Here is a 112129-nt window from a genome sequence, read left to right as displayed (position 1 = left end):
TGGTGGCGCGCGAGGTCGAGCAGGCCGGCGGTGTGGCCAAGGAGTTCAATACCATTGCGGTGGATGATGGCATCGCGATGGGTCATGGCGGGATGCTCTACTCGCTGCCCTCGCGCGAGATCATTGCCGACTCGGTCGAATACATGGTCAACGCGCACTGCGCCGATGCCCTGGTGTGCATTTCCAACTGCGACAAGATCACCCCCGGCATGCTGATGGCCGCGATGCGCCTGAACATCCCGGTGGTGTTCGTATCCGGCGGCCCGATGGAGGCCGGTAAGGTGAAGCAGCCGGGCACCGACAAGGTGATTCACCTGGACCTGGTGGACGCGATGGTCAAGGCGGCCGACTCCAGCGCCTCGGACGAAGAGGTGGAGGCCATCGAGCGTTCCGCCTGCCCGACCTGCGGCTCTTGCTCCGGTATGTTCACCGCCAATTCGATGAACTGCCTGACCGAGGCCCTGGGCCTGTCGCTGCCGGGCAACGGCTCGCTGCTGGCCACCCATGCCGGGCGCAAGTCGCTGTTCGAGCAGGCCGGGCGGCGCGTGGTCGAGCTGGCCAAGCGCTACTACGAGCAGGACGATGCCTCGGTGCTGCCGCGTTCCATCGCCACCTTCGAGGCGTTCGAGAATGCGATGAGCCTGGACATCGCGATGGGCGGCTCCACCAATACCGTGCTGCACCTGCTGGCGGCTGCGCGCGAGGGCGAGGTCGAGTTCACCATGGCTGACATCGACCGCCTTTCGCGCAAGGTCCCGAACCTGTGCAAGGTGGCCCCGGCTACCCAGCTCTACCACATGGAAGACGTTCACCGCGCCGGCGGGGTGGTGGGCATCCTCGCCGAGCTCGACCGCGGTGGGTTGATCCATCGCGACATTCCTACCGTGTACGCCGACACCATGGGCCAGGCCCTGGAACAGTGGGACGTGATGCGGCATGCCGCCGAGTCCGAGACCCTGTACAAGGCGGCGCCGGGCGGCGTGCCCACACAGGTCGCGTTCAGCCAGGACAAGACCTGGGACAGCCTGGACATCGATCGCGAGAACGGCTGCATCCGCGATATCGAACACGCCTACTCCAAGGACGGCGGCCTCGCTGTGCTCTACGGCAACATGGCCCCCGACGGTTGCATCGTGAAGACTGCGGGCGTCGACGAGAGCATCCTGAAATTCTCCGGCCCCGCCCGCGTCTTCGAGAGCCAGGACGCCACGGTGGAGGCCATCCTGGGTGATCAGATCCGGCCAGGTGACGTGGTAATCATTCGCTACGAGGGCCCGAAGGGCGGCCCGGGCATGCAGGAGATGCTCTACCCGACCTCGTACCTGAAGTCGAAGGGGCTGGGCAAGGAATGCGCATTGATCACCGACGGGCGCTTCTCTGGTGGCACCTCCGGGTTGTCCATCGGCCACGTCTCGCCGGAGGCGGCGCAGGGCGGCGCGATTGCTCTGGTCGAGGAGGGTGACACCATCGTGATCGACATCCCCGGCCGCGAGGTCCGCATCGACGTCGACGACGCCACCCTGGCGGCGCGCCGCGCGGCCATGGAGGCCCGCGGGCCGAAGGCCTGGAAGCCGGAAGCGCGCAACCGCCCGGTCACCCAGGCCCTGCGCGCCTACGCCCTGATGACGACCTCCGCCGCCTTCGGTGCGGTGCGCGACATCTCGCCCTACGAGGACTAGCCTTAGCAGGGGCAAGGCGCGATTTGGGTGACGCTTTGCGGCGTGGGTACGTGGGTTGATTGCACCACAGAGTGCGCAGAGGACCCGGAGAAAATCGAAGGAGGTTTCACGTCGGTTTCGATCGATTTTCTCTGTGCTCTCCGTGTCCTCGGTGGCTAGAAGCGGACCCCTAAAGACTGGCCCTTGCGCCTCATTGGTCGAAACGGTATCAAGGGAAACGCTGATTAATGTACACACTCGCGTTGGTACCCCAGGTTTTCCGAGACAAGGCGCGTCGCGTAGCGTGTAGTGGTTCTACCCGCCCGTTTCTGATGGATTCGGGGCGCAACGCAGGATCGGGGAACCTGGGGTGCCAACCCCACAAACCATTGAAAGCAGGGGCTCGGCCGCTTTTGCGCGCGCACAGCGTTGCGGCTCCTTTGTGCAGAATGACTGCACGGCAGTCACCGCGCCTTGTTCGCACGCAAAAGCGACTCGAGCGCGAGCGTGTACATTAATCAGTGTTTCCCTAAGTCCAGCACCCTAAAACGCGATACGACTGAACCACAGGGAGGTGGTGATGGCGATTACTGACTGGCCCGCGGCCGAGCGTCCGCGGGAAAAGCTGTTGGAGCGCGGGGCGGACGCCTTGTCCGATGCGGAGTTGCTGGCGATCTTTCTGCGCACGGGCGTGGCGGGCAAGAGCGCGGTGGACGTGGCGCGGGACCTGCTCAGCCGTTTCGGTGGGTTGCGGCCCCTGTTGCAGGCCGACCAGGCCGGGTTCTGTGCGGCGCCGGGGCTGGGCGCGGCCAAGTATGCCCAGCTGCAGGCGGTGCTGGAGATGGGGCGCCGCCACCTGGCGGCTGATCTGGAACACGGTGATGCACTCACGTCGCCAGCCGCGACCCGGAAGTTCCTCGCGGCGCGTCTGCGCGACTATCCCTTCGAGGTCTTTGGTGTCCTGTTCCTGGACAATCGCCACCGGGTGATCGCCTTCGAGGAGTTGTTTCGTGGAACGATCGACGGGGCCAGCGTGCACCCGCGCGAGGTGGTGCGCCGCGCCCTGCATCACAACGCAGCGGCCGTAATCCTGTCTCACAATCACCCTTCGGGCGTCGCCGAGCCTTCGCGTTCGGATGTCTCCATCACTCGTCGGCTGACCGATGCATTGGGGCTGATCGACGTGCGCGTGCTGGATCATCTGATCGTGGCCGACGAGGTCGTGTCCCTGGCCGAGCGCGGCGAGTTGTAGGATCCCTCGATTACCCGGGTCTTGCCGTTGATCCGTGGCGACTCCGGAGATTGGGATCGCTAGCCGCGGATCTCCCAGTGGCCGGGCTCGGTCGGGCAGGCGGTGCCGGTGTGGTGCTGGCCGTCGATGGTCATCTCGAAGTCGCGGCAACCACCATCGCGATTCCTTCTCGGCGTGAGGTGTACCGGCTGGCCGTGGGCGTTTTCCCAATGCACCGTGTGGCCCGTATCGGCTAGCTCCAGCGCGTGCCCTACGCAGGCCTGGTCGTTGCGATCCATCTGGCGGCCGATCAGCCCACCGAGCACCGCCCCGCCAGCGGCACCGATCAGGACCGCCACTGGATCGCCATCACCGACACGGTGCCCAATGACCGCGCCGGTGCCTCCACCGATGGCGGCGCCGATGGCATCGCGGTTGCAGCGGCCGTCCATCACGCCGTAGTCGTGTCCCCAGCGATCGTGGCTGTAACCCTGGTAGCCGTGATACCCGGGGTCGTTCTGCGCGCGCCAACCATGGGCCGGGGCCCAGGGGGTGGCGAGGCCAGGGTTTCGGCGGTGAAGCCGAACAGCAGGGCGGCGGCCAGTATCTTCAGATGGGTGGGCAGTCCACTGCGGGATGGGGTGCGATTCCGTGCCATGGTCCGTCTCCTCTCGATCGGATCTGGCGCAAGCCTCGCCTGGATCGGCTGAACAGATCTTTAACCGGTGGTGGATCTTGCGAGAAACGTGAACGGCATCAAGCCGGCAATGCGCATCGTGTCACGTCGGGGTCTGATCAAGGGCCCGCTCCAGCGCGCGCAGAAGGGCGCCAACCTGGGCCTCGGTATGAGCAGCAGACAGGGTGATGCGCAGGCGGGCCTGCCCTTCGGGAACGGTAGGCGGGCGGATGGCTGGCACCAGAAAGCCGGCATCCAGGAGGCGTTCGGCCACGGCACTGGCGCGCCGGGCGTCACCAATATGCACGGGCTGGATCGGTGTCAGGGGTGGCGGGTGGCTCAGGCCGAGTTCGTCCAGGCCCTTCCCCAGCTGCAGCAACAGGCGCTGAAGGTGTTCGCGGCGGTCGTTCGCGCCTTCGGCGATCTGCACCGAGGCGAGGGTCGCGGCGGCCAGGGCGGCGGGCATCGCGGTGGTGTAGATGTATGGGCGAGCGGTCTGGATAAGGGTCTCAATCAGGGCCTCGGAGCCCGCCACGAAGGCCCCGGCGGTACCGAAGCCCTTGCCTAGCGTCCCCATCAGGATCGGGACCGCATCGTGACCGAGGCCGAAATGCTGACAACTGCCGCCGCCGGTTTTTCCCAGAACCGACAGGCCATGGGCGTCGTCCACCATCAGCCCGGCGTCGAATTCGCGCGCCAGATCGGCCAATTCCGAGAGGGGGGCGATGTCGCCGTCCATGGAGAACACGCCGTCGGTGACAATCAGGCGATGCCCAGTGGCCCCGGCCTTCTCCATTCGCTCGCGCAGGTGATCCGGGTCGGCATGGCGGTAGCGCTGGCTGCGAGCGCCGGACAGGCGGACCGCATCAATGAGCGAGGCATGGTTCCAGCGGTCCTCGAAGACCGTGTCGTGGCGCCCGACCAGGGTCTGCACCAGGGCCAGGTTGGCCATGTAGCCGGTGGAGAATAAAAGGGCGCGCTCGCGCCCGGTGAAGCGGGCCAGCGCCTCTTCCAGCTCGTCGTGGGCGCGGGTGTGGCCGTTGATCAGGTGGGCCGCGCCCGCGCCCACGCCGTAGTGGTCGATGGCTTCGCGGGCCGCGGCGGCGACGGCGGGGTCGCCGGCCAGACCCAGATAGTCGTTCGAGCAGAAGGCCACCACGGGGCGGCCATCGATCACCTGCTCCGGTCGTTGTGGGCCGTCCAGGGTTCGTGTGTGCCGCCATCGCCCGGCATCGCGCCGGGCTTGCAGTCGCTCTTGCAGATACCGATCCAGCGAGTCGCTCATGGCCGCCGCCCCGCGCGCAGGAAGATGGGCCAGTGCACGCGGGCGGTGATGTCCGCATTGGGCCACAGCGCGCGCAGGGCCGGCTCCAGTGCGGCCAGCGGATCCTGGCCGGCGGCCTGCGCGCGGCGGATGGCCGACCAGGTGCCGAGATAGCCGAGCAGGGTGTCGCGGTCCCATTCGCGGTCGATCCGAAACTCGGGCGTCTCGATCTCCGGCCAGGGGAAGGGCAGGTCGCGGTAGTGGCTGCGGATGTGGTTGCGCTCTTCCGGCCACCAGGGGGCCAGGGTGGTGTCGTGGAAGTCGGTCAGCAGGCGGTCCAGCGCCGGGTCCTCGGCGCGCAGGATGCCGTAGCCCCAGATCGCCAGCAGGCCGCCCGGACGCAGGATGCGTGCGACCTCGTCATGGAACTCGGTGTGGCGGAACCAGTGTGCGGCCTGGGCGACACAGGCCAGATCCACCGAGGCATCGGCCAGTGCGCAGGCCTCGGCGGCGCAGGCGATGCGGTCGACCCCGGTGGTTGCCGGCAGGGCGGCTAGCAGGGCCGGGGCGGCATCCGTCGCGACAACCTGCGGGAAGTGCGGCTTCAGGCCCTGTGCGGCCTGGCCGTTGCCGCTGGCGCAGTCCCAGGCGCGTTCGTGGTGCGGGGTGTGCGCGGCCAGCCAGTCAAACAGCTCGGCGGGGTAGTCCGGGCGGTGGCGGGCATACGCCACCGACACCGCCGAAAAATGATCGGGAAAGGCGCCCGCCACCGGCCGGTTAGCTCAGGCCGATGCGGAGGCGGGCCAGTCCGATTCCGCAGGGCTTTCCGGACCAGTCTCCGGGCGCAGGCCGAGGCGTTCGAACAGCGCGAGGTCGTGGTTCTCGCCGGGGTTCGGCGTGGTCAGCAGGGTGTCGCCGTAGAACAGCGAGTTGGCGCCGGCGAGGAAGCACAGGGCCTGCATCTCGTCGGACATCTCGGTGCGCCCGGCGGACAGGCGCACGTAGGAGGCCGGCATCAGGATGCGGGTCGCGGCGATGGTGCGCACGAACTCCAGTGGATCGAGATGTTCGATCCCGTGCAGTGGGGTGCCCTCGACCTGGATCAGCTGGTTGATCGGCACCGACTCCGGGTGCTTCGGCAGGTTGGCCATCTGCTGCAGCAGACGCGCACGGTCACGGCGCGATTCGCCCATGCCGAGGATGCCGCCGCAGCAGACGTTCATGCCCGCTTCGCGTACGTGTTCCAGGGTTTCCAGGCGGTCTTCGTAGGTGCGCGTCGAGATGATGTGCCCGTAGAACTCCGGCGAGGTGTCGAGGTTGTGGTTGTAGTAGTCCAGCCCCGCCTCGGACAGGCGTCGGGCCTGCTCGGCCTTCAGCATGCCCAGAGTCATGCAGGTCTCCAGGCCTTCTTCCTTGACCGCACGGACCATCTCGATTACGCGTTCAAGATTCTTGTCGGTCGGGTTCCGCCAGGCGGCCCCCATGCAGAAGCGGGTCGCGCCCTGGGCGCGGGCGTTGCGTGCCGCCTCCAGCACTTCGTCCAGTGGCAGCAGGCGCTCGCGTTCGATCTCCACTTCGTGGTGCGCGCTCTGCGGGCAGTAGGCGCAGTCCTCGGGGCAGGCCCCGGTCTTGATCGACAGCAACGTGCTGACCTGTACCGCGTTCGGGTCGAAGTGCTCGCGGTGTACCGTCTGCGCGCGAAAGATCAAGTCGTTCAGCGGCAGGTCGAGCAGGGTCTCGACCTCGTCGGTGTTCCAGTCGTGGCGGGGCGTGCTCATAGATGATGGTCCTTGTCGGCTTCGGCTGGGATCTCGACGTCGGCCCAGGGTTCGCGGTAGATCGTGTACAGGGCGTAAACCGTCCAGGGCAGCAGGATGGCGGCCGAGACCGCCCAATAGGCGCGGTAGTAGTTGAGATCCGGCGGGAAAAAGGTGGCGACCCCGATCAGTGCGCCCATCAGGGCGTAGTAGCGATAGGCGGCCCACTGGGTATGGTGGCCGACCCGCGGATCGGGGTGGTGCTTGTTCAGGGCATAGACCAGCATGGAGCCGCCAAACCACAGCACGAGTGGGACGATGCCCATGATCGCGGCGATAATGAAGCCGACCCCGACCCCCTCGCTGCTGACCACGAATAGCGGAATGCCGGCGATGGATACGCTGATCAGGTTGCCGATATCGAACATCGATGCGGCGCGCCGCGAACTGCGCCCGGAGACGGTCCTGGTGGCCATGGTCTACCCTGCATGCAAAAGGCGAAGCATAGCATTATGGCCCGGGACCCTTCATCGAACCCCTTCTTCATGCCCGCCGCGGGCCTGCGTTGGCCGGCGCGGGCGGTGGCGTGGACCGAGTGGCTGGGTGAGGTTCTGTATCCGACCCATTGCGGTCTTTGCCTGGCGCCCGGCCAGGCGATCTGCGCCGGGTGCCGCGCGGACCTGCCGCCGCTGGAGCATCCCTGCCCAACCTGTGCGTTGCCCCTGCCCATCGCCGGGGTTTGTCCGTCCTGTGTCCGCAAGACCCCGGTTCTGGACGCGCTGCATGCCGGCTGGGTCTATGCCTGGCCCCTGGATCAGTTGATTCTTGCCTACAAGAACGGCGCGAACGCACGTGCCGAGCGAATATTGGCGGCACTGGCGGAGCAGATGGCACAGCGCCTGGTGCAGCAAGGTCACGGTCTGCCCGATCTCGTCCTGCCGGTGCCGCTGCATAGTAAGCGGTTGCGCGAGCGGGGCTTCAATCAGGCGGATTACCTGGCGCGGCAGGTGGCGGCGTGTATGGAGGTGCCGCTGGAGGCGCGCGGGTTGCGGCGAATCCGGGCGACCGATTCGCAGCAGACACTGGGGCGCAAGGCGCGCCGGAATAACGTGAAGGGGGCGTTCGCCTGGGAAGGCGATGATCTCGCGGGACGGCATGTGCTGGTGGTGGACGATGTGGCGACCACCGGTGCGACGCTGTCTGCGCTGTCCGGTGTGCTGCGCCGGGCCGGTGCCGTGCGCGTTGAGGGCCTGGTCCTCGCGCGTGCCTGAGGGACGTGCGATTCAATCAGCGTTTCCCTGGGGATCAGGCGCCCAGGTGGTGGTCGGCAATCATCGCCAGCAGAACCACGACCCCCAGGTAGTGATTGTTCTTGAAGGCACGCAGGCAGTCGGATGGCTCGCGTTCGAAGATCAGGAACTGCTGGTAGAACATCAGGATCGCGACGATGACCAGGCCGGCGGTGTAATACCCGCCGAATCCGGCGTGTTCGCCAACGAGGTAAAGCCCCAGCCAGACCAGCACTTGCAGCCCGCCGGTGATCAGTCGATCGAGTTCGCCGAAGGCGATGGCCGTCGATTTCACCCCGATCTTCAAGTCGTCTTCGCGGTCCACCATGCCGTAAAAGGTGTCGTAGACCACGGTCCAGGCCAGTACGGTGACGAACAGCAGCCAGGCCACGGGTGGCGGGTGTTCTCCGGTGACGGCGGTGAAGGCCATAGGCACGGCCCAGGCAAAGGCCGCACCCAGGTGGACCTGCGGGAAGTGGTGGAAACGTTTGGAGAAGGGGTAGGTGCCCGCCAGCGCCACCGCCACCAGGGAATACAGAATGGTCAGGACATTGGTAAACAGCACCAGCACAAAGGCGACCACACTGAGCGCTACGAAGGTGCCCAGCGCCTCGCGCGGGGTGATGGTGCCGATTGCCAGCGGCCGGTCGCGGGTGCGCGCCACATGGCCGTCGAAGTCGCGGTCGGCGTAGTCATTGATGGCGCAGCCAGCCGAACGCATCAGGATCACGCCAGCGGCGAAGATGAAGATCAGGTAGCCGGGCGGCCAGCCCTCGGCCGCCACCCACAGGGCCCAGAAGGCCGGCCACAGCAACAGGTAGATGCCCACCGGGCGATCCAGTCGGATCAGGCGGGCAAGTTCCCAAAGGCGTTCGCGTTCGGTCATGGCGGCTTAGGGAGACACTGATTGGATCAGCGTCTCCCTACAGGTGAGCGTCCAGCCAGGCGTCCAGGTCTTCCGGTTCGACCTCGCCGCGATGGGTGTCGAGGATGGTCCCGTCGCGGGCGATCAGGACGGTGTAGGGCAAGGCGCCGATGCGGTTGCCGTATTCGCGTCCAACTGCGACGGCCTCGTCCTGGCCGATCAGGATCGGGAACTCGATCCCGAAGTCGTCGACAAAGTGCTGGGTTGCCGTCTGTTCGTCCACCGCGACCGCGACGATGGTGAAGCCGTCTTCCTTGTGTGCTTCAAAGGTGTCCTGGAACAGCGGCATCTCCTTCTTGCAGGGCGGACACCAGGTCGCCCAAAAATTCAGGACGATCAAATCGCCATCCCACTCGCTGAGCTGGCGGTCGTTCCCCTCGAGATCCGGCAGCGTAAAGTCGATCCGCTGGGCCCCTTGGGCCTCCTCCGCGGCGACCTCGGTGGCCCCATTGTTATTGGCTGCGGTCTCGGCTCCGGTATCCATTTCGGGTTCGGGGTCGCCACAGGCCGCCAGGGCGAAGGCGCTGGCCGCGGCGATGGCCAAGCCAGCGGCTCGGTTCCAGCGATGTTTCATGGGGTCACCCCGATGGCGCTTTCGACGTGGGCCAGGAAGCGGTCGGCGTTCAGGTAGCCGACATTGCGGTAGTTACGCAGCTCGTTGCCGTCGGTATCCCAGAAGATCATCGCTGGCGGCCCGAACAGGTTGAAGTGACGCATCAGGTTGCGATGCTCGGAGGTGTTGTCCGTGACATCGGCCTTGATCAGATGCACGTTGGCCATGGCGTTGATTACGCGTTGATCCTGAAAGGTCGTGCGGTCCAGGCGCACGCAGTCCACGCACCAGTCGGCGTAGAAGTCGAGGAACACCGGCTGTCCGTTCTCGCCGGCTCGGGCGACCTCGCGCTCTACATCCTCCAGGCTGTCGACGTAGGTGAACTCCATCTCCGTCGGACCCGCCTGTTCGCCAGTGGCCGAGACGCTCGGCTGATTGAACGTGGCCAGTGGGCGGAAGACGTCCTTGCCGCCGGTGGCCGCGCCCAGCATCAGCAGCACGCCGTAGATCAGGATCACCACGCCCAACCCCTTCCACAGGCTGTACCAGCCGGAACTGCCCTCCGGCAGGGTGCGCAGTGCGCCCATGTAGACGGCGGTCACGATCAGGAGGATGGCCCAAAGGAACATGGCCACCTCGCCCGGGATGACCCGTTCGAGCAGCCAGATGCCAATACCCAGCAGGCCGACCCCGAACACCGCCTTGATGGTATCCATCCACGGTCCGGCCTTTGGCAGCAGGCGTCCGGCCGAGGTGCCGATCGCCAGCAGCGGGGCGCCCATGCCCATGCTCAGGGCAAACAGCGCGATCCCGCCCAGCACGGCATCACCGGTATGGCTGATGTAGAGCAGCGCCCCGATCAACGGTGCCGTCACACAGGGGCCGACGATCAGGGCAGAGAGGAAGCCCATGATCCCGGCGCCGACGTAGGTGCCGCCTTCCTGGCGGTTGCTGATCTGCGACAGCTTGCTCTGCACGCTCGCCGGCATCTGTAGCTCGTAGAAGCCGAACATCGACATCGCGAGCGCGATGAAGATCGCCACGAAGGTGCCGATGATCCAGGGGTTCTGGAACGCCGCCTGCAAGTTGGCGCCCGCCAGGCCGGCGAACACGCCGGCGATGGTGTAGGTCAGCGCCATCGCGAGCACAAACACCAGCGAGATCAGGAACGCCTTGCGCGTGGTCAGGTTCTTCTGCCCGATGATGATATTCGACAGGATCGGGATCATCGGGAACACGCAGGGGGTAAAGGTCAGCAGCAACCCGAAGCCGAAGAAGGCCAGGGCCACGAGCCAGATTTGGCCGTCCGCCAGCTGGGCCGCGATGCGATCCTGCTGCGTGACCGGGGCCGCGGCGTCGTCGTCCTCCTCGGTGGGGGCCGCGGTGGTCTCGATTTCGTCCAGCGATTCGTCGCCGGTCTCCGGCAGGGCGTCCTCGTCGACTTCGGTCGCCAGGTCGGAGTCGAAGCTGACCGAGACCTCCTGGGTCAGCGGCGGATAGCACACACCTCCGTCCCAGCAGCCCTGGTAATCGATCGCCAGGGTGATTTCGGAGACGTCATCCTCGTCGCGCAGCACCGGCACCAGGATCTCGACCTGGTCGCGGTAGATTGCGGTTTCGCCGAAGAACTCGTCTTCATGAAGCTCGCCTTCCGGCGGATTCACCGGCCCCAACTCAATGCCGTCGCCTTCGGCGATGCGGACATCCAGCTGGTCGCGATAGAGGTAGTAGTCCTCCGCGATGTCGAAGCGCAGGATCACTGCGTTCTGGCTGATCGCCTCCAACGAGGCGGCGAACGCCTGTTCCGGCTCCAGCAGGTCGTCGGTCGCGCCGAGATCGCCGGAAAGGCCGCCGAGTTCGTCCAGAGCGCTGCCTTCCTCGGTTTCATCGTCTTCGTCCCGGGCCTCGTCCTCTTCGGCGGCCTCGCCATTGCCACCCGGCAGGCCCGGCAGCTCAATGGAGACGGTCTGGAAGTGCGGGGGATAGCAAACCCCGAGATCTGCGCAGCCCTGGGAGCGGGCCGTCAGCTCAATCGTGGTGCTCTCGGCCGCCTTGATCGGCAGTTCAACCTGCACCTGTCCTCGATAGGTCTCGACGCGCCCGAAGAACTCGTCCTCCTTGATCTCGCCGTCCGGGATCCGGGCTTCGCCCAGCTCCAGGCCGTCGCTCTCGGGCTCGAACTCGAACTGTTCGCGGTACATGTAGTACTCATCCGCGATGTCCCAGGTGAGTCGGACGGTATCGGCATCGATGGCCTCGGCGCTCAGGGCGAAGGCGTCATCCGGATCCAGCAGGTCATCCTCGAAGATGGCCTGGGCCAGAGTCGGGAGCAGCATCAGGGCGAGTAGCAGACTCGCCAGCCAGGTGCGCGGGTTCATGAGGTGCATTGCGTTATCCAGTCCAGGTAATCAGGGAGTCCGTGCTCAATCGGCAGCGCGATGATCTCGGGCGTCTCGTAGGGGTGTTGGTCCGCCAGCCGCGTCTGGAGTTCGTCCAGGCGCGCTGGCGAGGTCTTGATTAACAGTGTGACCTCGGAATCGATCTCGATATTCCCTTTCCAGGCGTAGACCGAGCGGCCCGGCGGCAGGATGTGCACGCAGGCGGCCAGGCCTTGCTCGACCAGGGTGCCCGCCAGGGCGTCTGCCGCGGCGGGCTCGTCCAGGGTGGTGATCACCAGCCAGGCGCTGGCGCTGGCCTCGGAAGAAGGCGTACTCATGGGTTTAGCGCTGCCGTTCGATCTGTGCATTCTGACCCGGGCGCAGGGCCGTGTCTTCCGGCGAGAACTCCACCTCGACGCGGTAGCCGCGTTCCGGCTCTTCACCGGTTGGCTCCCAGCCCACGGCCGCGATCGTACCGGAGAGGCGCTGATCGCCGACTACGACCGTGACGGTCTCCCCGGGTTCCAGTGTGGCCGCGGTGGCGGCTGGCACGATCCCAATGGCGCGCATCGGATCGGTGGTGCCCAGGGTCGCCAGCACCGGCGGGAACATCGCCGGATTCACATACTGCCCGGCATTGGCCTCGACCCGGACCACGCGCCCGCTCGCCGGGGCGCGGATGGTGGCATCTTCGAGGTCGGCGCGGATGCGGTCGCGCTGCGCGCGGGCCTCCGCCAGACGGGCGGCGGATGTCGCGTAGTCGATCCGCGCCAATTCCAGCTCGCGGGCGGCGATCAGGGTTTGGTCGTAGAGATCCTGTGCCTTGTCGCGCTCGCGTTCGGCTTCGTCCAGCTCCATTTGCAGGCGCTCGATGTTGGCTCGGGCCGCGCGCAGATCGGCATCGGTGCGGCGGGTATCCAGCCGGAACAGGACGTCCTCGGCGGCGACCGGGTCGCCGGGACGGATCTCCACCGCCTCAATGCGCCCGGCAACCGGGGCCGTGATGCGGTAGCGCTCACCCCAGTCGAGCTGGGCGGCGAAGCCTTCCTCCGCCAGCACGGGCGTGGGTGCCAGAGCCAGCAGGGCCAGCAGGCCACCGGTGGTCAGCAGGGAAAGCGTGTGAAAGGCGCGGGGCATGGGCAGGTCTCCCGTTTGGTCGCCGGAGGGCCGGCGGCTCAAGGGTTCTCGTCGTTGGCGCGGAACGGGCTCAGCTCGTCACGACCGGTCAGCAGGGCGAGGCGTTCGTAGGCCAGGGCTAGTTGGAATTCGGTACTCGCATTGAAATGCGCGGCCGCGCTTTGCTGGACCATCGAGTCACCCAGGTCGGCCTGGTCTTCGATGTCGTACAGGTAGCGGGCGCGGTCAATGTACAACTCGCGGTAATCCATGCGCCAGGTGGCCTCGTCGCGCTGGATGCGCAGTGCGCGGATCTCGTCGTGAAGTTCGCGCAGGCGGTTGCGGGCTTCAATGCGCGCCTGGCCCAGTTCGGCCTCGGCCCGGTGCCGTGCGGCAACCGCCTGGCCGACCCGGCCGTCTTGGCGCCGTCCTTCGTACAGCGGGATTTCGAGGACCAGGCCCGCGGCGAAAGGGTTGCGATCACTGCCGCCGAGGTCGCGGCTCCACCAGCCGGATTCGGCCTCGGCGTACAGACGTGGGCGGCGCTGCGCGCGGGAGGCGGCGACTTCGCGGGTAGCCGCCTCGACGTGCCGCCGTTCGGCCATCAGCCGCGGGCTGGTGTTGTCGAGCTCGGCGATCAGGGCGTCCAGCCCGGGAAGCTCGGGCAGCTCCAGGGGTAGCGCGGGCGCCAGTACGGTTCGCACGCGTCGATCCGGGCGGTTAAGGGCCTCGGCCAGTGCGGCTCGGGTGCGTTCCTGGTTTTGCAGGGCGCGGGTGCGCTGAACGCGCAGGGTCTGATACTCGGATTCCAGGCGGAAGACCTCGATATCCGAGACCTGGCCGCGTTGATTGCGTTCCTCGGCGCGTTCCTTGGAGACGTAGGCCGCGGCCATTGCCTCGGTGTCGCGGGCGAAGGCCAGATCGGCGAGCAGGACGTCGAAATAGCGCTCAAGGACGTGGATGCGGTGGCGCGCATGGGCCAGTTCTTCTTGCCGCAGCGCCGCCTCGAGACGCTGTTCGCTGGCGGATTCGCGGGCATGGGACTGGCCGAAATCGCTCAGCAGCTTGCGCGCGACGATGGAGGCGCGGGAATCATCTCGGCTGCGATCCGCAACCAGATCGTTGGGCTCGATCCAGCGTGCCTCCAGCCGGGCATTCACGGTGACGTCGCGCTCGGCGCGGGTGGCCTCGAGCGCGGCGCGGGCCTGTTCGCGTTCGGCCCGCGCCCGACGTACGGTGGGGTGCAGGGCGTCGACGCGTTCGAGGGCATCGCCCACGCGCATCGGGTTGGGCAATGGCCCGAGTTCAGAGGTCGAATCCTGCGCACTTGCCGGCCCGGCCAGGGGCCACAAGATCAGTCCCGCGAGCAGCAGGCAGCCAAGAGGCCCGCGGCGGGCGCGAGACGAGCGAAAGTGCATCGGCGGCATGGAGCGTCGATCCTCGGGGGGGTGGAGAGGGGCTAACGCCCGTCTTGCTCGCGCTTGAAGCGGGTGAAATTCTGATCCTTATAGTGCCCGTCGGCTACGAACTCCCCCAACTGCAGGAATTCCCGGGTGTCGCGGGTCGCGCCGGTGAAGCGCGCAATGGGTTCGCCGTCCAGGTCGAAGAACTGGAACACGGGCGTGGCGCGTACCCGGTAGTCACGAGTGGCCCACTCCCTCTGGGTCTTGGTTTCGCCGTCGAAGGTCACGATCTCAATGGAGCCTTCGACGTCAACGCTGAATACCAGGAAGTGTTCGCTAAAGTATTCCTGGACCTCGGGCTGGTTCAACACCTGGTTCTTCATGCGGTGGCAAAAGGGGCAGTCGGCCATTTCGAAGAAGATCAGGATGCCCTTCTTGCCGGCCGCGCGGGCTTCTTCCAGTTCTTCCGGGAACTCGCCGAAGGTCGGGTCAAAGAAGTGGTGTTCCGGGTCGCGGGGATCTTCCACCGCGGCGGTGGCCAGGGCGGGAACAAGTAAAGCCAGCAGGGCCAATAGCAGGATCGGGTTGCGCAGCATGGTTGATCACTCTCCGGAATATGTCGATAGCCGTATGCACCAATGACGGGCAGGAGGTTGGCTTAATTCCCTTTGGGCCGCAAGGAAAACTGGGTGAGCCTTTCCTGCGTTTCCTAATGGTCGCAATGTTGGAGTGCTATTGCATCATTAGGGTTCCAATCGACACCACTCGAGGTGCATGTTCCAATGAATGGGCCTGATCTCCGGAACCCCCTTGATGCGTAACCCTCTCTTTCCTCTCTTCGTCTTTCTTGGCCTGGTGCTGCTTGAGATCTTCGGTTTCGCCTGGGTGGGCGACGCCGTCGGGGCCCTGATGACGGTGGCACTGGTCATCATCACGGCCGCGACCGGGTTGTTGCTGTTCCGGCTTCAGGGTTTCTACCACTGGCGGCGGCTGCAGCAAAGTCTGGCCCGCGGCGAGGTTCCGGCGCGAGGGCTGGTCGAAGGTTGGCTGTTGATGTCGGCCGCCGTGTTGCTGCTGTTACCGGGGTTCTTCACCGATGCCGCCGGCTTCGTGTTGCTGGTACCGCCGCTGCGGCGCTGGGCCGCGAACGGCATCCTGCGTCGCGGCATGGTGCGGGCACGGACTGGAGGTCCCGGTGGCGGGCAGCACAGTGACACGATTGAGGGCGAGTTCCGGCACCACGATGAAGGCCGCGAGTCGCCAGACGACCGGTTGGATCACGATGACCGCCGCTGATTCCGTCCCGATCGGCCCCTTCCTCGACACCACCGAGAGCCCGCGCCGCAAATATTTGTAACGCACGCCCTTGACTCGCCTTTGCGCGCCCCTATTATTAGCACTCGTCAGGGGTGGGTGCTAACAGGGCATCTGCCCGACAAACCAATTTTCCTGTTGAAGACACTTTAATAAGGAGTTCGCACCATGAACCTGCGGCCTTTGCACGATCGAGTCATCGTGAAGCGTATGGAAGAAGAGCGCACCACCCCCGGCGGCATCGTGATCCCGGATTCAGCGGCCGAGAAGCCGGTCCGTGGCGAGGTGGTCGCTGTAGGCAACGGCAAGATTCTGGACAACGGCGAGGCCCGTCCTCTGGACGTGAAGGCCGGCGACAAGGTCCTGTTCGGCAAGTATTCCGGCACCGAGGTCAAGGTCGATGGCGACGAAGTCCTGGTGATGCGCGAAGACGACATCATGGCCGTCATCGAGGGCTGAAGCCCCGAACGCGTCCGTTTAACACGAATTTTCAGGAGTAGAACGAATCATGAGCGCTAAAGAAGTACGCTTTGGTACCGATGCCCGTACCCGCATGGCCAAGGGTGTGAACACCCTGGCCAACGCCGTGAAGGTCACCCTGGGTCCGAAGGGCCGCAATGTGGTCCTGGACAAGGCCTTCGGCGCCCCGACCGTGACCAAGGACGGTGTGTCCGTGGCCAAGGAAATCGAACTGGAAGACAAGTTCGAGAACATGGGCGCGCAGCTGGTCAAGGAAGTCTCCTCGCAGACCTCCGACGCGGCCGGTGACGGCACCACCACCGCGACCGTGCTGGCCCAGTCCATCGTCCGCGAAGGCATGAAGGCCGTGACCGCCGGCATGAACCCGATGGATCTCAAGCGCGGGATCGACAAGGCCGTGAAGTCGGCGACCGAAGAGCTGAAGAAGCTCTCCAAGCCGTGCACCGAGCACAAGGCGATCGCCCAGGTGGGCTCGATCTCCGCCAACTCCGACACCGCGATTGGCGAGATCATTGCCGATGCGATGGACAAGGTCGGCAAGGAAGGCGTGATCACCGTCGAGGAAGGCTCCTCGCTGGAAAATGAGCTGGATGTCGTGGAAGGCATGCAGTTCGATCGCGGCTACCTCTCGCCTTACTTCATCAACAACCAGCAGAACATGAGTGCCGAGCTGGAGGATGCCTACATCCTGCTGTTCGACAAGAAGATCGCGAACATCCGCGACCTGCTGCCGATCCTGGAAGGCGTGGCCAAGGCCAACAAGCCGCTGCTGATCATCGCCGAAGACATTGAGGGCGAAGCCCTGGCGACTCTGGTGGTCAACTCCATGCGTGGCATCGTCAAGGTTGCCGCCGTGAAGGCTCCAGGCTTCGGTGACCGCCGCAAGGCCATGCTGCAGGACATCGCTGTGCTGACCGGTGGTCAGGTGATCTCCGAAGAAGTCGGCCTGTCGCTCGAGAAGACCACGGTGGAAGACCTGGGCCGCGCCAAGAAGGTGCAGGTGACCAAGGAAAACACCACCATCATCGACGGCATGGGTACCAACAAGGACATCAAGGGCCGTGTTGACCAGATCCGTGCGCAGATCGAGGAAGCGACCTCCGACTACGACAAGGAAAAGCTGCAGGAGCGCGTGGCCAAGCTGGCCGGCGGTGTTGCGGTGATCAAGGTTGGCGCCGCGACCGAAGTCGAAATGAAAGAGAAGAAGGCCCGCGTCGAAGACGCCCTGCACGCCACGCGTGCGGCGGTGGAAGAAGGTGTGGTCCCCGGTGGTGGCGTGGCCCTGCTGCGTGCCTGCGCCGCGATCACCAAGCTCAAGGGCGAAAACGAAGAGCAGACTGCCGGCATCAACATCTGCCGTCGTGCGATGGAAGAGCCGCTGCGCCAGATCGTCTACAACTCCGGTGACGAGCCGTCCGTGGTCCTGAACCAGGTCCTGGAAGGCAAGGGCAACTACGGCTACAACGCCGCCAGTGGCGAGTTTGGCGACATGATCGACATGGGCATCCTGGATCCGACCAAGGTGACCCGTTCCGCGCTGCAGAACGCCGCATCGGTCGCGGCCCTGCTGATCACCACCGAAGCCATGATCGCCGACATCCCGAAGAAGGATGACGGTGGCGGCGCCGGTGGCGACGACATGGGTGGCATGGGTGGCATGGGCGGTATGGGAGGCATGGGCGGCATGATGTAAGCCGTCGTACCCCGTACATCCCTGATGTACCCCGGGACCCCGCTACGGCGGGGTCTTTTTGTTCGGAACCCGTTTTGTCGCGTAGCGGGGCGATGCCGCCCGGCACCGGTGGGTGGAACCCTCGCTCATCGTGTGTGTCTTCCAGTGGACACTTTTTTGGGGCGCACCGTGCGGATCGCGGGCTCGGCTGTTGCAATCTGGGGACAGCCAATCCGAAGTGCCTGGATCTGCGATGGTTTGCGGCATGTGACAGCGTTGTGATGCTGACACAAAAATTGCACTCTATTGCGTGCAAAACCCGAAAGTGTGTGCCACTATCAGTGGTACTGTAGAGGGCTTGGAGCATGGAGCTCGCTGCTTTGGTTTTCGGTCGTTGTGCGAAATACCATCCCGCGCGGCGGAATCCCGGGTCCGATGTCGATTGTCATTTCAAGGAGGCTATGCAATGAATCATAAGCTGGTTAAGAATCTTCTGGCCGCGTCCGTGGCCTCGCTGGTGCTGGGTGCTGCCGGTCAGGTAGTCGCGCAGGAACCGCCGGCGGCGAACGTCACCGACCGCAGTGGCAAGGTGGTTGTGGATCGCTCTGGCGAGTGCGTACGTACCCGCTCCTGGACCCCGGAAAACGTGAAGTTCCCGCATTGCGCGGGCTACGTGGAAACCGCCGAGGCCCCTGCGCCCGAGCCGGCTGCAGAGCCGGAGCCGGAGCCGGAGCCGGAATTCACCACCACCACGCTGAGCGCCCAGGCCCTGTTCGACTTCGACAGCGCTGAACTGCGCTCCGAAGGCCGTTCCGCCCTGCGTGACCTGGCCCGCAGCCTGACCGCCGACGATGCCGAGTACAGCTCGGTGCTGGTCGAAGGTCACACCTGCACCATCGGCCCGGCCGACTACAACCAGGGCCTGTCCGAGCGTCGTGCCCAGGCTGTCTCCGACTTCCTGGCCAGCGAAGGCGTGCGTGAAAGCGACATCCGCACCGTCGGCTACGGCGAAGACCGCCCGACCGCCGACAACTCCACCCAGGAAGGCCGTGAGGCCAACCGTCGCGTGGAAGTGACCTCCGACGTGCGCAAGCGCGCCGACTAAGGTCCACTCGTCGGTAGCCGGCCATCGGTCTTGTACCGGCGGTCCGGAACCCAGGGCCCCGCTTCGGCGGGGCCTTTTTTGTGCGTGCGTAGCCTCTGGGAAGCGGTTAAGCAGCGGTTAATGTATGCCCCCTAGACTGGTTCCAAATTCTGGAGAAACCGTCATGCGAATGATTCCGAACGCTCAACCGTCGCGCAACGCTCTGGCCACGGCCCTGGGATGGGTTGTGGGAGGCGTGGTGGGCATGATCTTCGCCGCCACCGCAGCGGCCGGCCAGGTTGAACGGGTCACGGATCTCCAGTCCTTGGCCGCCAATGGTGATGGCAAAGCGACGGTGATCATGTTCGCTTCGCGCAGCTGCCCGTACTGCGATCGCGCCGAGCAGCGCTTCCTCGGGCCGATGGCCGAGGATCCGGACTTCGAGGGCGTGAATATTCGCAAGGTGATGCTGGATCGCGATGAAGTACGCGACTTCGATGGTGAAACCATGCGGGGGAACGAACTGGGCCGGGCCTACGGCGTGCGAGTGGTGCCGACCATCATGGCCTTCGACGCCGAAGGCCAGCCGGTGGGGCGCCCGCTAGTGGGGATCCCCAACGAACAGCTCTACCGCAGCCAGATTCGCGTACGCATCGACGCGGCGCGTAACGGCAGCCGCGATACTCCCAGCTAATTGCTGAATCCGATCGAGGTTTGATTCTCGGAAAGGGCCGCCACGACTGCCGGGCCTAGTCCCTGCACACAGCTTGGGGCGCATCGGGAGATCGCCACGTCGCTTCGCTCCTCGCGATGACGGTTCTTTTAAGCGGGGAAGCAACCGGCACGCGGTTGTCCCACAGGACTTCCCCTCAATCTCCCTGTCCTCTGTTCCCTCCCTGGTGCAATCCGTTTTGCACTCGCCATACTTCGTGGCTTCGTGGCTTCGTGGCTTCGTGGCTTCGTGGCTTCGTGTGCTTCGTGGTGAAAAGTGCCTTTGCCTTTCTTCCGGCTCTCAGCGCTCGATGCGGTAGATCAGATCCACCGCCTGTTCGGTGGTGCCCGATGAGGTCTCCACGCTGAGGTTGCGGGTCAGCTCGTAGCGCAGCAGGACCTTCGAGGTGTTGTCGAATAGCCCGATGGAGTAGCGCAGCAGCAGGCGCGGCGAGAGGTAGAGTCCGAGCGTCAGGGCGCTCTCGTCCAGTCCGCCCTCGGTATCCAGTTCCACCTCGTCCAGGCCCAGTTCGCGACCGATGCGTTCGGTAATGACCGCGCCCTGTTCCAGCCCGTAGGCCGCCGCCGCGGCGGCAATCATGTTGCCGTCGGATTGCGAGGCACCGGACAGAGGGCGCCCGGTCAGCAGGTAAGACATCGCTTCGGTCTCGTCCATGGGCGGATCGGAGATGACCCGCGAGCGCAGGTTGTCCGGCGTGCCGCGGATCTCCAGGCCGACCGTCACGTTGTACTCGCGTACGGTGCGTACGGCCCGCAGGTCGAGTTCCGGGGTCTCCGCCGGACCCTGGAAGGCCAGGCTGCCGCGCTCTACCCGCAGGTCCTGGCCGTAGTCGCTGTACTGGCCCTCGGGGATCGTGATCTCGCCGAAGAGTTGCGTGGGCTGCCCGGTGATTTCCTGCACATCCACTTCGCCGGCGAAGCGGGCGGTCAGGCCGAAGCCATCGAAGCGCACGTCATCACCGAGGCGGATGCGGATGCGGATATCGGTCTTCAGGCCCTGTGCCTCCTCGAGCTCCTCCCCCAGAATGATCTCGTCACCGGAGACGCGGATGGCGCCGGGTGGCAAATCCGGTGGTCGTATGCGGGCCCAGGGCAGGAATACCTCGCCGCGCACTCGAATGCCGTCGGACGGGGTGAAGGCCAGTTGCAGGTCGGGCGTGATGCGTGCTTCGGCGTCCACCCGGTTCACGATGAGGAAGTCCTCGCCGATCAGGTTCATCTCGGCGCGCGGCTCGTCGCCACTCAGGTCCACCTGGCCGGACAAGTCGATACCCCCATCCCCGGACTCCAGTCGCCCCGACAGATCGAGGCGCTCGGCGGAGATCACGTCCGCGGTGATCTCCGGGATCACCACATCAATCCCCGCTTCGGGGATCAGAACCCCGCCGTCACGGAACCGGACCGCACCCTCCACCAGCGGGGCGTCGACGCGGCCGCCAAACACCAGGCGCGCATCCAGCTCGCCGCGCAGGCGCTCGATTTCCGGGCTCAGGGCGGCCAGCCAGGCGAGGTTGTCGAGTCGGGCGACGAAGTCGCCGTCCAGACGCAGGTCGTCTCCTTCGGGCCGCAGCTGGATATCACTGCGGGCCGTCCCGCCGTCGAGAAAGTCCAGACGCAGGGCGGCATCTACATCACGATCCCGCACCTGGGCGGTCAGGCGGACATCCCGATAGGGGAACTCTTCCAGATCGCCCTCCTCGTCGCGTAGCACCAGATGGCCATCACTGGGGCGGATGTCGAGATCCGCCGTCAGGATCCCTTCGGCATCCAGGCGGCCGCTGACCTCCGCATTCAGTTGGCCCGCGATGGACAGTTCCGGGGGCAGGAAGGGTTCTAGCCAAGCGAGATCCACGGCATCCAGGTCCGCCGAGAACTGTGCACCCTCCGCCGCGCTCCAGCGTCCTTGCGCGCACAGGCGGCCGTCGTCGCGTGTCAGGCACAGGCGTTCCAGGCGAGCGGACTCTGGTCCCCCTTCCAATGCCACGGGCGCGGCCAGCTTCCAGGGCCCGGCGGCGGGCTGATCCAGCTCCAGTCGGGTCAGGCGACCGCTCCAGTGCAAGGCGTCGGCGTCCAGCCCGCCTTGTATCCCAAGGTCCACCGACCCCAGATCCGCGGCGTCGACCTCCAGCGACAGGCGGTGGTCCTCCATCACCCCGGAGGCGTCCAGGCGCAGGCGTTCCACCCGTGCCCCATCGGCCAGATCCAGGCCCGTCAGGCGCACATCGACCTCGGCCGGGGCGGTGGCGTCTAGTCCCGCGTTTGCCTCCAGCTCCAGTCGTTCCAGGGCCAGATCCGCGAACCGTAGGCCCGCCCCATCGCCGCGGGCGGCCAGGCGCGGGCGCTCGGGCTCGCCCGTTACATGGGCCTCGAGTTCCAGGCGCCCGGCGAGATCCGGCCAGGCTTGATCGAGCGCTGGGGCCTCCAGTCGCAGATTGAAGTCCAGGGTGTCGGTCCAGTCGCCACTGGCGGACAGGGTGTTTTGGCCAAGTGCGAGTTGCAGGTCGTTCAGGGTCAGGTGCGCGCCTTCCAGATGCACCTGACCCTGTCCGGATACGGCTTGGTCCCTCAGGGTTCCTTCCAGCCGTCGCAGGTGCGCCTCGAGCCGGGGCGTGCCGTCGGCATCCACTTGGCCGCGACTGTCCAGCGCCAGGGCGAGATTGCCGGGGGCTTCGGCGACGAACAACGACGGGTCCAGGCCCTCGGCCTCCAGTACCAGATCCCAGCCGAGCCCTTTCGCCCAGTCGAGATCGCCGCTCAGGGAAAGCCGGGCACCCGCATCGGTTGTCAGGCGAAACCGTTCGATGCGGCCGTCGCGTTCGTTGATGGCGACTTGTGCAACACCGGTGATGCCGATTCCGCGCAGGTCGGCTCGCAGCGGGTCCAGGTTCGCCTGCGCGGTCAGGGCTCCGCTAGCGGGCGTGTAATCCCCCTCCAGTGCGAGTCGGAGTTCGTCCAGGGCGCCGTCCAGCTCCGGGTTCAAGCGTGCCAGGTCGGGTACCTGAAGCGCCAGTCCAACATCGAAAGCCAGGCGGTGGTCCGGGTTCGTCAGGTCCCCGTCGAGGCCCGTGGCCCAACCGGTGAGCTCCAGCTGCGCAAGGTCGCCGATCGCCAGGCGGGTGTCTTCCAGATGGGCTTCGCCATCGGCCAAGCGAGCGCTCAAGCCGCCCGTGATGGGGTGGTCCTCGAAGTGCCCCGCCAGCTCGTCGATGATGGCACGGGCCTCCAGGGCGGCCAGGGGAGGGGTGTCGTCGGTCAGGGGTAGCGTGCCTTGTAGCTGAGCCTGCAGGCGTTCGATACCCGCATCCAGTTCCATGCCCAGCGCGTTCGGGTCCAGGCCCTCGGCCGCCAGCGTCAGGTCCCACTCGAGCGTTTCAGCGAAGCGCACCGGCCCTGCGAGCGCGATCCGGCCGGCCTCGGAGTCGAGGTCCAGGGTCTCGAGTTCCAGGGCCTCCAGGCTGCCGCGTGCTCGGGTCGCCAGCGTGACGCGGGGCCAGGGTTCCAGCTGCGCCGCCGTCTCCAGGGTCAGGGCCCAGTCGTCCGGTGTGCCCTGCAGGTCAAGGTGCCCGCCCTCCGCCGCGAGTGCCTGCTCCGGGTCCAGGTGGTAGGTGAACGGCTCCCAGCGCGCCACCAGATCCAGCTCCGGGGCGGTGAACAATTCGCGGGCGCCGGCTTGCAGATGCAGCCGGATGCCGGCGTCCAGGTCGTGTTCCAGCGCGACCCGCTCCAGCAGCGCGCCGGTAATGGCCAGCGTGCCCCGGGCCGTATCGACGCCCAGGCCCTCGGCGACGTCCGCGGGCAGGGGCGCCTGCCATTGACCGTGCAGGTTTAGAGGGTAGTCGTCGTCGGCTTCGATCTTGCCCGCCAGCTGCGCCTGGATCTCCGGCATGTCCAGCTCGAAGGCCTGGAGCTCAATCTGTGTGCCGCTGGCGCGCGCGCTGGCCGTCAGTCGCGTGATCGACGTGAGAGGTTCACCGGCCATCAAGATCTCGACGTTTTCCACCTCGAGCTGGCCAAGCCGCACGGCCAGAGGCAGGCGAACCGATTCGGGCAGGGCGAAAGGCTCTTCGGCGGGCGGCTCGTCCGGGTCCGCTGGGGGCAGGTCTACGCGCAGTCCCGAGGCGGCCAGAAGCTGCACATTCAGTTCGCCGCGAAGGAGGCTGCGGGCGCGGACGCCGATCCGGCCTTGCTCCAGATCGATGACTGGGCCATCGGGCAGGGCCACCAGGTGCAGCCCGCGCAGCTCGAGCTCGGTGAACAGCGTGCCCTCCACATGGTCGATGCGTAATTCCAAGGGTGCGATGCGCTCGCCCTGTTCGACCAGCCAGCGGGTCCCGGATTCGGTCGTCAGCAAGCCCCCGATGGTGCCCAGCAGGATGATCACCAGGGTCAGGACCGTGGAGAGTCCCCACAGCGTCATGCGCAGCAGGTGTTTCACAGGTCCGGACCCATGGAAAAGTGGATGCGGAAGTCATCGTCCGAATCCGGACCGTGGGCCAGGTCCACGCGGATCGGGCCCACCGGGGAACGCCAGCGAACGCCGAAGCCGACGCCGTAGACCGGATCGAACTCGTCCCACTCGTTGACGACATTGCCGGCGTCGACGAAGGCGGCGGCACTCCAGTTGCCGACGACGGGGTAGTCATATTCGAGGCTGCCCACTACCTTGTGGCGCCCCCCGATCACGTCGCCGTCCTCGTTGCGCGGTCCCACCCTTTGGTAGCCGTAGCCACGAATGCTGGCGTCGCCCCCGGCATAAAAGCGCAGGGAAGTGGGTAGATCATGGACCGAATCCACCTCGGTGAATCCGGCCTCCAGGCGGGCCAGCACCCGACCGGTTCCGATGCCGCGGACGACCTTGCCGCTCGCCAGGATCTGGGCGAAGGAGGTGCTGGACAGTATCGCTTCCTGTGCCCCCTGCACGGTGGTCTCGAAGCGGTAGCCACGGCGCGGGGTCATCGGGTCGTCCGCGTCCATCCGGCTGATGCGGTAGGACGGGATCAGCAGGCGGCTACGGCCGCTGTCGTCGCCTGCGGTGTAGTTCTCGTATTCGTAGCGCAGGCCTTCCGTGGTCTGCCAGCCGCCGCTGCGTTGGAGGACACGGTTGGCCCCGATCTGGAAGCGGTCGGACTCCTGCGTGTCGGTCGTTTCCGTGCGGTAGGTGGTGAACAGGTTCAGGCGTTCGCGCAGCGGATCACGCAGCGGGATTTCGTAGTTGTACCCGACGCCGGAGCGTACCGGAGAGGCCTCGATTTCGGCCTGGTAGCGGTGGCCAAGTTGGTTCGCATAGCGATGCTCGTAACGAAGTCGGACGCGGGGGCCGATATCGGTGGAGTAGCCGATACCCGCCTCGTAGCTATGGCGTTTGCGCGGTTCCAGTTCGGCGCGGATCGGGACGTTGAGCCCGTCGGCGGCCTCGCGCTCCGGCCGCACGCGCACACCGCCGAAGTAGCCGCTGTCGTTCAGATTGCGCTGCAGGGCGATGATTTGTGCGGAACTGTAGGGATCGCCTTCCTCGAACGGGATCATGCGCTGCACGAAGGCGTCGGAGAGGAACTCCTGTTCGATGTGGACGCGCCCCATGCGGTAGCGTTCGCCCGTCTCCATGTGCAGGCGGATGGTAGCGGTGCGGGCATCGCGATCCACTTCCATACGGCGGGTGTGGAGATCAGCATCGAAATAGCCCCGATCGGCCGCGATCCGCGTCATCCGGTTGCGTAGGGCCTCGTAGTGATCGTGGCGCAGGGTGTCGCCTTCGCGGATGGTGGTCTGGCTCAGTACTGCCTCGAAGCCCAGATCGCCGATCCCCGCGCCGGTGATTTGAATGTCCACCTGCTCGACGGTGGTTGGTGGCCCCGGCTCCAGCGTGATGTGGATGGACCAGCAGTCCTCGTCGCGCTCGAAGTCCAGCGCCAACTCGGGGTCGTAGTAGCCGATTGCGCGCAGGGCATTGGCCGCCCGTTGCTCGGTATCACGCAACACTCGGCGCTCGCGAAACGGGGGGAGGTCGCAGGGCTGGCGCGCCAGATTGATGCTGTTACGGATGTTGTCGCGCTGGGTGGAGGTCCCGCCCTCGATCTGCAGGCCGGGGCTGGCGCCGTTGTCCGCACTGGCGGTGCCGATTCCCGCCAGTGCCAGACACAAAGCCATGGCGAACGCGCCTAGCGCTTCCCGCAGGCTCTGATAAGTGGCAAGGGCGCGACGCTGGGCCATGAAACGATGATAACGGTTAGGGAAGCACTGGTTAATGTACACGCTCGCGCTCGGGTCGCTTATGCGTACGAACAAGGCACGGTGACCGCCGTGCAGTCACCGCGCACAAGGGAGCCGCGACGCCGAGCGACCGCCCGTTTTTGTCAAATACGGGTGGGCAAGCCCCTTCGTTAATTGGATTTTGGGGTTGGCACCCCAGGTTCCCCGATCCTGCGTTGCGCCCCGAATTCATCCGAAACGGGCGGGTACAACCACTACCCGCTGCACGTCGCGCCTTGTTTCGGAAAACCTGGGGTGCCAACGCGAGCGGGTACATTGATCCGTGTTTCCCTGAGGGGCGGGTGTGGGTATCGGAACACGTCAACTCACGGGAGTTCCGGGCGCTGCCGGATGGGGTAGCGGCTCAGGCGCTGGGACAGTCGACGCCACTGCCGCGAGAGAACACCACCAGGTGGGTAAAATCCAGGCGCAGGCGCACGTGCTCGCCGATCACGAAGTTGTCGTGGCTGGGGGCCAGGCACAGTACGCTGATCCCGTCCGGCAGGCGCAGGGTGTAGAGGAAGTCAGCCCCGCGGAAGGCCTTGTCGAGGATCTCGGTGCGGATCGTGCCCTCTTCGTTGTCGATGGCGATGTCGTCCGGGCGTACCAGGACATCCACGGCCGTGCCCGGCGGTAGCTGCTCCGACAGGGCACCTTCGATCTGTCCGAAGGCGGTATCGACCACGTGCTCGGCGCAGACCATTCCGGGGATCAAGGTCCCCTCGCCGACAAAGTCCGCAACAAAGCGATCCGCCGGACGGTGATAGAGATTGTAGGCGGTATCCCACTGCGCCACGCGGCCCTGGTGGATGACCGCGATGCGATCGGCAAAGGCGAAGGCCTCGTGCTGGTCGTGCGTCACCAGGATGGCTGTGGTGTGTTCCGCGCGCAGGATGCGGCGCACTTCGCGTGCGAGTTCGCTCCGGAGCTCCACATCCATGCTTGAAAACGGCTCGTCCAGCAGCAGTAGCTTGGGACGCGGCGCGAGGGCGCGGGCCAGGGCGATACGCTGCTGTTGGCCGCCGGATAGAGCGTGAGGGAAAGACTCGCCATACCCGGACAGCCCCACCAGCTTGAGCAGCGCGAGGATGCGCTCCTCGCGGTCCGTCCGACTCCAGTGGCGGATGCCGAACGCGATGTTGTCCTTCACGCTGAGGTGCGGGAACAAGGCAAAGTCCTGGAACACCATGCCGACGCCGCGTTTCTCCGGTGGGATCGTGCGTTGGGCATCCGAGACGGTACGTCCGTCGAGCTGAATGGCCCCGGACATTAGGGGTTCGAATCCCGCGATGGCGCGTAGAAGCGTGGTTTTGCCGCAACCGGATGGTCCGAGCAGGCAGCCGATCTGCCCCTTGGGCAAGGCCAGGGACACCTGATGGACCACAGCCGTTCCGTCGTAGCCGATGTCGACCTCGTCGAGAGCGATCAGCGGTGTGTGCGGGACTTGCAGGGCGTCTTCAGTTGGCTGAGTCATGGCGTATTCGTCGTGCCTGCGGGCATGGCGAGGGGTTTGGACGGCGGTTCTTCCTCCGTCGCACGGGGTTGGCCCTGCTGGCCAGGACGGGAGCGACCGATGGTCATCGACAGCAGGATAACGGGAACCAGTCCGACCAGCACGATGGCAAGTGCCGCACTCGAGGATTCGGCCAGGCGTTCGTCGCCGGCGAGTTCAAAGGCGCGCACGGCAAGGGTGTTGAAATCGAATGGGCGCAGGATCAAGGTCGCCGGCAGCTCCTTGAGGACGTCGACGAAGACCAGCAACAACGCGGTCAGCAGGGTCCCGCGCATGATCGGCAGGTGCACCCGGGTCAGCGTCTGCAGCGGGCGCATCCCGAGCGAGCGTGCGGCATCGTCCATGCTGGGCTGGATCTTGCCTAGCCCGGCCTCCACCGTCTGCAGCGAGACCGCGAGGAAGCGCACGGCGTAGGCAAACAGCAGGGCGAATACCGTCCCGGACAGCAGCAGGCCGGTGCTCAAGCCGAAGGTGTCGCGCATGAAGCTGTCCAGGGCATTGTCAAAGGCGGCGAACGGGATCATGACCCCGATGGCGATGACGGTCCCCGGGACGGCGTAGCCCATGCCGGCCACGCGCACCGCGACCGTGGTGAAACGGCCACCCTCCATGCGTCGGGCATAGGCCAGGATCAGTGCCAGGACCACCGCGATCACGGCTGCCGCGATCGCCAGCCAGAAACTGTTAAAGACCAGCCGCGCGAAGCTCGCATTCATCCACAGGTCGGTGGTCTGCAGGGTCCACAGTGTGAGCTGGAAGGCGGGCAGCAGGAAGCCCAGCAGTACCGGCAGCAGGCACGCAAGGAAGGCGGCGGTGGCCTTCCAGCCGCGCAGTTGGTAGCGGGGCAGGGTGGAGTAGCGCCGGCTGGTGTGATGGAAGCGCGCCTTGGCCCTTGACCAGCGCTCGAGCACGATCAGCACGAACACGAAGGTGAGCAGTACCGCCGAGAGCTGGGCGGCGGCGGCTGGATCGCCCAGCCCATACCAGGTCCGGAATACCCCGGTGGTGAAGGTGCTGACGCCGAAGTAGGCCACCGTGCCGTAGTCCGCCAGCACCTCCATCAGAGCCAGGGTCAGACCCGCGATGATCGCCGGCCGCGCCAGCGGCAGAGCGACCCGGCGAAAGCCCCCGAACGGGCCGGCGCCCAGGGTGCGGGAGACCTCCAGCACGCAGACCGATTGTTCCAGGAAGGCGGCTCGGCTTAGCAGGTACACGTAGGGGTACAGCACCAGGGTGAGCATGGCCATCGCGCCGCCGAGGGAGCGGATCTCGGGGAAGTAGTATTCGCCGTATCCCAAATCCGTGAGGTCGCGGATCAGACTCTGGACCGGGCCGCTGAAATCCAGCATGCCGGTGTAGGTGTAGGCGATGATGTAGGCCGGCATTGCCAGCGGGAGCATGAGCGCCCACTGGAAGATGCCGCGCCCGGGGAATTCGCAAACGCTGACGAGCCAGGCGACCGGCACGCCGATCAGCAGCACCCCGATGCCCACACCGACCAGAAGCGCCAGGGAATTGGTCACGTAGTCCGCCAGGACCGTCTCGCGCAGGTGCTGCCAGACTTCGCCAGCCGGAATAAACACGTGGCCGAAGATCACCAGAATCGGCAGAGCCAGCGTGAGCGCTACCAGAATGGCGACGGCCGACCAGGGACTGAATGGCAGGCGTCGCCGATCCGGGTGGGCCGTTGCGGCAGCGGGAATGGAGGGCTGGGCACTCATGGAGTGCGAATAATAAAGGTTCTTTTTTCGAATACCACTATGGCCGCTCTCCGGTTGGCGGATTGCCTGTGCCCTTGGTTTTTTCACCACAGAGCAAGGAGGGCTCAGAGAACGTCAGAAAAGGTTTCGCGGGGGGTGTCGATGCCGACGTGCGATTCAATCAGCGTCTCCTTAAGGAGACGCTGATTGAATCGCACGTCCGCGCTCGAGTCGCTTTTGCGTGCGAACAAGGCGCGGTGACTGCCGTGCAGTCACTCTGCACAAGGAAACCGCAACGCTGTGCGCGCGCAAAAGCGGCCGAGCCCCTGCTTTCAATGGCTTGTGGGGTTGGTGCCCCCTGTTCCCCGATCCTGCGTTGCGCCGCTTACGGGTAGAACCACTACCCGCTGCACGACGCGCCTTGTCTCGGGAAACAGGGGGCGCCAACGCGGACGTGCGATTCAATCAGCGTCTCCTTAACTCTCGCTTCGTGTCCTGCGAGCGCTTCGTGGTGAAAAACAATACGCCCCCGGGAGGACCGGGGGCGTCAGGCATTGCACTTGAATTAGAGCGTTAGCGCCAGCGCGCGCGGTCCATGATGCGGACTGCCTCCGCGTTGTTGTCGCCCAGACGATAGAGCTCGATGTCATCGGACTTGAACTCGCCGAACCCTTGCAGGATTTCACTGGCGGGCACGTCGTCGCGGATGGGGTATTCCTGGTTGACCTCGGCGTACCACTCCTGGGCCTCGCTGGAGGTCATGAACTCGAGCAGGCGGATCGCATTCTCGCGGTTCGGGGCATGGGCAGTGACGCCGGCACCGCTGATGTTGACATGGGTTCCGCGGTCATCCTGGTTGGGCCAGAACACACCAATCTGTTCGGCAACCTCGCGGTCACGCCCTTCGCCGTCGAGCATCAGGCCCAAGTAGTAGGTGTTGGCCACTGCAATATCACAGACCCCGTCCGCCACTGCGCGGATCTGGTCGCGATCCCCACCCTGCGGCGGGCGCGCCATGTTGGTCACGATCCCGTTGGCCCATTCCTGGGCGTGTTCGGCGCCCTCGGTGGCGATCATCGCGGCGACCAGCGACTGGTTGTAGACATTGTCGGAGGAGCGGATGCAGATCCGGCCTTCCCACTTCTCGTCGGTCAGGGCCTCGTAGGTGGAGAGGTCATCCGGATCAACCCGGTCCTTGTGGTAAAGGATGGGTCGGGCACGGGACGAGAGGCCAAACCACAGCCCGTCCGGGTCGCGATAGCGTTCCGGGATGTTCTCGCTGAGCAGATCTGATTCGGTGCTCTGCAAAACGCCGGCTTCGCGGGCATGATGCAGGCGCGCGGCATCGACGGTGATGAAGACGTCTGCCGGTGAATTGCGTCCTTCCTGGCGCAGGCGTTGCAGCAGGCTGTCCGCTCCGCCGGTCACCAGGTTCACCTTGATGCCGGTTTGGTCGGTGAAATCATCGAGCAAGGGCTTGATCAGGTTTTCCTGCCGTGCGGAGTAGAGGTTGACCTCATCCTCGTCGGCCGGGCTGCAGCCGACCAGGGGCATGCTGACGGCGATGGCGGCGGCGGTTGCGATTAGCCAGGCAAAGGGGCGAAAGGTCATAACACGGTCCTTGATGGGTGAATAAACGCACTGCGGCTTTATTGGACGAGAACGATTGTTATTTGTGTTTTCATCCAAGTCAATACCCCATGACCGAGTTTGGGGTTGCGGCTGGCCTCCCCAGGGCGTAACGCTGATAGGCTTGGCATATGGACAAACCATTGCCCGATGTACCCACCCGTCTGCCGCCAACGCTGCAGCAGGAGGTGGGCGACCTGTTGGCCGAGCTCGGCGACAAGCTTGTCTGGCCAGAGGCCTTCCTGGCGTCGGCGGCCACCCCGTTCGCCTTCAGTCACTATCTGGTCCAGACGGTGCGCCAGCATCCGGATTACCTGCTGGAGGCGCTGGACGCGGATGGCCGGGTGGCGGCCTGTGGTGATGAGGAATTTGACCGCCTGCTGCAGTCGCGTCTTGAACGTGCCACGGACGATGCCGGCTTGCGCCGCGCCCTGCGCGAGACGCGGCATCGCGAGATGATCCGTGTTGCGTGGCGCGACCTTTCCGGGCAAGCGGGTCTTGATGAGGTCATGCACGACCTGAGTCGGCTGGCTCGTTCCCTCATCGAAGGCGGTCTGCAATGGATTGATCGCCATCTGCAGACGCGTTATGGGCAGCCACGCGGTCCACAGGGCGAGCCCCAGTCCATGGTGGTTCTGGGGCTGGGCAAGTTGGGTGGCGGTGAACTCAATTTTTCGTCCGATATCGATCTGATCTTTGCCTTCGAGGAGGCGGGGGAGACCGATGGCGAACGTACGATCGAGAACCAGGAGTTCTTCCAGCGTCTGGGGCGCCAGTTGATCGCGGCCCTGTCGGACGTGACGGCCGATGGCTTTTGTTACCGCGTGGACATGCGCCTGCGACCGTTCGGTGATTCCGGGCCCCTGGTCATGCACTTCGATGCGATGGAGGACTACTACCAGGCTCACGGCCGCGAGTGGGAGCGTTATGCCCTGATCAAGGCGAGCCCGTTGGCGGGGGACCCCGAGGCCGGGGCGCGGCTGATGCGCCGGCTCCGTCCGTTCATCTATCGGCGCTACCTGGACTACGGCACGCTCGCGAATCTGCGTGAGCTGAAGCAGATGATCAACGATGAATCGGCGCGTCGCGGCCGCTTCGAGGACGTCAAGCACGGCGAGGGCGGGATCCGCGAGATCGAGTTCATTGCCCAGTCGTTCCAGTTGATTCGCGGCGGTCGTGATCAAGCCCTGCAGCGGCGCGACCTGTTGGGCGTCATGGCCGTCTTGCGGGAGCGCGACCTCTTGCCCGGCTATGCCGTGGAGCAGCTGGAGCGTTCCTACCGTTTTCTGCGACGCGTCGAGAATCGCCTGCAGATGCTGCATGACCAGCAGACCCACCGGCTGCCATCCAATGGCGACGACCGTCATCGCTTGGCGTTGTCGCTTGGGTTCGATGACGAGGCCTCCTTTGAAATGGCCTTGCTGCGCGAGCAGCGGCGGGTGCATGCGCACTTCGACCAGGTCTTCACAGCGCCACAGCGGGCGGACGGGGAGGCGATGGAAGCCTCGCCGGAGACCGATCGCGAGCAGCAGCTCAACCGTTTGTGGCAGGGCGCGCTGGCGGAGCCGGCTGCCCGCGCGGTGCTGGAGGCCATGGAGTTCCAGAATGTGGAGGCGGCCCTGAGCGGGATCGCCGATCTGCGCGAGAGCCCGGGTGTGCGCGCGATGAGCGTGACCGGTCGCCAGCGTCTGGATCGCCTGATGCCGTTGCTGATCGGGGCGATCGCCGAAATGGATACGCCGGATGCGGTGTTGCCACGGGCGCTGCAGATGGTGCGCACCATCGCCCGACGCTCGGTGTACCTGTCGCTCCTGGTGGAAAACCCGCTGGCGTTGTCGCAGTTGGTCAAGCTGGTGGCGGCCAGCCCGTGGATCAACGAGCAGCTCACCCGGCACCCGGTGCTGCTAGACGAGCTGCTGGACCCGCGTGCGCTGTACGCACCCCCGGATCGTGACGGGCTGCGCGAGGAGCTGGAGGCCGAGCTGGCGCAGTTTCCCGAGCAGGACCACGAGCAGATGCTGGATCGGTTGCGGCAGTTCAAGCAGGTGCAGACGTTGCGGGTGGCGGCCGCCGACATCATGGGCTTTCTGCCCCTGATGAAGGTATCCGACCACCTGACCTGGCTGGCCGAAGTCTTGCTGGAGCGGGTGCTGCAACTGGCATGGGAGAAGATGATCGAGCGCCATGGAGAGCCGCAGTGCGGCTCTCCGGATGGTCGGCGCGCGGCGCGTTTCGCGGTGATCGGCTACGGCAAGCTCGGGGGATTCGAGCTGGGCTACGGCTCGGACCTGGACGTGGTCTTCCTGCACGACAGCGAGGGCGACGAGGCCCAGACCGAAGGCCCCAAGGTGATCGACAACGGTGAGTTCTTCGCCCGCGTGGCCCAGCGCGTGGTCCACCTGTTGGGGGCCTTCACCCCGGCGGGTCGCTTGTACGAGGTGGATACGCGGCTGCGCCCCAGTGGCACGGCCGGCCTTCTGGTCAGTGGCTTGCAGGCGTTTCGGCGTTACCAGGACGAATCCGCCTGGACCTGGGAACACCAGGCGCTGGTCCGCGCGCGGTTTGTTGCCGGGGATGCGGAGCTGGGCGAACGGTTCGATACCCTGCGCCGCGAGGTCCTGACCCGCGAACGTGACGTTGCGGCTCTGCGTGCCGAGGTCGTGGAAATGCGCGATCGCATGCTCTCCGAGCACGCCTCGAAAAAGGGTCGTGGCTTCCATCTCAAGCGCGATCGTGGCGGTATCACTGATATCGAATTCATGGTTCAATACTGGGTTTTGGTGTCGGCTCACGATCATCCCGCCGTCTGTGACTGGCCGGACAAGATCCGCACGCTGGAAATGCTGGGGCGCGAAGGGGTGATCGACACGGCGCTCAGCGAGGCGCTGGCGGATGCCTATCGGGATCTGCGCAATCGTATTCACCGTCTGACACTGGCGGGGAGCGACGCCCGGGTCGAGGAACCCGACGACGAGCTTTGTGCCGTGCGCGATCGTGTGATCGAAGCTTGGGTTGACGTGTTCGGCGAGCCGCAGACGGCCGCGAACCAGAACGCATAGAGGAACAAGACGATGTCGATGGCCGACCGCGACGGGGTGATCTGGCTGGACGGGCAGATGGTGCCCTGGCGCGAGGCGAAGACCCACGTGCTTACCCATACCTTGCACTACGGGATGGGTGTGTTCGAGGGCGTCCGCGCCTACAAGACCGAACGTGGGCCCGCGATCTTCCGCTTGCAGGACCATACCCGGCGCCTGTTCAACTCGGCCAAGATCCTGGGTATGACCATCCCCTATACCGCCGAGGCGCTGAACGACGCGCAGATCGCATCCGTCCGTGACAATGGCCTGGAGAGCGCCTATCTGCGTCCGATGTGTTTTCTGGGCGATGAGGGCATGGGCCTGCGCGCCGACAACCTTCAGGTGCACGCGATGGTCGCGGCCTGGCACTGGGGCGCCTATCTAGGCGACGAGGGCATGGAGAAGGGCATCCGCATCCGTACCTCGTCTTACAGCCGTCACCACGTGAACGTGACCATGTGCAAGGCCAAAGCCAACGGCAACTACATGAACTCGATGATGGCCCTGCAGGAAGCGACCCGCTGCGGCTACGACGAGGCCATGCTGCTGGATACCGAGGGCTACGTGGCCGAGGGCAGTGGCGAAAACATCTTCATCGTGAATGATGGCGTGCTGTTCACGCCGGACCTGACCTCTGCGCTGGACGGCATTACCCGCCGCACGGTCATTGCCCTGGCCGAGGAAGAAGGCCTGAAGGTGGTGGAGAAGCGCATTACTCGCGACGAGGTCTACATCGCCGACGAGGCCTTCTTTACCGGCACCGCCGCCGAGGTGACCCCGATTCGCGAAGTGGACGACCGCCCGATCGGTTCCGGTACGCGCGGGCCGATTACCGAACGCCTTCAATCGCGCTATTTTGATGTCGTACAGGGCCGCGACAGCCGTCACGATAGCTGGCTGACCTACGTCTAAGCTCGGACCAACACGCGAGAACATCACCATGGCCAACCCCGATACCGCTCATCACCAGGAACAGTACGAGACCGCTAACGCGCAGACGGAAATCACGGTTACCCAAAAGGATCTTCCGCTGCACTGCCCCATGCCGAAGATGGCGCTGTGGGCCTCGCATCCGCGGGTCTTCCTGCCAATCGACGAGACGGACGACGGCCGCTATCTATGCCCCTATTGCGGCACGCAGTACGTCCTCAAGGACGACGCCTGATCCCGTTGGACTTTGACAGCGTACCCTCCGGGGGGCTTCCGGCCGCCCCCGGTGGCAGTCATTCCCAATGAAACTCTCCCTCCCCCCATTTGACCAGGCACGCGTACTCGTCGCGGGTGACCTGATGCTCGATCGTTACTGGCATGGCGGTACGGACCGTATCTCGCCGGAGGCCCCGGTGCCCGTCGTCCACGTGCGCGAGATTGAGCAGCGCCCCGGTGGTGCCGGCAACGTGGCATTGAACCTGGCGGCCCTCGGTGGTCATGCCGACCTGGTCGGTATGACAGGCGATGACGCGGCGGCCGAAGAACTGGCGGGCCTGTTGGAAGGTTCGGGGGTGAGCTGTCATTTTCATTGCAAGCCGGGGGCGGCCACGATCACCAAGCTGCGCGTGATCAGCCGACATCAGCAGCTGATTCGTCTCGACTTCGAGGACGGCTTCCCCGGTGCCATCGCCCACGATCTGCTGTCGCAGATCGAACCCTTGCTGCCTAACTGTGGCGTGGTCGTTCTGTCCGACTACGCCAAGGGCGCGCTGCGCGACCCCCAGCCGTTGATTCAGGCCGCCCGCGCGGCCGGTGTGCCGGTGCTGGTGGATCCCAAGGGCCGCGATTTTTCGGCCTACCGTGGCGCCGACCTGGTAACCCCGAACCTAACCGAACTGGAGGGGGTGGCGGGCCCCTGCCCGGATGACGCCAGCCTGGAACAGGCTGCCCACCAAATCCTGGACGAGTGTGGGATCAAGGCCCTGCTGGTTACGCGCGGCGCGGCGGGGATGACTCTCTTTCGGCAGGGGCAGGCCACCGTGCATCAGCCGGCCCGGGCGCGCGAAGTCTTCGACGTGACCGGCGCTGGTGACACGGTTATTGCCACCCTTGCCGGGGCCCTTGCAGCGGGGGCCCCGCTGGAGGAGGCGATGCACCTGTCCAACCTGGCCGCCGGTATCGTAGTGGGGAAGCTGGGTACGGCCACGGTGTCGCTGGTCGAACTCCAGCGCATGCTGTACGCGCCGGAGTCCGCCGGACAGGGTGTGCTGGACTATCCCGAATTGCAGCAGGTATTACGGGAGGCGCGGGCTGCGGGCGAACGCATCGTAGTGACCAATGGCTGCTTCGACATCCTGCATGCGGGACACGTCGCCTACCTCTCACAGGCCCGGTCTCTGGGCGATCGCTTGCTGGTGGCCGTCAACGACGATGACTCGGTACGGCGCCTGAAGGGCGAAGGGCGCCCGGTCAACCCGGTGGATCAGCGCATGGCCGTGCTGGCGGCGCTGGGTGCGGTGGACTGGGTGGTCCCGTTTTCCGACGACACCCCGGCCGACCTGATTGCCGAGATCTTGCCGGACGTACTGGTCAAGGGTGGCGACTATCGGCCCGAGGCCATCGCCGGACACGATGCGGTGGTGGCGAACGGAGGCGAGGTGCGAGTGCTGGAATTCCTGGATGGCTGCTCGACCAGCGCGGTCATGGGCCGGATTCAGGCACGTTCGGATTCAGGCGCGCCCGAAGCGCCCTGACTGCCCGCTCGACGCTCTGCCTGAGTTGGGGCGAATCCGGGCGTCCGAAGTTCAGCCCCTGTGGATCCATGAACCACACGCGTTCCCCGTCCCATCCGAGCGTTTCCGGTGAATCGAGTGACAGCGCCAGGCCCGCCTTGGCAAGCTCGCCCCAGGAGCGGTCCGCTTGCTCCAGGATGGTCCCTCCGTCCTGAGCTTCGTGCGGTTGCTCGGTTCGGGCGCTCAGCGGTCGGAGCCCGGGCGGATTTCGCTGGATCAGCCAGCCGAGCCCGTCGTTGGACCATGTGATCGCGAGAGGCCGTAGGACAGGCATGCCCAGGCGCTGCAGGATCAGCGCATGCCGCCAGGTGCGCAATGCCAACTGTCGTGTGACCCAGGGACGCAGCAGGGAGGGCATGGGGCCTGCGGGCAGATCGATGCGGCACGCCCGGATCGTGTCAGGATCCGGGTAGCCATCCGTGGTCCCTTTAGCGTGGAGCGCCTTTGCCAGGCATTCGACAGTATCGGCTTCCAGGTGGCGTCGGTCCCGTATCGTCCGGATGTGTCCGTATCGCTTGCGGGGGTAGTGCTTCCAGCCTTGGCTGGCGCGTGCCGCGACCTTTTTCGCTTGCCGCAGGCGAGCGATCCGCACGGCCTGCACAAAGGCCTGTATGTCGTCTTCCGTGCACGGCCATTCACGTAAACGGCAGTAGTACGCGTAGCCCCCTGCGACCTCGGATTCCGGCAGGCGGGATTTCGAGGCATACAGGCGCAGCAGGTGGGCGCGTGCCTTGCGGCGGTTCAGTGCCCGCCGCTGCCAATGGACCCGGTCTCCGTCGATCGCGTACAGCTTCCGGTCGTGCGGGATGAAGTTCAGCCAGTTCAAGTCGTGCTGGCGAAGGCCAGCCTGGTGGTGTTCGGCCAGTGTGCGTAGCAGGAGGTGATGCAGCTGTTCGGGCAGGGCTTCGGGCGGCCACGGCTCGTCGGCCTCGATCCAGTCCAGCACGCACAGCCAGGCGCGATACCGCTTCGCGAATCCCGCATGCCGTAGCGCCGGGGCTGCGATCCCGGCCGACTGGAGTCGGAGAGCTCCACGCACGCCCCGGCGCCATTCGGGCCACTGTTGTATCGAGCCCAGGTAGAACTTGGCCACAACCGGGTCGCTACCGTTCAGCGTGGCGCGAAAAATCCTCCGCTTCCCGGGGTACTCGTGGATCAGGCATTCGAGGACGAGATCCCCAATGCCCGCGAGCGGGATGCGGTCAGCCGGTTCCGGTAGTGGACGCATCGGCTGGTTCAGGCGGGTCAAAGGTGTAGCCGAGCACCTCGAGATCGCGCCGGTAGTGCTGCGCGACTATCTCCGCCAGGGCGTCGTCGTAGTACCGGCGGTAGTCCTCGCGCTTGTGCGCGCGGCGCAGATGCGGCAGTTGTGGCGTGGGAATGCCGATGCGCTGGCAGATGGTGTCGAAGTCCTGCTGCAGACGTTCGTAACGGCCAATGAAGTCGATAATCACACGGCCCTGCAGGTCCACGATGTATTCGTGCTGCAGCTCGGCCGAGGTGTCCAGCATGTAGTCGTAGGGCCGTTCGGGATCGAATTTCAGCCGCAGGAAGTCGCCGAAGTCCCGCACGCCCTCCAGTATCGCCGGCTTCTCGCGCCGTATGTGGTGGTAGGAGCTGACCTGCAAGTCCCAGGGATTACGCACAATCGCGCACTTGAACAGGTCACGGTAGACGGGCTCCGGCAGCATCTCCTTGGCTGCAATGGCCTTGGCGTGGCGCGGAAACTTCAGCCCCAGTTTGTGCCGGGGGCGCGTCAACTGGCTGACCTGGCTGGCCGCCCACAGCGGAATGCTGTACCAGCCTCCCCAGCGATACGGCCGCAGTGCGGCCCGGATGCTGGTGCCGCCTGTCTTGGCGATGTGGATGAACAGGAAATTCTTGCGATACGAGATCAGCATGCGGCTAGGTTTCTCCGGTTCGCCGGGGTTCGATACCCAAGACATCCAGGTATCGCTGCGTGCTGGCTTCGATAGTGTACTCAGAGACGGCTTGGCGGAGTTGCCGGGCCCGCACCGGGGTCTCCAGAGCCTGAAGGATACCTGCTGCCAGTGCCTCCGGATCGGCCATCGGTACCAGTGGGCCATGGAGCCCGTCCTCGAGGATGGTGCTGGGCCCGCTCGGGCAGTTGGTAGCGACCACCGGCGTGCCGAGCGCCATGGCCTCCACCAACACGTTCGGTGCGCCCTCGAAGCGCGACGACAGCACGAAGACGGTTGCTCGACGCATGAACGCATAGGGATTGTCGAGAAACCCGGGCAGGTCGATTTGCGCCTCGACGCTGAGTTCGCGTGCCAGTTGTTCCAGATGCGTGCGTTCTGGGCCTTCACCCAGGATGATCAGACGCGCCTCGCGGTTCTCGCGCACACCAGCGAAGGCCCGGATCAGCGTGGCGAAATCCTTCTGCGGTCGCAGTCGACCCGCGGCGACGATGACGGGCATGGAGAGTGTTTCGGCATCGTCGAGCCAAGGGTGCCCTGATGCCGCTTCGGCTTGCTGATACAGGGCCGGGCTGATGCTCGGATTGGCAATGACCTCGAATCGGTCCCGGGGGAGCCGGGCGATGGAGGCCAGATCGTCCGCCACGGCCGGGGCCACCGTGACGATTCTATACGCCCAAGGGTACAGCCAGCGCACGGGCAGGTAGCGCGCGCTCCTTTGCAGCCAGGACCTTTCGGCCAGCGAGCCACTCAGGTGCATGCCCATGCGCAGCACGATGCGGGTGGGCACGCGCGCAAACCGCCGCGCCAGCAGAGCGACGCGGCCGGCGCGGTCCTTGGCGGCGAGCAACGCGTGGGGCTGCACCTTGCGCAGGTATCGGTATACCGCAGGCAGTGCCTGCAGGGAGGTACGTACATCCAGACGAATCACGTTGACGCCCTCGGGGATCTCCTGCACGTGCCCGCCCTGGGCCTTCAGCAACAGCAGGTCCACGGCCACGCCGGCATCCACGAAGCCGCGGAGCAGGTTGTTCATCATCTTTTCGACCCCGCCATCCCCGGTGTAGGCAATCAGCACGGCCAGCCGTTTAGTCGCCATCGCCGCCCCTCGCGCTGCGGTAGCCGGAGAGCAGCTCGGACCATCCCGTGCGTCCTCGTTCCCGGATCTCGGGCCACTTTTCCAGCGATCGCCGCAAGCGCTCCAGATTGCCTTGCAGTCCGCGTTGTACGCTGAGGCGGCCCCGGTCCCAGTCAATGAGCCAGACCTTCCCGGATGGCTGGACCAAGATGTTGCGAACGTTGAGATCGGCGTGCCAGGCACCGAACTGGTGAAACCTCGCCAGTGTCGCGCCGACCTCGTGCCACAGGGTTGGAGTGTCCTCTTGCTGCTGTATCCATTCATCCAGCGGCGTCGCATCCGACACTGTTGCAGTGACCAGGTCCCCCGAATACACCAGTCCGTGGCGCATGACCCGGGCTGCGACGGGGCGTGGAACCGGCAGTCCCTGTTCGTACAGGATCCGGGTTAGGTTCCATTCCCGCACAGGGCGCGTGCGCGTACGCCCGGTCCACAGGTACCGGTCCTCCGATAGCCTGGCGACCCAGCCACCCCGCCAGTAGTGGCGCAGCACGAGGTCCAACCCATCGTAGTTTAGAAAATGTGTCGCGCGGCGCCCGATACGGGTTTCTGTGATGGAACCCTGTTGTTGCAGTCGATGTGGCTGAAACAGTTCTTCCGCTGCTTCAGGGAGTAGCGACGTATCGTGAAGAATCCATCGGTTTCGCGCCGGGTGCGCCAGACGCTCGGCCACTGGTGTAAGGTCGCCGTCCTTCGCGGGCGATGCCGATGAGCCGGCGTCCGGGCGATGGTTCGGAATGTGAACGCGGTTATCGTCTGGCATTAAGCATTGCAACAGGCGCCTCGCACCGGTTTCCCTGGTTGTGATCCGGACCCTTGAGCAGGGACGTAGTGCTGGACGCTGGCGGGGTGGACCCCCGGTGGGCACCCATTATACTGACGACCGTTTTTGAGGAGCCATGCTGTGGTACGCCCTTTGGTTGTGGCTCGATTGGATAATGCGCGTTAAACGGGATCTACATGACAACAATCGACGGACGTGCAGCGTCCCTGAACTCCACCGTGCCGCCACCCTGTTGGCTGAGTTATACGGCCATAGCGTTCGTGTATGCATTCGCCTTTCTGTCGCCGCTCAGCATTACGCTGGGGCAGCTTGCACAGTTCGGAATGCTGATCATCACTCTCATTGTTGTGGCACGCCATTGGCAAGGGGTGATTCGTACCCCGGTCTTCTGGATTGCCCTGGCGTTTATCGTTTACGTGCTCATGCGGGGGCTGGCTGCTGCTTTCGTTGAACAGCCGGAGCTTGCCAGCGAACACCTGGAAGGTACCGGGACCTGGATCCGTATCCTCGCTTTACCTGTGCTGATCCTGGCCATGACCTTGGTGGCTACTGGAGATTGGTTGCGTCATGCCCTAGGCGCACTGGGCGCCATGGCACTGGGGTTCGTTCTGTTCGAAATTGTGCCGACCTGGTCATGGGCAGACTTCAATCAGGCGCTGACGGGTACCTCTCGCTATATCTTCGGTATGGGGCACTCGCGGTCCGCCCTGGCAATGGGTTCCATATTGATCGTTCTACTGATGCTGGCACCCGCGCTGCTGCTGGGCGGTCAGGCTCGGTCCCGTATGCCCGTCTCCTGGTTGATTGCGCTGCGGACGGGTGGCGTATTACTGCTTGCGATTGCGTTACTGGTGGCCGTTTTCGTAACCAAGTCGCGCACGGGATGGTTGTCGCTGACGGTGGCTCTGGCGGTGCTGGCCGTCGTTTTGGTTTGGCATTTTCGTCGCGAACTTCTTCGTCCTTACGTCATCGCTGCGTTGCTCATTGTGGCGGCGTTGTTCGCTTCTGTGCTCTACCTTGCTTGGGATGAGATCGAGCGCCGCGCAATGGACCGTGTGGACGCTATCGGTGAAATACTGGCCATGGAAAAGCTGGACGATGCCTGGGAATTCGAAGATGGCAATGTGGGGGCAAGAGGGGCGTACAAGGTGTTCGCCATCCAGCTGTGGCTTGATCGCCCGTTGACGGGGTGGGGCCCTGCGGATCCTTACCACATGATGGAGGAGCGGCCCTTGCCACCCATCCTCCAGGGCCGCTCGGGACATTTCCACGATGCCCATGCCGAGTTGATCGCGCGTCTGGGGGGTATTGGATATACCCTGATGATCGCACTCTTCGCGGCCATCATCTGGGAAGCGATTCGACAGGTGCGTGAGCGACCCCGTTCGGATCGTCTCGGGCTGGGCCTGGCGTTCACAACCATCGGCTTCGTGCCCTTTATGCTGGTGGCGATGTTGGGCACGTACTTCCTGGATTCATTCGGGCAGATCCATCTGTACACGATGTTCCTGGCCCCGATGATTGCCGCGGCCCTTGCCCGGCATGTAACCGTCTCCCGTACAAGCGGCTGAATCGACGTGCCGGATATCGTCCTGTTCGGCATGTTTCGCCCCTGGGGTGGGACGTATCGTCGGCTGATGAACCAGATCCACGTCTGGACCCGCGACGGCTGGTCGGTGGAACTGGTGACCTTTCGTGATGGCGAGATGTTCTACCCCGACGAAATGCCTTCCTCGGTTGCATGTGTGCATCTTGGAACCCGCGGCAAGCTTGCCACGACCTGGGCCTTGTGGCGTTACCTGCGACGGCGCCAACCTCAGATTATCCTGTCGGTTAACCACATTACCAACATGATCCTGGCCCAGGTCGGGATGCTCCCGGAAACTGGTGCCAGGCGATTTCTGAGTGTGCCCAATACCTTTGGCGAATCGGAAAAGCTCGCCGCTGAACCCCGGCGGCGAGAGCAGAAGTTTCGCCAAATTCGCCGGTGGTATCCGCGTTCGGACGGCGTGATTGCGGTCTCCGACGGGGTGCGCGACGACCTGGTGGATACGGTGGGTCTGAAGGGCGTGACCGTGCAGCGCATCTATAGCGGATCGGTGGCCCAGGGAACGCTTGATCGGGCCAGCGAACCGGTGGACCACCCCTGGTTAACGGACAAGACTTGCCCCGTCATCCTGTCGGCCGGCCGTCTGGTGCCACAAAAGGATTACCCGACCCTGTTGCGCGCGTTTGCGCGTCTGCGGGAACGCCGCGAGGCGCGATTGATCATTGTGGGCAAGGGACGCGAGGAAGGGGCTCTGCGCGCGTTGGCGAAAGAGCTGGGTATTGAAAACGACATGGACTTGCCGGGGTTCGTCTCAAACCCCTATGCGTGGATGGCGCGTTCGGACGTCTTTGCCCTGTCCTCGCGATGGGAGGGGCTGGTGAATGTGGTCATGGAGGCCCTGGGGCTCGGTGTTCCCGTGGTCTCGACGGACTGCCCCAGTGGCCCGCGCGAGATCCTTGCCCACGGCCGCTACGGCCTCCTGGTGCCGATGCAGGACCCGCAGGCCCTGGCCTGTGCCATCGATCAGACGCTACGGGGCGAAGCCCCTGTGTTCGAGCAGGAGGAGGCCGTACGCCCCTTCCTAGTGGAAACGGCATCGCGCGCGTATCTGGACTTCTTTGGTTTGGAATCCCAAAAAAGGGGGGTGTCGCGTTGATGGGAGTCTTTGCGCGCTGGAAGCAGGGTCGACAGACGCGGCAACAGTTGCACTGGGCCGAGCGCGAACTGGTTCAGGGGGAATGGCGGATATCGGGTGGTGTGGCCTACTCCCCAGCCGCTGGGGCCCATCCGGATGCTTACCAGAAGCGTCTGCTTCGGACTTCCGGAGGGGCGCGCGAAGTCCGGTGCGGCGAGTCGATGGGATTGGATTCGGCCTCTTGCGACACCCTGATCGCTCGTAGCGACTGGACCTTGCTGGTGGATCGAGGTCGGCGCTGGATGTTGCGGGTGACGAATCGCCCGGGACAGACCGACAAGCTGCTTCGCCATGCGCAGTGGCTGGCGCAATCCTATACTTGCCCCGAAATCAATCCGGCCACCGTGGCGATTTTCGGGGCGTTCGCCGTTCGAGAATCCTTTGTCGACGGCGTGCCCATTCGCGACGCGGATGCCGATCAGTGGGATCCGGCCTTTCGCCAGCTCCTCGCCAGTTGCGAGCACCACGTACAGTATTGCGATGGGCACTTTGATCTGGGCCGGGTATGGAGCGAGGTTCGGCAGTGGCGCCTTCCTGGCTGGTTGCACAGGGCGTTGAGTCAGCACGAAATGGGGATCGAGCAGTGCCTGCGTGGAGCGCCCGTTCTTGAATGCCATGGGGACTGCCATAACGGAAATGTGTTTGTGCGCGCCGATGGTCGTGTCGTGTTGATCGATCTGGAGCGGGTGCAATCGCTGCCCTTCTTCTATGACGCACTTTCGCTCCTGCGCGGGACGGCCCCGGTGAACGAGACCCTGCGTTCGGACTATCTGCGCGGCAAATACGATACGGAGCTGTCCTCGTTGTGGCGTTCGGCCGGCCGCGAATGGTATCCCGATCACCGTGTCGCGGCACTGCTTTCGATGGCCCTCGCGCATGCCTTCCGCCCCCAGTTCGCGAGCGCGGACTCGGACAAGCGCCGGGAAAAACTGGTGGGTGCCAGCGAGAAACTGCGACATGCTTGCGAGGTGGGGTAACCGATGCGGCGACTGGAGCTGATGGGGCCTCCGGGGGTGGGCAAGACCACATTGCTCGGACCGCTTCAGGCGGAATGGAAGCGCCGGGGTGTCCTGAGTGCATCGCCGCGCTGGCTTCCGCTATGGGCGGCCCATGAACGCCAGGCTACCGGTGCGTTGCGGCGCCGTATTGAGACGGCCCTGTATGCCCGCAAGGGTCTGCAGCGCTGGATGCGCGCCAAGCTCGAAAAGGAGATGGTGCGCCACGAATTCAGGTCCCTGCGGGAGGCCGACGCACCTTGGCCGGAGTTCCTGCGCCTGGCGCTCACCCGGGGCGGTGAGCCGAGTGAAAGCGAAGCGCTGACGCTGGAGCGGATGCAAAGCTTTATCGGCAGCGTGGCACTAGCGAGCGCGACGGATCGGCTACCGGGGAACGCCTGGATTCCGTTCGACGAAGGGTTGGCGCAGCGCGCGATCAGTCTGGGACTGGGGGCGCCACGGGAGCAGGTGCAGGCCTATCTGGAATGCATGCCGGCCCCCCAGGCGCTTGTTCTGTTGACGGCCCCGCCCGAGGCCATCAATGAGCGCCTGCGCCAGCGCAACCCGAATGTGACTCGCTTCCACGAGATGGTCGAGCCGGCGATCGAGATGACCGAGACGGCGGCGAGCATCTGCGCTGGCCGGGGTATCCCGATTGTGCAGCTGGATGCCCGTGAGCCGCCTGAAAAGTCAGCCCGCGATCTCGTGGACAACCTGATGAAGCTGCGACAGTAGCCCATGGGACGGGCAGTTCCTATGGCCAAGGACGGACGCCATGAGGGCACGCCTCGGGCGCGGCCGAATGACGACCAGAATTGAGAACATTACTCGCCATGGCAAAGAACGCGCCGAGTTTTCGAAAACAGTTGACCCGTTCCCGAGTTGCGTTGCTGACGGGCACACAGGGATTGCGCGCCGTCACCATGGATCGGGCTCATGTCTACCCCGATCTGCGGTTGATCTACAACCGGATCAAGAAATCGGGCAACTCCAGTATTTCGCTCTACCTGAACGAACTGGTGTTTGGTGGTGGCGATAGTGACGCTGGAGCGGTTTCGACGATGACGCGGGCGGACTATCGGTCGGAATTGAAGAATGCGCGGTCTGCAGGCAAGCGACTGGATGAGCTGTCGCTGCGAGAGCTCTTTGCGGCACGTCACTACTATCGCTTCACCGTCTTCCGAAACCCTTACGCTCGCTGCCTTTCAGCATTTCTGGACAAGGTGGCGTCCGCGAAGCGGCGATATTCTCATTTCCCCGGGGCCGGGCAGCAGGATATGGCCGGATTTTCGGATTTTGTCCGATTTCTCGAGTCGGGCGGGCTGAGGGCGAACAAGCATTTCTGGCCGCAGTGCCATCTGTTGATGGCGCCTCCGGATCAGTTTGACCAGATCGGTCAGCTGGAGAATCTGCGGGACGACTTGAGTCGGGTGTGCGCGGAGATTGGTGTGTCCCTGCCTGCTTCACTGGATTTGAGCAAGCCTCATGCCCTGGAGCGTCGCTACCAAGGGAAGGTCCAGGGCGCGACCCGTCGGCTCGAGTCGTTCTACGACGAATCGCTTTACTCGCGGGTGGCGACCCTTTACCGGGAGGACTTTGCGGTGGGCAGGTACGATCCGGACTGGCGGCCCTGAGACCTGCTGCGCATTAGTCGCTCGGATCCAGCGAATAGCCGAAGGCGTCGAAATCCTCGCGATAGAGTGAGCGGACGCGGTCGACCGCGGCTCCATCGTAGTACTCCGCCAGCTTGCTGGCGGATCCAGTACGGTGAGGATCCCAGTTGTGTATCTCCACGAGCGATCCGTCTCCGAAAAGTCTTTGCACCAGCGCCGGGAGGTCCCGATCGATGTGCTCGAGATGGCCGGTGAAATCCAGGCGGCCGCGGTCACGGGGTAGCAGACTGACCTGTGGGGCCCAGTGAGGGCCGCGGTAAAGCGCCTCGTTTTCCAGTCGTTCCAAGAAGTCAAAAAAACTCGGGGTCGAGCCGTCCTGCGCCGGCGATGCACCGAGATTCTTGGCAGCGGGTGGCCGGTCACGCATGATCTTGTCGAGATAGGCCGACAGCGTGCGCTGGAACGGGTTACGCACGAAGGTGAACAGGAAGTAATTACGCCAGGCCTCGCGGCTGCGGCGCAGGCCGATCTCGCGGGGGTGGCGGTAAACGCCGATCTTGTCCCCGGAGGCCTGAACTGCTTCTCGCTGCTCGTCCGTGATCGACGGGTCATAGCGCAGAAGGGTGTTCCCGACGGTCGAGTGCCCAGCCTTGGGGATCCGGTAGAACACGAAGCGTTGCGACGTGGATACCAGGATGCGGGGATTGACGCGATGCTTCTGGACCCGCCCGTCCAGGTGGGACAGCAACGGGTTGAACCACTCGCTGAATAACCGTGTGGCATGCATAGCGCGCGAATATAGCACGCCTTTGTTCGGAACCATCTTGGAGGTGCCCGACGAGTTCGCCGCGCCTGAAGCCCTGCCGACGTCTGCGCTATCATCGGGCGCGTCGAATGGAGGGCAGGTGGTGGGAAAACCCCGGGTCGCAATCCTCTCGCCCTTCAAGGCGTGGGGCGGTATCGAGCGCAAGGTGCTGATCCTGTGCCGGGAGTTTCTGGCGCAGGGTGTGCAGCCGCAGATCATCCTGACGCGAGGTGGCGTCGTCCCGTATCCGGACGAACTCCCACCCGAAGTTGAGGTGATCGATCTGGCCAGCGGTGGCAAGCTGGACAGCGTGCGCAAGCTGACGCGCCTGCTGCGGGAAGATCCTCCCGCAGCCCTGCTGACCGCCAAGGATCATGCCGCCAAGGTCGCCGTGATCGCACGCCGAATATCGGGATGCCCGGTCCCGATATTCGTGAAGATTACCAATACCCCAAGTCAGACACTGCGGCGGCGCTTCAAGCGCTGGACGGCGCGCCTGCTGTATCGCCAGGCTGATTGTGTCATCGCGATCTCCGAGGGGGTGCGGGACGATCTGATCGCAAATTTTGGTATGGACCCGGGCAAGATCCGGGTGATCTACAACCCGACCGTGACGCCTTGTATTCCGGGGCGTGCCGCGCAGCCCGTCGACCATCCCTGGTTTCAGGGAGGGGGGCCACCCGTGATTGTGGGCGCGGGGCGGCTGACCGGGCAGAAGGACTTTGCCACGTTGATCGAGGCCTTTGCTCGGCTGCGGATGCGACAATCGGCGCGCCTGGTCATCCTGGGGGATGGCCCGCTGCGGGATTCGCTGCAACAGCGGGCCCAGGCGTTCGGCGTGGCGGAAGACGTGGATTTGACCGGCTATGTTCCCGACCCCATCCCGTACTTTGCCCGTGCGGCGTTGTTCGTGTTGTCGTCCCGCTACGAGGGTTTGGGCAACGTGATCGTCGAGGCATTGGCGGCGGGCGCCCCGGTGGTAGCTACGGACTGCCCGTCCGGCCCGCGGGAGATCCTTCAGGATGGGCGCGTGGGGCGTCTGGTGCCAGTGGGTGATCCTGGGGCATTGAGTGAAGCGATGGAGGCGACCCTCGGTGCCCCACCGGCGGACGCGGCGTTGCGTGATGGCATGGAGCGGTTTCGCAGCGATCGGGTCGCGCTGCAGTACCTGCAGGTAATGGGGCTCAAGACGGCATGAAGTCAGCGGACCCGTGCGCGCTGAGCCAGGCCGTTCACATGGAGGAAGACAGAAATGATCATTAGTCATCAGCATCGTTTCATCTTTATCCATTGCCGTAAGGTCGCCGGCAGTTCGATGAAGGTGGCGCTCTCGCCCCATATGGGACGGGGCGATGTGATGCTGGGCAGTGTCCATGAAAGCCTGCAGGCGGGAGGCCCCATGCAACCCTGGGCGCGGCGTCAGCTGTTGACGCCACTGGGGGTCTCCGAACTCTGGAGTGCAATGCTCAAGCGCCGGGGGTGGGCGTCTGCGCTGAACAAGGCAGTGAAGAAGCGTTTCAAGCGGGAGTTCGGACTGTCTTCCTCCGCGCATCCTCCCGCAGTCGAGGTGCGCGATGCCATGCCGGGTGCCTGGCATGAGTACTTCAAGTTTTGTTTTGTGCGCAATCCCTATGAGCGGGCTGTATCGGACTATCTCTACCGCACACGCAAGGAGGATGCGCCTCCCAGTTTCGACGGATTTCTCGACGAGCTCCTTGCGGAGGCCCGGTCGGGTCGGCAAAAGCATGACAACTGGCCGATGTACACCATTGATGACGAAGTCGCTGTCGATTTTGTCGGGCGCTTCGAGAACCTCGAGGCCGATTTCCAGCGTGCGTTGTCTCTAGCCGGCGTCGAAGGCGTGGATGCCCTGGCATCGGAGAAGCGCCGTGCCTATCCCAAGCCGTGGCAGGAGTATTACGGGGAGGAGGAGGAGAAGGAGAAAGTCCAGCAACTGTTCGGTCGGGAGATCGAGTACTTCAAGTATTCGTTCACGGACTGAGCGGCGCCGGAATCGGGCTCGTCGGCGGGTGAGCGTCATATCCCTGGGCTTGCAGTGTTTTGTGGTGCCGTTCGGCGAATGCACGCAGTTCCGGGTCCCGGTGCCAGGCATGGGCCCGGTCCGGGCGAAACGTTGCGGCGGTCATGGCCAGTCGTTCGGTATCCAGGGGGCAGTCGCAAAACTGCAAGGCCTGATCGAGGGTGTCCTTTGGTGCGGCGAGCAGTGACTCGTAGGAAATCTCCAGAGCTCGTTCGTCCAGGGCCCGCACATGCTGCCGTGCCCTTGCGACGTATTGGGCCCACAACTCCAGCCCACCCTCCAGTGTGCCGCAACGAACCTGGGGAGCGAAGCCCCGGCGCCGGGGAGCGAAAGGGTCCAGTCGGTGTGCCGGTCGGTATTTCCGATAACGCGCGCGGCGCTGGTCGAACACTTCGCTACGGCGGCTGCGCAGGCTCGCGGCGACATCCGCGCCATGGCGCACGATATGGAGGACCCGGGCGTCGGGAAAGAGCTCCAGCCACAAGGGCAGCGTGAACGTGTTGCGAGGGTCCTTCCAGCCCCAGGGGGTCGATTGTTTGGCGAGCCCCCAGCCGCGCAAACCCCGCCGAATACCCAGGAAGCGCAGGCTGGCAGGGCCCTCGATCATGTCGCGCATGTAGTCCAGCAGCCAGGGTCTCAGGGCCTCGTCCGCGAGTAGCCAATCCACGGATTCCGGCCGATCCCAGGTGGCGGAGGCCTCGCGGAATAGCCATGCGTTGACCGCATTGGTGAAGGCCGCCTCTTCGTTGCGGCTGGCGCCTGTTCCCATGAAGAACCCGGCCTGTTGCAGCACCCGTGTCAGCAGGCTGGTGCCCGAGCGGTGCATGCCGATGATGATTACCGGAGGACGCGACATTGCGATCTCCTTGCCGGGCAGGGGCCGCTGGCGCGGAGCATCATGCGCGGTCCTCGTGTGCGGGCTTGATATAGTTCGCGAAGAGAGGGTCCAGGCGTGTCCGGATGATCGCGTTGACGTGTTCCAGGGCCTCGCCGTGCAGATGTTCGTGGTAGCCGCCGACTTCGCCACGCCGGGTCTTGAAGCTGTCCTGGTCGTCCTGGTCGCGTGCTGACAGTGCGCTGGTGCCCAGGGCATTTCTTGATTCCAGCTTGCGCATGTTGTCGAAACGGCAGAAATCCACGGCCTCCTGGAGGGTGGGGTCGGCGATCGCGTCCAGCCCAATGAAATCGAGTACGCGCCGCAACTCGCCTGGGGTATCCGCATGTAGGTCTTCATAGCGGATGATCAGGAAGTCACGCGGCACTTCGCGATTGCGCGCCCAGATGTTGTAGAACGTCACGATGGTTTCGATGCTGCCACGCCGTTCGTGCACGTATTGGTCCATGCTGCCTTCGTAGTTCCGGTTGCGTCGGGTCTTCTGAAAGTAGGAGGAAACCAGCACATCGCGCGGGTCGCGGACCATGAACACGACCTTGCGGCCACGATAGGCGGACTTGTCCGTCTTGAGTTCCTCGGGAAGCAGGAACTCGGGACCTCCATCATGGTGCTGCAGGATGTACGGGATGTCCCGCCAGGGCCGGGTAAAGGCGCGCAACTTGAGCAGGTTGCGGTTTTTCAGGCCGTAGTGCAGTTGCAGGGACTTGCCGATCAGCAGCACGAGCCAGGTCCTTCCGCACTTGGGGTAGGAGACCAGGTGGACGTCTGCCCGGCGGCGGCGCCATTGGCGGCGTATGCGCTGGACGAGTCGCCGTACCAGGCCCCGCTGGCGCGAGATTGCGGCCACGTTCAGGTGACCTCGAAACGGTAGCCGAGGGCGGCGATCTCGTGGTCGCAGACGCGCTCGATGATCGTCCGGTCCTCGGGGCCCAGGATGTCGCTGTAATGGCGGCCATCCTTCCGAAAACCGCCCTTCGCGCGATAGGTCGGCAGTGAGATGTCGCCGTCGATGCCCATTTCCGACCGCAGTGCTTCCAGGTCTTCGCTGAGCGTTTCGTAGCGCAATACCTTGTGAACGGCGAGCTCGTCGTCGATGGTGTAGTGCCCCCAGTTGCTCAGCCAGTGCGGCTTGTGCTGCTCCATCCAGGCCAGGTATTCGCTCAGGCTGGGGAACTCGGTGCGTCCCTTGCTCTCCCAGCGATGCTTTTGCCACCAGTAGCGCGACAGGGCGCGATCCCAGGGGTTGCGTTCGACGGTGAAACGGTAATATCGGTTCCACTTGTCTTCCCCGAGTAGCTCGCGGATCTCGGGGGCCCGGGTGTGCTGGCCATAGGTCGCCCGCTGGCCTCGCGTCAACAGTCGCCGCCACTCCTTGAATCCGCGATGCCGGGCGACCGGCTTTTGATGGTTGGCCGGCCCAAACCCGCCTTCCTGACGTCGGAACTCTTCCTCCCCTCGTTCCTCGCTGAGCGGGGTTACGATGTCCTGAGGGCCGCAGACGCGCGACAGACCGATCTCGAGGCTGCTGCCTGCGGTCTTGCGGGTCTTGATGAAGACGAACTGGTGGCGGTGCGAAATAATCACGCGAATTGAGGCCCTTGCTACCGGTGCATACGGGAGGCGAGATTAGAGCACAGGCCTTCCGCACCGGACAATTCAGGCGGCCCCGTCATACCTCCAGGCGCAGGGCTCTCAGGTAGGCCTGGGCGGAGACCTGGGCCGCAAAAGGCCGCGCCGCCTCCCGGAGGGCATTGGCGCCCGGTGGTGTTGTTAACAGGGCATTCAGGGCCTGGGTCAGCGCGGTGGCATCGCCGACGGTAATGAGAGGTCCCAGGGCGCCCTGCCCAAGTATTTCAGCCGGGCCGGATGGGCAGTCGGTCGCGACGCAGGGAGTGCCGCAGGCCAGGGCCTCGACCAGCACGGCGCCCGAGCCTTCGCGGCGCGAGGTGAGCGCGAACACGTTGGCGCGTGCCATCCAGGCGTAGGGATTGGCCTGAAAGCCCGGCAGGCGCAGGTCCTGCAACACCCCTAGATCTTCTGCCAAGCATTCCAGGCTAGCGCGTTCGCGGCCTTCGCCGAGAATGATCAGCCGCGCGGGGCGTTGCTGGCGCAGCGCAGCGAACGCGCGAATGAGGGTGGCAAAGTCCTTGCGCGGCTCTAGGGAGCCAGCTGCCAGGATCACGGGGACCTCCTGCGCGTGGCCGTCCAGCAGCCAGGCGTCATCAAGGGGAGCAGCGGCCTGTTCGAGCAGGCCGGGGGTAACGATCGGGTTGGGGATGACATGGACCCGATCCTCAGGCATCCCCGCGAGGATGCGAAGGTCGTGGCCGACTCCCTCGGAGGGGGCGATTGCCGCGTCTGCGCGCGGGTACCAGCGCCGCATGGAACGTGCCAGTCGGCGGGCGCCCGCGGGCTTGAGCTCAGCGAGGGTGGCTGCAATAGACATACCCATGCGGATCGCCACTGGCATGCTGGGCCTTGCGAGCTGCCGTGCTAGCAGTGCTGTGCGGTTTAGCCTATGACTCGCGGTGTAGAGCGCTTGTGGGCGGTGGCGTAGCAGATAGGCGATCAGGGTGGGCAGGGCGGTATTGCGGTGTGCGGCCCGTAGTGGGAACCGGCGAACGTTGGAGGGTAGGTCCTCGATATAGGGCCCGTGCCCGCGGAGGGTCAGCAGGTCGAATTGCATTGGATAGTGGGCAAACTCCCGGACCAGGTTTGTCACCACACGGTCGACGCCGCTGTGCCCCGAGGTGGCGAAAAACAGGGCGATCCGAGGTGGCGTGGCCTCAGGCATCGGTCACCTTCGGTTGCATCAGCGTGTCCAGCTTTGCGGTGACATCGGCGACCGTGATGCGATCCATCACGTCCGGCTCCCGTATCCGTTGCCCCCAGCGCAGGGCCTCCGGTGGCTTGCCAAAGGCGGCCTGGCAGGCCTCGGGGTATGCGTTGATGACCCACTGGCGGCTGCAGTACGGGCCGGTGCGGTCGGGATTGGATCCGGCGTAGAGCCCGATCACCGGGGTGCCCACCGCGTTGGCCATGTGCGCTGGACCGGAGTCCGGGGAGATCACGACATGAGCTTGATCGAATACGGCCAGTAGTTGTTTGAGGTCGGTCGACCCGATCAGGTTGATCAGCGGGTATCGGCATCTGGAGGTAATGGCGTCTCCATATTCCCGCTCCAGTTGGCTGGGGCCGCCGATCAGCACGACGGCCATGCTGTGTTGCTCTATGGCGTGCTCGGCCGTGGCCGCGTAGCGCTTGGCGTTCCAGTTGCGAAAGTTGCGAAAACGAGCACTGGAGCACGGGTTGATGGCGAGCAGGGGCTGGCTGGTGGGCAGGTGCCGATGGGCCCATTCACGGGCGGTATCGGGAATCGGGATGTCCCAGCGCAGGTCACGGCTGTGCACCCCCAGTGCCTCGGCAAAGCCGAAGAAACCGTCCAGGACATGCTGGCGGGGGCGGGCGGCGATGCGTTCACGCGTGAAAAGCCACTGAAAGTCGCGCGCCCGATCCCGATCGAATCCGATCTTGCGGTGGGCGGGGACCTGCATTCCCAGAAGGCTGGCTCGCAGGGAGACCTGCATCTGCAGGAGAACGTCGAATCGGCGGCCCCGTAATGATCGCCGGAGGTCCGTGTAGGCTCGCCAGCCTCGGTTCTTGTCGACCACGACGAACTCAATACCCGGCAAGTCCCCTAGAAGCTGGTGTTCCAGGCGCCCGATGACCCAGGTGATGCGGGTATCGGGCCAGACCGCTTGCAACGTGCGGACCACGGGTACCACATGGGTGGCGTCGCCGAGTGCCGAGAGGCGCAACAGCGCAATTTCATCTGGAGGACCGGAGGCCGATGACGTCACGGGTTTGTGTTCAGGAGCCGTCATCGGACTTCTTCCGTTTGCGCTTTTTGTGGGCCTTTTTTAGCTTGTTTTTCTGCCAGGGCATGCGCCCAATGTGGGTGTGTTGCAGTTCCGGATATGGATCAGGCGCGCCAACCGGCTGGGTCTTGAAGCGACGGTGCGCCCAGAAGTACTGCTCAGGGGCATGGCGTACGGCGTCCTCCAGGACCTCGTTCATGCGCGCGGCGTCGTGCGCGCGGTCGTCGCTGGGGAATTCTTCCAGCGGCGGACCGACCACGAATTCGTAGCCGTCGCCAGTGGCGTTCACGTAGTAAAACATGGGCAGCACCCGGGCCTTGCCCATGCGTGCCAGCCGTGACAGTCCGGTGGTGGTGGAAGCCTGCATGCCGAAGAATGGGGCAAAGACCTGCTCCGTGCGCCGCATGTTCTGGTCTCCGGCGTACCAGATGGTGCCGCCCTTCTTGAGTGTGCGCAGGATGCCGCGGATGTCGTCCTTGGAGATCACCCGTTCCAGTTTTTTCTCGCGCCCATACCGCAGGGCGCGCTCCAGAACCGGCTTCTTGTCCATCGGCTTGTAAATGGCGGCCATGTCCACTTGCTGCCCGAACAGGCGCCCGGCCAGCTCAATACAGGAGAAGTGTCCGGATAGCAGGATCACCGGGTCGCCGGCCTCTTTTGCCGCGTTCAGGTGTTCCAACCCCAGGACGCGAAAGGGCACGCGATCCACGGCCGGTCCTCCGAACCAGCCCAGTGCCACTTCAGCGATACCACGCCCGGTGTAGCCGAAGTTCGCGTGCACCCAGCGTTCGCGTTCCTCGGTACTCAGGTCCGGAAAGCAGAGCTCGAGGTTGCGTCGCACCACATAGCGCCGGTCCCGCGCCAGGTGGTAGAGCAGGTGACCCAGTCCAGTCCCCAGTCTTGTAGCCAAGCGCCAGGGTAGGCGGGCGATCAGCCACAACACAGCGATCGCGGCGGCTTGGCCCCAGTTGGAGGGGTGCAGCGTGTTGTTGCTACGCGGACCTTTCATCGCGCGAGGGATGTCCTTTCAGCAAACAGGAAAAGGCGGCGGAATTGTATATTCCGCGATCACCATTATAGGGGCGGGTCTTCGTCGTCCTGAGTCTCCGATGTTTCCGGAGGCTCTTCAAACTGCGTTTTTTGCAGCGCGGCGTAGTGCCCATTATGTTCGAGCAGTTGGGCATGCGAGCCCGCTTCGACAATCCGGCCGCGGTCAAGGACCACAATGTGGTCGGCGCTCTCGATGGTGGACAGTCGGTGAGCGATCACGAGGGTCGTTCGATTCTCCATCAGCCTTTCCAGCGCGTCCTGGATCTTTTGCTCGGATTCCGAATCCAGTGCCGAGGTGGCCTCGTCCAGAATCAGGATCGGGGCATCTTTCAGGAGCGCGCGGGCGATGGCGACGCGCTGGCGCTGGCCTCCGGAGAGCATGATCCCGTTCTCTCCCACCACGGTGTCGAAGCCTTCAGGCAGCTCGTCGATGAACTCGAGGGCGTTGGCTGCATCGGCCGCTTCGCGCAGTTGTTCGAGGCTGGGTTTGTGGTCCATGCCGTAGCACAGGTTATGCGCCAGCGTGTCGTTGAACAGCACGACATGCTGGCTGACCATGGCCAGTTGTGCCCGCAAGTCCCTGAGGCGGTATTCCTGGATCGGATGACCGTCCAGTCGGATCTCGCCCTCTTCGATTTCATAGAAGCGCGGAAGCAGGCGTGCCAGGGTGGTTTTCCCGCTGCCGGATCGGCCGACCAGGGCCACGGTCTGGCCTGGCTTGACGGTCAGACTGATGTCTTCAAGAACACGTTTGTGGCTGGTGGCATAGCGGAAGCCGACGTGATCGAACTCGATATCGCCAAGGGCGCGTTCGAGGTGACGCTGGCCATCGTCGCGTTCGGCCGGCAGGTCGAGCACTTCGAAGACACTCTCGCCCCCGGCCAGGGCCTTCTGGATAGCGGCATTGACGCCCACGATGCGCTTAAGAGAAGGCAGCATCAGCAGCATCGCTGTGATAAAGGAGATCATGCCGCCGGGGGTGATGGTTTCCAGAACCAGGTCCATCGTGGCCAGGTACACGATTACGGCCAGGGCGATGACCGCGCCCAGCTGGGAGAGGGGTTGGGCGGCCGCCTGAACGGCCTTGTGCCGCATGGCTTGGCGATGAAAGCGCTCGTTGGTCTTTTCAAATCGCAGCGCCTCGTAATCGGTTGCGCCGAAGATCTTGACCTCTGCCTGGCCGCGAATACCGTCCTCGGCAATCTGGGCATAGTCCCCGGTGGAGCGCTGCATTCGGCGGCTGATCTTGCGGAATTGCCGGTTGGCGCCAGTTATCACAAGCCCGACGATTGGCGCGATTGTAAACACGATCAGGACCAGCCACCCGCTCAGGTAGGCCATGTAAGCCAGCAGGAAGATGACGGTGAAGGTGTCGCGAATCAGTACGACGACTGCCTTGGAGGCGGCCGAGCTGATCTGGGTGACGTTGTAGGTCAGTTTGGCCAGCAGGGTCCCGGGGGAGTGCCGGTCGAAGAATGCCGAAGGCAGGTGTAGATACTTCTCGAACACGGCTTGGCGTATGTCCTTGACGACCTTGCGGCCGATCCAGGCCACGCTGTAATCCGAAGCAAAGATCGTGATCCCATAGAACAGAAAGATGCCGACGAGGGCCGCGGGCACCCACAGGCGGGCGTTCGGGTCCTGTTCGATGAAGGTGCCGTCAACCAGTGGCTGCATGATCCACGCGAACGCCGTCTGTCCCGCGGCTGCCAGGATCATCGCAATGATGGCCAGTACGCCCAGGCGCCAATACGGCTTGACGAATTTGAAAATGCGCTTGTACAGCACCCAGGATTCGCCGGCCGACGGTTGGGTCGGTTTGACGTGTTTGAGTTTGGCGCTCATCCGGGGTCCTTCGTGGCGTCGGGGTCGATCTGATGGTGCGGTGTCGTGCTGGACACACGGGATTCCGATTGGGTGCGAAGCGTCATGCTACCAGAGGGCTGCCCTGGTTGGCCGCTGCGGCCAGGGTCGCCGCCCATCGAGAACGTTATACTGCCGAGCACGTCGCGACGGGGAACCAGAGTGCAGCACTGGATTGAACAGGAACTGGGTGCCGCCAGCCGGCTGTTCGGCCGGCTGGCGGAGGATCGGGCGTTTGTGGCCGAGGTGGAGACCGTTGGCCAGTTGTGGCTGCGCAGTATCCGCAATGGGGGCAAGGTGCTGCTTGCGGGTAATGGCGGCAGTGCGGCGGACGCCCAGCACTTTGCAGCGGAGATCGTCTGTCGTTATCGGGCGGTGCGTCCCGGTGCGGCCGCGATTGCGCTAACCACTGATACCTCAGTGCTGACTGCGATCGGTAACGATTTTGGTTATGAGCAGATCTTCTCGCGCCAGGTCGAGGCACTGGGCCAGCCGGGCGATGTGTTCGTCGGGATCAGCACGTCCGGGCATTCGCCCAATGTGCTCGAGGCCTTCAAGGTGGCGCGTCAGCGTGAACTGATCACCGTGGCCCTGACCGGCGAGAAGGGGTTGCCGGAGACGCATACCGCGGATCATGTGCTGCGGGTGCCGGACGCCGCCACCGCCCGCGTGCAAGAGGTCCACGGGCTGATCGGGCATCTCTTGTGCGGGATCGTCGAAGATGCCCTCGTGGCGGATCAGGGACACGTGGGCTCGGAGTGAGTGCACGCGCCCTGTTCCTGGACCGTGATGGGGTGATCAATATTGATCACGGCTATGTGCATCGCCCCGAGGAGGTCGAGTTCGTACCCGGTATCTTCGAGTTGGTGAGGGAGGCTGTAGATCAGGGATGGCAGGTGGTGGTGGTCACCAATCAATCCGGGATCGGTCGTGGTTATTACGACGTGTCTGACTTTCGCCACCTGACGGACTGGATGCGCGCGCGCTTTGTTGAACAGGGGGGGCGCATCGATGCTGTCTACCATTGCCCTCATCATCCGCATGACGCACTACCCGAATACCGCCTGGCATGCCCGGATCGAAAGCCGGAGCCAGGGATGCTTCTGCGAGCCCGTGATGACCTTGGGCTGGATCTTGCTCAGTCGGTAATGCTGGGCGATCGCCCCTCGGATCTCGAGGCCGCCCACCGGGCCGGAGTAGGGATAGGCCTGTTGTTCGACCCGGATGGTGACCAAGTACTGCCCGAATGGGACGGCGTGGCCCGTATCCGTTCTCTCTCCGAAGCCGTGACTTGGCTCGGCTGAGCCGTCAGCACCTCATGCGTCCAGCCCTGTACACCCTGATGATGCGCCTCGCCGCCCCCTGGCTTTTGGCACGGTTGATCCGGCGAGCGCGTTCTAATCAGGTTCCGTTGCGGCGCTGGCGGGAATGGCTGGGCGGTGGTGAGGGTATATCGCCGGGCGCGATCTGGATGCATGCGGCTTCGGTAGGCGAGGTCGAGGCGGCTCTGCCGTTGGCGCGTGCCCTGCGGGATCAGTATCCCGACCGAGCATTCCTCGTGACCACGACCACACCGGAGGGCGCCACTCGGCTGGACGCCGCGTTGGGCGATGCCGTCGCGCACCAGTTTCTGCCGCTGGACCTTCCCGGGTCGGTACGCCGGTTTCTCGTGCGGATCCGGCCTGTGGTGGCGGTGGTGGTGGAGACCGAATTGTGGCCCAACTTGTACCGCGCCTGTGAGCGGTACGGGATTCCGCTGTTGCTGGTCAGTGCGCGGTTGTCACCGCGCTCATTGCCGCGGTATCGGCGCCTGCAGCCTTTGGTGGCCGATACCTTGGCCCGAGTCCGGGTGATCCTGGCGCAGGATGAGGCTGCCGCAGAGGGCTTCCGGACACTTGGGGGCCCCGATGTTCGGGTGCAGGTAGGAGGCAATCTCAAATTCGATAGACTCCTGCCGCCCGGGCATGAGCAAGGGGCCGATATGCGGTGCCAGATCGCACCGGCGGGGGTGCCGGTATGGGCCGCGGTGAGCACGCGCGAGGGCGAGGATGAGGCCGTCCTGGCGGCGCATCGGAGTGTTCGTGAGCGCTACCCGGATGCGGTCCTGTTATGGGTGCCCCGCCATCGAGAGCGGTTCGGACCGGCATTCCAGGCTGCCCGGGCAGCCGGATTCCGTGTCGCATTGCGTAGTAGCGGCCCGTTGCAAGAGCCGCTGGATGTCCTCGTGGGTGACACCCTGGGAGAGATCGGTGTCTATCTGGCGGCGGCGGATGTGGCCTTTGTTGGGGGGAGCCTTGTCCCGCTGGGTGGGCAGAATGTTCTGGAGCCCGCTGCATTGGGGCGGCCGGTTCTGGTTGGCCCGAATACCGCGCATTTCGCGTTTGCGGTCGAGCGTCTGTTGGTAGCCGGCGCGTTGTGGGAAGTCGCCGACGCACCGGAGTTGGGGAAGGCCCTTACCCAGTTACTGGGAGATGCGAACCAAAGGGAACGCATGGGGCAGTCGGGCCAGTCGGTTGTTGAATCGGGGCGTGGTGCGGTCGCACGGGTGTTGCAGGAGGTCGGCTCGATTCTTGAGAAGCCCTGATGGGGGCCTTTTTGGCGGAAGTGCGACGGCTTTCGCGTTGGTAAAGCGCGTTATTCGGGCGTCTTTATTTTCAGGATCCGGCCGCATTCTCGGCAGTGATACCGATAACGCTTGCGCTGGATGAGGGAGTGCCGCCGTGCGCTGAGGCTGTGACCCTGGCAGGCGCAGACATATTCATAGGTTTTCATCGTACGCCCGCGTAGTGGCGTTCGATGGGTGACGCGGGGCTCGCACCCGAATGACCGCATTTGGGCTTTCCACTCGGGCCCATGTGGGCGCGGCCTGCGTCGGCCTTGCCGTCGGTAAACCAGCGAATGGGCGACCTCGTGGGCAATGGTGTTGGGGAAATGGGCATCCCAATCAAGCACGAACGCCTGAGCATTGAAGCGCAGTTGTTCCCGCCCGCAGGTCATTCGCCATTGTCCGGCGGCTTTTCCTTTCAGGTCGAACAAAATTTCCGGGAGATCGGTATGAATTCCGCATTGAAGATAAAATGCGTAGGCCTGTTCGCGGATCCGCTCTTTCTGTTGAGGCGTTAGAGATTCAGGTGGTACTTGTAATTGTTGGCCCGAATTATCATATTCTGTGGCCTGATCACGGCCGCAGGTTTCCGATTTATGGGGCCCGGTGATTTTCATTGAGATCATTGTAAACCAGAGTACAAAGTGGGAGTCACGCATGAGTATGGATAACAAGAAGGCCTCCGATCTGTCGGCCGAAGAACTGTACGCCCTGGCGCGCCAGCGGGAAAAGGAAGAGGCCGAGCGCAAGGAAGCCGAGCGTCGCCAGAAGCGCGAGAAGCTGATGGAAAAACGCAAGGAGATGGTGGCGCGGCATCGCAAGGAACTGGCCGATCTCGAGCGTAAAATCCGCGAGTTGGGCGGCCGGGTTGGTCGTACGGGTAGCGCCGGTGGTCGTCGCGGGCGTCGTGCGGGTGGCGCATCCATCAGCCAGAAGCTCTGCGAGATCGTCGGAACCCAGCCGGAGATGGCGATTCAGGACATCAAGGCGCAGGCCGAAAAGGCCGGCCTGGATACCAAGAACATCAGCCAGACTCTGGCTTACCTGAAGCGCCAGGGCCGGCTCACCTCGCCGCGCCGCGGTGTCTACAAGACCGCCTGAGGTCCACAGCGAAACGGTCGGCCCCTGAAAGCTCAGGTTCCGATCTGCAGGCCCTCGGTCGAACAGGTCAGCCCCCCATCGCCCGCGAACCAGCGGGCGATGGTCTTTCCGGCGATCTCGTGTCGCCAGCCGCTGCCCAGGCGGCCAGTGGTGCCGTCTCCCTTCATGAGCTCGATCACATCCTTGCGCTGCGCGATGGCGCTGGCGGTGATCTGGTTGCGTCGGGCGCATTCGCGCAGCAGGGCCATGCCGATATCGGCCAGAACCTCTTCCGCTTCGTTCAACTTTGCCTTCTCGGGGAGTTGCGGCCATTCCTCGCGGGGCAGGTCGAGGCCGGCCTGGATCGCTTCCAGGAGCTCCTGCTGGCGCGGTGGTTTCATGCCATCCGGGAAGCCTCGCAGCTCACGCAGGGCGTTGATGTCCTGCGGGGTGCGGCGGGCGATATCGATCAATACGTCGTCCGCCAGGATCCAGCGTCGCGGCCGGTCGCTTTCCATCGCGGCGCGTTCTCGCCAGGCCGCCACGGTCTTGAGTACACCGCGTTCGCGGGGCTTGAGCCGCTTCACTCCGGAGACCCGCTGCCAGGCCCCGTCGGGGTTGGGCTCGTACAGGCCGGGGTTGCTTAGGGCCTCCATCTCCGGGCGCAGCCAGTGCATGCGGTCGTGGCTCTCCAGGTCCCGTAGCAGGCGCATGAACACGTTGGTCAGGAAGCGCACGTCATCGGCCGCGTAGCGGATCTGCTGCTCGCTCAGGGGGCGGCGGGACCAGTCGGTACGGGTCTGGCTCTTGTCCAGGTCGCGATCAAGGATGGCCTTGACCAGATTGGCGTAACCGACCTGATCGCCGTAGCCCAGCATGGAGGCGGCGATCTGGGTATCGAATATCGGAGCGGGTACGCGCCCGAGCTCACGGTAGAGGACCTCCATATCCTGTGAGGCCGAGTGGAAGACCTTGGTGACGCCGGCATCGAACAAGAGCGGTTCCAGCAGTTTGAGATCCAGCTGGAACGGATCGACGCAGGCGATCTGATCCAGGGTCGCCAGCTGGATCAGGCACAGGCGCGGATAGTAGGTCTTCTCGCGCATGAACTCGGTGTCCAGCGCGATCCAGTCGGTCCCGGCGATGGTGTCGAGGAAGCCCTGCAGCGCTTCCGGTGTCTCGATCAGCCCGTGATCATGCATTGTGTTTCTTCTGACTGGCCTCGAAGGCCGCCTTCTGATCCGGCGTCGCTTCCTGCTGGTAGCGCTCTTTCCACTCGCTGTAGGGCATGCCGTAGACGATCTCGCGCGCGCCTTCGTAGTCGACGGACTCGCCGCGTTCCTCGGCAGCGGCTGCATACCATTTGGACAGACAGTTGCGGCAGAAACCGGCGAGGTTCATTAGGTCGATGTTCTGCACGTCCTTGCGCTCATCCAGGTGTTGCAGCAGGCGGCGAAACACAGCGGCTTCGATTTCGGTTTGCTTGTTCGGGTCCATGGATCGCTCCTTGTGGATTCGGGGCACAGTATGCGCGACCGCGGGGGTTCGCTTCGAGCGGGTTGGCACGCGGTCAGGTCAGGTGCAGTAGCCAGCGTCTGCGCATGTCGCGCAAGAGGAAATACATCAGGGGCCAGGCCAGGGTGCTGGTCACCACTGGTAACCAGTACAGGATGCTGCCCGGTGGAAACCCCGTGATGCCCTGCGGCCACAGCGCGAGCAGCTTGAACAGGGCCATCAATAGAGCCACCACGATCATCTGTTGCCAGACGGGGTAGACCCTTAGGCGAGGATGGATCTGCAGCACGATGTAGGTCACCACCGCCAGGGCGATGGCGTTCTGGCCCAGGAGCTGTCCGAGCAGGGTGTCCAGCATGAGCCCGGCGACGAAGGCCGTCAGGATGCCGATGCGTGATGGGAAGGCCATGGCCCAGTAGATGAGTACCAGGGCCAGCCATTCCGGGCGTGCCGGGCGCAGGGCATCGGGGATGGGGATGATGGCCAGGGCCAGAGCCGCCAGCAGGGTCAGTAGCACCGGCCAGGGGATCCCGATTGCTCGGGTCACGGGGTGTCGGGCGCCGCTTCAGCGCCTTCCTGGGGCGGAACGTCCAATGTGTCGCCGGCGTCGATGGGGGCGATAGGGGTGTCTGCGTCGGTCCACAGCAGAAGAACCTCGCGCGAGCGGTCCAGGGCCGCCAGCGGTTCCGCCTCGATGCTCAGGAATGGCTGGCCCTGGGGGCGTTCTACCGAAGTGACGCGGGCCACCGGGTAGTCCGCCGGGAAGCGCCCGCCGAGCCCGGAGGTCAGCAGCAGGTCCCCGGGTTCCACGTCCTCCTGCAGGGGCACGTGGCGCATCTCGAGGCGTTGCGGGTTGCCGGTGCCTACCACCAGGCCGCGCAGACCCGTGCGCGCGCTCAGGACGGGCAGCGCATGGCTGGGATCGGAGATCAGCAGGGCGACCGAGCTGGTCAGGCGGGTGGACAGGATCTGGCCGATGACGCCGTCGGCATTGATCACCGGCTGCCCGACGTAGACGTCTTCGTTGCGCCCCTTGTTGAGCACGATCTGTTGCCGGAAGGGATCGAGATCCACGGCGAGCAATTTGGCGATCTCCACGCGCTCTTCCGCCCGTTGTGCGGTGTTCAGCAGGGCCCGCAGGCGGTCATTTTCCAACTGCAGGGCCTCGAACCGCAGCTGGCGGGCACGCAGTTCCGCATTCTCGCTACGCAGGATGCGGTTCTCGGTGATCAGGTCTTCGCGACTGGTGAACGACTCGAACACTCGGCTGACGGCCCGCACGGGGGCATCGACAGCCACCTGGAGCGGATAGGTGATGCTGGCAAGGGCACCACGAACGGCCTGTAGCTCATTGACACGGTGGTCCAGCGCCATCAGCGCCAGGCCCAGCAGGATGGCCGCGAGCAGGCGCAGAGTGGGCGAGACACCCAGTCTGAACAGCGGTTTGCTGATGGCGTGACCTCCGGTTGCGGATCGCTTCGATGAGGCAAGGCGGTCGCGTCAGGGCATCGCCCTGCGGCGTTTTGCTGGCCTTTTCGGCCCGGAGTGTAACCCGAACCTGTCGTTCGGGGAGACCCGCGCCGGGGAGGCACGGGCGGGATGGCTCCGTATTACTCCATCGCGAGGAAGTCGACCCGCTTTTCGTCCAGCATCTCTAGGACCCGGCCGCCGCCACGGGCGACGCAGGTCAGCGGGTCGTCGGCGATCACGACCGGGATACCGGTCTCTTCCATGATCAGCCGGTCCAGCTGCTGCAGCAGGGCGGAGCCGCCGGTCAGCACGATGCCGCGCTCGGCGACGTCCGCGCCCAGTTCCGGCGGGGTCTGTTCCAGGGCGGTGCGCACGGCGGAGACGATGCCGTACAGCGGGTCCTGCAGCGCTTCAAGGATCTCGTTGGAGTTCAGAGTGAACGACCGCGGCACGCCCTCGGCCAGGTTGCGGCCCTTCACCTCGATCTCCAGCAGTTCCTTGCCCGGGTAGGCCGAGCCCACCGTGTGCTTGATGCGCTCGGCTGTGGCCTCGCCAATCAGCACGCCGTAGTTGCGGCGCACATAGGCCATGATCGCCTCGTCGAAGGTGTCGCCGCCGATGCGCACGGACTCGGAGTAGACGATGCCGTTCATCGACAGCACCGCGACCTCGGAGGTCCCGCCGCCGATGTCCAGCACCATGGAACCGACCGCCTCGTCCAGCGGGATGCCGGCGCCGATCGCCGCCGCCACCGGTTCCTGCAGCAGGTAGACCTTGCGCGCCCCGGCGCCGAAGGCGGATTCGCGGATCGCGCGGCGTTCCACCTGGGTGGCGCCACACGGCACGCAGACCAGCACGCGCGGACTGGGCCGGAAGATCCGCCGCTCGTGCACCTTCTTGATGAAGTACTGCAGCATCTTCTCGGTGGTGGTGAAGTCGGCAATCACGCCGTCCTTCATCGGACGCACCGTCACCACGTGCTCGGGCGTGCGGCCGAGCATCTTCTTCGCCTCGATCCCCACGGCCTCGATAGAGCGTGGGCCGCCGGGGCCTCGATCCTGGCGAATGGCCACGACCGAAGGCTCGTTCAGGACGATGCCCTGGCCGCGCATGTAGATCAGGGTGTTGGCGGTGCCGAGGTCGATGGAGATGTCGTTGGAGAACAACCCCAGGAGGCGTTTGAACATGAAGAAGAAACCTGCTTGAGTGGGCGGGCGGGAAAGCCGTCGACTCTAGCAAGTGCCCGGGGTTTGGGCAACAACGGCTTTGTGGTAAGTTTGCGCTCCGTTTCACCCATTGCATCCGACCGCTACAGGACCTTCCCCGCCATGTCCGTCGATACCTCTGAAGTCCGGCGCATCGCCCATCTCTCCCGTCTGGCCATGAATGACGACCAGGCCCGGGATTTTGCGGGGGGGCTGAGCGATATCTTTGCTTTTGTCGAACAACTGGATGGCGCGGCCATCGACGGCGTGGAGCCGATGGCCCACCCGTTGGATGCCGAGCAGCGCCTGCGCCCGGATGCGGTCACCGAGTCGGATCGCCGCGAAACCTTCCAGGCGATCGCGCCGGCAGTCGAGGGCGGCCTGTATCTGGTCCCGCGCGTAATCGAGTGATCCGCGCCTTCGCCATTCTGTTGAATCCGTCACGCTTCTAGCCAGCAAGAGTCCCCGAAATCATGGCCCAGGAAACCCTGTCCGGCTGGGTGCGCAAGCTCCAGGCCCGCGAGGTCAGCTCGCGCGAGCTGACCCAGCTGTATCTGGACCGGATCGAACGTCTTGATCCGCAGCTCAACAGCTTCATCACCGTGACCGCCGAGCAGGCGCTTGCCCAGGCGGATGCGGCCGATGCGCGCCTGGCGAAAGGCGAGCAGAGCCCGCTTCTGGGCGTGCCGATCGCGCAGAAGGACATCTTCTGCACCGAGGGTGTGCGCACCTCCTGCGGCTCGCGGATGCTCGATCCGTTCGTCTCGCCCTATAACGCCACCGTGGTCGAGCGCATGAGCGCGGACGGCGCGGTGATGCTGGGCAAGACCAACATGGACGAGTTTGCGATGGGCTCGTCCAACGAGACCAGTTTTTTCGGCCCGGTGCGCAACCCCTGGGATACCGAACGTGTCCCCGGCGGCTCCTCCGGAGGCTCGGCGGCCGCGGTGGGAGCACGCCTGGTGCCGGGCGCGACCGGTACCGATACCGGTGGCTCGATCCGCCAGCCGGCGGCGTTCTGCGGCATTACCGGGCTCAAGCCGACCTACGGGCGTGTCTCGCGCTACGGGATGATCGCGTTTGCCTCCAGTCTCGACCAGGGTGGCCCTATGGCCGCGACCGCCGAGGACTGCGGCCTGATGCTGAACAGCATGGCTGGATTCGACGAGCGTGATTCCACGAGCGTCGAGCGCCCCGCCGAGGACTTCACCGCCGGCCTGAACCAGGAGCTGAAGGGCCTGCGTATTGGCCTGCCGACGGAGTTTTTTGGCGAGGCGGGGCTGGACGAGCGGGTGCGTGGCGTGATCGATGCAGCCATCGAGGTCCTTAAGGGCCGCGGCGCCGAGGTGCGCGAGGTCGCCCTGCCGAACAGCCACCTGTCGGTCCCGGCCTATTACGTGGTCGCCCCGGCCGAATGCTCCTCCAACCTCGCGCGTTTCGACGGCGTGCGCTACGGCTATCGCTGCGAGAACCCCGAGGACCTGATGGATCTCTACACCCGCTCGCGCGGGGAGGGCTTCGGCGACGAGGTGAAGCGCCGCATCATGGTCGGTACCTACGTGCTGTCCGCTGGCTACTACGACGCCTACTATCTGAAGGCGCAGAAGGTCCGCCGCATCATCGCGGACGACTTCCGTTGCGCCTTCGAGGATGTGGACGTCCTCCTTGCGCCGACCACGCCGGAGCTGCCGTTCGCGCTGGGCGCCAAGGCCGATCCGGTGAGCATGTACCTGTCGGATATCTACACCATCGCGGCCAACCTGGCCGGCCTGCCGGCAATGTCGCTGCCGGCTGGCGAGATCGACGGCCTGCCGGTCGGGCTGCAGCTGATCGGCAACTACTTCGACGAGGCGCGCCTGCTGGGCGTCGCCCACCAGTATCAGCAAGAGACCGACTGGCACGCTCGCGTGCCGGCGGCCTTCGCCTGAGGGCCCTGAACATGGAATGGGAAACCGTCATCGGGCTGGAGATTCACGCCCAGCTCAATACCGTCTCCAAGATCTTTTCCGGGGCGCCCACCGCCTACGGCGCCGAGCCCAACCGCCAGGCCTGCCCGGTGGACCTGGGCATGCCCGGCGTGCTGCCGGTGCTGAACAAGGGCGCGGTGGAACGCGCGGTGATGCTAGGGCTGGCGATCAACGCCGAGATCACCCCGCGTTCGGTGTTCGCGCGCAAGAACTACTTCTATCCGGATCTCCCCAAGGGCTACCAGATCTCGCAGTTCGAGCTGCCGATCGTGGGCCTGGGGCACCTGGATATCGAGCTGGAAGACGGCTCGATCAAGCGTATCGGCGTGACCCGTGCGCACCTGGAAGAGGACGCGGGCAAGAGCCTGCACGAGGGCTTCGAGGCGATGACCGGTATCGACCTCAACCGTGCCGGTACCCCGCTGATCGAGATCGTTTCCGAGCCGGAGCTGCGCTCCGCGAAGGAAGCCGTCGCCTACATGAAGAAGCTGCACTCGCTGGTGCGCTATCTCGATATCTGCGACGGCAACATGCAGGAAGGCAGTTTTCGCTGTGATGCCAATGTCTCGGTTCGGCCCAAGGATCAGGCCGAGTTCGGCACCCGCGCCGAGTTGAAGAACCTGAACTCCTTCCGCTTCGTCGAGCGCGCGATCAACTTCGAGGTGGAGCGCCAGATCGACCTGATCGAGGGCGGTGGCTCGGTGGTGCAGGAGACGCGCCTGTACGACCCGGACCGTGACGAGACTCGCTCCATGCGCAGCAAGGAAGAGGCCAACGACTACCGCTATTTCCCCGATCCGGATCTGCTGCCGCTGGTCGTGGACAGCGCCTTCATCGAGACCGTGCGCGAAAAGCTCCCGGAGTTGCCGGACGCCAAGCGCGCGCGCTTCGTCGAACAGTATGGCCTGTCGGACTACGACGCCGGCGTGCTGACCGCGACCCGCGAAATGGGCGACTTCTACGAGGCCGTGGCCGCCGGGTGCGATGCACCCAAGCTGGCCGCCAACTGGGTGATGGGCGAGTTCTCCGCCGCACTCAACCGCTCCGAGGTGGAACTGGGGGAGGCTCCGGTCAACGCCGAGGGCCTGGCCGGACTGATCGCGCGCATCCAGGACGAGACCATCTCCGGCAAGATCGCCAAGGAGGTCTTCGAGGCGATGTGGAACGGCGAGGGCGACGCCGACGTGGTGATCGAGGCCAAGGGGCTCAAGCAGATTACCGACACTGGCGCGATCGACACCATCATCGACGAGGTGATGGCCAACAACCCGCAGCAGCTTGAGCAGTACCGCAGCGGCAAGGACAAGCTGTTTGGCTTCTTTGTCGGCCAGGTGATGAAGGCCACGCAGGGCAAGGCCAACCCGGCCCAGGTCAACGAGCGCCTCAAGGCGAAGCTCGACTCTTGAGTCTGGCGGGGTTGTGCTGTCATGCGTGAGACCGACACGCTGCACCGGTTCATGCTCGAGGAGGCCGGGGTGCGCGGCGAATGGGTGCACCTCGATGCCGCCTGGCAGGCCCTGCTGGAGCGCCACGAATATCCCCCCGTGGTGCGCGACCTGCTGGGGCAGGCCTATGCGGCCGTGGCCCTGACGGCCGCGACGCTCAAGTTCGATGGTTCCCTGATCCTGCAGGTCACCGGCCCCGGCCCCGTCCACATGATCGTCGCCCAGGCCGATGGCCAGGGACGGTTGCGCGGCCTGGCACGCTTTCGCGAGACCCCGCCGGAGGGCGCGACGCTGAGCGAATGTACCGGTGAAGACGCACGATTGATGCTGACGCTGGACCCGGGCGATGGCCGTGATCGTTACCAGGGTGTGGTCGAGCTGGAAGGCGACTCGCTGGCGGAGGCGATGAACGTCTACTTCGAACGTTCAGAGCAGTTGCCGACCCGCCTGTGGCTGGCGAGTGGTGAACAGTCGGCCGCCGGGATGCTGCTGCAGGCATTGCCGGGAGAGGGCGGCGATGCGGTGACACGGGATTCGGAAGAGTGGAACCGCGCGACCCTCCTGGCCGAGACGACCACGGCCGACGAACTGCTGGAATTGGATGCCGGTGCCCTGCTGGGCCGGCTGTTCGCCGAGGAGCGCGTGCGGCTGTTTGACGGCGCGCCGGTTAGCTTTCACTGCCCGTGTTCGCGCGAGCGTGTAGGCGAGACGCTGCGCGGCCTGGGGCGGGACGAAATCCGCAGCATCATTGAGGAGCAGGGCGCGGTGGACGTGACCTGCGAGTTTTGTAACGCCCAGTATCACTTTGACCCCGTCGACGCCGGAGCCATCTGTGCCCCCGAGGGCACCCAGCCGCCGGCTCCGGATACCCGCCAGTAGTCCTGTTGATGACCGTGCTCGTTAGCCGGTCGTGACGTCCCGTACCCTGGAAACCGGAGTGACCTCATCGGATCGCCCCAGGTCTTTGCTATAGATGCAGGCTGACCTTGCAGCGTTTTTCGTCACGGGGGCGCAATGTATTCCCGGCATACCGAAATCCCGACTCTGGATGTTCGCCCCGGCTGGCTGGTGGAGGCGCGCTATTTCAACCAGGTTCGCCGCGCCCTGGCGCGTCTGGGGCCCGAGCTCCGTTTGTCACCCCCGGGCCTCAAACACCTGGATCTTATTCTGCAGCGCGATGCCTGGGTCGTGGTGGATCGGGTCTTGAACGATATGCCGGTGGTCGCCTGGACTGCTTTTCATGCCCGTGGACGGCGCAGCCTGCACCGTCCGATTGCCTGCGAGCTGCTGCTTTTTCACGCCATGGCCAGCATGGTGATGAACCGTACCCTGGCGGCGATGGAGCCGGAGCTGACGACAGCCCTTGCCATCACGGCGCCTGCCCAGACCTCGGGCAAGATCCTGCCGTTTCAGCCGCGTTCCTGCGCCTGATTTGGGGCCGCCCGCATCAGGCGGGCGTGGAGCGAGGGCCGCAGACCGGGCAGGCCGGATCGCGGCGCAGACGGATCTCGCGAAACTGCATGGCCAGGCCGTCGAGGATGAGCAGACGCCCCTGGAGGGTCGGCAACCCCATGAGGAGTTTGAGCGCCTCGGTGGCCTGCAGGCTGCCGACCACGCCGGGCAGACTGGCCAGGACCCCGTTAGCCGCGCAGGTGTCCTCGTCGCCGCCATCCTCGCCGTATAGGCAGTGGTAGCAGCCCGCCTCCGGGTCGCGGTAGTCGAACGTGGTGAGCTGACCCTCGAAACGGATCACGGCCCCGGAGACCAGCGGTGTGCGCGCCGCCAGCGCCGCGCGACTGATCGCGCCGCGGGCGCTGAAGTTGTCGGTCCCGTCCAGCACCACGTCGGCTGTGCCGAAGAGTCGGGTCATGGCCTCGACGTCCAGGTATGCGGCACGGGTCTCTACCTGGCACTGGGGATTCATCGCCGCCACTCGCGCGGCGGCCGAGGCGACCTTGTCGCGGCCGATGTCCGCTTCGGTGTGCAGGATCTGGCGCTGCAGGTTGGTGACCTCGACGTGGTCCGGATCCACGAGCGTCAACCGGCCCACGCCGGCGGCGGCCAGATAGGCGGCGACCGGTGAGCCCAGGCCCCCGAGTCCCATGATGACCGCATGCGCCCGCTGCAGGGCGTCCTGCCCTTCGACACCCACGCCGGGCAGCAGGACCTGGCGGCTATAGCGCAGAAGCTGGTCGTCATCCATGGGATCAATCTCCAGTAAGACCAAAAGTGTAACCGGCGTCACGCTCATTGGCCGGTCTGGTTGGGAACCGTTCAGGAACGTTGCCTAAGCTGGACTCTGGCAATCCTGCCACAACCGCGGGCTGTTCAAGGTCTTCCGGACGGGCCCGCATGGAAGGAAGAATCGACCATGAAACGAACCGCTATTCTGGCACCGGCGGCGATCCTGGCGCTCGCCCTGTCCTTCCCGGCCCACGCGGCTCAGCCGGTGGCGGGTCCGATGCAGGCGGCCGGTGCGGCGACTTTCGATCCCGGTGCCCTGCAGCATGTTCGGCACGGCCATTCTCGCGGCCACCACCACTACCGGAGTCACCCCGGCGCGCGCGGGCACAAGCAGGCCAAGCGTGCGAAGCAGCGCGGGCGCGGCCATCACAAGCACTCGCGCAGCCATGCGCATCACCACCACTACCACTATTACGACCACAATCGTTCGACCCGGTACCGTCATCGGTCGTCGCCCAGTGGCTCGATGAATCTGCACCTGCATCTGCCGTTCTGAGGCGACCGGATTTAAAGCATCACAGGGTTGGCCCTGGCGAGATCGCCGGGGCCTTTTTTCTTCTTCTGGAGGTAGCCCCAGGCGCGGGCGTTCAGATCTTACCCAGGCTGGTGCGCTCGTGACCGGCGGTGTCCCGCAGGGTGCGGACCGCCTGATATCCCGTGGTCCGCAGCCGTTGGCGCACCGGCTCGCCCTGGTCGAAGCCGTGCTCCAGCAGCAGCCAGCCGCCCGGGTTCAGGTGTTCGCGGGCGCTGTCGATCACCCGGTGCAGGTCGGCGAGGCCCTGCTCCTCTGCGGCAAGGGCGGTGCGCGGCTCGAAACGCAGATCGCCGCGCGTCAGGTGCGGGTCGTCGGGGTCGATGTAGGGTGGATTGCAGGCGATCAGGTCGAAGCCACGCTGCCGGGTTACTGCACCGAGCCAGTCCCCCTGCCATAGGTGAACCGACAGCCCCAGTTCGTGGGCGTTGGCTTTGGCTTGCAGGAGCGCCTCGTGGCTGTGATCGCTGGCGAAGGCCTGCAGGCCTGGCCGTTCGCTTAACAGTGCCAGGATGATGGTGCCCGGACCGGTTCCCAGATCCAGCACCCTCGGGGCCTCGGTATCGCAAGTGGCGAGTATGGCAAGGGCCTGCCCCACCAGGAGCTCGGTTTCGGGTCGCGGGATCAGGCAGGCGGGGGAAACGCCCAGGTCCAGCGTCCAGAAGGCGCGCCGACCGAGGATGTGGGCCATGGGCTCGCCGGCGCAGCGGCGCTGGCTGAGCGTGTCGGCTCGGGCGGCCTGCTCGGCCGTGGCGGGGTCGGTGCCGTGGGCGATCAGTTGCGCGGTGTCCAGACCAGTGGCGGCGCCCAGCAGCATGCGGGCCTCCAGTCCGGGCGTTTCGATCCCGGCGGCCTGCAGCCGGGCACGCAGTTCCTGCAGCAACGCGTCCAGGGTCGAAGTCGCGGGCATCAGGCTTCGGCGAGGGTAGCGAGCTGCTCGGCCTGGTATTCGTGGATCAGCGGGTCGATTACCGGGTCGAGGTCGCCGGTCATCACCTGTTCCAGCTTGTACAGGGTCAGGTTGATGCGGTGGTCGGTCACGCGGCCCTGCGGGAAGTTGTAGGTGCGAATGCGCTCGGAGCGGTCGCCGCTGCCGACCAGGCTCTTGCGTTCGGCGCTTTGCGCGGCGGCCTGGGCCTCGCGCTCGGCCTCGAACAGGCGGGCGGCGAGGTAGGTCATCGCCTTGGCGCGATTCTTGTGCTGCGAGCGTTCTTCCTGGCACTCGACCACGATGCCGGTGGGCAGGTGGGTCAGGCGGATCGCGGAGTCGGTCTTGTTAACGTGCTGGCCGCCGGCCCCGGAGGCGCGGAAGGTGTCCACGCGCAGGTCGGCCGGGTTGATATCCGGCATCTCGACCTCGTCCAGCTCTGGCAGGATGGCGACCGTGGCCGCGGAGGTGTGGATGCGGCCCTGGGATTCGGTCTCCGGGACGCGCTGCACGCGGTGGGCGCCGGATTCGAACTTGAGTCGCGAGAAGGCGCCCTGGCCGGCCAGGCGCCCGATTACCTCGCGGTAGCCGCCGTGCTCGCCCTCGCTGGCGCTGAGGATCTCCAGCTTCCAGCCCTGCTGTTCGGCGTAGCGGGTGTACATGCGCAGCAGGTCGCCGGCGAAGATGGCGGCCTCGTCGCCGCCGGTGCCGGCGCGGATCTCGAGGAACACGTTGGCGTTGTCGTGCGGGTCCTTCGGGATCAGGTGACGGTAGAGTTCGGCCTCCAGGGCCTCGGTCTGCTCGTTCAGGGTGTCGATCTCGGCCTCGGCCATCGCGCGCAGGTCGGGGTCGTCCTCCGCGAGCATCGCGCGCGCCTCGTCCAGTGCGGCGTGGTTGTCGTGCCAGGCCTTCCAGGCCGCGGCGACCGGCTCCAGCTGGCTGTATTCCTGGGACAGGCGGCGCAGCTGGTCGGGGTCCTCGGCGGCGTCCGGGGTCGACAGCAGTTGCGCGATCTCGGCATGGCGTTCGGCCAGGCCTTCGAGCTTGGTCTGGAACGAGGCCTTCACGAGTGGGGGCCGGGGTCGGAATCGTCGCCGGGGTCGTCTTCCGGTGCGGGCAGCTGGAACAGCTGGTGAGCGGCCTCCAGCAACCGTGCGTTGCCTTCGTGAGCGGCGGCGTTCAGTGACTTGCAGGGGGCATGCATCAGCTTGTTGGTCAGGTTGTGCGCGAGCAGTTGCAGTGCTTCCTCGGGGGATTTGCCGGCGCGCAGCATCGCCTCGGCTTTGGCCAGCGACTCGGCCTTCACGCTGTCGGCGCGCTGACGTAGCTGGCGGATGCTGTCCACGGAATCGCGGGCGCGCAGCCAGCGCATGAACTCGCCGGCGCGCTGAGCAATGATCTCCTCGGCCTGTTCGGCGGCGGCGTGGCGCGAGGCCATGTTCTCGTCGATCACTTCCTGCAGGTCGTCGACGGTGTAGAGGTAGACGTCCTCGAGCTGCCCGACCTCGGGTTCGATGTCGCGCGGCACGGCAATGTCGACCATGAACATCGGTTTGTGGCGGCGCTTGCGCAAGGCGCGCTCGACCGCACCCTTGCCCAGGATCGGTAGCGGGGCAGCGGTGGAGGAGATGACGATGTCGGCCTCCGCCAGGCGCTCGGGGAGCTGATCCAGGCTGACCGCCTCGGCGTCGAAACGCCCGGCCACGGCGCGGGCACGCTCGGCCGTTCGGTTGGCGACGATCACGTTGCCGATCCCGCCGCCGGAGAGGTGCTGCAGGGCCAGTTCGATGGTCTCGCCGGCACCGATGACCAGCGCGGTGAGCGGTTTCAGGTCACCGAAAATCTGGCGCGCCAGTGAGACCGCCGCAAAGGCCACCGAGACCGCGCTCTGACCGATAGCGGTCTGGGTGCGTACGTCCTTGGCGGTGGCGAAGGCGTGCTGGAACAGGCGTTCCAGCGAGCGTCCCAGCGTGCCGGCATCGTGGGCGTACTGGTAGGCCGTCTTCATCTGCCCGAGGATCTGCGGCTCGCCCAGGACCATGGAGTCCAGTCCGCTCGCTACGCGCAAGGCATGGCGCACTGCGGAGCCGTCGTGGTGCAGGTAGAGATAAGGCTTGAGTTCGTCGCGGTCGATGCCGTGGTAGCCGCCGATCCAGTCGAGCACGCGCTGGTCGCTGTGCTGACCACCCTCACGGAAGTACACCTCGGTGCGGTTGCAGGTGGACAGGATCGCGGTTTCCGGCAATAGCACGCCGGAGCGTAGCGAGTGTAGGGCCTCGCCAAGCTCGTTCTGGTTAACGGACAGTCGTTCGCGGATCGCGACCGGCGCCGTTTTGTGATTGATCCCAAGAGTGAACAGCATGCTGGCGCGTATTGTGCCGGAAAACCGGGGCGCGTGGCCCAATTTCCCGATAGTGTACTGTGCTGTAGGGTTGGCTACAGTCTCTTTCTCTGCCATGGAACCCCGAGGGTGGATGCCCCGTCCCATCCGATATGCCTGTACTGATTCCGACTGGATACAACATGATTCGAAGCCTGCTCGCGCTCATCGCCATGCTCTCCCTGGCCGGTTGCGCGCATAGCCCACTGGACGCCTCCGAAGCCCCGGAGTCGGATCGCCCCGAGGTCCGGGCCTTGACTCAGGTCGAGGACCCGGAGGCCGCGCTAATGTTCAGCGTGCTGATCGCGGAGATCGCGGTGCGTTCCGGGCAGGAGGCCGAGGCGGCGCGGTACTACGGGGCGGCCGCTCTGTTGAGTGACGATCCGGCGATCGCCGAGCGAGCGACCCGGATTGCACTTTTCGCACGCGATTTCGCCCAGGCACAACAATCGGCGGACCGCTGGCTGCGCCTGGCACCCGACAGTCTGGACGCCAGCCAGGTCTCTACCGTGTTGCGCATCAACACCGGGGATGCCGAGCAGGCCGCCGAGCAACTGGATTCCCTAATGGATCGTCTACTGGCGGAGGGTTCGGATCCCTATCCCACGCTGGGTGGTGTGATCGGCCAGGTGCAGGACCGTGCGGCGGCGCTGGAAACCATGCGCCTGCTGAGCGAGCGCCGTAGCGACGATGTGGGTGTTCATCGGGTACATGCCGAGGCCGCGCTGCGTTTCGCCGATCCGGGCGCGGATGTGTTGACGGTGACGGAGCGCGCTACCGAGCGATTCCCGGAATCGGTGCCCTTGCAGTTGCTGCACGCACGGGCGCTGCGAGAGGCGGGCGAAGTCGAGGCCGCGATGGAGATCCTGCGCGCCACGGTGGAGGCGCATCCGGACAGCCGTGAGGCCCGTATGGGGTATGCGCGCGTCCTCGCGGAACATGACGATGGTGACTTCGCCCGTCAGGAGATGGACCGCCTGGTTGAGGCGGCCCCGGAGGATACCCAGTTGCTGCTGGCCCTGGCGCTGATGAATCTCGAGGCGGAACAGTTGGAGCCGGCGCGGGATTATCTTGAACGGCTGGACGCCCGGGGCGAGCGTGAACACGAGGTGGCCTACTACCTCGGTCGCTTGCACGAGATGGCCGACGAGCCGGAGGCCGCGCTGGCGGCCTACGCCCGGGTCGAGACCGGGGACTACGTCGACGATGCGCGTTTGCGCACGGCCCGCCTGACCCTTGAGCGCGATGGGTCCGAGGTTGCCCGTGCCCTGTTTGACCCGATGCAGCAGGGGGTGGACGAGGATCTGGCCCGGCGTGCCTATCTGGCGGAGGCGAACATCCTGCGCGAGATGGGTGACTATGCCGAGGCCCGCGGCCGTCTGAATCGAGGGCTGGTGCAATTCCCGGGTGATACCCGGCTGCTCTATCTGCGCGGCCTGGTGCACGAGCGGGAGGACGACATCGATGCGGCCGAGGCAGACTTCCGTGCCATCCTTGAATCCGACCCGGAAAACGTCGCGGCGTTGAATGCGCTTGGTTACACCCTGGCGGACCGGACCGAACGCTTCGAGGAGGCCTACGAACTGATCCTGCGGGCCTACGAGCAAGAGCCGGATGACGCCGCGATTGTCGACAGTTATGGCTGGGTGCTTTATCGGCTGGGTCGGCTGGAAGAAGCCGAGACCCAGCTGCGGCGCGCCTACGAGCTGATGCCGGATGGCGAGATTGCCAGCAATCTGGCGGTGGTGCTGTGGGAGCGGGGCGACCGCGAGGAGGCGCGTGCAATCCTGGAGGCGGCACTGGAGCGCGAGCCGGACCATGAACGTCTCCAGCGTGTGCGTGACGAGCTGGCTGAATGAGCCAAAGGGGAATGGCGACCGGGCAGGGGCGGCCCTCGACACTGGCGGGGCCGGCGGGGCTCCTGATCGCGGGCGTCTTGCTGCTTGCCGGGTGTGCCGCGCCCATGCCCGACGTGGACACTTCGCCCGCGGCGGAGGCGGCCTTCGAGGAGCGTGCCCAGTATCTGGAGGCGCTGGATAGTTGGCGGTTGGTGGCGCGTCTGGGGCTGGCCTCCGGGGAGGAGTACTGGTCGGCGCAGCTCAACTGGCGGGTGCAGGAGGGGCAGCAGGTGCTGGACCTGTCTGGCCCGATGGGGCGTGGCGGTGGTCGCCTGACATTGTCGGACAGCGGTCGCGCGTTGCTGGTGACCCGCAGTGGCGAACGCTTTCAGGCGCGTGACCCCGATGCGTTGGTGGCCCAGGTTCTAGGCGAGTCGATCCCGGTCAGCGGGATGCAGTACTGGGTGCGCGGCCTGCTGCACCCGGAGGCCTCCTATCAGCTGGATGTCGATGCGGATGGGCGCCCGCTGCAGATTCAGCAGTCCGGCTGGAGCATCGAATACAACGAGTTTGAAGAGATCGATGGGGTGCCCATGCCAGTGGCTATGGTGCTGACGCGCGACGATGTTGAGCTGCGTGCGCGCATCGGGCGGTGGCAGTTCGGGACCGACGAAGCGTTTTAGCCGGGGCACCTGTGGCAGATCCATTCGATACGAATTTTCCGGCCTCGGCCAAGATCAATCGTTTCTTGCATATCACCGCCCGCCGTCCGGACGGGTACCATGAACTGCAGACGGTGTTTCAATTTCTTGGGTTGGCCGACACCCTGCGCTTTGAGCCGTTGTCCGCTGGGCGATTCGAAATGGCCGGCGAGCCCATCGATGGGGTCGATAATCTCTGCTTGCGGGCCGCCCGCGATCTGGCTGCGGAGACCGGGAATCCCTTCGGAGTGCGTATCCACCTCGACAAGCGGATCCCGGTAGGCGGTGGCCTGGGGGGCGGCAGTTCGGACGCGGCCACGACCTTGGTGGCGCTGAATTTTCTTTTCGACCAGGGGTGTTCGGTCGAACGGCTTGCCGCGATTGGATTGGGGCTGGGGGCCGATGTTCCCGTGTTTGTCGCGGGGCATGCCGCCTGGGCTGAAGGGGTGGGTGAGCGTCTGGCGCCCGTAGACCCGGATACGGGCTGGGTCCTGCTGATTGACCCAGGCGTTTCGGTTTCCACTGGTGCGATGTTCGGGTGTGCGGAATTGACACGGGACTGCCCCACCGAGACAATTTCGTCCGCGCTCGAAGCGGAGCGATTCGTGAACGTGTTTGAACCGGTCGTTCGATCACGTTATCCGGAGGTCGACCGGGCCCTGACCTGGCTGGCGGATCAGACGCCGCGCGCGCACCTGAGCGGGAGTGGTGGATGCATCTTCGGGATATTCCCCGACGAAGGGGCAGCCCGAAACGCACAAGCCACGCAACCCGCCCCGTGGCGGAGCTGGGTGACGCCGCTGATGAACGCGTCGCCTTTACAGGCCTGGCTGCCGCAGCGCGGCGCCAGCCCTGACAGTACAATTTGAGAGTTCAGCGAGATATTGGGCCGTAGCCAAGCGGTAAGGCAGCGGGTTTTGATCCCGCCATGCGCAGGTTCGAATCCTGCCGGCCCAGCCAACAACCGCTTCGCGCCAGAAAGGCGCGAGGCCAACCATCAAGACCCCGGCCCAGCACCGGGGTCTATAATTTGGAGCCTGCGCGACAAAGCCGTCCGCTCCATATCCATCCAGACCGGGAAAAACCGTGGTCGACAAGAGTCGTATGATGATCTTCGCGGGGAACGCCAACCCGCGTCTGGCGCAGGGTGTCGCGGAACACCTCGGCCTGCCGATGGGCAAGGCGACCGTGGGCCGCTTCAGCGATGGCGAAGTTCAGGTCGAGATCCTGGAGAACGTTCGCGGACGCGACGTGTTCCTGATTCAGCCGACCGGTCAGCCGACCAACGAAAACATCATGGAGTTGGTGATCATGGTGGACGCGCTTCGCCGCGCCTCCGCCGGCCGCATCACCACGGTGATCCCGTACTTCGGCTACGCCCGGCAGGACCGCCGGGTGCGTTCGGCGCGGGTGCCGATCTCGGCCAAGGTGGTCGCCAATATGATCGAGGCAGTGGGCGCGGATCGCGTGCTGACCATCGACGTGCACGCCGACCAGGTCCAGGGCTTTTTCAACGTTCCGGTAGACAACATCTATGCCTCTCCGGTGCTATTGGGCGATGTCTGGCGCCATGTTTCGGGTGATCTGACCGTGGTGTCGCCGGATGTTGGCGGGGTGGTGCGTGCGCGGGCGATCGCCAAACGCCTGGACGACGCGGACCTGGCGATTATCGACAAGCGCCGTCCGCGCGCCAACGAGTCCGAAGTGATGCATATCATCGGCGACGTGCGTGGCAAGTCCTGCATCATCATCGATGATCTGGTGGATACGGCCGGTACGCTGTGTCAGGCGGCGAAGGCCCTGAAGGAGCATGGCGCGCACTCGGTGATGGCCTATGCCACTCATCCCGTGCTTTCCGGCGCAGCAATTGATAACATAAACGGTTCGGCGCTTGACGAGCTGGTGGTGACGGACACGCTGGCCTTGCGGCCCAACGCGCAGAGCTGCGAGAAGATCCGCCAGTTGTCGGTCGCGGAGATGCTGGCGGAGACCATCCGCCGCATCAATCGCGAAGAATCCGTCAGTTCGCTGTTTATGGACTAGCGAACAAGAATTCGGGAGGGTCGCCTCCCATTTAGCGCCCCGCCTGGTCGCGGGCGGGGTGTGTTCAGGGCGCTTCGGGTGAAGCGCCTTTCATTTTGGAGACTGTAGCAATGAGCATGAGTTTTACGATTGAAGCCGAGAAGCGGGACGAACAGGGTTCGCGTGCGAGCCGCCGCCTGCGTCGCGCCGGCAAGCTGCCCGCCATTCTGTACGGGGCAGATAAGGACGCGGTGTCCATCACGCTGGATCACAACGCGATGGTCCATAACCTGAAGGAAGATGCGTTCTACTCGCACATCCTGAGTGTGAAGCTGGATGGCAAGACCGAGAAGGCGATTCTGCGTGATGTGCAGCGCCATCCGTTCAAACCGACCATCTACCACGTCGATCTGATGCGCGTGAGCGCGAACCAGCCGATCCGCGTCAGCGTGCCGCTGCACTTCCACAACGAGGAAGAGTGCAAGGGTGTGAAGCTGAGCGGTGGCATGGTGAGCCGGATGATCAACGAGCTTGAGGTCGAGTGTCTGCCGGGTGATCTGCCCGAGTCCATCGATATCGACGTGATCGAGATGGACGTCGGTGACACCCTGCACGTCTCCGAGCTGAAGCTGCCGGAAGGTGTGCAGAGCGTGGCCCTGATGCATGGCGAGGACTACGACTACGCTGTGGTCAGCGTGGTACTGCCGCGTGCTGCCAAGGCCGATGAGGAAGAGGGCGAAGAAGGCGAAGCCGAGGCCGCGGAATCTGAAGGTGGTGAGGAAGCCGCCGATGGCGAAGAGGCCTCCGGCGACGACGAGTCGGAGTCCGAGGGCAAGGAGTAAGCCTTGCGGCTTTCCGTCTGACCGATGTCGATCCGACCCGAGCCGATCCGCCTGCTGGTCGGGCTGGGCAATCCAGGCCCGCGTTACGCCGAGACCCGGCATAACGCGGGCTTCTGGTTTGTGGATGCCCTGGCCCGACGGTATGCCGCGGACTTTCGCCCCGAGAGCCGTTTCGATGGCGAGGCGGCCCGCCTCAATCTGCCCGCGGGCGACTGCTGGCTGCTCAAACCCATGAGCTTCATGAACAAGAGTGGCCTGCCGGTGCGCAAGTGTGCCGATTTCTACCGTATACCCCCCGAGGCTATCCTGATCGTCCATGACGAACTGGACCTCGATCCGGGTGTGGTGCGGCTGAAGATGGGTGGCGGGCATGGCGGCCACAATGGCCTGCGGGATCTGCATCGACACCTGGGCGGCCCGAACTACGCCCGGCTGCGGGTTGGCATCGGCCACCCGGGGCATCGCGATGATGTGGTGCCCTTCGTGCTGGACCGTCCCGGCAAGGCCGATACGCAGGTGATCGAGGAGGCCATCGACAAGGCCCTGGATCAGGTGCCTGCGCTGGTGGCCGGGCGCTGGGACGAGGCGGTGCGCAATCTGCATGGCGGCAGCCCGAAGCCGGCCACGAATTCCGAGGAAACACGATGAGTCTTAAATGCGGGATCGTGGGCCTGCCGAATGTCGGCAAGTCCACCCTGTTCAATGCCCTCACGCGTGCGGAGATCGCCGCGGAGAACTACCCCTTCTGCACCATCGATCCCAACGTGGGTGTGGTGGAGGTCCCGGACCCGCGGTTGACGCGGCTGACCGAGATCGTGAAGCCGCAGCGCACACTGCCGACGACGGTCGAGTTTGTGGACATCGCGGGCCTGGTCGCCGGGGCCGCGCAAGGCGAGGGGCTGGGCAACCAGTTCCTCGCGCACATCCGCGAGACCGATGCGATCGCTCAGGTGGTGCGTTGTTTCGAGGACGACGACATCGTGCACGTCGCCGGCAAGGTGGATCCGATCTCCGATATCGAGACCATCAGCACCGAACTGATGCTGGCGGACCTGGAAACCGCCAACAAAGCGCTCAATCGTCTGGCGCGTGCGGCCAAGTCGCAGGACAAAACGGCCATCGCTCAGCTGAAGGCTGCCGAGAAAGTGGCGGCAGGCCTCGATCAGGGGATTCCCGCGCGGGCCCAGGATCTCGACGAGGACGAGCGGCGGTTGCTGTATGACCTGCATCTGTTGACGATCAAGCCGATGATGTACATCGCCAACGTGGACGAGGCCTCCCTGGTTGACGGTAATACGATGGTCGAAGTGGTGCAGGCGAAGGCGGCCGAGGAGGGCGCCGAAGTGGTGAGTGTCTGTGCCGCCATTGAGGCCGAAATCGCCGTGCTCGATCCGGACGAGCGGGCGGAGTTCATCGCCGATCTGGGGCTGGCCGAGCCGGGCCTGGACCGTGTGATCCGTACCGCCTATCGCCTGCTTGAACTGCAGACCTTCTTCACCGCCGGCGAGAAGGAAGTGCGGGCCTGGACCGTGCGCCAGGGCTCCACCGCGCCGCAAGGAGCGGGCGTGATCCACACGGATTTCGAGCGCGGTTTTATCCGCGCCGAGGTCGTCGGGTATGAGGACTTCGTCGAGCACAACGGCGAACAGGGCGCAAAGGACGCGGGGAAATGGCGCCTCGAAGGCAAGGAATACTTGTTGAAAGAGGGTGACGTGGTACATTTCCGCTTCAATGTCTGAGCGTCACACTAGGTCACTCGCCTCGACCGCTTTCGGGTGATCGGGCACCAATCTTGGCACCAAATTTCGGGAGTACAGTAATGGATGTAATGGATCGGATTCGCCAGCAGGTGGAAGACAATCCGGTGGTGATCTTCATGAAAGGCACGCCGCAGTTCCCCATGTGCGGCTTCTCCAGCCGTGCGGTCGAGGCGCTCAAGCGTTGTGACCAGGAGTTCGGCTATGTGAACGTGATCGCCGACCAGGAAGTGATGCAGAATCTGCCCCGGTTTGCCGACTGGCCGACCTTCCCGCAGGTCTATATCGACGGTGAGCTGGTCGGTGGTTGCGACATCACGCTGGAGATGTTCGAGAGCGGCGACCTGAAGAAGATGGTTGACGCGGCCCACGCCAAGCGCGCCGCGAGCTAAGGCATGTCGTGCCGCGGCTACTCGGCTGCGGCACACCCCAGCATCGTCATCGCGAGGCCCCGTCTGGGGCCGTGGCGATCTCCTAACGTGACCACCTGATCCCGCTTCGTGCCCGCGCCGGGAGATTGCTTCACCCCTGCGGGGTTCGCAATGACGGGGTTGCGGTTGTGTCATCGCGAGGCCCCGTCCGGGGCCGTGGCGATCTGCGTGATGTTGCCCCGAGTCGCGGTCAGCTTCCGGGCGGTAGCTCTTCCGGCTCGGGCAGGCGCAGCGCCGGTTGCGGCACTCCGATGCCGTCCTGCCAGCGGTTGGCGATCTGGCAGAAGATATCCGCCGTCTTTTCTGCATCGAAGGCAGCGCTGTGGGCGGATTCGGTGTCCCAGCCGATTCCCGCTGCATCAGCCGCCCGTGCCAGCACGGTCTGGCCAAACGCGAGTGCGGACAGCGACACCGTGTCCAGGCTGCTGAACGGATGGAAGGGGTTGCGTTTGATCCCGCAGCGCTCGGCGGCGGTATGCACAAAGCCGAGATCGAAGTGGGCATTGTGCCCGACCAGGATCGCGCGCTTGCAGTGGTTTACCTTCACTTCGCGGCGGACTTCGCTGAACAGCTTGCCCATCGCCTGATCTTCGGGCCAGGCCGCCCGTAGCGGGTGATACGGGTCAATGCCATTCACTTCCAGGGACTTCGGGTCCATCTCCGAGCCTTCGTAGGGGCGCACATGCAGGCTGACGGTGCGGTCGCGCACCAGGTGGTCCTGTTCGTCGCGACGCAAGAACACGGCGGCTACTTGCAGGAGCGCATGGCGGTGGCAGTCGAAGCCCCCGGTTTCCACGTCCACCACGACGGGCAAAAAGCCGCGGAAACGGTTCGCCATCGGGCGGTGCTGCGGGTCCAGCTGGACGGGTTCGGCCATGGTTTTGCTCGGTCTCGATGAGGGGTGTTTCGCGGGTTGTTCGGTCGCGGCGAACGAGTGGGCCAGCTTTCTGGGTGTTTGCGGATTTTGCCGCATATTTTACCGACGTTCGGCGCCATAAGGGGCTTTCGCTTGACCTATTGGCGGCGCAGTCGGGATACTTGCGCCTTTTATGCCCGCCCGACACCGGCGCATGGTAGCAAATGCCCGAAGGCCCGGTGGCATGGCCTCGTAGTGGCAATCCGATTCCCAACCCGTTTTCAGGGGTAGAGCATGGACCCGAACGCGACCGAACACGATATCGACCCGCAGGAGACTCAGGAGTGGATTGACGCCCTGGCCTCCGTGCTGGAGACGGATGGCCCGGAACGGGCCCACGCCCTCCTTGAGCGACTGGTCGACAAGGCGCGCCGCAGCGGGGCCTATCTCCCGTATTCCGCCAACACCGCCTACGTGAATACGATTCCCACGCACCTGGAGCCGGAATATCCGGGTGACAGTGCGGTGGAACATCGCATCCGCTCCTATATTCGCTGGAACGCGATGGCGATGGTGGTCAAGGCCAATCGAGCCTCTTCCGAGCTGGGCGGACACATCGCGACCTTCGCCTCGGCCGCGACTTTGTACGACGTGGGCTTCAACCACTTCTGGCATGCCCCAGCGCATGACCACGGCGGCGACCTGCTTTTTGCCCAAGGGCATTCCTCGCCGGGCATCTATGCCCGCGCGTTCATGGAAGGCCGCCTGACCGAGGAACAGCTGGACCACTTCCGTCGCGAGGTGGACGGCAAGGGCCTGTCCTCCTACCCGCACCCATGGCTGATGCCGGACTTCTGGCAGTTCCCGACCGTGTCCATGGGGCTCGGGCCGATCATGAGCATCTACCAGGCGCGCTTCATGCGCTATCTGCAGGATCGGGGCCTCGCGCAGACCGAGAACCGCCGCGTGTGGAGCTTTGTCGGCGACGGTGAGGTGGACGAGCCGGAGACCCTGGGTGCGATCACCCTGGCCTCGCGCGAGAAGCTGGACAACCTGACCTGGGTGGTGAACTGCAACCTGCAGCGCCTGGATGGCCCGGTGCGTGGCAATGGCAAGATCATCCAGGAGCTGGAGGCGATCTTCCGCGGCGCCGGCTGGAACGTGGTCAAGGTCCTGTGGGGTCGTTACTGGGATCCGCTGCTGGCCAGGGATACCGACGGTCTGCTGCAGAAACGCATGATGGAAGCGGTCGACGGCGACTACCAGAACTACAAGTCGCGCGACGGCGCCTACGTGCGCGAGCACTTCTTCGGCAAGTATCCCGAACTCAAGCGCATGGTCGCCAACATGTCCGACGAGGACATCTGGCGTCTGAATCGCGGTGGCCATGACCCGGTCAAGGTCTATGCAGCCTACAAGGCGGCGGCCGAGCACAAGGGTCAGCCGACCGTGATCCTCGCGCACACCGTGAAGGGCTACGGCATGGGCGCGGCGGGCGAGGCCCAGAACCGCACTCACAGCCAGAAGAAGATGGACGCGGAGGACATGAGGCAGTTCCGCGACCGCTTCAACATCCCGCTGTCCGACGAGCAGGTGGAGAAAGCCGAATACATCAAGCCGGATCCCGATTCGGAAGAGATGAAGTACATGAACGCGCGGCGCAACGACCTGGGCGGTCACCTGCCCGTGCGCCGCCCGCTGGCGACACCGCTCGAGATCCCCGGGCTGGACGCCTTCAACGGTCTGCTGGAGGCCTCCGGCGAGCGCGAGATGTCCACCACCATGGCTTTCGTTCGCCTGCTGACGCTGCTCGCCCGCGACAAGAAGATCGGCAAGAACATCGTCCCGATCGTGCCCGACGAGGCGCGTACCTTCGGCATGGAAGGGCTGTTCCGCCAGCTGGGGATCTACTCCTCGGTCGGCCAGCTCTACGAGCCGCAGGACAAGGACCAGGTGATGTATTACAAGGAGGACAAGAAGGGCCAGATCCTGGAAGAGGGGATCAACGAGGCCGGTTCCATGTCCTCCTGGATCGCGGCGGCCACGTCCTACTCCACGCATGGCGTGGCGATGGTGCCGTTCTACATCTTCTATTCGATGTTCGGCTTCCAGCGTATCGGCGACCTGATCTGGGCCGCCGGCGACATGCGTGCCCGCGGCTTCCTGATGGGGGCGACTGCCGGGCGCACCACGCTGGCCGGCGAGGGCCTGCAGCACGACGACGGCCACAGCCTGATGATGGCCGCCAACGTGCCCAACTGCATCGCCTACGACCCGACCTTCGCCTATGAACTGGCGGTGATCGTGCAGGACGGCATGCGCCGCATGTACGCGGAGCAGGAAAGCGTCTTCTACTACATCACCGTGATGAACGAGAACTACCCGCAGCCGGCCATGCCGAAGGGTGCCGAGGAGGGCATCCGTCGTGGCCTGTACCGGCTGCAGGCGGGTGGGCGCAAGAAAAAGAAGGTGCGCCTGCTGGGCTCCGGGACCATCCTGCGCGAGGCCATCGCCGCCGCCGAACTTCTGGACAAGGACTTTGGCGTGGCCGCGGAGGTCTGGAGTGCGACCAGCTTCAACGAGCTGGCACGCGATGGCCGCGATGTCGATCGCCATGCACGGTTGAACCCCGAAGCCAAGCCGCGCAAGGCTTGGGTGGAAGAGTGCCTGGGTGGCTCGGAGGACCCGGTCATTGCCGCCACGGACTATGTACAGGCCTACGCGGACCAGATCCGCGCCTGGGTGCCGGCAGATTACCGCGTGCTGGGGACGGATGGCTTTAGCCGATCGGATACCCGGGCCGCGCTGCGCCGTCACTTCGAGGTGGATCGCTACCACATCGCGGTGGCGGCGCTGAAGGCCCTGGCCGATGCCGGGACCGTTGAGATCAAGACCGTCTCCGACGCGATCAAGAAGTACAAGATCGACGTCGAACGGCCCAATCCGTTGAAGGCTTGAGGCCGTCGGACCCGAGGCAGGAGCAGACATGAGCAACACGACTACTGTGCACGTCCCGGATATCGGCGACTTCAAGGACGTTGAGATCATTGAGGTCATCGTGAGCCCCGGTGACAGCGTGGCCCCCGAGGATCCGCTGATTACGCTGGAGTCCGACAAGGCCTCCATCGAGATCCCGGCGCCCCAGGGCGGCACCGTGAAGGCGCTGAAAGTGAAAGCGGGCGATCGGGTCAACCAGGGCGATCCGATCCTGGAGCTGGAACCCGCCGAGGAGGGCGCGGCCGAGGCCGATTCCGCGAAGAAGGAAGAAGCCTCGAAGGACGAGGCCTCCGCTAAGCAGCCAGCGGCCGAGAAGGCCGCAGCGGACAAATCCGATAAGGCCGCACCACCGAAATCCGCGGCTGCCAAGGCCGCCGACCGGGCTGACGGACCGCGCCCGTCCCCCACCGAGCACATCCGCGACGAATCGGCCTTCCGCAAGGCCCATGCCTCGCCGGTGGTGCGCCGGTTTGCGCGTGAGCTGGGTGTCGACCTGACCAAGGTCGAGGGCTCCGGGCGCAAGGGCCGCATCCTGCGCGAGGACGTGCAGGGCTTTGTGAAGCGCGCGCTGAGCCAGGGCGCCGGCGGCGGCCTGGGCGTCGAGCCGATGCCGGAGATCGACTTCTCCGAGTTCGGCCCGATCGAGACCCAGGCGCTGTCGAAGATCAACAAGCTCACCGGCAAGAACCTGCATCGCAATTGGGTCACCGTCCCGCATGTCACTCAGTTCGACGAGGCCGACATCACTGAGCTCGAGGACTTCCGCAAGTCGCTGAAGGCCGAGTACGAGAAGAAGGGCGTGAAGGTCACCTTCCTGCCGTTCCTGATGAAGGCGGTGGTCTCCGCGCTCAAGCAGTATCCGCGCTTCAATGCCTCGCTGGATGCGACCGGCGAGAATCTGATCCTGAAGCAGTACTACAACCTCGGCATCGCGGTGGACACGCCGGACGGCCTGGTCGTCCCGGTGGTGCGCGATGTGGATCGCAAGAGCCTGGTCGACATCGCCGCCGAGCTGATGGACCTGTCCCAGCGTGCCCGCGACAAGAAGCTCAAGCCCGCGGACATGCAGGGTGGCTGCCTGACCATCTCCAGCCTCGGCGGGATCGGTGGCACCCAGTTCACCCCGATCGTGAATGCCCCCGAGGTCGCGATCCTCGGTGTGTCGCGCTCCAGCATGAAGCCTGTGTGGAATGGCAAGGACTTCGAGCCGCGCCTGATCTTGCCGCTGGCGCTGTCCTACGATCACCGAGTGATCGATGGCGCGCTGGGCGCCCGTTTTGCCACCACGCTGAGCGCATTGCTGTCCGACATGCGCCGCATGCTGCTGTAACGACCGGAGCTTTGTCATGAGCCAGACCAAGACCATCGAGGTCCCGGATATCGGGGATTTCAAGGACGTCGAGATCATCGAGGTCCTGGTACAGCCGGGCAGCGAGATCGCGCCGGAGGATCCGCTGATTACCCTGGAATCCGACAAGGCGACCATCGACGTGCCCGCCCCCGAGGCGGGCACGGTCAAGAAGATGCACGTGAAGGTCGGGGACAAGGTATCCAAGGGCAGCAAGCTCCTGGACCTCGAAGCCAGTGGCGATTCTGCGGGTGGCGAGGATGCGGGGGCGGCCGGCGGTGGCGCCAAGGCCGGATCCGCGCAACCGGAATCGGCCGCCGCGAGCGAGTCGAACAAGGCGGCGCCCAAGGCCGCCGCCGATCCGAATACCGACAGCCAGTGCCAGGTGCTGGTGCTGGGTTCCGGCCCCGGTGGTTACACCGCGGCGTTCCGCGCGGCCGACCTCGGTCTGGATGTGGTGATGGTCGAACGTTACCCGCAGATCGGCGGGGTCTGCCTGAACGTCGGTTGCATCCCGTCCAAGGCGCTGCTGCACGCCGGCGAGGTGCTGCACGAGGCCGAGCGCTTTGCTGCTCTGGGCATCAAGTTCGGCGCGCCGGAGATCGATCTCGACGGGCTGCGTGGCTACAAGGGCAACGCGGTCAAGAAGCTGACCGGCGGGCTCAAGCAGCTGTGCAAGCAGCGCAAGGTACGTGTAGTACAGGGTGTGGGCGAGTTCGTCGGCGCCAACAGCATTGCCGTCGAAGGGGACGAGGGCCGCGAGGTGATCGGCTTCGAGCACGCGATCCTCGCGGTCGGTTCACAGGCGATCAAGCTGCCCGGCTTCCCCTGGGACGACGAGCGGGTGATGGACTCCACCGATGCCCTGGACCTCGCGGAGATCCCCGAGCGTATGCTGGTCGTCGGCGGCGGCATCATTGGGCTGGAGATGGCCTGCGTGTACGAGGCTCTGGGCAGCAAGGTCACAGTGGTCGAGCTGTCCGACACCCTGATGCCGGGCGCGGACCGCGACATCGTGCGCCCGTTCGAGAAGCGCGCGAAGAAGCGCTTCGAGAACATCTTCCTCAAGAGCAAGGTGAACGGGGCCAAGGCCACCAAGGCCGGGATCGTCTGCCAGTTCGAGGGCGAGGCCAAGGGCCTGCCGGAAGAGGACACCTTCGACCGTGTGCTGGTCGCCGTGGGACGCAGCCCGAACGGCGCGCAGATCAAGGCCGAGGCGGCGGGCGTGCAGGTGACCGAGCGCGGCTTCATCGAGGTCGACAGCCAGCAGCGCACCAACGTCGAGCACATCTTCGCCATCGGCGACGTGGTCGGCCAGCCGATGCTGGCGCACAAGGCCACCCACGAGGGCAAGGTCGCGGCCGAGGTGATCGCCGGGCACAAGGTGCACTTCGACGCCCGCGCGATCCCGTCGGTGGCCTATACCCATCCCGAGGTCGCCTGGATGGGCGTGACCGAGGAGCAGGCCAAGGCCGACGGCATCGAATACACCAAGGGCGTGTTCCCCTGGGCCGCCTCCGGCCGCGCGATCGCCCTGGGTGCCGAGGATGGCATGACCAAGCTGCTGTTCGACGCCGAAGGTCGCGTGATCGGGGCCGGCATTGTGGGCCCGTCCGCCGGCGATTTGATCGGCGAGGCCATGCTGGCGCTGGAGATGGGCGCCGAGATGGAAGACATCGGCCTGACCGTGCACCCGCATCCGACGCTCAGCGAGACCGTAGCCTTTGCCGCCGAGGTTGCGCACGGGTCGATTACCGACATCCTGCCGCCGAAGAAGCGCTAGCGCTTCATGACCGGCCTGCGCCAGTGGCTGCGTCTCATGCTCCCCTGCGTGCTTCTGGGGGCTGGCATCGTCACGGCCGGTGCCGCGCCGTACAGCGAGCCGCTGGAGCGCAGCACCTGGCAGCTGACCGAGGACGACGACATCTGTCGTATCGAGCAGTCGGTCCGCCATGGCGGGACGCTCGGTTTCGAGACCCGGCCAGGACTGGTGACTGGGGCCTACTGGGAGGCGCCGTACCCCATGCCCGAGGGGCATTCGCCACGGCTGCGCACCGGTGCACCGGAGTGGTTGCGACCCGCCTCAATGGCGCCGCTGGACCTGCAGCTAGAGGCCCGCGACGACCGGATCTTTCGTGTCCCGCAGTCCCTGGTTCAGCCCCTGAAGGCGCGTCTGTTGGCGGGTCACGATATTCGTATCGATTTCCCGGATGGTGATGATTGGGTGCATTTCCGGGGGATTCGCTTTGCGCTTCGTGCACAGGACTTCCGTGCTTGCTACGGGAGTCATACTCGGCCCGCGGCCGCCCCGGAGGCGGGGGCCCTGGAGCGCTGGAGCGTCTATTTCGATACCGGCCTCCACCGGCTTGATCGCGAGGCGAGGGAGACCCTGGAGGCGGCGGTTCAGGCCCTGGCCAGCGTTGCGGCCCCACGGGTCCGAGTCGTGGGCTGGACCGATGCGGAAGGCCCGCTAGGGATCAACGAGGCCCTAAGCCGCGACCGTGCCCGAGTGGTCCGGGAGGCCTTGGTGGAGGCAGGGGTTGCGGCCGAACATATCGAGATCGAGGCACCGGGCGTGGACCCGGCCGCCGAGGGCGCTCGAGCGGCTTCGCGTCGAAGCGATATCTGGTGGCTGAAGGGCGATCGGGAGGCAGGCGAAGCCCCGGCCGAGGCGGTTTCAGACCCTCGGACTGAACCGCCTGCAGGCCCAGTTCCCATCCCGCCCGAACCCTCCGGCACCCCGGCGTGGTAGTGACGGAAGTCGCTATAACGACTATATCTTCATGTTAAGACAAGGACTGGCATTCTTATGAGCTCCTCGATCAAACGCGTCGTCCTCGCCTACTCCGGTGGCCTGGATACTTCGGTCATTCTTAAATGGCTGGAAGATACCTATGGCTGCGAGGTCATCACCTTTACCGCCGATCTCGGTCAGGGCGAGGAAGTCGAACCGGCCCGTGCCAAGGCCGAGGCCCTGGGCGTAAAGCAGATCTATATCGAGGACCTGCGCGAAGTCTTCGTGCGCGACTACGTATTCCCGATGTTTCGGGCCAACACGATCTACGAGGGCGAGTACCTGCTGGGTACTTCCATCGCCCGCCCGCTGATCGCGCGTCGCCTGGTGGAGATCGCCGAAGAGACCGGGGCTGATGCCGTCGCCCACGGTGCCACCGGCAAGGGCAATGATCAGGTGCGCTTCGAGCTGGGCGCCTATGCGCTCAAGCCCGGTATTCAGGTGATTGCCCCCTGGCGCGAGTGGGACCTGAATTCGCGCGAGCGCCTGATGGCCTACGCCGAGCAACACAACATCCCGGTGGACTACAAGAAGCAGGGTACGAAGTCGCCGTATTCGATGGATGCGAATCTTCTGCACATCTCCTATGAGGGCGGCCCGCTGGAGGACCCGTGGACCGAGGCCGAGGAGGACATGTGGCGTTGGTCGGTCTCGCCCGAAGCCGCGCCGGACGAGTCCGAGACCCTGACCATCGGTTTCGAGAAGGGCGACCCGGTCTCGATCAACGGTGAGCGCATGAGCGCGGCCGATCTGCTCGCGAAGCTCAACGAGCGAGGTGGTGCTCACGGCGTTGGTCGTCTGGATATCGTCGAGAACCGCTATGTCGGCATGAAATCCCGTGGCTGCTACGAGACCCCGGGCGGCACCATCCTGTTGCGAGCCCGTCGCGCGCTGGAATCCATCACCCTGGATCGCGAGGCGGCGCACCTGAAGGACGAGCTGATGCCGCGTTACGCCAGCATTATCTACAACGGCTACTGGTGGAGCCCGGAACGGCGCATGTTGCAGGCCGCAATCGACGATACCCAGGCCGTGGTCAACGGCGAGGTGCGCCTGCGTCTGTACAAGGGCAACGTGATCGTGGCGGGCCGGCGTTCCGAGGACACCCTGTTTGACGACGCCATCGCGACCTTCGAAGACGATGCCGGCGCCTATGACCAGAAAGACGCCGAGGGCTTCATCCGTTTGAACGCCCTGCGTCTGCGTATCGCCGCGAGCCGTAATCGGAAGCCCACATGACATGAAGGAGCGTGGCCGCAGACGTCCATCGTTCAGGGCGCCAGAGGCTCGGCGCCTCCCGCGATGGATGTTCGGTGGCCTGGCTCTGTTGCTGACCTTGATCGGACTGACTTCGGTGTCGCCGTTGTTGGCCGACGAGCCGCAAGCCGATGAGCAGCGGCTCATTCTGGGGGTGCTGGCACACCGTGGCGAGGACGTGGCGCGCCAGAACTGGACGCCCTTTGTCGAGTATCTGAGTGAGCAGATCGAGGGTGCCCGCTTCGAACTGGAGCCGGTGGATAACGACGAACTGCAGGCCGCTGTGGCCGCCGACCGGTTTGACCTGATCCTGACCAACAGTGGTTCCTACGTGATGCTGGAGCAGCGTCACGGGATCTCGCGGATTGCGACCATGCAGCCGCGGCAGATGGGGCGTGACGAGGATCGCTTCGGGGCGGTCGTGATCGCGCGCGCCGACCGCGAGGACCTGGTGGAGCTGGAGGATCTGCGTGGCCAACGTCTGTCCGCTGTCCACCCGGATGCCTTTGGCGGCTGGTGGATGACCTGGCGCGAACTGCAGGCGGCTGGGCTGGATGTCGAACGCGACCTGGCGGCCATTGTGTTCACCGGATTCCCGGTTGGGCGCGGCCTTGATTGGGTGCTGCGCGGCGAGGTGGATGCGGCGACCTTCCGTACCGGAATTCTCGAGGACCTGGAGGCCCGTGACGATCCGCGGCTGGAACAGGTCCGGGTGGTCGGCGAGCGCGCCTTCCCCGCGTTCGACCATCGTTCCAGTACGCGGTTGTATCCCGAATGGCCGCTGGCGATGCGAGGCGACCTGGATGCCTCGCTGGCGCACTCGATCCTGCAAGCTACGTTGGCGCTGGATGCCGAACACCCGGCCAGCCAGGCAGCGGAGATCACCGGTTGGTCCGCGCCACGCTCCTACGAGGATGTCCATGGCCTGATGTTCGAGCTGGGTGTCGGGTTGTATGCCCCGCAACCGTTCAACGCACTGGAATGGCTGCGCAGCAACCTCGTCTGGCTGGCTTCCGGGCTGGCGGTTCTTGCGTTTTTTGCGCTGTTGTATGTCTCCCGCGTGCATGCCCGGATGCGCCGATCCGGCCGCAATCTCGAACGCAGTATGGATGCGATGCCCGATGCCGTGATCACCCTGGATGCGCATGGCGGGATCTCCTATATAAACCCCGCGGCTCGTGAACTGACCGGTCTCAGCCGGGACCAGGTCCTGGGCTGTTCACTCGATCAACTTCTCGATCTGCGCGAGCTGGGCACCGGGCGCCCCCTGCTACCGGAGCGGGCTCGGGGTGAAAGGCTGAACCAGGCCCTTGGTGATCGCTCTGATGCCCGATTGGTCCGCCGTGACGGCCACGAACTGATCGTGCGGATCGCGCGCACGGCGCTGGATCCGGTAGCCGGGAGTTCGGTGCGTACCCTGCTGGTCCTGACCGATGTCTCCGAAGAGCGCCGGCTGGTGGACCGACTGGTGCACGAGGCTAGTCATGACAGTCTGACCGGGTTATTGAATCGGCGGGCCTTCGAGCGTGAACTGGAGATCGCCCTGCATGCCGCCCGAGAAAACCACGTCGTTGCCAGTCTTCTGCTGGTGGATCTGGATTACTTCAAGGACGTCAACGATCGTCATGGTCACCGCGTGGGTGATGAATTGTTGCGACAGGTGGCGCGTGTCCTGCACGACCTGACCCGCAATCACGATGCCGTGGCACGGATCGGGGGCGACGAGTTTGCCATTATCGCCCGCGACACCAACGCCGAGTATTCACGCATACTGGGGCAGCGCATCTGCTCGGCCTTGGCCGACCGCCCGTTGCAGGTCGAAGCGCGGGACGTCACCATTGGGGCTTCGGTTGGCGTGGTCGAATTGGGGCCGGATGTGCCGGGTGTGGACGAGGCCTTCGTCGCGGCGGATCGCGCCTGTTATCAGGCCAAGGACCAGGGGCGCGGCCAGGTGACGGTCGCCCGCAAGGCGGACATTCACGCTATACCTGGGGTTTGACCAAGGCACGCCCCTCCCGGATCACGGTTCCACCACCTGGCATGCCGCCGTCCTGGCCGCCCGGTGACCCGCTCAGAAAAAGGAATCACATGTCTGTTGTCTCCCGCTTGCGAATGGGCCTTCTGGCCCTGGTGGTCCTGGGCCTGACCGGCTGTGCGACGGTACCCAGCGAGGACCGTCATCCCGACGACCCATGGGAGTCCTACAACCGAGCGGTCTTTGAGTTCAATCAGGATTTTGACGAGTCCTTGTTGCGCCCCGCCGCCGTGCAGTACCAGCGTTTGCCGCAGCCGGTGCAGACCGGTGTCGGGAATTTCTTCTCCAACCTGAATGACGTGGTGGTGCTGTTCAACAACCTGCTGCAGGGCAATCTGGAGAACGCGGCGTCCGACACCGGTCGCCTGCTTTTCAACACCACTTTCGGGGTGTTCGGGTTGATTGATGTCGCCTCGCCGATGGGCCTCGACAAGAACAACGAGGACTTCGGGCAGACCCTCGGGGCCTGGGGTGTTGCCCGTGGGCCCTACCTCCAGCTCCCGTTCCTGGGCCCGAGCACGGCCCGTGATGCGCCCGCTCGCTTGGTGGACGGGTACGTGAGTCCGCTATACCACACCAATTTGCGCGACGATCACTCGGGCTGGTGGGCCGGCCTGATCGCGCTGGATGTGATCGACATGCGGGCCGGTCTGATCCCCACCGAGCGCATGTTGGCTCAGCTGTCCGATGACCCCTACATCGCGATGCGCCAGGGCTATCTGCAGCGCCGCGACTTCCTCGTGCGCGATGGCATGTCGGACGAAGAGGCCGATGCCATGCTGGACGAGCTGGAGGAACTCGAGGCCCTGGAGGCGATGGAGGCCGAGGAGGGAGGGCTTTGAACGGCGTCTTCACGATATTCAACATCTTGCGACTGCGTGCCGGCCCGCAGGACCTTCCGGCGGATAGCGGGACGCTGATCTTCTGGGTCGGCATTGCCCTGATTGCCGGCATGGTGGTCGGGATACCCCTGTATGGCTTTGGCCAGGCCCTCGCGCTGAACGTGATGGACCTGGTGGTCCTGTACGCTTTTGTTGCCATCGTGCTGACCATCCGGGGTGTGCCCGATCGTCTGCGCCAGACCTTTACCGCGATGGCCGGGACCGGGGCGATTTTGGGCCTGTTGATGGCGTTGTTGATGCTGTTGATGGGCGGCCCGGATCCTGGGCGGGAGCCCGAAGACATCGCGACCGGCGTCGTGCTGGGGATGCTGACCCTGCTCGCCTGGCTGTTGCTGGTGTTCGGTCATATCCTGCAGCAGGCGCTGGGGCTCGGCCTGCGCTTGGTCGGGATGCTGCTTGCGCTGGGCTACGTGGTGATCTCCAGCGTGCTGACCCAGACCGCGATCGGGCTGTTTCAGTGAGCACCCGGCGCCTGCATGTTCTCGGTATCGGCGGTACCTTCATGGGCGGTCTTGCCCAACTGGCACGGGCGCAAGGTTACGCGGTCACCGGCTCGGACCAGAAGCTGTATCCGCCCATGAGCGATCAGCTCGAGCAGGTGGGGATTCCCTATCACGAGGGGCATGACCCGGGGACGCTGCCCGCGCAGTGTCCGGTCGTGGTCGGCAACGTGATGCGTCGCGGCATGCCGATTGTCGAAGCGGTGCTGGATCGCGGGCTGGACTACACCTCGGGCCCGCAGTGGCTGTCCGAACACCTCCTGCGCGATCGCTGGGTCCTGGCCGTTGCCGGTACCCACGGCAAGACCACCACCGCCAGCCTGCTCGCCTGGATCCTGGAGTACGCGGGCATGAGTCCCGGCTTCCTGATCGGCGGCGTGCCGGGCAATTTCGGGGTTAGCGCACGCTTGGGCGAGAGCCCCTTCTTTGTGATCGAGGCTGACGAGTACGACAGTGCTTTTTTCGACAAGCGCGCCAAGTTCGTGCACTACCGACCGCGCACCCTGGTTCTGAATAATCTCGAATTTGACCATGCCGACATCTACCCCGATCTGGCCGCTATCGAGCGTCAGTTTCACCACTTGGTGCGCACGGTGCCAGGGCAGGGGCGCATTCTGATGCCATCCGCCGACGCGGCGCTGGAACGGGTGTTGGAGATGGGCTGCTGGACGCCGGTGGAGCGTCTGAGTACCGATCCGGATCCCGGCGCACCCACCGCGCTGGCCGCGCGTGCCCTGAACCCCGAGGCCTCGGCCTTTGAGGTCCTGGCCGATGGCGTGGTGCAGGGCCGGGTGGACTGGTCGTTGACCGGGCAGCACAACCTGTCGAATGCCCTGGCCGCGCTGGCCGCGGCGCGTCACGCCGGTGTACCGCTGACGACCGGGATTGCGGCGCTGCCCGGCTTTCTGGGTGTGCGTCGACGCCAGGAACTGCGCGCCGAGATCGATGGTGTCCGGGTGATCGACGACTTCGCCCATCACCCCACCGCGATCCGCCTGACGCTGGAGGGGCTGCGCGGCCAGGTCGCAGTCGGTGGCCGCCTGGTGGCGATCCTGGAGCCGCGTTCCAACACCATGCGCATGGGGGTGCATGCCGATGCGCTGGGCGCGGCTCTGGCCCAGGCCGATGCCGTACACCTTTACCATGCCCCCGAGATCGACTGGTCGACTGATGTCTTGCAGCAGCAACTGGGTGAAAACCTGGTTGTGGCGCACGATATCGAGTCCTTGTTGCAAGGGATTCTTGCCACGGTGCGCTCCGGCGATACGCTGGTGATCATGAGCAACGGAGGCTTCGATGGGCTGCATGTGCGCCTGATTGATGCCCTGCAGGGAACCCCCGTATGAACGAACGCCCGCGCAGCATCTCTCTGGCCCTGACCGGGGCCTCCGGTGCGCCCTATGGCCTGCGTCTGTTGCAGTGTTTGGTCGAGGCCGGGATCCAGGTGCACTTGATGCTGTCGAAGCCGGCCCAAGTGGTGCTGGGTCTGGAGACCGATCTCGAGGTTCCAGGACGCCCAGTGGAGATCGCGCGCTACTTCAGCGAGCGCTATCAGGCAGCCCCCGAGCAGATCCACTGCTATGGCGCCGAACAGTGGACTGCGCCGGTGGCCAGTGGCTCGGCCGTTCCGGAGGCGATGGTGGTGTGCCCTTGTACGACCGCAACCGTGTCGGCGATCGCGACCGGCGCCTCGCGCGGGTTGATCGAGCGCGCCGCCGACGTCGTCCTGAAGGAGCGCCGCAAGCTCCTGCTGGTGGTGCGCGAGACGCCCTTCTCCGAGATCCACCTGGAGAACATGCTGCGCCTGGCGCGCATGGGTGCGGTGGTGATGCCGGCGAACCCGGCGTTCTACCATCGGCCGCAGTCCATCGACGACCTGGTCGATTTCATGGTGGCGCGAGTGCTGGATCACCTTGACGTCGAGCACGCCCTGGTGCCGCGCTGGGGCACGGCACCGATGCCGGGAGAGGATGCATGACGACGTTGCCGCTGTTTCCGCTGAACACGGTGCTGTTCCCCGAGGGCTTGCTGCCCCTGCGGATCTTCGAGACCCGCTACCTGGACATGGTCCGGCGCTGCCTGCGTGACGATGGCCGCTTTGTCATCGTCGCCACCGAACCGCAACCCGAGTCCGGCGGACCCCCGTCCGAAACCGATCCCTCCGTGGGCTTCCACGGCGTGGGTACCGAGGCAGTCATCGTGGACTGGGACCAACGTCCCGATGGCTTGCTGGGCATCCTGGTCAAGGGTGAGGGGCGCCGCGTGATCGAGAACGCCCGGCGCGCCGACGACGGCCTGTGGCTGGGCGATGTGGAGCCCCTGCAGGAGTATCCCGAGGTGAGTCTTCCGGTCGATTACGCCTCGCTGGCGGATCTCCTGGAGCGGTTGCTGGACCAGCTGGGCACGCCCTGGTCGCATCTCGAGCGCCGTTTCGACGACTCCACGTGGGTAGCGGCGCGTCTGACCGAACTGCTCCCCATCGATCTCGAGGTCAAGCAGCAACTGCTGGAAGCAGACGACCCGATCGAGCGCCTGGAGCGCCTGCGAGCGGCCATGCTCGCAGCATCGAAATCCTGAAACCCTGAGACGGGGCTGTTAAGGTTTCGGATCAAATTCTTAACCGGAGCCTCTACCATGGCCGTTCAGGAACTCACGCAGGACAATTTCGAATCCACCATTACCGGGAATGACATCGTCATCATGGACTTCTGGGCCCCCTGGTGCGGGCCGTGCCAGCAGTTCGCCCCGACCTTCGAAGAGGCCTCGGAAAAGCACTCCGACGTGGTCTTCGCCAAGATCAACACGGATGAGGAGCAGGGCATCGCGGGTGCGTTCCAGATTCGTTCCATCCCGACCCTGATGATCTTCCGCGAACAGATCATCGTGTTCTCGCAGCCTGGCGTGCTCTCTGCCGGTCAGCTGGACGAGGTGCTGGGCAAGGTGCGCGAGCTGGACATGGAGCAGGTCCGCGCCGATGTCGCTCGCCAGCAGCAGGAACAGGAGCAGGCCGGCGGCGCCGCGTAAGCGAACCCGCACCGCTGCACTCCCGCGCAGGGCGACTTTCCCTGCGCCACCAAACCCGGTCGAGCCTCGCGCTCGCCGGGTTTTTGCGTGTGGGGTGCGGGCTACCCTCGTAGAATGACGCCTTGCGTGACGGATATCCCCTTCGTACCCCAACGGAACCCGCCACCCTGTCTCAGCCGCGAAAGGACGCACGCCGATCATGCTGACCGTGATGACCCAGATGGGGGCCTTGATTGTCGCTGGCGTGGTCTGGCGGGCCCTGCAGCCCGGTGGTCTGGATGCCGATACCACCCGGCGGGTCCTGACCACTCTGGTCTACTATCTCCTGCTACCCGCACTGGTCCTGCAGGTGCTTTGGGTCGCGCCACTGGGGCTCGATTCCCTGCGTATCGCTCTGGTCGCCGGCCTCACGGTGCTGGCCATGGTGGGCGTTACCCTGCTCGCTTGTCGCGTCTGCATGGCCGAGCGGGCGGCGATCGGGGCGATGTTGCTGGCGGCGGCCTGGCCCAATGCCACCTATCTCGGACTCCCGGTGTTGGACAGCCTGTTTGGCGAGGCCGGTCGCGCCGTCGCAATTCAGTACGACCTGTTTGCCTGCCTGCCACTGGTACTGACGCTGGGTGTGCTCCTGGCGCGGCGCTACGGTGATCCCGAAGCGGTGCGCCTTTATGGTGGCGGGAGTCCGTTGCGCGGGCTGGCGGCGGTCCCGTCGATCTGGGCGGCGGTGGTGGGCGTGTCCCTGAATCTGGCCGGCGTCCCGTTGCTGGATTGGCTGGATGTCTTTCTCGGATTCCTCGCCGATAGCGTGGCGCCCTTGATGTTGTTCTCGCTGGGTCTGGCGCTGGTCTTCAACCGCTTTCGGGGTCGGGATGCCCGCCCGCTGGCGGTCGTGGCGGTCGTGCAGTTGATCCTGGCCCCCGTCTTCGCGCTGGGGTTGGTGCTGTGGACCGGCCTTGAGGGGGTGCCCGGTGTCGGGTCGGTGCTGGAGGCGGCGATGCCGGCGATGGTCCTGGGGCTGGTCTTTTGCGATCGCTTCCGGCTGGATACCGGGCTCTATGCGGCGGCCGTCACGCTGACGACGGCGCTGTCGCTGATCACCCTGCCGCTGTGGTTCGCCCTCGCCACCCATCTAATCGCCTGACCTTTGGGGGGATCCCCCGCCGTCTGTTTGTGGCTGGTCCTGGTTCGGCATCCGGTGTTTGCGGTGCCTCCGGTCCGCCGCCTGCCTCGTGGTGGCTGGTCCTGGATTGGGCTCCGTGTTTACGGTGCTTTCGGTCCGCATACTGCCTGGCGCTGACTCGCCAGCGCGCCGCGAGGTACTTCTTTGCTCGTGCAAAGAAGTACCCAAGAAACACGCCCGACTGCCGCGACCCCGGCCCGCTGTGCGGGCCGGGGTTTCCCTCGCTCCGAGGGTTTTCGCGGGCGGCGCTGAACTCGCTGCGCCTTCGGCTCCGCTCAGACATCCAGCGCCTTGAATCCCGCGAAAACCCTCTCCACTCGGCGCGACGACAACGGGGGTCAAGGTCAAGACAACGGCGGTCCACAGGTTCGTGGTAATGGATGAAGGCAAGGTCTTCGAGCATCTTGGGCACGCTCGGCCTTTGGCCATGGCGTGCCGCGCCCGCTAGCGGGCGCCGGGGGCTTTCGGGCGGCAATGCCCGTTGTGGTGTCGTGGGGCCGGAATACCTTCTGTCTTGACCTTCGCCTCCCGTATGGAGCCCCTCGTGGAGGGCGTGATGGGCCGGAAGGAGGCGCTGGATGTCTGAGCGGAGCGCATCGCAGCGAGTTCAGCGCCGCCGGCCCGAGGGCCCTGGAGCAAGGTTCCTGGGCGAAATCCGGGTGCCCTTCTTTGGGTCCTTTCTTGGGCAAGCAAGAAAGCCCGTTGTTGATCAAAAACGGGCGCGGCGCGCTGGCGAGTCAGCGCTCGGCAGTATGCGGACCGAAGGCACATAAACACCCGAGGCCGAACCATGCCTAGCCACAACAAGGCAGGCGACCGGCACAAAACCACGGTAAACACTGAGTTGCGAGATAGGTGCAGCTACCGCCATGCCACAACCGCCCGTTCACGCACGGCGGAGCGCTGAGCCGTGCGGGCTAGCGCAGGAGCATCAGGATGCCGGCGAGGATTAGCACGCCGGCGAAGCCACGGCGGAGGATGGCCACGGGCAGGTGATGAGTGACCCAGACACCTGCACGCACGCTGATGGCGGTCCCGATCACCACGCCGAGGATGGCGGGGAGATAGAGGTAACCCAGCGCCCACTCCGGCGCCTGGTAGGCCGGGTCGGTCCACTGCGGCAGGGCGAACACCAGGCTCGCGCCGATGGAGATCGGCACGCCGAGGGCCGCGGCGGAGCCGATCGCCCGGCGCAGTTCCAGCCCCTGGCTGACCAGAAACGGCGTGGTCAGCGTGCCGCCGCCGATGCCGATCAGCGCGGAGATGGCCCCGATGACGGTGCCGCCGCCCAGCCAGATGCTGCGTCTCGGCGCGGGTGCCTTCGGCGGCTGAACGTTCAGCAGCATCCATATCCCGATCGCGACCTCGAAGGCGCCGAAGATGCGCCCCAGGTGGTCGGAGTCGATGCGCGTGGCCAGCCAGGCCCCGAGCAGGGCCCCGACGATGATCCCCGGCAGCAGGCGCCGCACGGCCGTGCCGTCCACCCCGCCGCGGCGGTGGTGGGCGCGGGCCGACAGGATCGCGGTGGGGATGATCGCGCCCAGCGAGGAGCCGACCGCGAGCTGCACCAGGCTGGCCGAGTCGAAGGCCAGCAGGCTGAAGATCGCGACGAACACCGGCACCAGGATCAGCCCGCCGCCAATGCCGAACATCCCGGCCGGGATACCGGCGACCAGCCCCAGAAGCACAAATAGCAGCCCCAGCGCCAACGGTGACTGGATGAGCGTGTCGATCATTCGTGCGTGGTGCCGGGTCGTGAGTCAGGACACAGTGGGCCGGCAAGCCGCTGGGGTTGCCGGCCCACTGTTCAGGGGGGAGAAAGCGCGCTCAGAGCGCCTTGAAGCACTTGCGGGCGGCCTCGATGGTGGCGTCGAGGTCCGCGTCCGAGTGGGCGTTGGACATGAAGCCGGCCTCGAAGGCGCTAGGGGCCAGGTAGATGCCCTCGCCCAGCATCGCGTGGAAGAAGCGGCCGAAGGCGGCGGTGTCGCAGGCGGTGGCCCCGGCGAAGTCGGTGACCTTCTGGTCCGAGAAGAACAGGCCGAACATGCCCGGCACCTGGTTGGTGGTCAGGGCGAGCCCGGCCTCGCGCGCGGCGTCCTCGAAGCCCGCGACGACCTTCTTGGTGCGCTGCTCCAGTTCGTCGTGGAAGCCCGGACGGGTCAGGATCTCCAGGGTCTTGAGCCCGGCGGTCATCGCGATCGGGTTCCCGGACAGGGTGCCGGCCTGGTAGACCGGGCCCAGCGGCGAGAGGTGTTCCATGATCGCGCGCTTGCCACCGAAGGCCCCCACCGGCATGCCGCCGCCGATGATCTTGCCCAGCGTGGTCAGGTCCGGGGTGACGCCGAGATAGCCCTGGGCGCAGTTCTTCGAGACGCGGAAGCCGGTCATCACCTCGTCGAAGATCAGTACCGCGCCGTGCTGGTCGCAGACCTCGCGCAGGGTTTCGAGAAAGCCGGGTTCCGGTGGGATGCAGTTCATGTTGCCGGCGATCGGCTCGACGATGATGCAGGCGACCTCGTCGCCCTTCTCCGCAAAGAAGGCACGCACGCCGTCCGGGTCGTTGTAGGTGAGGGTGCTGGTCAGGGCGGCCAGTTCCTTCGGCACCCCCGGGGAGCTCGGCTGGCCGAGGGTCAGGGCGCCGGAGCCGGCCTTCACCAGCAGAGAGTCGCCATGGCCGTGGTAGTTGCCCTCGAACTTCACGATGCGGTCGCGCCCGGTGTAGCCGCGCGCCAGCCGGATCGCGCTCATCGTGGCCTCGGAGCCCGAGTTGGTCATGCGCACCAGGTCCATCGACGGCACCAGTTCGCAGACCTTCGCGGCCATGTCGTTCTCCAGCCGGGTCGGGCAGCCGAAGGACAGGCCGTTGTTGCAGGCCTCGCGCACCGCCTCGATCACTTCGGGGTGGGCGTGGCCGGCGACCATCGGGCCCCAGGAGCCGATGTAGTCGATGTAGCGCTGGCCGTCGGCGTCCCACATGTAGGCGCCGTTGGCGCGGTCCATGAAGATCGGGGTGCCGCCCACGCCCTTGAACGCGCGGACCGGGGAGTTCACGCCCCCGGGGATGTGCTCTTTGGCGGCCTCGAACAGACGCTCGGTTTCCTGCATGACGGTGTTCCTGTTTTCGCTGGGTTCGTGATCGGTGGAATTGGTAAGCCCGGCAACCTTAGCGGTGGCCGCGATCGGGTGCAAAGGATCAGTCGAATAGCGCACTTATCCGTCGCGCGGCCGCCTCCGGATCGGGCGCGGCGCTGACGCCCTGGATGACCGCGACAAGATCCGCTCCGGCTGCGACGGCCTCGCCCGCATTTTCCGGGGTGATCCCGCCGATCGCGCAGATCGGTAGAGCTAGCTTGGAGTGGGCCTGTCGGATCAGGTCCGGCCCGGCGTGTGCGGCCTCAGGCTTAGTCGGGGACGGGAACATCGTCCCGAAGGCGACATAGCTGGCGCCGGCGGCCTGCGCGGCCCGTGCGCGCTCCAGTTCGTTGTAGCAGGACACGCCGATCACCGCGTCGGGACCGAGGCGGTGGCGCGCGGCCACCGGGTCCGGGTCGTCGCGCCCCAGGTGAACACCGTCGGCCTGGACGCGGGCGGCCAGCTCGGTGTCGTCGTTGATGATGCAACGCGCGTCATGCGCGTGGGCGAGGGCGACCAGTGCGCGGGCAATCGCCTCGCGTTCATCGCCCACCAGGGTTTTGTCGCGGAACTGGATCAGGGATGCACCGCCGCGTAGCGCGGCACCGGCATGTCCAAGGTGGGCGGTGGGCGCGTCCATGCCCTCGGGCACCGCCGGGGTGATGAAGTAGAGCCCGCGCAGGGGGAAGTGGGTCTTAGTCGCCATTGGGACACAGCCGGTTGGGGACGTGCTGGCCACGACCCGGGGCGTAGCCACGGGCGACTGCGTCGTTCATGAACGCCTGGGCTTCGATCACCGCGGGTTCCAGGTCGCGGCCACGCGCCAGGAACGCTGCGATCGCCGCGGCCAGGGTGCAGCCGGAACCATGGTAGCCCGCTGGCTGGCGTGGCAGTTCGAAGGGACGCATGTGCCCGTCCTCGCGATACAGGTGGTTGATGATGGGGTCATCCTCGCTTCCCTCGTGGCCGCCAGTGACCAGCACGTTAAGGGCGCCCAGCTGACGCAGTCGTTCTCCCCATTGCGCGGCGTCCTCGGTGCGGGCGAGGCGGGCTGCCTCCGGGCCGTTCGGGGTGATCAGGGTCGCGCGCGGCAGAAGGGTCTCGCGGGTGGCGTCGACCACGGCCTCGGTGGCCAGGGCCCCGCCGCCGCCGGCGACCATGACCGGGTCCAGCACCACCGGGATATGCGGGTGCGCGGCGAGCAAGGCGGACACCGACGAGACGTTATCGACCGAACCCAGCATACCGATCTTGATCGCCGCCACCTTGAGGTCGGCCAGGGTGACTTCGATTTGGGCGCGCAGTTGCTCCGGCGGCAGCACGGTGAAGTCCACCACGTTGCGGGTGTCCTGCACGGTGATCGCGGTCACTGCCGTGGCCCCGTGGACGCCCAGCCGGGTGAAGGTGGTCAGGTCGGCCTGCAGGCCCGCGCCACCGCCGGGATCGGAGCCGGCAATGGTCAGCGCGATCGGGGGATGATTCATGAATGGGGGCTCCCGTGCTAAGGTTGCGCGCGCCCCGGCACCCCGGGGCGTTCCTGTTCCGAATCCCGGGAGTGTACGCAGCATGAGCCACGAGTTCGAAGTCGAGTCCCTCCGTCCCCTGGCCGCCGCCGCCAAGTCCGGCGGTACGTTGAACGCGGAGGTGGACCGGGCCCTGACCGCCCTGGAGCAGGAGATCAACCGGATCGCTGCCGAGCTGCAGGTGGAGCACGTGGGCCCCGGGGTGGGTATGGCGGACATGAATGCCGAGCATGTCTATCGCCTGGTGATCCGCCAGCACGAGATCGACGTGACGCGGCACGAATGGAGCCTGTGGGTCTGCGATGCGCTGGATAACTGCGACTTCCGCGCGACCTGGCCGGTCACCGGCGCTGGCCGCCTGCGCCGCAAGCAGGTGACGGCCGTGGTGCCGGAACTGGTGACCGGCTACCGCGATGCGGTCGTGGCCGCCGGCAAGGGGGATACCCCGGCCGGCCAGCGCCTGGCGCAGATCGCGGCGGTCTTTGAGTAACGCGGATCGCCTTGCGCGCCAGGCTGCATCAGCACTGTAAAGGTCAAGTGCGGTTGCACCACGAAGCGCACGAAGACACGAAGAAAGGGCGCAGGGTGTCTGCTCCACAGAGCGCACCGAGGACGCGGAGAAGATTGAGCGTTTTCGCTGGGGACTGGCGGCTGATGGTTTCTGGGGGTGTGTGCAGGTAACGCGGCCGAGGGCGCGGCTTGTACCCTTCGCTCGGTCCAATTAATTCGATCCCCCGAACCTTCTTTGATTTTCTTCGTGTCTTCGTGTCTTCGTGTCTTCGTGTCTTCGTGTGCTTCGTGGTGAAATCGGCTCACCTTGCCAAGGGCGCGAAGCGTCCGGTGTCGCCTTATGCCGTGCTGTCGGGGTCGCGCAGCGAGATGACCGGCCAGCCCTTGTTGCGGGCATGTTCCGCGAGGGTGGGGTCCGGATCCACGGCCACCGGGCGGCCGACCTGTTCCAGTAGGGGGATATCGTTGCGCGAGTCGCTGTAGAAGCTGGCCTGCGCGATGTGGACTTCGGGATCGGAATGATCCGCGAGGTGCTGGCGCAGGCGCTCGATCTTGCCTTCCTGAAAGCAGGGCACGCCGGTGAGCTCGCCGGTGAACTGTCCGTTCTCGTCCTCGTCCGCCAGCGTAGCGATCAGGTGGTCGACCCCCAGGATGTCGGCGATCGGTTGGGTAACGAACTGGTTCGTGGCGGTGATAATGACCAGCTCGTCTCCAGCCTCGCGATGTCGTTCCAGCAGGCCGGCGGCACCGGGGGCGATCATCGGCCGAATCAGGGTGTCGATGAAACGTTCTCGCCAGTGCTCCAGCTGAGCGCGCGGGTGCTCTGCCAGCGGACTGAACGCGAAGCGACAGAACTCGTGGATGTCGAGGGTGCCGGCCACATACTCCTGGTAGAAGCGGTCGTTGGTCTCGGCATGACAGGTTGGATGGACGGCGCCGACCTCTGCCAGGAACTGGTTCCAGGCGTGATCGCTGTCACCGGCGAGCAGGGTGTTGTCGAGATCGAAAAGGGCCAGGGCCATGACGGTGCTCTCGAATTGGCTTGGGACGTGCTGGAGTGTACCGGTGGGCGTTGCGGGCTGCAGCCGTGTGCCCATGGATCGGTGTCTTGCCGGGCGGGCACCGGAGGCGCGGTAGGGGCTTTGCCGCCGATACTGTTGCTGTGGAACAATGCCAGTAATAGAAAAGCGTCTGGCTGATGCAAGTGATTGATTGTGACGGGTATCGCGCAAACGTAGGCATCATCCTGTGCAACGCGGAAAAACAGCTGTTCTGGGGCAAGCGGGTCGGTCAGGAGGCCTGGCAGTTCCCCCAGGGGGGCGTGAACGCGGAAGAAACGCCGGAAGAGGCGATGTTCCGCGAGTTGCGCGAGGAGACCGGCCTGTTACCCCGGCACGTCGAGGTGCTCGGGAGCACCCGCCATTGGCTGCGCTACCGGCTTCCGGAACGGATGGTTCGGCGGCACCGGCGGCCCGTCTGCATCGGCCAGAAGCAGCGCTGGTTCTTGCTGCGCATGGTCGGAGAAGAGGACGACGTGGTGCTGGATGCAATGGAAACCCCAGAATTCGATGACTGGCGCTGGATCGACTACTGGCGCCCGGCGCGCGAGGTGGTGCACTTCAAGCGCCAGGTCTATCGCCGTGCCCTTTGCGAACTGGTACCGCTGATGTTCCCCGAGCTGGATCAGGGGCGCGCAAGCCGCTCCGGTAATCGCGGTCCGGCACCTTCGCTGAACCGCTCGTCGGTGTCGTCGCGTTGACGGTCCCGAAGCAGCCGTCGATGCTCGAGGTCCTGCGCCGCGTGGTGCAGGAGGTGAATGGCGCGGCGGATTTCTTCGAAGCGCTGCATATCATCGTGACGCGGGTGAAGGCGGCGCTGGAGATCGACGTCTGCTCGATCTATCTGAAGTCGCCGCAGTCCGGGCGTCTGGTGCTGATGGCTTCCGAGGGGCTGCGCTCGGAGTCGGTCGGACAGGTCGAGATGGACCCGTCAGAGGGTCTTGTGGGGCTAGTGGCCTCACGCGCCGAGCCGGTAAACCTGGATAGCGCCCAGGATCACCCGCGCTTTCGCTATTTCCCGGAGACTGGCGAGGAACATTTTCTGGCGTTTCTGGGTGTGCCGATCATCCATCAGCGCAGCCTGCTCGGCGTGCTCGTGGTGCAACAGCATCAGGCGCGCAAATTCGATGACGAGCATGTCTCTTTCCTGATTACGCTGGCCGCTCAGCTGGCCGGGGCGATTGCCTATGCCGAGTTCAATGACGAGATCTCTTCCGAGACCCCGTTGATTGGGCACGTGAACGTCGAGGCGACCGGGATTGCCGGTTCGCCGGGTGTGGCGATCGGCAAGGCCGTGGTGGCGTATCGCCTGGCGGATCTCGATTCCATCCCCGATCGCGAAGGCTCCGGGGTGGAAGAGGAGCTGGAGCATTTCAAGCAGGCGGTCGTGGAGACGCGCACCGAGATCGAGGATCTGAAGCAGCGCATGGGCGAGGCGCTGGGGCCGGACGAGCAGGTGCTGTTCGATGCCTATCTATTGCTGTTGGGATCGGACTCGTTGGTGCACAAGACCGAGGCACGCATCCACAACGGCCAGTGGGCGCCAGCGGCATTGCGCGACACGGTGCGCGAGAGCGTGCGGGTATTCGAGGACATGGAGGACCCGTACCTGCGCGAGCGTGCGGCGGATGTGCGCGACCTTGGCCGCCGCGTGCTGTCGCACTTGCTGCCAGCGGATCGTAGTCAGGACGAGTTTCCCGATGGCGGCATCCTGGTGGGCGACGATCTCACGGCCTCGCATCTGGCGGAGGTGCCGATCGAACGACTGGGCGCGATGGTCTCGGCTAAGGGGACTGGTTCCTCGCATATCGCGATCCTGGCGCGGGCCTTGAATATCCCGGCCGTGATGGGCGTGTCCGAGTTGCCGGTCGGCCGTCTGGAGGGTCGCGAGATCCTGGTGGACGGTTATCGCGGTCGCCTGTTCGTGAATCCCAATGCCGAGCTTCGGGTGGAGTTCGAACGCCTGGTGCGCGAGGAGCGCGAGCTGGCAGAAGACCTGCGCGCGCTGGCCAAGGATCCGGCCGAGACCCGGGACGGCGTGGCCGTTCCGGTGCTGGCCAACTCCGGCCTGCTGGCGGACATCAAGCCCTCACTGGAGTCGGGTGCCGAGGGGGTCGGGCTGTACCGCACCGAGGTCCCGTTCATGATTCGCGACCGCTTCCCCGGCGAGGAGGAGCAGGTCCAGTTGTACGATCAGGTGCTGGCGTCCTTCGATCCCATGCCGGTGACACTGCGCACTCTGGATATCGGCGGCGACAAAGCCCTGCCGTACTTCCCGGTCAAGGAAGACAACCCGTTCCTCGGCTGGCGTGGTATCCGTATCTCGCTGGACCATCCGGAGATCTTCTTGACCCAGCTGCGGGCGATGCTCAAGGCGAGCCGCGCCCACGACAACCTGCAGATTCTGTTCCCGATGATCTCGGCGCTGGATGAGCTGAAGGGTGCGATGACCCTGCTCAACCGGGCGCGCGAAGAGCTGCTGGACGAGGGCTTCCGCATCCCGATGCCGAAAGTCGGCGTGATGGTGGAAGTGCCCGCAGCGGTCTACATGTCGGAGATGTTGGCGCGGCGGGTGGATTTTCTCTCCGTTGGCACCAACGACCTGGTGCAATACCTGCTCGCGGTGGATCGCAACAACGCCCGTGTGGCGCATCTCTACGACACCCTGCACCCGGCCTGCATCCATGCGCTGGAGACCATCACCGACGGGTCGCACCGGGCGGGCAAGCCGGTCAGCGTCTGCGGGGAGATGGCGGCCGATCCGGCCGCGGTGATCCTGCTGCTGGGGATGGGGATCGATAGCCTGAGTGTTAGCGTCTCCGCCATCCCGAGGGTGAAGTGGGTGATCCGCAGTTTCTCGACGGACCGCGCCGAGGCTCTTCTGGCCCAATGCCGGCTGCTGGAGAACGCGGATCAGATCCGCTCGCTGCTGAACAATGCCTTGGTCCAGGCAGGCCTGGGCGGACTGGTGCGCGCCGGCAAGACCTGAAATCGCCGACGATTGAGTCGCCGTGCATGGATTCCGGGCCTCATCGTGGGGCGCGTTGATTGTGTTGACTGGGGGCCGTCATTGCGGGCGCCGCTTGGCAATCGACTGTGAGCGCAGGGCACGCCAGGCCCTGGGGGGTGTCGCGGCGCGCCTCGCGATGACCAAGGATCCCTATCCTCAGGTTCGGCGTGCCCGAAATAGACCGATCAGGGCGCTCAGCAGGAAGATGCCGAGCACCACGCCGAGGGCAATCAGCGCATCCGGGATGGAGCGGTTGATCACCAATACGACTGCGCCCACCAGGATCGGGACCGGGATCTCGTTGAACCAGCGATACCAGGTGTGATCGCGCCGGTTCAGGTCATCCCGGAAGTCGCGCACGATCTTGCCGCACCAGACGTGGTAGGCCACCAGGATGGCGATCAGCGTCAGCTTGAAGTGCATCCACGGTTCGGCCAGGTAAAACGAACGGTCCACCAGCATGGCCACCCCGAAGGCGATGGTGATCAATGCCCCGGGGGTCATGATCCCGTAGAACAGCTTGCGCTCCATGACCTTGAAGCGTTCGTGGCCCAGGGCATCTTCCGTCATGGCGTGGTAGACGAACAGCCGTGGAAGATAGAACAGCCCGGCGAACCACGTAACCATGAAGATGACGTGCAGGCTGAGGAGCCAGTTATAGGCTTGCATGGAGGTCCTTCTCTTCAGGCCGCGCGAGGCATTGCGCGGGGTGGTTTACGACAGCCAGCGTTCCAGGTGGCGTTCGATCTGCCCGAAGTCGGGATCGCCCAGCTTTTGATAGACGATGCGCCCGCTTGGCGAGATCAGGAAGGTCGTCGGCGTCAGGCGAACCCCGCCGTAGGCCTGAGAGAAGCCTTCGTCGCTGTCGTGGATCACCTTGTAGGGCATTTCCCGGTCTTCGCGCATCGACTCCACGCGGTTGATCGGGTCATAGGACATCGCCACCGCCAGTAGCTCGAAACCCTTTTCGGAGTAGGTCTCGTGCAGGTGAACAAGTTTCGGGATCTCGCGTACGCAGGACGGACAGTTCGTGGCCCAGAACGAGATCATCACCGGGCGGCCTTCGTAGTCCTCCAGGGCAACCCGCTCGCCATCGAGTGTGGTTGCTTCGAACGCAGGCGCTGGGCGCATGCCGTCGTCGGTGAGCCAGATGCTGGCAGCAATGGCAACCAGCGCCAGAATGAAGATGCCTCCGAAGATGGCTTTGCGGTCGATCCTGCCTTTGCTCATGGTGTGATCCGTTCGTCGAATAGGCTGCAGTTATGGACTGGCCGAACGCCCCTGCGTTCCGTGGCATCAGCCAAGCCGGTATCATGCCGCAGCATGACACATGCAACCAACAGCAAACCTATCCGCATCGGGGTTGTCGGTGCGACCGGATACACCGGCGTAGAGCTGCTGCGCCTGTTGGCGCGCCATCCAGCCGCGGACCTGCAGGTGGTGACCTCGCGCGGCGAAGCCGGTACGGCGGTGGCGGAACTCTTCCCCAGCCTCCGCGGGGCGGTCGATGCAGTTTTCCAGGTCCCGGATGAAGACGTCCTCGGCGGCTGTGACGTCGTCTTTTTTGCCACGCCTCACGGGGTGGCGCACGGGCTGGCGGCGCCTCTGTTGGAGCGCGGCGTTCGCATCATCGACCTGTCGGCCGATTTCCGAATCCGGGACCCTGATCTATGGGCCCGGTGGTACGGTCAGGCGCACGGGGCCCCACAATATCTGGACGAGGCGGTGTACGGCCTTCCCGAGCTGAACCGGGCGAAGATCCGCGATGCGCGGCTGATTGCGGTCCCCGGGTGTTACCCCACTGCGGTGACCCTGGCCGTGCTGCCACTGCTGGAGGCGGGCCTGATTGACCCTGACGACGTGATTGCGGACGCCAAGAGCGGTGTCAGCGGGGCCGGGCGAAAGGCGCAGATTGGCGGGTTGTTTGCCGAGGTGCAGGAGGATTTTCGTGCCTATGCTAGTGGCGGACACCGCCATTGGCCGGAGATCCACCAGACGCTCGCCGGAGTGGCCGGCCAGGACGTAGGGCTGATCTTCCAGCCGCATCTGGTGCCGATGACCCGCGGTATCCATGCCACGGTCTATTTGCGTCCGCGCGCCGACGCCGACTGGCAGGCCTGTCTTGAGGCCCGCTACCGGGAGGAACCCTTTGTGGATGTCCTTCCAGCGGGCGCGCATCCGCAGACGTCCAGCGTGCGCGGCACCAATCTTTGCCGTATCGCGTTGGTGCAGCCGCCACATTCCGGGCGTCTGATGGTGCTATCGGTGATCGACAACCTGGTGAAGGGTGCCGCCGGGCAGGCGGTTCAGAATATGAACCTGATGTTTGGCCAGGCCGAGACCGCCGGCCTGGATGGGCTGCCGGTCTTCCCTTGATGTACGGATCGGCCATATGAGCTCCCGTATCCCGCGTCTGCCGCGCCGGCCACGGATTCCGACCCGTCGGCGGACGTCCGGGCGCCGCGGGTCCGGATGGTTGTTGGCACTGCTGGGTGGCGTGCTGGTTGCGGTACTGATAGCCGGTGTTGTCTGGTTCGCGCTCGGACCTCCGGACGATACCGTGGAGATGGATCCGCAACAGGGTATCGACGCCCTGCGCGACGACCTGGAGGCGGAGATTGCGGCGCGGCAGGCGGCCGAAGAGGCCTTGCGCCGTGCCGAGCAGCAATTGGAAATCAAGACCGCCGAGGTGGCGGCTTTCTCCGGTGATATCGAGCGCCAGGAAGCCGAGCTCCTGGAATTGCGTGATGACTTGGCGTTTTATCAGCGGTTGGCCGAGGGCTCGGGCGAGGACGGTCTCGGTATCCGGTCACTGCAGTTGCAGCGCACGGGCCAATCCGGGGTCTTTGACGTGCTGTTTCAGCTCTACCGCCCGGGGTTGAACCGCTCGGTGGATGTGGAATGGACCCTCGAGGTAGAGGGTTACCGAGAGGGTGAGGAAGAGACCACGACGCTGGATGCCGAGGCCCTGGAACTGGATGGCGATCGTACCGTGCAGGGGTTGCGGTTGCTGCGCAACCATCGGGTGCGCATCCAGTTGCCGGAAGGTTTCGAGCCACGGCGCCTGACGCTGAGTGTAAGTGCCGAAGACGACGATGATCTTGAGCCGGTTTCCGAAGGGGCCGGCTGGGATCGCCTGCTGGAGGGAGTGCAATGATTGGACGAAAACGAGGTCGCCGCGCAAGCAAGGTGGATACCCTGGTCGGCCGCAACACGGTGATCCATGGCGACGTCGAGTTCGGGGGCGGGTTGCACGTCGAGGGCCGGATCGTCGGGGATATCCGCGCGGCTACGGATCCCGCCGCGGTGTTGATCGTGGCGGAGGGGGGCATGGTCGAGGGTCACGTCGCTGTGCCGCACCTGCTGATGAACGGAGAGTTGCATGGTGATGTCCATGTGGGTGAGCACGTGGAGTTGGGCGAGACGGCCCGGCTGGCGGGTAATCTCTACTACGCCGTGCTGCAGATGGCGGAAGGTGCGCAGATTGACGGCCTGCTCAAGCGGGTCGATCATCCGCTTGAGGGCGAGCTTGAGGGTCCGGGTGAGACGCAGGCCCTGTCCAACGCCTCAAATCCTACGGAAGATGAGCATTCTTGACTCCGGGGCTCAGTCTTCCGTAGCGTGAATGAAAATGATTATTACAGGAGGCCCCGAATGTCCGAGCCCATGACGTCCGAAGCGGAAATGGACATCGAAATGCCCAGCCCGCTGATCTTTACCGATGCGGCGGCCACCAAGGTGAAGGGGCTGATCGAGGAAGAAAACAATGACAACCTGAAGCTGCGTGTCTTTGTGAGCGGCGGTGGTTGTTCCGGGTTCCAGTACGGCTTCACCTTCGACGAAACCGTCGGTGATGGTGACACCGTGGTCGAGAATGGCGGGGTGACGCTGCTGATCGACCCGATGAGCTTCCAGTATCTGGCCGGTGCCGAGATCGACTACTCCGAAGGGCTGGAGGGGGCGCAGTTCGTGATTCGCAATCCGAATGCCACCACCACCTGCGGTTGCGGCTCTAGCTTCTCCGTCTAGCGCCACCGTTGCAGTTCTAGTTAAAGGCCCGACCCGGTTTGTGCCGGGTCGGGCCTTTTTTATGTAGAGGTGTCAGCCTTGGTTTGTTGGCGTGGACCACTGCCTGCCGGGGATGATGCAACCAAGGATTCGCGGGCCGCGGGCGCCGGTGACCTCCGGCAGGTTGCCGGGCTCACCGGCCAGGGTGCGGGCCGCCAGCCAGGCGAACGCGGCGCCCTCCACCTGTTGCGGGGGAATGCCGTAGCGCTCGGTCGTTTCTACGCGGGTGTCTGGCAATGCTCGGGCCAGGCGTTTCATCAGGTACTCGTTGTGAGCGCCGCCGCCACACACCAGAAGTCGGTCGGGTGGCGCGGCGCTGACGGCTGCAAGGGCGCGCCGCACGCCCTCAACCGTCAGTTCTGCCAGAGTGGCTTGAATATCTTCGGGCCGGGCCGTGTCCAGTGCGTCGCCGGCATACGTCCGCAGCCAGGCGGGCGAGAAATATTCCGGGCCGGTGCTCTTGGGTGGCGGGCGGTGGAAGAAGGGGTCTTCCAGCAGTCGTTCCAGCAGCTTCGAATCCGGGGTGCCGCTGCGCGCCCAGGCCCCGTCTCGATCAAAAGGGGTGCGATGGTGGCGTCGATTCCATTCGTCCATCAGGGTGTTGGCCGGGCCGCAGTCGAAGCCGACCACGGGATGGCCCGATTGCAGCCAGGTCACGTTTGCGATGCCCCCCAGGTTGAGGATGGCTCGTGACTCGTCCGGGGTGCCGAACTGGGCGGAGTGAAAGCCGCAGGCCAGCGGTGCGCCCTCGCCCCCGGCCGCGATATCGCGTGGACGGAACTGGGCGACGGTGTCGATGCC

104 protein-coding genes, 1 tRNA gene and 2 pseudogenes (2 of these 107 only partly in view) are annotated in these 112129 nt (G+C 65.1%); 59 read left to right on the top strand and 48 right to left on the bottom strand.

The window, feature by feature from the left end:
- Together ilvD and radC are read left to right on the top strand one after the other, a co-directional pair.
- A protein-coding gene (gene ilvD, locus D002_RS0112095) for a dihydroxy-acid dehydratase (protein ID WP_018142189.1) crosses the window boundary here: on the top strand, positions 1 to 1679 show its 3' portion. It extends 175 nt beyond the left edge of the window; 1679 of the gene's 1854 nt are visible here — the last part of the coding sequence; its start codon lies beyond the left edge, outside the window; its stop codon occupies positions 1677 to 1679.
- 559 nt (positions 1680 to 2238) lie between these two features.
- Complete coding sequence (gene radC, locus D002_RS0112090; RefSeq protein ID WP_018142188.1) at positions 2239 to 2910, top strand: DNA repair protein RadC; 672 nt, start codon at positions 2239 to 2241, stop codon at positions 2908 to 2910.
- 59 nt (positions 2911 to 2969) lie between these two features.
- Here radC and D002_RS13170 read toward each other — a convergent pair.
- The 5 genes and pseudogenes from D002_RS13170 to D002_RS0112065 form a co-directional block, all read right to left on the bottom strand.
- Positions 2970 to 3547, bottom strand: a pseudogene (locus D002_RS13170) (YMGG-like glycine zipper-containing protein).
- A 121-nt stretch (positions 3548 to 3668) separates the two neighbouring features.
- Positions 3669 to 4850, bottom strand: coding sequence for an 8-amino-7-oxononanoate synthase (gene bioF, locus D002_RS0112080; protein ID WP_018142186.1), 1182 nt, complete (start codon positions 4848 to 4850; stop codon positions 3669 to 3671).
- The gene (locus tag D002_RS0112075) at positions 4847 to 5599 is read right to left on the bottom strand and encodes a methyltransferase domain-containing protein (protein ID WP_018142185.1); all 753 of its coding nucleotides are present in this window, start codon (positions 5597 to 5599) and stop codon (positions 4847 to 4849) included. Before D002_RS0112075 ends, bioF begins: the two co-directional genes overlap by 4 nt.
- Positions 5600 to 5611: 12 nt before the next feature.
- Positions 5612 to 6607 (bottom strand): biotin synthase BioB, encoded by a 996-nt coding sequence (gene bioB / locus D002_RS0112070; protein ID WP_018142184.1) that lies wholly within the window; start codon positions 6605 to 6607, stop codon positions 5612 to 5614.
- Positions 6604 to 7062, bottom strand: coding sequence for a hypothetical protein (locus D002_RS0112065; RefSeq protein WP_026181700.1), 459 nt, complete (start codon positions 7060 to 7062; stop codon positions 6604 to 6606). Before D002_RS0112065 ends, bioB begins: the two co-directional genes overlap by 4 nt.
- Positions 7063 to 7074: 12 nt before the next feature.
- On the opposite strand from D002_RS0112065, the gene D002_RS0112060 reads away from it, so the two are divergent.
- Entirely contained in the window at positions 7075 to 7857 is a 783-nt protein-coding gene (locus D002_RS0112060; RefSeq protein WP_369772094.1) for a ComF family protein, read from the top strand.
- A gap of 34 nt (positions 7858 to 7891) precedes the next feature.
- On the opposite strand, the gene ubiA is transcribed toward D002_RS0112060, so the two are convergent.
- The 7 genes from ubiA to D002_RS0112025 are packed head-to-tail and all read right to left on the bottom strand — an operon-like array spanning position 7892 to position 14846.
- Positions 7892 to 8761, bottom strand: a complete 870-nt coding sequence (gene ubiA, locus D002_RS0112055) for a 4-hydroxybenzoate octaprenyltransferase (RefSeq protein ID WP_018142181.1) — start codon at positions 8759 to 8761, stop codon at positions 7892 to 7894.
- A 37-nt stretch (positions 8762 to 8798) separates the two neighbouring features.
- The gene (locus D002_RS0112050; RefSeq protein ID WP_026181698.1) at positions 8799 to 9374 is read right to left on the bottom strand and encodes a TlpA disulfide reductase family protein; all 576 of its coding nucleotides are present in this window, start codon (positions 9372 to 9374) and stop codon (positions 8799 to 8801) included.
- Entirely contained in the window at positions 9371 to 11740 is a 2370-nt protein-coding gene (gene dsbD / locus D002_RS0112045; RefSeq protein WP_018142179.1) for a protein-disulfide reductase DsbD, read from the bottom strand. Before dsbD ends, D002_RS0112050 begins: the two co-directional genes overlap by 4 nt.
- Positions 11728 to 12069, bottom strand: coding sequence for a divalent-cation tolerance protein CutA (cutA, locus tag D002_RS0112040; RefSeq protein WP_018142178.1), 342 nt, complete (start codon positions 12067 to 12069; stop codon positions 11728 to 11730). The genes dsbD and cutA overlap by 13 nt, the downstream gene beginning before the upstream one ends.
- A 4-nt stretch (positions 12070 to 12073) precedes the next feature.
- Positions 12074 to 12868, bottom strand: coding sequence for an efflux RND transporter periplasmic adaptor subunit (locus tag D002_RS0112035; RefSeq protein ID WP_018142177.1), 795 nt, complete (start codon positions 12866 to 12868; stop codon positions 12074 to 12076).
- A gap of 38 nt (positions 12869 to 12906) precedes the next feature.
- Positions 12907 to 14274: a TolC family protein gene (locus D002_RS0112030; protein WP_018142176.1), complete on the bottom strand. Its 1368-nt coding sequence runs from the start codon at positions 14272 to 14274 to the stop codon at positions 12907 to 12909.
- A gap of 32 nt (positions 14275 to 14306) precedes the next feature.
- Positions 14307 to 14846, bottom strand: coding sequence for a thioredoxin family protein (locus D002_RS0112025; RefSeq protein WP_018142175.1), 540 nt, complete (start codon positions 14844 to 14846; stop codon positions 14307 to 14309).
- 217 nt (positions 14847 to 15063) lie between these two features.
- Here D002_RS0112025 and D002_RS0112020 point away from each other — a divergent pair, with 217 nt between their 5' ends.
- The 5 genes from D002_RS0112020 (at position 15064) to D002_RS0112000 (ending at position 19494) form a co-directional block, all read left to right on the top strand.
- Positions 15064 to 15546, top strand: a complete 483-nt coding sequence (locus D002_RS0112020) for an FxsA family protein (RefSeq protein ID WP_018142174.1) — start codon at positions 15064 to 15066, stop codon at positions 15544 to 15546.
- 186 nt (positions 15547 to 15732) lie between these two features.
- Positions 15733 to 16023, top strand: coding sequence for a co-chaperone GroES (groES, locus tag D002_RS0112015; RefSeq protein ID WP_018142173.1), 291 nt, complete (start codon positions 15733 to 15735; stop codon positions 16021 to 16023).
- A 49-nt stretch (positions 16024 to 16072) separates the two neighbouring features.
- Entirely contained in the window at positions 16073 to 17737 is a 1665-nt protein-coding gene (groL, locus tag D002_RS0112010; RefSeq protein WP_018142172.1) for a chaperonin GroEL, read from the top strand.
- Positions 17738 to 18182: 445 nt separating this feature from the next.
- Positions 18183 to 18821 (top strand): OmpA family protein, encoded by a 639-nt coding sequence (locus D002_RS0112005; RefSeq protein ID WP_018142171.1) that lies wholly within the window; start codon positions 18183 to 18185, stop codon positions 18819 to 18821.
- Between the two features lie 244 nt (positions 18822 to 19065).
- Positions 19066 to 19494 (top strand): thioredoxin fold domain-containing protein, encoded by a 429-nt coding sequence (locus D002_RS0112000; protein ID WP_231362955.1) that lies wholly within the window; start codon positions 19066 to 19068, stop codon positions 19492 to 19494.
- Between the two features lie 318 nt (positions 19495 to 19812).
- Here D002_RS0112000 and D002_RS0111995 read toward each other — a convergent pair whose 3' ends face one another.
- The 5 genes from D002_RS0111995 to D002_RS0111975 all read right to left on the bottom strand — a co-directional run bounded on the left by D002_RS0111995 (position 19813) and on the right by D002_RS0111975 (position 30605).
- Positions 19813 to 23955, bottom strand: coding sequence for a translocation/assembly module TamB domain-containing protein (locus D002_RS0111995; protein WP_026181696.1), 4143 nt, complete (start codon positions 23953 to 23955; stop codon positions 19813 to 19815).
- Between the two features lie 8 nt (positions 23956 to 23963).
- Complete coding sequence (locus D002_RS0111990; protein WP_051068453.1) at positions 23964 to 25742, bottom strand: autotransporter assembly complex family protein; 1779 nt, start codon at positions 25740 to 25742, stop codon at positions 23964 to 23966.
- A 403-nt stretch (positions 25743 to 26145) separates the two neighbouring features.
- A complete protein-coding gene (locus D002_RS0111985; protein WP_018142167.1) occupies positions 26146 to 27255 on the bottom strand; it encodes an ABC transporter ATP-binding protein in 1110 nt (369 codons plus the stop codon).
- Positions 27252 to 29015 (bottom strand): iron ABC transporter permease, encoded by a 1764-nt coding sequence (locus D002_RS0111980; RefSeq protein ID WP_018142166.1) that lies wholly within the window; start codon positions 29013 to 29015, stop codon positions 27252 to 27254. The genes D002_RS0111985 and D002_RS0111980 overlap by 4 nt, the downstream gene beginning before the upstream one ends.
- 552 nt (positions 29016 to 29567) lie before the next feature.
- Positions 29568 to 30605 carry a Fe(3+) ABC transporter substrate-binding protein gene (locus D002_RS0111975; RefSeq protein ID WP_018142165.1) on the bottom strand — a complete coding sequence of 346 codons (1038 nt, stop codon included), beginning with the start codon at positions 30603 to 30605 and terminating at the stop codon, positions 29568 to 29570.
- Positions 30606 to 30754: 149 nt separating this feature from the next.
- Here D002_RS0111975 and glnE point away from each other — a divergent pair, with 149 nt between their 5' ends.
- From glnE to hldE, 4 genes are all read left to right on the top strand, one after another.
- Complete coding sequence (gene glnE / locus D002_RS0111970; protein WP_018142164.1) at positions 30755 to 33682, top strand: bifunctional [glutamate--ammonia ligase]-adenylyl-L-tyrosine phosphorylase/[glutamate--ammonia-ligase] adenylyltransferase; 2928 nt, start codon at positions 30755 to 30757, stop codon at positions 33680 to 33682.
- 12 nt (positions 33683 to 33694) lie between these two features.
- Positions 33695 to 34615 carry a branched-chain amino acid transaminase gene (locus D002_RS0111965; RefSeq protein ID WP_018142163.1) on the top strand — a complete coding sequence of 307 codons (921 nt, stop codon included), beginning with the start codon at positions 33695 to 33697 and terminating at the stop codon, positions 34613 to 34615.
- A 28-nt stretch (positions 34616 to 34643) separates the two neighbouring features.
- Positions 34644 to 34868: a zinc-finger domain-containing protein gene (locus tag D002_RS0111960; RefSeq protein WP_018142162.1), complete on the top strand. Its 225-nt coding sequence runs from the start codon at positions 34644 to 34646 to the stop codon at positions 34866 to 34868.
- A 67-nt stretch (positions 34869 to 34935) separates the two neighbouring features.
- Positions 34936 to 36387: a bifunctional D-glycero-beta-D-manno-heptose-7-phosphate kinase/D-glycero-beta-D-manno-heptose 1-phosphate adenylyltransferase HldE gene (gene hldE / locus D002_RS0111955; RefSeq protein WP_026181694.1), complete on the top strand. Its 1452-nt coding sequence runs from the start codon at positions 34936 to 34938 to the stop codon at positions 36385 to 36387.
- On the opposite strand, the gene D002_RS0111950 is transcribed toward hldE, so the two are convergent.
- From D002_RS0111950 to D002_RS13165, 4 genes are read right to left on the bottom strand one after another with little or no spacing between them, the layout of a single operon-like run.
- The gene (locus D002_RS0111950; protein WP_018142160.1) at positions 36335 to 37654 is read right to left on the bottom strand and encodes a hypothetical protein; all 1320 of its coding nucleotides are present in this window, start codon (positions 37652 to 37654) and stop codon (positions 36335 to 36337) included. The two genes, hldE and D002_RS0111950, sit on opposite strands and share 53 nt — an antisense overlap.
- Entirely contained in the window at positions 37629 to 38327 is a 699-nt protein-coding gene (locus D002_RS0111945; protein ID WP_018142159.1) for a sulfotransferase family 2 domain-containing protein, read from the bottom strand. Before D002_RS0111945 ends, D002_RS0111950 begins: the two co-directional genes overlap by 26 nt.
- A gap of 4 nt (positions 38328 to 38331) precedes the next feature.
- Positions 38332 to 39465 carry a glycosyltransferase gene (locus D002_RS0111940; RefSeq protein WP_018142158.1) on the bottom strand — a complete coding sequence of 378 codons (1134 nt, stop codon included), beginning with the start codon at positions 39463 to 39465 and terminating at the stop codon, positions 38332 to 38334.
- On the bottom strand, positions 39455 to 40267 hold the full coding sequence (locus D002_RS13165) for a 3-deoxy-D-manno-octulosonic acid kinase (protein WP_018142157.1): 813 nt from the start codon (positions 40265 to 40267) through the stop codon (positions 39455 to 39457). Before D002_RS13165 ends, D002_RS0111940 begins: the two co-directional genes overlap by 11 nt.
- 281 nt (positions 40268 to 40548) lie before the next feature.
- Here D002_RS13165 and D002_RS0111930 point away from each other — a divergent pair, with 281 nt between their 5' ends.
- From D002_RS0111930 to D002_RS0111910, 5 genes are all read left to right on the top strand, one after another.
- A complete protein-coding gene (locus D002_RS0111930) occupies positions 40549 to 41859 on the top strand; it encodes an O-antigen ligase (protein ID WP_018142156.1) in 1311 nt (436 codons plus the stop codon).
- 30 nt (positions 41860 to 41889) lie between these two features.
- A complete protein-coding gene (locus tag D002_RS0111925) occupies positions 41890 to 42993 on the top strand; it encodes a glycosyltransferase (RefSeq protein WP_196800134.1) in 1104 nt (367 codons plus the stop codon).
- Positions 42993 to 44009 (top strand): phosphotransferase, encoded by a 1017-nt coding sequence (locus D002_RS0111920; RefSeq protein WP_018142154.1) that lies wholly within the window; start codon positions 42993 to 42995, stop codon positions 44007 to 44009. Before D002_RS0111925 ends, D002_RS0111920 begins: the two co-directional genes overlap by 1 nt.
- A gap of 3 nt (positions 44010 to 44012) precedes the next feature.
- Entirely contained in the window at positions 44013 to 44762 is a 750-nt protein-coding gene (locus D002_RS0111915; RefSeq protein ID WP_018142153.1) for a hypothetical protein, read from the top strand.
- A 98-nt stretch (positions 44763 to 44860) separates the two neighbouring features.
- Positions 44861 to 45661: a sulfotransferase family protein gene (locus D002_RS0111910; protein ID WP_231362944.1), complete on the top strand. Its 801-nt coding sequence runs from the start codon at positions 44861 to 44863 to the stop codon at positions 45659 to 45661.
- A gap of 13 nt (positions 45662 to 45674) precedes the next feature.
- Here the strand turns inward: D002_RS0111910 and D002_RS0111905 are convergent, their stop codons facing one another.
- Positions 45675 to 46427, bottom strand: coding sequence for a sulfotransferase family protein (locus D002_RS0111905; protein ID WP_018142151.1), 753 nt, complete (start codon positions 46425 to 46427; stop codon positions 45675 to 45677).
- Between the two features lie 118 nt (positions 46428 to 46545).
- Between D002_RS0111905 and D002_RS0111900 the strand changes: the two genes are divergently transcribed.
- Both D002_RS0111900 and D002_RS0111895 read left to right on the top strand, forming a co-directional pair.
- Complete coding sequence (locus tag D002_RS0111900) at positions 46546 to 47643, top strand: glycosyltransferase (RefSeq protein ID WP_018142150.1); 1098 nt, start codon at positions 46546 to 46548, stop codon at positions 47641 to 47643.
- A 54-nt stretch (positions 47644 to 47697) separates the two neighbouring features.
- Positions 47698 to 48447, top strand: a complete 750-nt coding sequence (locus D002_RS0111895) for a sulfotransferase family 2 domain-containing protein (protein WP_018142149.1) — start codon at positions 47698 to 47700, stop codon at positions 48445 to 48447.
- On the opposite strand, the gene D002_RS0111890 is transcribed toward D002_RS0111895, so the two are convergent.
- The 7 genes from D002_RS0111890 to msbA all read right to left on the bottom strand — a co-directional run bounded on the left by D002_RS0111890 (position 48437) and on the right by msbA (position 56154).
- The gene (locus tag D002_RS0111890) at positions 48437 to 49342 is read right to left on the bottom strand and encodes a sulfotransferase (protein ID WP_018142148.1); all 906 of its coding nucleotides are present in this window, start codon (positions 49340 to 49342) and stop codon (positions 48437 to 48439) included. The two genes, D002_RS0111895 and D002_RS0111890, sit on opposite strands and share 11 nt — an antisense overlap.
- A 40-nt stretch (positions 49343 to 49382) precedes the next feature.
- Positions 49383 to 50228 carry a sulfotransferase domain-containing protein gene (locus tag D002_RS0111885; protein ID WP_038051988.1) on the bottom strand — a complete coding sequence of 282 codons (846 nt, stop codon included), beginning with the start codon at positions 50226 to 50228 and terminating at the stop codon, positions 49383 to 49385.
- A 2-nt stretch (positions 50229 to 50230) separates the two neighbouring features.
- Entirely contained in the window at positions 50231 to 50965 is a 735-nt protein-coding gene (locus D002_RS0111880) for a sulfotransferase family 2 domain-containing protein (protein WP_018142146.1), read from the bottom strand.
- A gap of 85 nt (positions 50966 to 51050) precedes the next feature.
- The gene (locus D002_RS0111875; protein ID WP_018142145.1) at positions 51051 to 52175 is read right to left on the bottom strand and encodes a glycosyltransferase; all 1125 of its coding nucleotides are present in this window, start codon (positions 52173 to 52175) and stop codon (positions 51051 to 51053) included.
- Positions 52168 to 53265: a glycosyltransferase family 9 protein gene (locus D002_RS0111870; RefSeq protein WP_018142144.1), complete on the bottom strand. Its 1098-nt coding sequence runs from the start codon at positions 53263 to 53265 to the stop codon at positions 52168 to 52170. Before D002_RS0111870 ends, D002_RS0111875 begins: the two co-directional genes overlap by 8 nt.
- Positions 53252 to 54268 carry a hypothetical protein gene (locus D002_RS0111865; protein ID WP_018142143.1) on the bottom strand — a complete coding sequence of 339 codons (1017 nt, stop codon included), beginning with the start codon at positions 54266 to 54268 and terminating at the stop codon, positions 53252 to 53254. The genes D002_RS0111870 and D002_RS0111865 overlap by 14 nt, the downstream gene beginning before the upstream one ends.
- Before the next feature lie 65 nt (positions 54269 to 54333).
- On the bottom strand, positions 54334 to 56154 hold the full coding sequence (gene msbA, locus D002_RS0111860; protein WP_018142142.1) for a lipid A export permease/ATP-binding protein MsbA: 1821 nt from the start codon (positions 56152 to 56154) through the stop codon (positions 54334 to 54336).
- A 180-nt stretch (positions 56155 to 56334) separates the two neighbouring features.
- On the opposite strand from msbA, the gene D002_RS0111855 reads away from it, so the two are divergent.
- From D002_RS0111855 to D002_RS0111845, 3 genes are read left to right on the top strand one after another with little or no spacing between them, the layout of a single operon-like run.
- Positions 56335 to 56934 (top strand): SIS domain-containing protein, encoded by a 600-nt coding sequence (locus tag D002_RS0111855; RefSeq protein WP_018142141.1) that lies wholly within the window; start codon positions 56335 to 56337, stop codon positions 56932 to 56934.
- Complete coding sequence (gmhB, locus tag D002_RS0111850) at positions 56931 to 57476, top strand: D-glycero-beta-D-manno-heptose 1,7-bisphosphate 7-phosphatase (RefSeq protein WP_018142140.1); 546 nt, start codon at positions 56931 to 56933, stop codon at positions 57474 to 57476. The genes D002_RS0111855 and gmhB overlap by 4 nt, the downstream gene beginning before the upstream one ends.
- 14 nt (positions 57477 to 57490) lie before the next feature.
- Positions 57491 to 58756, top strand: coding sequence for a 3-deoxy-D-manno-octulosonic acid transferase (locus tag D002_RS0111845; protein ID WP_018874420.1), 1266 nt, complete (start codon positions 57491 to 57493; stop codon positions 58754 to 58756).
- A 50-nt stretch (positions 58757 to 58806) separates the two neighbouring features.
- Here D002_RS0111845 and D002_RS13645 read toward each other — a convergent pair whose 3' ends face one another.
- On the bottom strand, positions 58807 to 59394 hold the full coding sequence (locus D002_RS13645; protein WP_081610859.1) for a SprT-like domain-containing protein: 588 nt from the start codon (positions 59392 to 59394) through the stop codon (positions 58807 to 58809).
- A 40-nt stretch (positions 59395 to 59434) separates the two neighbouring features.
- Between D002_RS13645 and D002_RS0111835 the strand changes: the two genes are divergently transcribed.
- A complete protein-coding gene (locus tag D002_RS0111835; protein ID WP_018142137.1) occupies positions 59435 to 59878 on the top strand; it encodes a hypothetical protein in 444 nt (147 codons plus the stop codon).
- A 32-nt stretch (positions 59879 to 59910) separates the two neighbouring features.
- Here the strand turns inward: D002_RS0111835 and rnd are convergent, their stop codons facing one another.
- From rnd to D002_RS0111810, 5 genes are all read right to left on the bottom strand, one after another.
- Positions 59911 to 61059, bottom strand: a complete 1149-nt coding sequence (rnd, locus tag D002_RS0111830) for a ribonuclease D (RefSeq protein ID WP_018142136.1) — start codon at positions 61057 to 61059, stop codon at positions 59911 to 59913.
- The gene (locus D002_RS0111825) at positions 61052 to 61354 is read right to left on the bottom strand and encodes a DUF1244 domain-containing protein (protein WP_018142135.1); all 303 of its coding nucleotides are present in this window, start codon (positions 61352 to 61354) and stop codon (positions 61052 to 61054) included. Before D002_RS0111825 ends, rnd begins: the two co-directional genes overlap by 8 nt.
- Before the next feature lie 73 nt (positions 61355 to 61427).
- A complete protein-coding gene (gene mreD / locus D002_RS0111820) occupies positions 61428 to 61919 on the bottom strand; it encodes a rod shape-determining protein MreD (RefSeq protein ID WP_018142134.1) in 492 nt (163 codons plus the stop codon).
- Positions 61916 to 62824, bottom strand: a complete 909-nt coding sequence (mreC, locus tag D002_RS0111815; protein WP_155996184.1) for a rod shape-determining protein MreC — start codon at positions 62822 to 62824, stop codon at positions 61916 to 61918. Before mreC ends, mreD begins: the two co-directional genes overlap by 4 nt.
- 158 nt (positions 62825 to 62982) lie before the next feature.
- Positions 62983 to 64029: a rod shape-determining protein gene (locus D002_RS0111810; protein ID WP_018142132.1), complete on the bottom strand. Its 1047-nt coding sequence runs from the start codon at positions 64027 to 64029 to the stop codon at positions 62983 to 62985.
- Between the two features lie 141 nt (positions 64030 to 64170).
- Between D002_RS0111810 and gatC the strand changes: the two genes are divergently transcribed.
- The 5 genes from gatC (at position 64171) to D002_RS0111785 (ending at position 68890) form a co-directional block, all read left to right on the top strand.
- The gene (gene gatC, locus D002_RS0111805; RefSeq protein ID WP_018142131.1) at positions 64171 to 64458 is read left to right on the top strand and encodes an Asp-tRNA(Asn)/Glu-tRNA(Gln) amidotransferase subunit GatC; all 288 of its coding nucleotides are present in this window, start codon (positions 64171 to 64173) and stop codon (positions 64456 to 64458) included.
- Between the two features lie 62 nt (positions 64459 to 64520).
- Complete coding sequence (gene gatA / locus D002_RS0111800) at positions 64521 to 65975, top strand: Asp-tRNA(Asn)/Glu-tRNA(Gln) amidotransferase subunit GatA (RefSeq protein ID WP_018142130.1); 1455 nt, start codon at positions 64521 to 64523, stop codon at positions 65973 to 65975.
- 11 nt (positions 65976 to 65986) lie between these two features.
- A complete protein-coding gene (gene gatB, locus D002_RS0111795; protein WP_018142129.1) occupies positions 65987 to 67420 on the top strand; it encodes an Asp-tRNA(Asn)/Glu-tRNA(Gln) amidotransferase subunit GatB in 1434 nt (477 codons plus the stop codon).
- A gap of 21 nt (positions 67421 to 67441) precedes the next feature.
- Positions 67442 to 68338: an Hsp33 family molecular chaperone HslO gene (gene hslO, locus D002_RS0111790; protein ID WP_018142128.1), complete on the top strand. Its 897-nt coding sequence runs from the start codon at positions 67442 to 67444 to the stop codon at positions 68336 to 68338.
- A 135-nt stretch (positions 68339 to 68473) separates the two neighbouring features.
- On the top strand, positions 68474 to 68890 hold the full coding sequence (locus D002_RS0111785) for a hypothetical protein (protein ID WP_018142127.1): 417 nt from the start codon (positions 68474 to 68476) through the stop codon (positions 68888 to 68890).
- A 16-nt stretch (positions 68891 to 68906) separates the two neighbouring features.
- On the opposite strand, the gene D002_RS0111780 is transcribed toward D002_RS0111785, so the two are convergent.
- Positions 68907 to 69662 carry a molybdopterin-synthase adenylyltransferase MoeB gene (locus tag D002_RS0111780; RefSeq protein WP_018142126.1) on the bottom strand — a complete coding sequence of 252 codons (756 nt, stop codon included), beginning with the start codon at positions 69660 to 69662 and terminating at the stop codon, positions 68907 to 68909.
- A gap of 168 nt (positions 69663 to 69830) precedes the next feature.
- On the opposite strand from D002_RS0111780, the gene D002_RS0111775 reads away from it, so the two are divergent.
- A complete protein-coding gene (locus tag D002_RS0111775) occupies positions 69831 to 70199 on the top strand; it encodes a hypothetical protein (RefSeq protein ID WP_018142125.1) in 369 nt (122 codons plus the stop codon).
- 91 nt (positions 70200 to 70290) lie between these two features.
- On the opposite strand, the gene prmC is transcribed toward D002_RS0111775, so the two are convergent.
- Genes prmC through hemA form a run of 3 tightly spaced genes read right to left on the bottom strand, consistent with a single transcriptional unit; the run spans position 70291 to position 73525 of the window.
- Complete coding sequence (gene prmC / locus D002_RS0111770; protein WP_018142124.1) at positions 70291 to 71145, bottom strand: peptide chain release factor N(5)-glutamine methyltransferase; 855 nt, start codon at positions 71143 to 71145, stop codon at positions 70291 to 70293.
- The gene (gene prfA, locus D002_RS0111765) at positions 71145 to 72230 is read right to left on the bottom strand and encodes a peptide chain release factor 1 (RefSeq protein WP_018142123.1); all 1086 of its coding nucleotides are present in this window, start codon (positions 72228 to 72230) and stop codon (positions 71145 to 71147) included. Before prfA ends, prmC begins: the two co-directional genes overlap by 1 nt.
- Positions 72227 to 73525 (bottom strand): glutamyl-tRNA reductase, encoded by a 1299-nt coding sequence (gene hemA / locus D002_RS0111760; protein ID WP_018142122.1) that lies wholly within the window; start codon positions 73523 to 73525, stop codon positions 72227 to 72229. The genes prfA and hemA overlap by 4 nt, the downstream gene beginning before the upstream one ends.
- Positions 73526 to 73656: 131 nt before the next feature.
- On the opposite strand from hemA, the gene D002_RS0111755 reads away from it, so the two are divergent.
- From D002_RS0111755 to grxD, 9 genes are all read left to right on the top strand, one after another.
- Positions 73657 to 75402 carry a tetratricopeptide repeat protein gene (locus D002_RS0111755; RefSeq protein ID WP_026181688.1) on the top strand — a complete coding sequence of 582 codons (1746 nt, stop codon included), beginning with the start codon at positions 73657 to 73659 and terminating at the stop codon, positions 75400 to 75402.
- An 11-nt stretch (positions 75403 to 75413) separates the two neighbouring features.
- Positions 75414 to 76064, top strand: coding sequence for a lipoprotein insertase outer membrane protein LolB (gene lolB, locus D002_RS0111750; RefSeq protein ID WP_018142120.1), 651 nt, complete (start codon positions 75414 to 75416; stop codon positions 76062 to 76064).
- A gap of 11 nt (positions 76065 to 76075) precedes the next feature.
- Positions 76076 to 76951 (top strand): 4-(cytidine 5'-diphospho)-2-C-methyl-D-erythritol kinase, encoded by an 876-nt coding sequence (gene ispE / locus D002_RS0111745; RefSeq protein ID WP_018142119.1) that lies wholly within the window; start codon positions 76076 to 76078, stop codon positions 76949 to 76951.
- Positions 76952 to 76967: 16 nt separating this feature from the next.
- Positions 76968 to 77042, top strand: a tRNA-Gln gene (locus D002_RS0111740).
- Positions 77043 to 77168: 126 nt separating this feature from the next.
- Positions 77169 to 78125: a ribose-phosphate diphosphokinase gene (locus D002_RS0111735; protein ID WP_018142118.1), complete on the top strand. Its 957-nt coding sequence runs from the start codon at positions 77169 to 77171 to the stop codon at positions 78123 to 78125.
- Between the two features lie 110 nt (positions 78126 to 78235).
- Positions 78236 to 78946: a 50S ribosomal protein L25/general stress protein Ctc gene (locus tag D002_RS0111730; protein WP_018142117.1), complete on the top strand. Its 711-nt coding sequence runs from the start codon at positions 78236 to 78238 to the stop codon at positions 78944 to 78946.
- Between the two features lie 24 nt (positions 78947 to 78970).
- On the top strand, positions 78971 to 79594 hold the full coding sequence (gene pth / locus D002_RS0111725; RefSeq protein ID WP_018142116.1) for an aminoacyl-tRNA hydrolase: 624 nt from the start codon (positions 78971 to 78973) through the stop codon (positions 79592 to 79594).
- Positions 79591 to 80685 (top strand): redox-regulated ATPase YchF, encoded by a 1095-nt coding sequence (gene ychF / locus D002_RS0111720; protein ID WP_018142115.1) that lies wholly within the window; start codon positions 79591 to 79593, stop codon positions 80683 to 80685. Before pth ends, ychF begins: the two co-directional genes overlap by 4 nt.
- A gap of 80 nt (positions 80686 to 80765) precedes the next feature.
- Positions 80766 to 81095 (top strand): Grx4 family monothiol glutaredoxin, encoded by a 330-nt coding sequence (grxD, locus tag D002_RS0111715; RefSeq protein WP_018142114.1) that lies wholly within the window; start codon positions 80766 to 80768, stop codon positions 81093 to 81095.
- A 229-nt stretch (positions 81096 to 81324) separates the two neighbouring features.
- On the opposite strand, the gene rnt is transcribed toward grxD, so the two are convergent.
- Positions 81325 to 82011: a ribonuclease T gene (gene rnt, locus D002_RS0111710; RefSeq protein WP_018142113.1), complete on the bottom strand. Its 687-nt coding sequence runs from the start codon at positions 82009 to 82011 to the stop codon at positions 81325 to 81327.
- A 273-nt stretch (positions 82012 to 82284) separates the two neighbouring features.
- Between rnt and aceE the strand changes: the two genes are divergently transcribed.
- The 14 genes and pseudogenes from aceE to D002_RS13865 all read left to right on the top strand — a co-directional run bounded on the left by aceE (position 82285) and on the right by D002_RS13865 (position 98613).
- Positions 82285 to 84948, top strand: coding sequence for a pyruvate dehydrogenase (acetyl-transferring), homodimeric type (aceE, locus tag D002_RS0111705; RefSeq protein ID WP_018142112.1), 2664 nt, complete (start codon positions 82285 to 82287; stop codon positions 84946 to 84948).
- A gap of 28 nt (positions 84949 to 84976) precedes the next feature.
- Positions 84977 to 86317: a dihydrolipoyllysine-residue acetyltransferase gene (aceF, locus tag D002_RS0111700; RefSeq protein ID WP_018142111.1), complete on the top strand. Its 1341-nt coding sequence runs from the start codon at positions 84977 to 84979 to the stop codon at positions 86315 to 86317.
- Between the two features lie 16 nt (positions 86318 to 86333).
- Positions 86334 to 88118, top strand: a complete 1785-nt coding sequence (lpdA, locus tag D002_RS0111695) for a dihydrolipoyl dehydrogenase (RefSeq protein WP_018142110.1) — start codon at positions 86334 to 86336, stop codon at positions 88116 to 88118.
- A gap of 6 nt (positions 88119 to 88124) precedes the next feature.
- Complete coding sequence (locus D002_RS0111690) at positions 88125 to 89087, top strand: OmpA family protein (protein WP_018142109.1); 963 nt, start codon at positions 88125 to 88127, stop codon at positions 89085 to 89087.
- Positions 89088 to 89144: 57 nt separating this feature from the next.
- Positions 89145 to 90368, top strand: a complete 1224-nt coding sequence (locus tag D002_RS0111685; protein WP_018142108.1) for an argininosuccinate synthase — start codon at positions 89145 to 89147, stop codon at positions 90366 to 90368.
- Between the two features lie 67 nt (positions 90369 to 90435).
- Complete coding sequence (locus D002_RS0111680) at positions 90436 to 92385, top strand: diguanylate cyclase domain-containing protein (protein WP_018142107.1); 1950 nt, start codon at positions 90436 to 90438, stop codon at positions 92383 to 92385.
- Positions 92386 to 92474: 89 nt separating this feature from the next.
- Positions 92475 to 93263 (top strand): VacJ family lipoprotein, encoded by a 789-nt coding sequence (locus tag D002_RS0111675; protein WP_196800125.1) that lies wholly within the window; start codon positions 92475 to 92477, stop codon positions 93261 to 93263.
- Positions 93260 to 93784, top strand: coding sequence for a hypothetical protein (locus D002_RS0111670; protein WP_018142105.1), 525 nt, complete (start codon positions 93260 to 93262; stop codon positions 93782 to 93784). Before D002_RS0111675 ends, D002_RS0111670 begins: the two co-directional genes overlap by 4 nt.
- Positions 93781 to 95169: a UDP-N-acetylmuramate:L-alanyl-gamma-D-glutamyl-meso-diaminopimelate ligase gene (gene mpl / locus D002_RS0111665; protein ID WP_018142104.1), complete on the top strand. Its 1389-nt coding sequence runs from the start codon at positions 93781 to 93783 to the stop codon at positions 95167 to 95169. Before D002_RS0111670 ends, mpl begins: the two co-directional genes overlap by 4 nt.
- On the top strand, positions 95166 to 95801 hold the full coding sequence (locus D002_RS0111660; RefSeq protein ID WP_018142103.1) for a flavin prenyltransferase UbiX: 636 nt from the start codon (positions 95166 to 95168) through the stop codon (positions 95799 to 95801). The genes mpl and D002_RS0111660 overlap by 4 nt, the downstream gene beginning before the upstream one ends.
- Entirely contained in the window at positions 95798 to 96400 is a 603-nt protein-coding gene (locus tag D002_RS0111655) for an LON peptidase substrate-binding domain-containing protein (protein WP_018142102.1), read from the top strand. The genes D002_RS0111660 and D002_RS0111655 overlap by 4 nt, the downstream gene beginning before the upstream one ends.
- A 57-nt stretch (positions 96401 to 96457) precedes the next feature.
- The gene (trxA, locus tag D002_RS0111650) at positions 96458 to 96847 is read left to right on the top strand and encodes a thioredoxin (RefSeq protein ID WP_018142101.1); all 390 of its coding nucleotides are present in this window, start codon (positions 96458 to 96460) and stop codon (positions 96845 to 96847) included.
- Between the two features lie 199 nt (positions 96848 to 97046).
- A complete protein-coding gene (locus D002_RS0111645; protein ID WP_018142100.1) occupies positions 97047 to 97988 on the top strand; it encodes an AEC family transporter in 942 nt (313 codons plus the stop codon).
- A 419-nt stretch (positions 97989 to 98407) separates the two neighbouring features.
- Positions 98408 to 98613 (top strand): annotated as a pseudogene (locus D002_RS13865) (hypothetical protein).
- A 331-nt stretch (positions 98614 to 98944) separates the two neighbouring features.
- Here the strand turns inward: D002_RS13865 and D002_RS0111640 are convergent.
- From D002_RS0111640 to thiD, 4 genes are all read right to left on the bottom strand, one after another.
- A complete protein-coding gene (locus D002_RS0111640; RefSeq protein WP_018142099.1) occupies positions 98945 to 99763 on the bottom strand; it encodes a sulfite exporter TauE/SafE family protein in 819 nt (272 codons plus the stop codon).
- A 91-nt stretch (positions 99764 to 99854) separates the two neighbouring features.
- Complete coding sequence (hemL, locus tag D002_RS0111635) at positions 99855 to 101132, bottom strand: glutamate-1-semialdehyde 2,1-aminomutase (protein WP_018142098.1); 1278 nt, start codon at positions 101130 to 101132, stop codon at positions 99855 to 99857.
- Between the two features lie 88 nt (positions 101133 to 101220).
- Positions 101221 to 101865, bottom strand: coding sequence for a thiamine phosphate synthase (gene thiE / locus D002_RS0111630; RefSeq protein ID WP_018142097.1), 645 nt, complete (start codon positions 101863 to 101865; stop codon positions 101221 to 101223).
- Positions 101855 to 102643: a bifunctional hydroxymethylpyrimidine kinase/phosphomethylpyrimidine kinase gene (gene thiD / locus D002_RS0111625; RefSeq protein WP_018142096.1), complete on the bottom strand. Its 789-nt coding sequence runs from the start codon at positions 102641 to 102643 to the stop codon at positions 101855 to 101857. The genes thiE and thiD overlap by 11 nt, the downstream gene beginning before the upstream one ends.
- Positions 102644 to 102725: 82 nt before the next feature.
- Between thiD and D002_RS0111620 the strand changes: the two genes are divergently transcribed.
- Positions 102726 to 103172 (top strand): hypothetical protein, encoded by a 447-nt coding sequence (locus D002_RS0111620; RefSeq protein ID WP_018142095.1) that lies wholly within the window; start codon positions 102726 to 102728, stop codon positions 103170 to 103172.
- Between the two features lie 358 nt (positions 103173 to 103530).
- Here the strand turns inward: D002_RS0111620 and D002_RS0111615 are convergent, their stop codons facing one another.
- Positions 103531 to 104214 (bottom strand): HAD family phosphatase, encoded by a 684-nt coding sequence (locus tag D002_RS0111615; protein WP_018142094.1) that lies wholly within the window; start codon positions 104212 to 104214, stop codon positions 103531 to 103533.
- Positions 104215 to 104390: 176 nt separating this feature from the next.
- On the opposite strand from D002_RS0111615, the gene D002_RS0111610 reads away from it, so the two are divergent.
- Both D002_RS0111610 and ptsP read left to right on the top strand, forming a co-directional pair.
- Positions 104391 to 104951, top strand: a complete 561-nt coding sequence (locus tag D002_RS0111610; RefSeq protein WP_018142093.1) for an RNA pyrophosphohydrolase — start codon at positions 104391 to 104393, stop codon at positions 104949 to 104951.
- Between the two features lie 20 nt (positions 104952 to 104971).
- Positions 104972 to 107239, top strand: coding sequence for a phosphoenolpyruvate--protein phosphotransferase (gene ptsP / locus D002_RS0111605; protein WP_018142092.1), 2268 nt, complete (start codon positions 104972 to 104974; stop codon positions 107237 to 107239).
- Between the two features lie 177 nt (positions 107240 to 107416).
- On the opposite strand, the gene D002_RS0111600 is transcribed toward ptsP, so the two are convergent.
- Together D002_RS0111600 and D002_RS0111595 are read right to left on the bottom strand one after the other, a co-directional pair.
- Positions 107417 to 107929 (bottom strand): CopD family protein, encoded by a 513-nt coding sequence (locus tag D002_RS0111600; protein ID WP_018142091.1) that lies wholly within the window; start codon positions 107927 to 107929, stop codon positions 107417 to 107419.
- A gap of 45 nt (positions 107930 to 107974) precedes the next feature.
- Positions 107975 to 108490 (bottom strand): peroxiredoxin, encoded by a 516-nt coding sequence (locus D002_RS0111595; RefSeq protein ID WP_018142090.1) that lies wholly within the window; start codon positions 108488 to 108490, stop codon positions 107975 to 107977.
- A 93-nt stretch (positions 108491 to 108583) separates the two neighbouring features.
- Here D002_RS0111595 and argC point away from each other — a divergent pair, with 93 nt between their 5' ends.
- The 4 genes from argC (at position 108584) to erpA (ending at position 111289) form a co-directional block, all read left to right on the top strand.
- Positions 108584 to 109636 (top strand): N-acetyl-gamma-glutamyl-phosphate reductase, encoded by a 1053-nt coding sequence (gene argC / locus D002_RS0111590; protein ID WP_018142089.1) that lies wholly within the window; start codon positions 108584 to 108586, stop codon positions 109634 to 109636.
- A 121-nt stretch (positions 109637 to 109757) separates the two neighbouring features.
- Positions 109758 to 110417, top strand: coding sequence for a DUF6776 family protein (locus tag D002_RS0111585; protein WP_026181686.1), 660 nt, complete (start codon positions 109758 to 109760; stop codon positions 110415 to 110417).
- Complete coding sequence (locus D002_RS0111580; RefSeq protein ID WP_018142087.1) at positions 110414 to 110857, top strand: polymer-forming cytoskeletal protein; 444 nt, start codon at positions 110414 to 110416, stop codon at positions 110855 to 110857. Before D002_RS0111585 ends, D002_RS0111580 begins: the two co-directional genes overlap by 4 nt.
- A 57-nt stretch (positions 110858 to 110914) precedes the next feature.
- Positions 110915 to 111289, top strand: a complete 375-nt coding sequence (erpA, locus tag D002_RS0111575) for an iron-sulfur cluster insertion protein ErpA (RefSeq protein ID WP_018142086.1) — start codon at positions 110915 to 110917, stop codon at positions 111287 to 111289.
- Between the two features lie 72 nt (positions 111290 to 111361).
- On the opposite strand, the gene D002_RS0111570 is transcribed toward erpA, so the two are convergent.
- Positions 111362 to 112129 carry the 3' portion of an anhydro-N-acetylmuramic acid kinase gene (locus D002_RS0111570; RefSeq protein WP_018142085.1) on the bottom strand. The gene runs 375 nt beyond the window's last position, so 768 of the gene's 1143 nt are visible here — the last part of the coding sequence; its start codon lies off the right edge, out of view; the stop codon is at positions 111362 to 111364.

Origin of the sequence: Thioalkalivibrio sp. ALJ7, from assembly GCF_000376865.1 — a bacterium.
Taxonomy (GTDB): Bacteria; Pseudomonadota; Gammaproteobacteria; order Ectothiorhodospirales; family Ectothiorhodospiraceae; genus Thioalkalivibrio.
This window is presented reverse-complemented; position numbering and strand designations above follow the sequence as displayed.

Excerpts from the sequence above, each read along its gene's own strand:
- radC (WP_018142188.1), top strand. The coding sequence starts at position 2,239 with ATGGCGATTACTGACTGGCCCGCGGCCGAGCGTCCGCGGGAAAAGCTG.
- bioF (WP_018142186.1), bottom strand. The coding sequence starts at position 4,850 with ATGAGCGACTCGCTGGATCGGTATCTGCAAGAGCGACTGCAAGCCCGG.
- bioB (WP_018142184.1), bottom strand. The coding sequence starts at position 6,607 with ATGAGCACGCCCCGCCACGACTGGAACACCGACGAGGTCGAGACCCTG.
- D002_RS0112065 (WP_026181700.1), bottom strand. The coding sequence starts at position 7,062 with ATGGCCACCAGGACCGTCTCCGGGCGCAGTTCGCGGCGCGCCGCATCG.
- D002_RS0112060 (WP_369772094.1), top strand. The coding sequence starts at position 7,075 with ATGCAAAAGGCGAAGCATAGCATTATGGCCCGGGACCCTTCATCGAAC.
- ubiA (WP_018142181.1), bottom strand. The coding sequence starts at position 8,761 with ATGACCGAACGCGAACGCCTTTGGGAACTTGCCCGCCTGATCCGACTG.
- D002_RS0112050 (WP_026181698.1), bottom strand. The coding sequence starts at position 9,374 with ATGAAACATCGCTGGAACCGAGCCGCTGGCTTGGCCATCGCCGCGGCC.
- dsbD (WP_018142179.1), bottom strand. The coding sequence starts at position 11,740 with ATGCACCTCATGAACCCGCGCACCTGGCTGGCGAGTCTGCTACTCGCC.
- cutA (WP_018142178.1), bottom strand. The coding sequence starts at position 12,069 with ATGAGTACGCCTTCTTCCGAGGCCAGCGCCAGCGCCTGGCTGGTGATC.
- D002_RS0112035 (WP_018142177.1), bottom strand. The coding sequence starts at position 12,868 with ATGCCCCGCGCCTTTCACACGCTTTCCCTGCTGACCACCGGTGGCCTG.
- D002_RS0112030 (WP_018142176.1), bottom strand. The coding sequence starts at position 14,274 with ATGCCGCCGATGCACTTTCGCTCGTCTCGCGCCCGCCGCGGGCCTCTT.
- D002_RS0112025 (WP_018142175.1), bottom strand. The coding sequence starts at position 14,846 with ATGCTGCGCAACCCGATCCTGCTATTGGCCCTGCTGGCTTTACTTGTT.
- D002_RS0112020 (WP_018142174.1), top strand. The coding sequence starts at position 15,064 with ATGCGTAACCCTCTCTTTCCTCTCTTCGTCTTTCTTGGCCTGGTGCTG.
- groES (WP_018142173.1), top strand. The coding sequence starts at position 15,733 with ATGAACCTGCGGCCTTTGCACGATCGAGTCATCGTGAAGCGTATGGAA.
- groL (WP_018142172.1), top strand. The coding sequence starts at position 16,073 with ATGAGCGCTAAAGAAGTACGCTTTGGTACCGATGCCCGTACCCGCATG.
- D002_RS0112005 (WP_018142171.1), top strand. The coding sequence starts at position 18,183 with ATGAATCATAAGCTGGTTAAGAATCTTCTGGCCGCGTCCGTGGCCTCG.
- D002_RS0112000 (WP_231362955.1), top strand. The coding sequence starts at position 19,066 with ATGATCTTCGCCGCCACCGCAGCGGCCGGCCAGGTTGAACGGGTCACG.
- D002_RS0111990 (WP_051068453.1), bottom strand. The coding sequence starts at position 25,742 with ATGGCCCAGCGTCGCGCCCTTGCCACTTATCAGAGCCTGCGGGAAGCG.
- D002_RS0111985 (WP_018142167.1), bottom strand. The coding sequence starts at position 27,255 with ATGACTCAGCCAACTGAAGACGCCCTGCAAGTCCCGCACACACCGCTG.
- D002_RS0111980 (WP_018142166.1), bottom strand. The coding sequence starts at position 29,015 with ATGAGTGCCCAGCCCTCCATTCCCGCTGCCGCAACGGCCCACCCGGAT.
- D002_RS0111975 (WP_018142165.1), bottom strand. The coding sequence starts at position 30,605 with ATGACCTTTCGCCCCTTTGCCTGGCTAATCGCAACCGCCGCCGCCATC.
- glnE (WP_018142164.1), top strand. The coding sequence starts at position 30,755 with ATGGACAAACCATTGCCCGATGTACCCACCCGTCTGCCGCCAACGCTG.
- D002_RS0111965 (WP_018142163.1), top strand. The coding sequence starts at position 33,695 with ATGTCGATGGCCGACCGCGACGGGGTGATCTGGCTGGACGGGCAGATG.
- D002_RS0111960 (WP_018142162.1), top strand. The coding sequence starts at position 34,644 with ATGGCCAACCCCGATACCGCTCATCACCAGGAACAGTACGAGACCGCT.
- hldE (WP_026181694.1), top strand. The coding sequence starts at position 34,936 with ATGAAACTCTCCCTCCCCCCATTTGACCAGGCACGCGTACTCGTCGCG.
- D002_RS0111950 (WP_018142160.1), bottom strand. The coding sequence starts at position 37,654 with ATGCGTCCACTACCGGAACCGGCTGACCGCATCCCGCTCGCGGGCATT.
- D002_RS0111945 (WP_018142159.1), bottom strand. The coding sequence starts at position 38,327 with ATGCTGATCTCGTATCGCAAGAATTTCCTGTTCATCCACATCGCCAAG.
- D002_RS0111940 (WP_018142158.1), bottom strand. The coding sequence starts at position 39,465 with ATGGCGACTAAACGGCTGGCCGTGCTGATTGCCTACACCGGGGATGGC.
- D002_RS13165 (WP_018142157.1), bottom strand. The coding sequence starts at position 40,267 with ATGCCAGACGATAACCGCGTTCACATTCCGAACCATCGCCCGGACGCC.
- D002_RS0111925 (WP_196800134.1), top strand. The coding sequence starts at position 41,890 with ATGTTTCGCCCCTGGGGTGGGACGTATCGTCGGCTGATGAACCAGATC.
- D002_RS0111920 (WP_018142154.1), top strand. The coding sequence starts at position 42,993 with ATGGGAGTCTTTGCGCGCTGGAAGCAGGGTCGACAGACGCGGCAACAG.
- D002_RS0111915 (WP_018142153.1), top strand. The coding sequence starts at position 44,013 with ATGCGGCGACTGGAGCTGATGGGGCCTCCGGGGGTGGGCAAGACCACA.
- D002_RS0111910 (WP_231362944.1), top strand. The coding sequence starts at position 44,861 with ATGGCAAAGAACGCGCCGAGTTTTCGAAAACAGTTGACCCGTTCCCGA.
- D002_RS0111905 (WP_018142151.1), bottom strand. The coding sequence starts at position 46,427 with ATGCATGCCACACGGTTATTCAGCGAGTGGTTCAACCCGTTGCTGTCC.
- D002_RS0111895 (WP_018142149.1), top strand. The coding sequence starts at position 47,698 with ATGATCATTAGTCATCAGCATCGTTTCATCTTTATCCATTGCCGTAAG.
- D002_RS0111890 (WP_018142148.1), bottom strand. The coding sequence starts at position 49,342 with ATGTCGCGTCCTCCGGTAATCATCATCGGCATGCACCGCTCGGGCACC.
- D002_RS0111875 (WP_018142145.1), bottom strand. The coding sequence starts at position 52,175 with ATGCCTGAGGCCACGCCACCTCGGATCGCCCTGTTTTTCGCCACCTCG.
- D002_RS0111870 (WP_018142144.1), bottom strand. The coding sequence starts at position 53,265 with ATGACGGCTCCTGAACACAAACCCGTGACGTCATCGGCCTCCGGTCCT.
- D002_RS0111865 (WP_018142143.1), bottom strand. The coding sequence starts at position 54,268 with ATGAAAGGTCCGCGTAGCAACAACACGCTGCACCCCTCCAACTGGGGC.
- msbA (WP_018142142.1), bottom strand. The coding sequence starts at position 56,154 with ATGAGCGCCAAACTCAAACACGTCAAACCGACCCAACCGTCGGCCGGC.
- D002_RS0111845 (WP_018874420.1), top strand. The coding sequence starts at position 57,491 with ATGCGTCCAGCCCTGTACACCCTGATGATGCGCCTCGCCGCCCCCTGG.
- D002_RS13645 (WP_081610859.1), bottom strand. The coding sequence starts at position 59,394 with ATGAAAATCACCGGGCCCCATAAATCGGAAACCTGCGGCCGTGATCAG.
- D002_RS0111835 (WP_018142137.1), top strand. The coding sequence starts at position 59,435 with ATGAGTATGGATAACAAGAAGGCCTCCGATCTGTCGGCCGAAGAACTG.
- rnd (WP_018142136.1), bottom strand. The coding sequence starts at position 61,059 with ATGCATGATCACGGGCTGATCGAGACACCGGAAGCGCTGCAGGGCTTC.
- D002_RS0111825 (WP_018142135.1), bottom strand. The coding sequence starts at position 61,354 with ATGGACCCGAACAAGCAAACCGAAATCGAAGCCGCTGTGTTTCGCCGC.
- D002_RS0111810 (WP_018142132.1), bottom strand. The coding sequence starts at position 64,029 with ATGTTCAAACGCCTCCTGGGGTTGTTCTCCAACGACATCTCCATCGAC.
- gatC (WP_018142131.1), top strand. The coding sequence starts at position 64,171 with ATGTCCGTCGATACCTCTGAAGTCCGGCGCATCGCCCATCTCTCCCGT.
- gatA (WP_018142130.1), top strand. The coding sequence starts at position 64,521 with ATGGCCCAGGAAACCCTGTCCGGCTGGGTGCGCAAGCTCCAGGCCCGC.
- gatB (WP_018142129.1), top strand. The coding sequence starts at position 65,987 with ATGGAATGGGAAACCGTCATCGGGCTGGAGATTCACGCCCAGCTCAAT.
- hslO (WP_018142128.1), top strand. The coding sequence starts at position 67,442 with ATGCGTGAGACCGACACGCTGCACCGGTTCATGCTCGAGGAGGCCGGG.
- D002_RS0111785 (WP_018142127.1), top strand. The coding sequence starts at position 68,474 with ATGTATTCCCGGCATACCGAAATCCCGACTCTGGATGTTCGCCCCGGC.
- D002_RS0111780 (WP_018142126.1), bottom strand. The coding sequence starts at position 69,662 with ATGGATGACGACCAGCTTCTGCGCTATAGCCGCCAGGTCCTGCTGCCC.
- D002_RS0111775 (WP_018142125.1), top strand. The coding sequence starts at position 69,831 with ATGAAACGAACCGCTATTCTGGCACCGGCGGCGATCCTGGCGCTCGCC.
- prmC (WP_018142124.1), bottom strand. The coding sequence starts at position 71,145 with ATGCCCGCGACTTCGACCCTGGACGCGTTGCTGCAGGAACTGCGTGCC.
- hemA (WP_018142122.1), bottom strand. The coding sequence starts at position 73,525 with ATGCTGTTCACTCTTGGGATCAATCACAAAACGGCGCCGGTCGCGATC.
- D002_RS0111755 (WP_026181688.1), top strand. The coding sequence starts at position 73,657 with ATGCCTGTACTGATTCCGACTGGATACAACATGATTCGAAGCCTGCTC.
- lolB (WP_018142120.1), top strand. The coding sequence starts at position 75,414 with ATGGCGACCGGGCAGGGGCGGCCCTCGACACTGGCGGGGCCGGCGGGG.
- D002_RS0111730 (WP_018142117.1), top strand. The coding sequence starts at position 78,236 with ATGAGCATGAGTTTTACGATTGAAGCCGAGAAGCGGGACGAACAGGGT.
- pth (WP_018142116.1), top strand. The coding sequence starts at position 78,971 with ATGTCGATCCGACCCGAGCCGATCCGCCTGCTGGTCGGGCTGGGCAAT.
- ychF (WP_018142115.1), top strand. The coding sequence starts at position 79,591 with ATGAGTCTTAAATGCGGGATCGTGGGCCTGCCGAATGTCGGCAAGTCC.
- grxD (WP_018142114.1), top strand. The coding sequence starts at position 80,766 with ATGGATGTAATGGATCGGATTCGCCAGCAGGTGGAAGACAATCCGGTG.
- rnt (WP_018142113.1), bottom strand. The coding sequence starts at position 82,011 with ATGGCCGAACCCGTCCAGCTGGACCCGCAGCACCGCCCGATGGCGAAC.
- aceE (WP_018142112.1), top strand. The coding sequence starts at position 82,285 with ATGGACCCGAACGCGACCGAACACGATATCGACCCGCAGGAGACTCAG.
- aceF (WP_018142111.1), top strand. The coding sequence starts at position 84,977 with ATGAGCAACACGACTACTGTGCACGTCCCGGATATCGGCGACTTCAAG.
- lpdA (WP_018142110.1), top strand. The coding sequence starts at position 86,334 with ATGAGCCAGACCAAGACCATCGAGGTCCCGGATATCGGGGATTTCAAG.
- D002_RS0111690 (WP_018142109.1), top strand. The coding sequence starts at position 88,125 with ATGACCGGCCTGCGCCAGTGGCTGCGTCTCATGCTCCCCTGCGTGCTT.
- D002_RS0111685 (WP_018142108.1), top strand. The coding sequence starts at position 89,145 with ATGAGCTCCTCGATCAAACGCGTCGTCCTCGCCTACTCCGGTGGCCTG.
- D002_RS0111680 (WP_018142107.1), top strand. The coding sequence starts at position 90,436 with ATGTTCGGTGGCCTGGCTCTGTTGCTGACCTTGATCGGACTGACTTCG.
- D002_RS0111675 (WP_196800125.1), top strand. The coding sequence starts at position 92,475 with ATGTCTGTTGTCTCCCGCTTGCGAATGGGCCTTCTGGCCCTGGTGGTC.
- D002_RS0111660 (WP_018142103.1), top strand. The coding sequence starts at position 95,166 with ATGAACGAACGCCCGCGCAGCATCTCTCTGGCCCTGACCGGGGCCTCC.
- D002_RS0111655 (WP_018142102.1), top strand. The coding sequence starts at position 95,798 with ATGACGACGTTGCCGCTGTTTCCGCTGAACACGGTGCTGTTCCCCGAG.
- trxA (WP_018142101.1), top strand. The coding sequence starts at position 96,458 with ATGGCCGTTCAGGAACTCACGCAGGACAATTTCGAATCCACCATTACC.
- D002_RS0111645 (WP_018142100.1), top strand. The coding sequence starts at position 97,047 with ATGCTGACCGTGATGACCCAGATGGGGGCCTTGATTGTCGCTGGCGTG.
- D002_RS0111640 (WP_018142099.1), bottom strand. The coding sequence starts at position 99,763 with ATGATCGACACGCTCATCCAGTCACCGTTGGCGCTGGGGCTGCTATTT.
- hemL (WP_018142098.1), bottom strand. The coding sequence starts at position 101,132 with ATGCAGGAAACCGAGCGTCTGTTCGAGGCCGCCAAAGAGCACATCCCC.
- thiE (WP_018142097.1), bottom strand. The coding sequence starts at position 101,865 with ATGGCGACTAAGACCCACTTCCCCCTGCGCGGGCTCTACTTCATCACC.
- thiD (WP_018142096.1), bottom strand. The coding sequence starts at position 102,643 with ATGAATCATCCCCCGATCGCGCTGACCATTGCCGGCTCCGATCCCGGC.
- D002_RS0111620 (WP_018142095.1), top strand. The coding sequence starts at position 102,726 with ATGAGCCACGAGTTCGAAGTCGAGTCCCTCCGTCCCCTGGCCGCCGCC.
- D002_RS0111615 (WP_018142094.1), bottom strand. The coding sequence starts at position 104,214 with ATGGCCCTGGCCCTTTTCGATCTCGACAACACCCTGCTCGCCGGTGAC.
- D002_RS0111610 (WP_018142093.1), top strand. The coding sequence starts at position 104,391 with ATGCAAGTGATTGATTGTGACGGGTATCGCGCAAACGTAGGCATCATC.
- ptsP (WP_018142092.1), top strand. The coding sequence starts at position 104,972 with ATGCTCGAGGTCCTGCGCCGCGTGGTGCAGGAGGTGAATGGCGCGGCG.
- D002_RS0111600 (WP_018142091.1), bottom strand. The coding sequence starts at position 107,929 with ATGCAAGCCTATAACTGGCTCCTCAGCCTGCACGTCATCTTCATGGTT.
- D002_RS0111595 (WP_018142090.1), bottom strand. The coding sequence starts at position 108,490 with ATGAGCAAAGGCAGGATCGACCGCAAAGCCATCTTCGGAGGCATCTTC.
- argC (WP_018142089.1), top strand. The coding sequence starts at position 108,584 with ATGACACATGCAACCAACAGCAAACCTATCCGCATCGGGGTTGTCGGT.
- D002_RS0111580 (WP_018142087.1), top strand. The coding sequence starts at position 110,414 with ATGATTGGACGAAAACGAGGTCGCCGCGCAAGCAAGGTGGATACCCTG.
- erpA (WP_018142086.1), top strand. The coding sequence starts at position 110,915 with ATGTCCGAGCCCATGACGTCCGAAGCGGAAATGGACATCGAAATGCCC.